The 115,343-nt window shown below is 52.5% G+C and carries 99 protein-coding genes (2 of these 99 only partly in view); 72 read left to right on the top strand and 27 right to left on the bottom strand.

Translation table 11 applies throughout. The features are described from left to right. Both MKZ24_RS03170 and MKZ24_RS03165 read left to right on the top strand, forming a co-directional pair. A protein-coding gene (locus tag MKZ24_RS03170; RefSeq protein ID WP_340781290.1) for a hypothetical protein crosses the window boundary here: on the top strand, nucleotides 1–73 show its end. Its footprint begins 254 nt before the window's first position; 73 of the gene's 327 nt are visible here — the last part of the coding sequence; the start codon falls outside the window, past its left edge; the stop codon is at nucleotides 71–73. 29 nt (nucleotides 74–102) lie between these two features. Beyond that, the gene (locus MKZ24_RS03165; RefSeq protein ID WP_340781289.1) at nucleotides 103–369 is read left to right on the top strand and encodes a hypothetical protein; all 267 of its coding nucleotides are present in this window, start codon (nucleotides 103–105) and stop codon (nucleotides 367–369) included. Nucleotides 370–375: 6 nt separating this feature from the next. Here the strand turns inward: MKZ24_RS03165 and MKZ24_RS03160 are convergent, their stop codons facing one another. Together MKZ24_RS03160 and MKZ24_RS03155 are read right to left on the bottom strand one after the other, a co-directional pair. Beyond that, entirely contained in the window at nucleotides 376–3,408 is a 3,033-nt protein-coding gene (locus MKZ24_RS03160) for a DEAD/DEAH box helicase (RefSeq protein ID WP_340781288.1), read from the bottom strand. After that, the gene (locus tag MKZ24_RS03155; RefSeq protein WP_042231792.1) at nucleotides 3,405–5,042 is read right to left on the bottom strand and encodes an SWIM zinc finger family protein; all 1,638 of its coding nucleotides are present in this window, start codon (nucleotides 5,040–5,042) and stop codon (nucleotides 3,405–3,407) included. The genes MKZ24_RS03160 and MKZ24_RS03155 overlap by 4 nt, the downstream gene beginning before the upstream one ends. A gap of 231 nt (nucleotides 5,043–5,273) precedes the next feature. On the opposite strand from MKZ24_RS03155, the gene MKZ24_RS03150 reads away from it, so the two are divergent. The 4 genes from MKZ24_RS03150 (at nucleotide 5,274) to MKZ24_RS03135 (ending at nucleotide 10,829) form a co-directional block, all read left to right on the top strand. Further along, nucleotides 5,274–7,592 carry a helix-turn-helix domain-containing protein gene (locus MKZ24_RS03150; protein ID WP_340781286.1) on the top strand — a complete coding sequence of 773 codons (2,319 nt, stop codon included), beginning with the start codon at nucleotides 5,274–5,276 and terminating at the stop codon, nucleotides 7,590–7,592. A gap of 171 nt (nucleotides 7,593–7,763) precedes the next feature. Continuing rightward, the gene (locus MKZ24_RS03145) at nucleotides 7,764–8,777 is read left to right on the top strand and encodes a tripartite tricarboxylate transporter substrate binding protein (RefSeq protein ID WP_340781284.1); all 1,014 of its coding nucleotides are present in this window, start codon (nucleotides 7,764–7,766) and stop codon (nucleotides 8,775–8,777) included. A 183-nt stretch (nucleotides 8,778–8,960) separates the two neighbouring features. Further along, nucleotides 8,961–9,965 (top strand): 2-keto-3-deoxygluconate transporter, encoded by a 1,005-nt coding sequence (gene kdgT, locus MKZ24_RS03140; RefSeq protein WP_340781282.1) that lies wholly within the window; start codon nucleotides 8,961–8,963, stop codon nucleotides 9,963–9,965. Nucleotides 9,966–10,196: 231 nt separating this feature from the next. Next, nucleotides 10,197–10,829, top strand: a complete 633-nt coding sequence (locus MKZ24_RS03135) for a copper amine oxidase N-terminal domain-containing protein (protein ID WP_340781281.1) — start codon at nucleotides 10,197–10,199, stop codon at nucleotides 10,827–10,829. 5 nt (nucleotides 10,830–10,834) lie between these two features. Here the strand turns inward: MKZ24_RS03135 and MKZ24_RS03130 are convergent, their stop codons facing one another. The 3 genes from MKZ24_RS03130 to MKZ24_RS03120 all read right to left on the bottom strand — a co-directional run bounded on the left by MKZ24_RS03130 (nucleotide 10,835) and on the right by MKZ24_RS03120 (nucleotide 13,241). Next, nucleotides 10,835–11,728, bottom strand: coding sequence for a copper amine oxidase N-terminal domain-containing protein (locus MKZ24_RS03130; RefSeq protein ID WP_340781280.1), 894 nt, complete (start codon nucleotides 11,726–11,728; stop codon nucleotides 10,835–10,837). Nucleotides 11,729–11,875: 147 nt separating this feature from the next. Further along, on the bottom strand, nucleotides 11,876–12,754 hold the full coding sequence (locus tag MKZ24_RS03125; protein ID WP_340781279.1) for an AraC family transcriptional regulator: 879 nt from the start codon (nucleotides 12,752–12,754) through the stop codon (nucleotides 11,876–11,878). Between the two features lie 91 nt (nucleotides 12,755–12,845). Further along, entirely contained in the window at nucleotides 12,846–13,241 is a 396-nt protein-coding gene (locus tag MKZ24_RS03120; protein ID WP_042231804.1) for a VOC family protein, read from the bottom strand. Between the two features lie 894 nt (nucleotides 13,242–14,135). Between MKZ24_RS03120 and MKZ24_RS03115 the strand changes: the two genes are divergently transcribed. The 3 genes from MKZ24_RS03115 to MKZ24_RS03105 are packed head-to-tail and all read left to right on the top strand — an operon-like array spanning nucleotide 14,136 to nucleotide 16,165. Next, on the top strand, nucleotides 14,136–14,705 hold the full coding sequence (locus MKZ24_RS03115) for a bifunctional transcriptional activator/DNA repair enzyme AdaA (protein WP_042231806.1): 570 nt from the start codon (nucleotides 14,136–14,138) through the stop codon (nucleotides 14,703–14,705). A gap of 1 nt (nucleotide 14,706) precedes the next feature. Then, complete coding sequence (locus MKZ24_RS03110; protein WP_042231808.1) at nucleotides 14,707–15,285, top strand: methylated-DNA--[protein]-cysteine S-methyltransferase; 579 nt, start codon at nucleotides 14,707–14,709, stop codon at nucleotides 15,283–15,285. Continuing rightward, nucleotides 15,266–16,165, top strand: coding sequence for a DNA-3-methyladenine glycosylase family protein (locus tag MKZ24_RS03105; protein ID WP_042231810.1), 900 nt, complete (start codon nucleotides 15,266–15,268; stop codon nucleotides 16,163–16,165). Before MKZ24_RS03110 ends, MKZ24_RS03105 begins: the two co-directional genes overlap by 20 nt. 113 nt (nucleotides 16,166–16,278) lie before the next feature. Here the strand turns inward: MKZ24_RS03105 and MKZ24_RS03100 are convergent, their stop codons facing one another. After that, nucleotides 16,279–16,704: a VOC family protein gene (locus MKZ24_RS03100; RefSeq protein ID WP_042231812.1), complete on the bottom strand. Its 426-nt coding sequence runs from the start codon at nucleotides 16,702–16,704 to the stop codon at nucleotides 16,279–16,281. 115 nt (nucleotides 16,705–16,819) lie between these two features. Between MKZ24_RS03100 and MKZ24_RS03095 the strand changes: the two genes are divergently transcribed. Beyond that, a complete protein-coding gene (locus MKZ24_RS03095) occupies nucleotides 16,820–17,779 on the top strand; it encodes a helix-turn-helix transcriptional regulator (RefSeq protein ID WP_340781278.1) in 960 nt (319 codons plus the stop codon). A gap of 74 nt (nucleotides 17,780–17,853) precedes the next feature. Here the strand turns inward: MKZ24_RS03095 and MKZ24_RS03090 are convergent, their stop codons facing one another. Continuing rightward, nucleotides 17,854–18,390, bottom strand: coding sequence for a hypothetical protein (locus MKZ24_RS03090; protein WP_340781277.1), 537 nt, complete (start codon nucleotides 18,388–18,390; stop codon nucleotides 17,854–17,856). A gap of 54 nt (nucleotides 18,391–18,444) precedes the next feature. Then, a complete protein-coding gene (pdxR, locus tag MKZ24_RS03085; protein WP_340781276.1) occupies nucleotides 18,445–19,866 on the bottom strand; it encodes a MocR-like pyridoxine biosynthesis transcription factor PdxR in 1,422 nt (473 codons plus the stop codon). A gap of 104 nt (nucleotides 19,867–19,970) precedes the next feature. Here pdxR and MKZ24_RS03080 point away from each other — a divergent pair, with 104 nt between their 5' ends. From MKZ24_RS03080 to clpB, 5 genes are all read left to right on the top strand, one after another. Next, on the top strand, nucleotides 19,971–20,525 hold the full coding sequence (locus MKZ24_RS03080; protein ID WP_340781275.1) for a GNAT family N-acetyltransferase: 555 nt from the start codon (nucleotides 19,971–19,973) through the stop codon (nucleotides 20,523–20,525). Between the two features lie 203 nt (nucleotides 20,526–20,728). Beyond that, a complete protein-coding gene (locus tag MKZ24_RS03075) occupies nucleotides 20,729–21,199 on the top strand; it encodes an Hsp20/alpha crystallin family protein (protein WP_340781274.1) in 471 nt (156 codons plus the stop codon). A gap of 21 nt (nucleotides 21,200–21,220) precedes the next feature. After that, entirely contained in the window at nucleotides 21,221–21,403 is a 183-nt protein-coding gene (locus MKZ24_RS03070) for a hypothetical protein (RefSeq protein ID WP_340781273.1), read from the top strand. 162 nt (nucleotides 21,404–21,565) lie between these two features. Further along, complete coding sequence (locus MKZ24_RS03065; RefSeq protein ID WP_340781271.1) at nucleotides 21,566–22,573, top strand: DnaJ C-terminal domain-containing protein; 1,008 nt, start codon at nucleotides 21,566–21,568, stop codon at nucleotides 22,571–22,573. Between the two features lie 98 nt (nucleotides 22,574–22,671). Continuing rightward, a complete protein-coding gene (gene clpB / locus MKZ24_RS03060) occupies nucleotides 22,672–25,308 on the top strand; it encodes an ATP-dependent chaperone ClpB (protein ID WP_340781270.1) in 2,637 nt (878 codons plus the stop codon). Between the two features lie 467 nt (nucleotides 25,309–25,775). On the opposite strand, the gene MKZ24_RS03055 is transcribed toward clpB, so the two are convergent. Further along, a complete protein-coding gene (locus MKZ24_RS03055) occupies nucleotides 25,776–27,902 on the bottom strand; it encodes a glycosyltransferase family 2 protein (RefSeq protein WP_340781269.1) in 2,127 nt (708 codons plus the stop codon). Nucleotides 27,903–28,137: 235 nt separating this feature from the next. Between MKZ24_RS03055 and MKZ24_RS03050 the strand changes: the two genes are divergently transcribed. The 8 genes from MKZ24_RS03050 to MKZ24_RS03015 all read left to right on the top strand — a co-directional run bounded on the left by MKZ24_RS03050 (nucleotide 28,138) and on the right by MKZ24_RS03015 (nucleotide 34,887). Further along, on the top strand, nucleotides 28,138–28,356 hold the full coding sequence (locus tag MKZ24_RS03050; protein WP_042132881.1) for a hypothetical protein: 219 nt from the start codon (nucleotides 28,138–28,140) through the stop codon (nucleotides 28,354–28,356). Further along, complete coding sequence (locus MKZ24_RS03045; protein ID WP_042132882.1) at nucleotides 28,353–28,799, top strand: peptidylprolyl isomerase; 447 nt, start codon at nucleotides 28,353–28,355, stop codon at nucleotides 28,797–28,799. Before MKZ24_RS03050 ends, MKZ24_RS03045 begins: the two co-directional genes overlap by 4 nt. 121 nt (nucleotides 28,800–28,920) lie before the next feature. Next, nucleotides 28,921–30,540, top strand: coding sequence for an ABC transporter substrate-binding protein (locus MKZ24_RS03040; RefSeq protein WP_340781266.1), 1,620 nt, complete (start codon nucleotides 28,921–28,923; stop codon nucleotides 30,538–30,540). Nucleotides 30,541–30,627: 87 nt separating this feature from the next. Then, nucleotides 30,628–31,578, top strand: a complete 951-nt coding sequence (locus MKZ24_RS03035; protein ID WP_039300002.1) for an ABC transporter permease — start codon at nucleotides 30,628–30,630, stop codon at nucleotides 31,576–31,578. Between the two features lie 4 nt (nucleotides 31,579–31,582). Continuing rightward, a complete protein-coding gene (locus MKZ24_RS03030) occupies nucleotides 31,583–32,428 on the top strand; it encodes an ABC transporter permease (protein WP_039300005.1) in 846 nt (281 codons plus the stop codon). A gap of 14 nt (nucleotides 32,429–32,442) precedes the next feature. Then, nucleotides 32,443–33,456 (top strand): ABC transporter ATP-binding protein, encoded by a 1,014-nt coding sequence (locus MKZ24_RS03025; protein ID WP_340781264.1) that lies wholly within the window; start codon nucleotides 32,443–32,445, stop codon nucleotides 33,454–33,456. Next, nucleotides 33,449–34,366 (top strand): ABC transporter ATP-binding protein, encoded by a 918-nt coding sequence (locus tag MKZ24_RS03020; protein ID WP_042231837.1) that lies wholly within the window; start codon nucleotides 33,449–33,451, stop codon nucleotides 34,364–34,366. Before MKZ24_RS03025 ends, MKZ24_RS03020 begins: the two co-directional genes overlap by 8 nt. A gap of 71 nt (nucleotides 34,367–34,437) precedes the next feature. Then, a complete protein-coding gene (locus MKZ24_RS03015) occupies nucleotides 34,438–34,887 on the top strand; it encodes a hypothetical protein (RefSeq protein ID WP_042231839.1) in 450 nt (149 codons plus the stop codon). A 166-nt stretch (nucleotides 34,888–35,053) separates the two neighbouring features. Here the strand turns inward: MKZ24_RS03015 and MKZ24_RS03010 are convergent, their stop codons facing one another. Beyond that, entirely contained in the window at nucleotides 35,054–35,410 is a 357-nt protein-coding gene (locus MKZ24_RS03010; protein WP_042241342.1) for a hypothetical protein, read from the bottom strand. A 151-nt stretch (nucleotides 35,411–35,561) separates the two neighbouring features. On the opposite strand from MKZ24_RS03010, the gene MKZ24_RS33050 reads away from it, so the two are divergent. Next, nucleotides 35,562–35,774: a transposase gene (locus tag MKZ24_RS33050; RefSeq protein WP_081956339.1), complete on the top strand. Its 213-nt coding sequence runs from the start codon at nucleotides 35,562–35,564 to the stop codon at nucleotides 35,772–35,774. 573 nt (nucleotides 35,775–36,347) lie between these two features. Here MKZ24_RS33050 and MKZ24_RS03005 read toward each other — a convergent pair. Further along, on the bottom strand, nucleotides 36,348–37,139 hold the full coding sequence (locus tag MKZ24_RS03005; protein ID WP_042231843.1) for a hypothetical protein: 792 nt from the start codon (nucleotides 37,137–37,139) through the stop codon (nucleotides 36,348–36,350). Between the two features lie 255 nt (nucleotides 37,140–37,394). On the opposite strand from MKZ24_RS03005, the gene MKZ24_RS33045 reads away from it, so the two are divergent. Both MKZ24_RS33045 and MKZ24_RS03000 read left to right on the top strand, forming a co-directional pair. Then, nucleotides 37,395–37,637 (top strand): transposase, encoded by a 243-nt coding sequence (locus MKZ24_RS33045; RefSeq protein ID WP_081956340.1) that lies wholly within the window; start codon nucleotides 37,395–37,397, stop codon nucleotides 37,635–37,637. Between the two features lie 69 nt (nucleotides 37,638–37,706). Further along, nucleotides 37,707–38,540: an MBL fold metallo-hydrolase gene (locus MKZ24_RS03000; protein ID WP_042231845.1), complete on the top strand. Its 834-nt coding sequence runs from the start codon at nucleotides 37,707–37,709 to the stop codon at nucleotides 38,538–38,540. Between the two features lie 8 nt (nucleotides 38,541–38,548). Here the strand turns inward: MKZ24_RS03000 and MKZ24_RS02995 are convergent, their stop codons facing one another. Beyond that, the gene (locus tag MKZ24_RS02995) at nucleotides 38,549–39,388 is read right to left on the bottom strand and encodes an SDR family oxidoreductase (RefSeq protein ID WP_042231847.1); all 840 of its coding nucleotides are present in this window, start codon (nucleotides 39,386–39,388) and stop codon (nucleotides 38,549–38,551) included. 217 nt (nucleotides 39,389–39,605) lie between these two features. On the opposite strand from MKZ24_RS02995, the gene MKZ24_RS02990 reads away from it, so the two are divergent. Next, nucleotides 39,606–40,634, top strand: coding sequence for an AI-2E family transporter (locus MKZ24_RS02990; RefSeq protein ID WP_042231849.1), 1,029 nt, complete (start codon nucleotides 39,606–39,608; stop codon nucleotides 40,632–40,634). A gap of 163 nt (nucleotides 40,635–40,797) precedes the next feature. Then, on the top strand, nucleotides 40,798–41,814 hold the full coding sequence (locus tag MKZ24_RS02985; RefSeq protein ID WP_042231851.1) for a S66 family peptidase: 1,017 nt from the start codon (nucleotides 40,798–40,800) through the stop codon (nucleotides 41,812–41,814). Nucleotides 41,815–42,422: 608 nt separating this feature from the next. Here MKZ24_RS02985 and pyk read toward each other — a convergent pair. Further along, complete coding sequence (gene pyk, locus MKZ24_RS02980) at nucleotides 42,423–43,853, bottom strand: pyruvate kinase (RefSeq protein WP_042231856.1); 1,431 nt, start codon at nucleotides 43,851–43,853, stop codon at nucleotides 42,423–42,425. A 611-nt stretch (nucleotides 43,854–44,464) separates the two neighbouring features. Between pyk and MKZ24_RS02975 the strand changes: the two genes are divergently transcribed. The 5 genes from MKZ24_RS02975 to MKZ24_RS02955 all read left to right on the top strand — a co-directional run bounded on the left by MKZ24_RS02975 (nucleotide 44,465) and on the right by MKZ24_RS02955 (nucleotide 50,105). Beyond that, nucleotides 44,465–45,511: a LacI family DNA-binding transcriptional regulator gene (locus MKZ24_RS02975; RefSeq protein WP_340781260.1), complete on the top strand. Its 1,047-nt coding sequence runs from the start codon at nucleotides 44,465–44,467 to the stop codon at nucleotides 45,509–45,511. Beyond that, the gene (locus tag MKZ24_RS02970) at nucleotides 45,508–46,953 is read left to right on the top strand and encodes an extracellular solute-binding protein (RefSeq protein ID WP_042231859.1); all 1,446 of its coding nucleotides are present in this window, start codon (nucleotides 45,508–45,510) and stop codon (nucleotides 46,951–46,953) included. The genes MKZ24_RS02975 and MKZ24_RS02970 overlap by 4 nt, the downstream gene beginning before the upstream one ends. A 93-nt stretch (nucleotides 46,954–47,046) precedes the next feature. Next, a complete protein-coding gene (locus MKZ24_RS02965; protein ID WP_042231861.1) occupies nucleotides 47,047–47,922 on the top strand; it encodes an ABC transporter permease subunit in 876 nt (291 codons plus the stop codon). A 2-nt stretch (nucleotides 47,923–47,924) separates the two neighbouring features. Continuing rightward, entirely contained in the window at nucleotides 47,925–48,797 is an 873-nt protein-coding gene (locus MKZ24_RS02960) for a carbohydrate ABC transporter permease (protein ID WP_231637758.1), read from the top strand. Between the two features lie 15 nt (nucleotides 48,798–48,812). Next, entirely contained in the window at nucleotides 48,813–50,105 is a 1,293-nt protein-coding gene (locus MKZ24_RS02955) for a CehA/McbA family metallohydrolase (protein ID WP_042231863.1), read from the top strand. Between the two features lie 494 nt (nucleotides 50,106–50,599). Here the strand turns inward: MKZ24_RS02955 and MKZ24_RS02950 are convergent, their stop codons facing one another. After that, nucleotides 50,600–51,010 carry a hypothetical protein gene (locus MKZ24_RS02950; protein ID WP_231637759.1) on the bottom strand — a complete coding sequence of 137 codons (411 nt, stop codon included), beginning with the start codon at nucleotides 51,008–51,010 and terminating at the stop codon, nucleotides 50,600–50,602. Between the two features lie 246 nt (nucleotides 51,011–51,256). Between MKZ24_RS02950 and MKZ24_RS02945 the strand changes: the two genes are divergently transcribed. The 16 genes from MKZ24_RS02945 (at nucleotide 51,257) to MKZ24_RS02870 (ending at nucleotide 72,088) form a co-directional block, all read left to right on the top strand. Continuing rightward, nucleotides 51,257–57,106 (top strand): S-layer homology domain-containing protein, encoded by a 5,850-nt coding sequence (locus MKZ24_RS02945; RefSeq protein ID WP_340781258.1) that lies wholly within the window; start codon nucleotides 51,257–51,259, stop codon nucleotides 57,104–57,106. Nucleotides 57,107–57,362: 256 nt separating this feature from the next. After that, nucleotides 57,363–58,058 carry a response regulator transcription factor gene (locus MKZ24_RS02940; RefSeq protein WP_042231867.1) on the top strand — a complete coding sequence of 232 codons (696 nt, stop codon included), beginning with the start codon at nucleotides 57,363–57,365 and terminating at the stop codon, nucleotides 58,056–58,058. Beyond that, nucleotides 58,055–59,521: a sensor histidine kinase gene (locus tag MKZ24_RS02935; RefSeq protein WP_340781257.1), complete on the top strand. Its 1,467-nt coding sequence runs from the start codon at nucleotides 58,055–58,057 to the stop codon at nucleotides 59,519–59,521. Before MKZ24_RS02940 ends, MKZ24_RS02935 begins: the two co-directional genes overlap by 4 nt. A gap of 94 nt (nucleotides 59,522–59,615) precedes the next feature. Next, nucleotides 59,616–60,737 (top strand): TolB family protein, encoded by a 1,122-nt coding sequence (locus MKZ24_RS02930; protein ID WP_340781256.1) that lies wholly within the window; start codon nucleotides 59,616–59,618, stop codon nucleotides 60,735–60,737. A gap of 222 nt (nucleotides 60,738–60,959) precedes the next feature. Next, the gene (locus MKZ24_RS02925) at nucleotides 60,960–61,502 is read left to right on the top strand and encodes a MarR family winged helix-turn-helix transcriptional regulator (RefSeq protein ID WP_340781255.1); all 543 of its coding nucleotides are present in this window, start codon (nucleotides 60,960–60,962) and stop codon (nucleotides 61,500–61,502) included. 100 nt (nucleotides 61,503–61,602) lie between these two features. Next, nucleotides 61,603–63,057 (top strand): aryl-sulfate sulfotransferase, encoded by a 1,455-nt coding sequence (locus tag MKZ24_RS02920; protein ID WP_042231877.1) that lies wholly within the window; start codon nucleotides 61,603–61,605, stop codon nucleotides 63,055–63,057. A 49-nt stretch (nucleotides 63,058–63,106) separates the two neighbouring features. Next, complete coding sequence (locus MKZ24_RS02915; protein ID WP_340781253.1) at nucleotides 63,107–64,135, top strand: ABC transporter substrate-binding protein; 1,029 nt, start codon at nucleotides 63,107–63,109, stop codon at nucleotides 64,133–64,135. Between the two features lie 22 nt (nucleotides 64,136–64,157). Continuing rightward, on the top strand, nucleotides 64,158–64,934 hold the full coding sequence (locus tag MKZ24_RS02910; RefSeq protein WP_340781252.1) for an ABC transporter ATP-binding protein: 777 nt from the start codon (nucleotides 64,158–64,160) through the stop codon (nucleotides 64,932–64,934). A 16-nt stretch (nucleotides 64,935–64,950) separates the two neighbouring features. Then, nucleotides 64,951–65,730, top strand: coding sequence for an ABC transporter permease (locus MKZ24_RS02905; protein WP_340781251.1), 780 nt, complete (start codon nucleotides 64,951–64,953; stop codon nucleotides 65,728–65,730). A 106-nt stretch (nucleotides 65,731–65,836) separates the two neighbouring features. Continuing rightward, nucleotides 65,837–66,274 (top strand): MarR family winged helix-turn-helix transcriptional regulator, encoded by a 438-nt coding sequence (locus MKZ24_RS02900; RefSeq protein WP_340781250.1) that lies wholly within the window; start codon nucleotides 65,837–65,839, stop codon nucleotides 66,272–66,274. A 168-nt stretch (nucleotides 66,275–66,442) separates the two neighbouring features. After that, on the top strand, nucleotides 66,443–67,471 hold the full coding sequence (locus MKZ24_RS02895) for an alpha/beta hydrolase family protein (protein WP_340781249.1): 1,029 nt from the start codon (nucleotides 66,443–66,445) through the stop codon (nucleotides 67,469–67,471). A gap of 264 nt (nucleotides 67,472–67,735) precedes the next feature. Then, nucleotides 67,736–68,842: an ABC transporter substrate-binding protein gene (locus tag MKZ24_RS02890; RefSeq protein WP_340781248.1), complete on the top strand. Its 1,107-nt coding sequence runs from the start codon at nucleotides 67,736–67,738 to the stop codon at nucleotides 68,840–68,842. A gap of 89 nt (nucleotides 68,843–68,931) precedes the next feature. Next, nucleotides 68,932–69,855 (top strand): ABC transporter permease, encoded by a 924-nt coding sequence (locus tag MKZ24_RS02885; RefSeq protein ID WP_042231898.1) that lies wholly within the window; start codon nucleotides 68,932–68,934, stop codon nucleotides 69,853–69,855. Then, the gene (locus tag MKZ24_RS02880) at nucleotides 69,852–70,652 is read left to right on the top strand and encodes an ABC transporter permease (RefSeq protein ID WP_340781247.1); all 801 of its coding nucleotides are present in this window, start codon (nucleotides 69,852–69,854) and stop codon (nucleotides 70,650–70,652) included. Before MKZ24_RS02885 ends, MKZ24_RS02880 begins: the two co-directional genes overlap by 4 nt. 20 nt (nucleotides 70,653–70,672) lie before the next feature. Continuing rightward, nucleotides 70,673–71,716 (top strand): ABC transporter ATP-binding protein, encoded by a 1,044-nt coding sequence (locus MKZ24_RS02875; protein WP_340781246.1) that lies wholly within the window; start codon nucleotides 70,673–70,675, stop codon nucleotides 71,714–71,716. Nucleotides 71,717–71,851: 135 nt separating this feature from the next. Beyond that, a complete protein-coding gene (locus MKZ24_RS02870) occupies nucleotides 71,852–72,088 on the top strand; it encodes a DUF6953 family protein (RefSeq protein ID WP_042231904.1) in 237 nt (78 codons plus the stop codon). Nucleotides 72,089–72,282: 194 nt separating this feature from the next. Here MKZ24_RS02870 and MKZ24_RS02865 read toward each other — a convergent pair whose 3' ends face one another. The 3 genes from MKZ24_RS02865 to MKZ24_RS02855 are packed head-to-tail and all read right to left on the bottom strand — an operon-like array spanning nucleotide 72,283 to nucleotide 75,645. Next, complete coding sequence (locus tag MKZ24_RS02865) at nucleotides 72,283–73,365, bottom strand: mannose-1-phosphate guanylyltransferase (RefSeq protein WP_042231906.1); 1,083 nt, start codon at nucleotides 73,363–73,365, stop codon at nucleotides 72,283–72,285. Further along, nucleotides 73,358–74,464: a hypothetical protein gene (locus MKZ24_RS02860; protein WP_042231908.1), complete on the bottom strand. Its 1,107-nt coding sequence runs from the start codon at nucleotides 74,462–74,464 to the stop codon at nucleotides 73,358–73,360. Before MKZ24_RS02860 ends, MKZ24_RS02865 begins: the two co-directional genes overlap by 8 nt. Then, nucleotides 74,464–75,645: a glycosyltransferase family 4 protein gene (locus tag MKZ24_RS02855; protein ID WP_042231910.1), complete on the bottom strand. Its 1,182-nt coding sequence runs from the start codon at nucleotides 75,643–75,645 to the stop codon at nucleotides 74,464–74,466. Before MKZ24_RS02855 ends, MKZ24_RS02860 begins: the two co-directional genes overlap by 1 nt. A 199-nt stretch (nucleotides 75,646–75,844) precedes the next feature. Here MKZ24_RS02855 and MKZ24_RS02850 point away from each other — a divergent pair, with 199 nt between their 5' ends. From MKZ24_RS02850 to MKZ24_RS02840, 3 genes are all read left to right on the top strand, one after another. Next, entirely contained in the window at nucleotides 75,845–76,141 is a 297-nt protein-coding gene (locus MKZ24_RS02850; RefSeq protein ID WP_042231912.1) for a helix-turn-helix domain-containing protein, read from the top strand. Continuing rightward, complete coding sequence (locus MKZ24_RS02845; protein WP_042231914.1) at nucleotides 76,107–77,054, top strand: DUF1861 family protein; 948 nt, start codon at nucleotides 76,107–76,109, stop codon at nucleotides 77,052–77,054. Before MKZ24_RS02850 ends, MKZ24_RS02845 begins: the two co-directional genes overlap by 35 nt. 84 nt (nucleotides 77,055–77,138) lie before the next feature. Continuing rightward, complete coding sequence (locus MKZ24_RS02840; RefSeq protein ID WP_042231916.1) at nucleotides 77,139–77,720, top strand: 50S ribosomal protein L25; 582 nt, start codon at nucleotides 77,139–77,141, stop codon at nucleotides 77,718–77,720. A gap of 127 nt (nucleotides 77,721–77,847) precedes the next feature. Here MKZ24_RS02840 and MKZ24_RS02835 read toward each other — a convergent pair whose 3' ends face one another. The 3 genes from MKZ24_RS02835 to MKZ24_RS02825 all read right to left on the bottom strand — a co-directional run bounded on the left by MKZ24_RS02835 (nucleotide 77,848) and on the right by MKZ24_RS02825 (nucleotide 81,246). Further along, nucleotides 77,848–78,726, bottom strand: a complete 879-nt coding sequence (locus tag MKZ24_RS02835) for a carbohydrate ABC transporter permease (protein WP_052416817.1) — start codon at nucleotides 78,724–78,726, stop codon at nucleotides 77,848–77,850. A 206-nt stretch (nucleotides 78,727–78,932) separates the two neighbouring features. Further along, nucleotides 78,933–79,817: a carbohydrate ABC transporter permease gene (locus MKZ24_RS02830; RefSeq protein WP_042231917.1), complete on the bottom strand. Its 885-nt coding sequence runs from the start codon at nucleotides 79,815–79,817 to the stop codon at nucleotides 78,933–78,935. 133 nt (nucleotides 79,818–79,950) lie between these two features. After that, nucleotides 79,951–81,246 (bottom strand): ABC transporter substrate-binding protein, encoded by a 1,296-nt coding sequence (locus MKZ24_RS02825; RefSeq protein WP_340781244.1) that lies wholly within the window; start codon nucleotides 81,244–81,246, stop codon nucleotides 79,951–79,953. 735 nt (nucleotides 81,247–81,981) lie between these two features. Between MKZ24_RS02825 and MKZ24_RS02820 the strand changes: the two genes are divergently transcribed. Together MKZ24_RS02820 and MKZ24_RS02815 are read left to right on the top strand one after the other, a co-directional pair. Continuing rightward, complete coding sequence (locus MKZ24_RS02820) at nucleotides 81,982–83,847, top strand: S-layer homology domain-containing protein (RefSeq protein WP_340781243.1); 1,866 nt, start codon at nucleotides 81,982–81,984, stop codon at nucleotides 83,845–83,847. Between the two features lie 23 nt (nucleotides 83,848–83,870). Beyond that, nucleotides 83,871–86,414, top strand: a complete 2,544-nt coding sequence (locus MKZ24_RS02815; RefSeq protein WP_340781242.1) for a hypothetical protein — start codon at nucleotides 83,871–83,873, stop codon at nucleotides 86,412–86,414. Between the two features lie 92 nt (nucleotides 86,415–86,506). Here MKZ24_RS02815 and MKZ24_RS02810 read toward each other — a convergent pair whose 3' ends face one another. Next, nucleotides 86,507–87,223, bottom strand: coding sequence for a GntR family transcriptional regulator (locus MKZ24_RS02810; protein ID WP_340781241.1), 717 nt, complete (start codon nucleotides 87,221–87,223; stop codon nucleotides 86,507–86,509). A 273-nt stretch (nucleotides 87,224–87,496) separates the two neighbouring features. On the opposite strand from MKZ24_RS02810, the gene MKZ24_RS02805 reads away from it, so the two are divergent. Together MKZ24_RS02805 and MKZ24_RS02800 are read left to right on the top strand one after the other, a co-directional pair. Beyond that, the gene (locus MKZ24_RS02805; RefSeq protein WP_340781240.1) at nucleotides 87,497–88,477 is read left to right on the top strand and encodes a BadF/BadG/BcrA/BcrD ATPase family protein; all 981 of its coding nucleotides are present in this window, start codon (nucleotides 87,497–87,499) and stop codon (nucleotides 88,475–88,477) included. Further along, entirely contained in the window at nucleotides 88,474–89,802 is a 1,329-nt protein-coding gene (locus tag MKZ24_RS02800) for a 6-phospho-beta-glucosidase (protein ID WP_042231919.1), read from the top strand. The genes MKZ24_RS02805 and MKZ24_RS02800 overlap by 4 nt, the downstream gene beginning before the upstream one ends. Nucleotides 89,803–89,889: 87 nt before the next feature. Here MKZ24_RS02800 and MKZ24_RS02795 read toward each other — a convergent pair whose 3' ends face one another. Then, nucleotides 89,890–92,226, bottom strand: coding sequence for a UvrD-helicase domain-containing protein (locus MKZ24_RS02795; protein WP_042231921.1), 2,337 nt, complete (start codon nucleotides 92,224–92,226; stop codon nucleotides 89,890–89,892). Between the two features lie 269 nt (nucleotides 92,227–92,495). On the opposite strand from MKZ24_RS02795, the gene MKZ24_RS02790 reads away from it, so the two are divergent. After that, nucleotides 92,496–93,377 carry a helix-turn-helix transcriptional regulator gene (locus MKZ24_RS02790; protein ID WP_042231923.1) on the top strand — a complete coding sequence of 294 codons (882 nt, stop codon included), beginning with the start codon at nucleotides 92,496–92,498 and terminating at the stop codon, nucleotides 93,375–93,377. 21 nt (nucleotides 93,378–93,398) lie between these two features. On the opposite strand, the gene MKZ24_RS02785 is transcribed toward MKZ24_RS02790, so the two are convergent. Next, complete coding sequence (locus tag MKZ24_RS02785) at nucleotides 93,399–93,854, bottom strand: Imm30 family immunity protein (RefSeq protein ID WP_042231926.1); 456 nt, start codon at nucleotides 93,852–93,854, stop codon at nucleotides 93,399–93,401. Between the two features lie 163 nt (nucleotides 93,855–94,017). Here MKZ24_RS02785 and MKZ24_RS02780 point away from each other — a divergent pair, with 163 nt between their 5' ends. After that, nucleotides 94,018–94,185 (top strand): aspartyl-phosphate phosphatase Spo0E family protein, encoded by a 168-nt coding sequence (locus tag MKZ24_RS02780; protein ID WP_081956344.1) that lies wholly within the window; start codon nucleotides 94,018–94,020, stop codon nucleotides 94,183–94,185. Between the two features lie 335 nt (nucleotides 94,186–94,520). Here MKZ24_RS02780 and MKZ24_RS02775 read toward each other — a convergent pair whose 3' ends face one another. Then, a complete protein-coding gene (locus MKZ24_RS02775; protein WP_042231929.1) occupies nucleotides 94,521–95,384 on the bottom strand; it encodes a Cof-type HAD-IIB family hydrolase in 864 nt (287 codons plus the stop codon). 297 nt (nucleotides 95,385–95,681) lie between these two features. Here MKZ24_RS02775 and MKZ24_RS02770 point away from each other — a divergent pair, with 297 nt between their 5' ends. Beyond that, nucleotides 95,682–96,923, top strand: a complete 1,242-nt coding sequence (locus tag MKZ24_RS02770; RefSeq protein ID WP_042231932.1) for a DUF445 domain-containing protein — start codon at nucleotides 95,682–95,684, stop codon at nucleotides 96,921–96,923. Between the two features lie 136 nt (nucleotides 96,924–97,059). Here the strand turns inward: MKZ24_RS02770 and MKZ24_RS02765 are convergent, their stop codons facing one another. The 3 genes from MKZ24_RS02765 to MKZ24_RS02755 form a co-directional block, all read right to left on the bottom strand. Further along, complete coding sequence (locus MKZ24_RS02765) at nucleotides 97,060–97,386, bottom strand: P-II family nitrogen regulator (RefSeq protein WP_042210152.1); 327 nt, start codon at nucleotides 97,384–97,386, stop codon at nucleotides 97,060–97,062. Nucleotides 97,387–97,627: 241 nt separating this feature from the next. Continuing rightward, on the bottom strand, nucleotides 97,628–98,731 hold the full coding sequence (locus tag MKZ24_RS02760) for a glycosyltransferase family 4 protein (protein WP_042231935.1): 1,104 nt from the start codon (nucleotides 98,729–98,731) through the stop codon (nucleotides 97,628–97,630). Nucleotides 98,732–98,820: 89 nt separating this feature from the next. Further along, entirely contained in the window at nucleotides 98,821–99,642 is an 822-nt protein-coding gene (locus MKZ24_RS02755) for a hypothetical protein (protein ID WP_052415915.1), read from the bottom strand. Between the two features lie 303 nt (nucleotides 99,643–99,945). Here MKZ24_RS02755 and MKZ24_RS02750 point away from each other — a divergent pair, with 303 nt between their 5' ends. From MKZ24_RS02750 to MKZ24_RS02690, 13 genes are all read left to right on the top strand, one after another. Next, entirely contained in the window at nucleotides 99,946–103,134 is a 3,189-nt protein-coding gene (locus tag MKZ24_RS02750; protein WP_063840058.1) for a PAS domain-containing protein, read from the top strand. Further along, a complete protein-coding gene (locus MKZ24_RS02745) occupies nucleotides 103,131–103,757 on the top strand; it encodes a C39 family peptidase (RefSeq protein ID WP_340781236.1) in 627 nt (208 codons plus the stop codon). The genes MKZ24_RS02750 and MKZ24_RS02745 overlap by 4 nt, the downstream gene beginning before the upstream one ends. Nucleotides 103,758–103,955: 198 nt before the next feature. Next, on the top strand, nucleotides 103,956–105,911 hold the full coding sequence (gene pulA / locus MKZ24_RS02740) for a type I pullulanase (RefSeq protein ID WP_042231942.1): 1,956 nt from the start codon (nucleotides 103,956–103,958) through the stop codon (nucleotides 105,909–105,911). Between the two features lie 190 nt (nucleotides 105,912–106,101). After that, a complete protein-coding gene (locus tag MKZ24_RS02735; RefSeq protein WP_042231945.1) occupies nucleotides 106,102–106,428 on the top strand; it encodes a PadR family transcriptional regulator in 327 nt (108 codons plus the stop codon). A 5-nt stretch (nucleotides 106,429–106,433) separates the two neighbouring features. Beyond that, complete coding sequence (locus MKZ24_RS02730; RefSeq protein WP_340781235.1) at nucleotides 106,434–107,408, top strand: permease prefix domain 1-containing protein; 975 nt, start codon at nucleotides 106,434–106,436, stop codon at nucleotides 107,406–107,408. 284 nt (nucleotides 107,409–107,692) lie between these two features. Then, a complete protein-coding gene (locus MKZ24_RS02725; protein ID WP_340781234.1) occupies nucleotides 107,693–109,177 on the top strand; it encodes a glutamate synthase subunit beta in 1,485 nt (494 codons plus the stop codon). A 439-nt stretch (nucleotides 109,178–109,616) separates the two neighbouring features. Next, complete coding sequence (yfcE, locus tag MKZ24_RS02720) at nucleotides 109,617–110,159, top strand: phosphodiesterase (protein ID WP_340781233.1); 543 nt, start codon at nucleotides 109,617–109,619, stop codon at nucleotides 110,157–110,159. 147 nt (nucleotides 110,160–110,306) lie between these two features. After that, on the top strand, nucleotides 110,307–111,338 hold the full coding sequence (locus MKZ24_RS02715; RefSeq protein WP_340781232.1) for an agmatine deiminase family protein: 1,032 nt from the start codon (nucleotides 110,307–110,309) through the stop codon (nucleotides 111,336–111,338). A gap of 61 nt (nucleotides 111,339–111,399) precedes the next feature. Continuing rightward, nucleotides 111,400–112,275 carry an N-carbamoylputrescine amidase gene (aguB, locus tag MKZ24_RS02710; protein ID WP_340781231.1) on the top strand — a complete coding sequence of 292 codons (876 nt, stop codon included), beginning with the start codon at nucleotides 111,400–111,402 and terminating at the stop codon, nucleotides 112,273–112,275. A gap of 259 nt (nucleotides 112,276–112,534) precedes the next feature. Then, entirely contained in the window at nucleotides 112,535–113,350 is an 816-nt protein-coding gene (locus MKZ24_RS02705; RefSeq protein WP_340781229.1) for a transporter substrate-binding domain-containing protein, read from the top strand. A 110-nt stretch (nucleotides 113,351–113,460) separates the two neighbouring features. Further along, nucleotides 113,461–114,108, top strand: coding sequence for an amino acid ABC transporter permease (locus MKZ24_RS02700; protein WP_039299378.1), 648 nt, complete (start codon nucleotides 113,461–113,463; stop codon nucleotides 114,106–114,108). A gap of 15 nt (nucleotides 114,109–114,123) precedes the next feature. After that, on the top strand, nucleotides 114,124–114,846 hold the full coding sequence (locus tag MKZ24_RS02695; protein ID WP_042241366.1) for an amino acid ABC transporter ATP-binding protein: 723 nt from the start codon (nucleotides 114,124–114,126) through the stop codon (nucleotides 114,844–114,846). A 256-nt stretch (nucleotides 114,847–115,102) separates the two neighbouring features. Beyond that, nucleotides 115,103–115,343, top strand: the 5' portion of a protein-coding gene (locus MKZ24_RS02690) for a tellurite resistance TerB family protein (protein ID WP_042132981.1). It continues 206 nt past the right edge of the window; 241 of the gene's 447 nt are visible here — the first part of the coding sequence; its start codon is at nucleotides 115,103–115,105; its stop codon lies off the right edge, out of view.

The following is a 115,343-nucleotide window of genomic DNA, read 5'->3' as shown; positions in this document are numbered from 1 at the left end:
AGCAGTGGCTACCGAGATCAAAGCGGATGGACTGGAGATTCTGGCCTCCCCCCCCCCATCCGCTATAAAGTGATCGCCGGCGGAAGCGTAAACGGAGCCTTTGTGAACTATCCTACGCCGACTACAGCTATTCCTGTAACTGAAACCACCCTGCAAGTGAACTATACATGTACTGCTGTTACTGGCGGAAGGGTCATCACTCAAGGAATCGGCTCAGGCATATCAAGTGCGTACCAGAATGTTGCCATGAATCTGGTAAATCAGCAGCGGCTCCACGACATGCAGCAGGAGCCAATCACGCTGGTGGTCAGCTCACTAGCCGGGGAAGACAATCTGGCTGCAACCTTTAGAATGATAGAGCAGTGGTGAATTTAGTTAACCGACCCATTCCCTCCGCAGCGTGAACAGATCCTTCAGCGCGTCCGTAGACAGCTCGGTGATCCAGCCCTCGGAGCCGGAGATCACATCGTCGCTGAGCTGCTGCTTGCTCTCCAGCATCTCGTCAATCTTCTCCTCCAGTGTGCCGAGCGAGATGAACTTATGCACCTGCACGTCCCGGGTCTGGCCCATGCGGTAGGCACGGTCAGTGGCCTGGTTCTCCACCGCCGGATTCCACCAGCGGTCGAAGTGAAAGACATGATTGGCGGCGGTCAGATTGAGACCGACACCGCCCGCTTTGAGCGAGAGGATAAATACATTCGGCTGATCGGACGGCTGGTACCCGGACGCGGCATCGGCTTCACTGGCAGGCAGTGCGGGGGCCTGGAACCGCTCAATCATGCGGTCACGGGTGCTCTTCGGGGTGCTGCCGTTCAGATACAGCACCGGTTCCTGCAGCTCCTGCTGGAGCACTGCCTGCAGCATCTTGCCCATGCCGACATACTGGGTGAAGATCAGGCAGCGCTCATTCTCTTCGCGCAGCTCGCGGACCATGGCCAGCAGCCGTTCCAGCTTCGCAGACCGTTCAATCAAGGCGCTGGTGTCCAGAACGTCTCCGGCCTCCGGCTCGGGCAGCGCCTCTTTGGTCAGCAGCATTGGATGGTCGCATAGCTGCTTAAGGCTGGTCAAGGCGGCCAGAATGGCTCCCTTGCGTTCAATACCCTCCAGCTTCTGCATCCGTTCGAGCAGGCTGTTCACGTTCTGGTCGTAGAGCGCCGCTTGCTCTGCTGTCAGATTAATGTAGGTTTTCATTTCATTCTTATCCGGAAGATCGAGCTGAATGGCCGGATCCTTCTTCTTGCGGCGCAGCATGAACGGCTTGACCAGCCGCTGCAAGTCTGCGGTTTTTTCGGCATTCCGCTCCTTCTCGATGGCGTTAGCGAACCGGTCCTGGAACCCTTTCGGACTGCCGAGATAACCCGGTGTGATGAAATCGTAGATTGACCACAGCTCGGACAGCCTGTTCTCAATTGGCGTTCCGGTCAGGGCAATCCGGTGCAGGGCCGGGAAGCTGCGCACTGCGGCGGATTGTTTCGTTCCGGCGTTCTTGATATTCTGCGCTTCATCAAGGCAGACGGCCGCCCAGGTGAACTGCTTCAGCAGCTCCTGGTCCAGCGCGGCGGTAGCATAGGAAGTGAGGACCACATCGGCCTGCGAAGCAGCGCCGTAGAAATATCCGGCATCCAGCCGTCTGCTTCCATAATGAAGCATCACGTTCAGGGAAGGGGCGAAACGCTGCAGCTCCTTCTGCCAGTTGCCGAGCACGGAGGTCGGGCAGATGATCAGCGAAGGCCAGCCGGCCGGCTCTGTCTGCCGCCGGGCTACCGGTGCGCCCGAAGCTTCCGCTTCCGCCTCCTGCTCCTTCAAGTGGAGCAGGTAGGAGATCAGCTGCACCGTCTTGCCGAGGCCCATATCATCGGCCAGGCAAGCGCCAAGGCCGAAGCGGCGCAGGAACACCAGCCAGGCATAGCCTTCATGCTGGTAGCTGCGAAGCTCGGCATGGAGGCCGGCGGGAACCTCCGGCTTCGGCCACTGGCTGCGCTGTCCAAGCTGGCCGATGATTCCGACCAGATGCTCGTTCAGCTCGACCTCCAGCCGGACGCGGGCTGCTTCTTCCTCGGCGCGCTGCGCTTCGGCCTCCTCCGCGTCAGCGTCCGCACCGCTGTTCAGCAGGTGCAGCTGCAGCACATCCTGGAAGGACAAGCCGCGTGACTTGTCCATTCCGGCCATGGCCCGCTGAATCTGCGCCAGCAGCGCAGGGTCCAGCGGAATCCACTTGCCGCGGAACTGGACGAGGCGTTCCCCGCGCGCGACGAGGTCGGCGAACTCCGCCTCGGACAGGTCGGCGTCGCCGATGGAGATGCGCCAGTCGAAGTCGACGAGCGCATCGAGGCCGAACAGCGACTGCCCGCGGCCCTCGGCGGTGCCGGAGCTGATCTTCGCGCGCAGGCGCGGCTTCCTGCGGCTGGCGGCTTCCCACCACGCCGGCAGCAGCACCTGCCAGCCGGCCTCCAGCAGGAGCCGGCTGTCGGCCGTGAGGAACCGCCACGCGATAGCATCGCTAAGCGGTTCAGCCAGCACATCGGCGCCGCGCCCGATGTGCTCCGGAAGGCTGTCACGCAGCCGCGACAGCCACCCGGCCGCGCGCTCGTGGACGTGAGGCGTCCACGATGCGGGCCACAGGCCATGCGGCTCGCCGTCCCCGGTGAGCCGCAGCGGCACAAGCGCGGACTCGTCGCGCTTGTCCTGCAGGAGCAGCTGGAGCCGCCAGTGCGGCAGCTCTTCGTCCGGTTCAAGCAGCTGCAGCACCGGCCGGAACGGCGCGGTGTCTGCCTTCCAGCCGATGGACATCAGCCAGCTGTCTTCGTCCATCCCGGCCGCACTGCTGCGGCTAGCGCTGAACAGCAGCGGGAACTCACTGCGCAGGTCACCGGCTTCCGCATCGGTGCCGTAATAGCGCTGGAAGACCGCCGCAGAGAAGGCGGCCTGCAGACCTTCTGCGAACCCGCTGCGGTCCTGGAGACTGTGCAGCGCCGCCGCATCGTCCCAGTTGCCTTCGGCGGCTTCAGCCAGCAGCTTCTCCTCCCAGGCCCAGCGGAGCTGGCCTTCCCGGTAGGCGGAGAAGCTGGGCGCATACTGCTTGTTATCCAGCATTCCTGCCAGCAGCGGGGCCAGCCGCTTCAAGAGCTGGGCATCACCCTGCCAGCTCCAGCCGACATGCCGGAGCAGCCGCAGGCTGGCGAAGAACGGAATCACCTGCTCGGCAGGAAGCACCACGAGCTCGACTTCATCCGCCTTCGAAGTAGTAAGCTCCGTTCCATAGAAGGATTCTTCATGCCAGGCGAACAGCTTCTGCTTCAACTGGACGCCGGGTACATAATCATCCCGGTCATCTACACCGTAGATCAGCGCGTCGCCATATTGGCTTAAGGCGAGCTGGACCGTAATATTGCGTATCATTTTGTTCATGGAATTAGTTTTCCTTTCCGCAGTTCCTCCTGAAGAGCGCGCAGCCGGCTGTGCCGGTCCGTGAAGGCTTGGAGGAATTCCTCCCAGCGTGCTTCGCGTTTCAGCTTCTTGTACAGCTTGGACAGACGTTTCAGCAGCTTCACCGCTGCTTTGTAGCTGTGCCGGTTTTTGTCCAGCACGAATCGTTCCACAGCCTGATGATAGAACGGCAGGAGCAGCTCCGGCGCATTCTTCTCCACCGGCTGCAGGTCACTGACCCGGAAGTCGGCAGGCTGCCGCCCGGCCGATAACTGCATATCCATCCATTCCTGCCATTTGCCGTAGGTCAGCAGCTGCTCTTCATAGATCTCGCGAGATAGCGGCAGCATACCGGCCAGCGTATCCCACATCCGGGGCTCGGCTTCGGGCAGATGACGGACTGCTTCATCCCAGTACCCGGCGTACTCCTGCAGATTATACAGCCGGCTGCTGAGCAGCGGGCCAATCTCCGCCAGCCATGCCGTGAGGCGTGTCCACTGCCGGGCTTCTGCCAGCGGTGGCAGGAAGCTTATCAGTTCCTCCGGGTGCAGTCCGGGCCGCTCAGCTGCTGCGCGCAGCTGTTCCATGGCGGCAGCATCATCATGCAGAGAATAATACATCCGGCTCTCGGCCAGCAGACGGGCATGGCGTGAGGCTGCAGCCCCCAGAGCTTGTCCGGCCGTCCGCAGGTGCTCCAGCTCTTCGGCATACAGCTCCGGTCCGCTTAGATTCGGCGTAATCCAATGGGTCCACAGCAGGTTATAGCAGTAAGAGAAGTAGGGCTGATCCCGCGAACGGTCGCGGGCTTCCGTCAGCATCTCGCCCCGCAGATAGGCGATTGTATCGTATACTCTGGGCCATTCTTCAGGGGCCTCCGCCAGCGGCAGGCTCTTCTTCATCATGTCTGTGATATGCTTCTGCAGCTCGGAAATCGCAATCGAGGTATAGTAGCCGACAGAATAACCAAGTGAGGAGAGGTTCGCCGCCAGCGGCTGTCCTCCAGGCTTAACTAAGCTTTCCAGTACACAGAGACGGGTATGAAGCTTGAACAGCTGGCCGGCAGCGGGAGACAGCTTGGGGCGGACCCCGGAGATGGCGGCCAGCGCCCGGTCGGCATACTGCGGATTTCGTACAGTATGGACCAGGGGTTCTATAAGGATTGCCATGTATTCACGCCACTGCTGCACAGTGGCTTCTGGAATAAGCGCCTCCAGCTTCTTCAGCTGTTCCCCGCGCCGTCCCGGAACTCCTTGAGCAGGAGCTGAAGGGATCTTGGGAATGTTCACAAGTGCCTTGGCATTGGCGATCGAATGTACAGGTTTGCCCTGAAGCTCTGCGTAGTACATCAGCACAGCGGCGATATGCTTGCACGGGCCGGATACCGGACAGTCGCAGTGGCTTTCCAGCAGATGCTCCAGCTGGGCGGCAACCATATAATCTTCCCGGCCTTCAACGATGGACATGATTTTCCTGTCCGTCCTCATCTGGAAGGCATGCACGCGTTTTTGTTTATAATATTGAAACCCCCGTTTAAGGGTCAGATCATCAAAAATCCGGGCCACATCCGAAATAAGCTTGTCCCATTCGGCATCATCCATGGCATAATTTGGTTGCATCGCAATCGTTCTCCTGTAGTAGATTGGTGTTGAAACCGTACTGCCCCTGCAAACAGGTCGGCAGCTTCGTCTCGGATAGAATCATTCCTTTCATTATATCATTTCTGCGTATTTTATCCGTAAATGCTTAAAATCTTAAAGGGTATGACATGCTCCATATTGAAGTATAGGTGAACATGCTACTCTAAGGTCTGGACCAAGAGAGAACGCTGGAAGGATGAAGTTAAGGAAATGCTGCGATTTAAATTGAAATATCTGCTGAACAACAAACAAAACCGGCTGATTCTGATGCTGACGGCAGGAGTCTCGCTTCTGATCACTTTGATCGGGTTATTCTCCTATAGAGAGTACCGCAACGCACTGGATACCGAGCTCAATACACCGAATGTCGAATTGCTGCAGATTAACGTAGATGTGACGAACCGGGCCTTCCGCGAATCGGATAACAAAGCGGTCGATTTATCCTTTCACCCGGCCGTACTGAAATATATAGAAGCCGCTACCGGGGACAATGCCGGCATTGCCGCAGAGCCGCAGGAATATCTCAAGACGCTGGCGACAGAGCCGGATGTGCATGCCATCAGCGTGATCAAGTTTAAGGATCATTCCGTCCTCTCCAGCGGCTACGGCTACGTATCATCCTGGGAGCATGCGCCGGAGCATGCCTGGGAGTCCTGGATCGGGGAGATTAAGGAGAAGCCGCTTCTGATCAAAAGAAGGCTGTACACCGGCACCGACTCCCGTCTCCGGGAAACAGAGCTGCTGTCATTGGCCCGGCCGGTTGTAGAGAACGGGGAAGTGACCGGGGCTGTGCTGATCGATCTCGATTACGATATGCTTTTCTCCAAAATGTATACCCATCTCTCGAACTATCAGCTGGTGTATAACCTGGAGGGGGAGCTGATCTATCCCAAGCTGAACCTTCCGTTCCCGCTGGCGGACATGCAGAACGTACTGAAGGATATTAATGTCAGCCCGTTTGCCCATGTCCGGATCGGCGGTCAGGCCTATATGGCTAATCAGACCTTCTCCAATGTGACCGGCTGGCGGCTAATTTCGCTGGTGCCGATGGAGCAGCTGCTGAAGAATGTGAAGATCGCACGCAATATGATGCTGATGCTGTCCCTGATCTCGATTGCCGTAGGTCTATCCGCTATTTATTATTATAATTTCGCTGCCTTCCGGCCGCTCAAGCGGATTAACAAGCTGCTGCTTCCTGAACAGAAGGCGGCGGGGCAAGGCGGGCTGTATGATCTGGAGCCGGTCATCGGCAAGCTGGTCGGTGATTTCCGGAGTAAATCGCTGGTCGCGGACTGGAGCCTTCCTGAACTGCGTTCCAAGTTCGTGCAGGACCTGATTACGCGAAGTATCGGCACCCAGGAGACGCAGACGAAGTTCGAACATTATTTTACCGGCTGGACGGAAGGTCCGTTCGAGACGCTCGCCTTGTCCATAGACCGGCATACCCAATGGGCGGCGGGGTTCATAGAAGAAGATCAGATGCTGCTCAAATACGCGATGATCAACATGGTTCACGAGTATTTCGAAGCTTCGTGGCGGACCGTCATCGCGGCACCGCAGAAAGACAGTCTGGTCGTATTGCTGCAAGCGAAAGACCGCGAAGAGAAGCAGTTATATGCAGATGCCCGTAAGCTGGCCGGCCTTATTCATGAAGTGCTGAATATATCAGTGTCCATTGGTATCGGCGAGCAGGCTGCGTCCATTGCCCAGGTTCCCCGTTCCTATACGGAGGCGCAGCTGGCTTTATCCTACCGGTTATATGAAGGTTATGCCCATGTCCGTGTGTATTCACATGCAGAGAACACATATGAAGAGAGCAGCGGACCGGCTGATGATGCCTGGAAACAGGAAATGCTGAGTGCCCTGAAGTCTTCGGACGCCCAGGCTGCGCAGGAGTGGATCCGCAGATGGTCGGCTGAGATGCGTAAGAAAGGAATTCAGCCGCAAAAAGTATTCCGCACCGTCGATGACCTGCTGGAGGAAATTCTGCATATGGCAGCGGCCGGCGGATACCCGCTGCCTGCCGAGCTGGCTGACTACACCCGGCATCAGGTGTCGACGATGGAGCTTCATGAGATTGAGGACATGCTATGCAGCATTGCCGTTCATATGGCCGGGGCGTTCGGAGCACACCGGCAATCGAAGGAGTTCCTGCTCGTACAGAATCTGATCAAGTATATGGAAGAGAATCTGCAGTTCAATATCGGACTTCAGGATATCGCCTCCCATGTGAATATGGGGGTGTCCTCGGTGAGTACTATCTTCAAGGAAGAGACCGGAACAACCGTGTATGACTATCTGACCAACCTCAGAATTGATCTAGCCTGTGAATTGCTGCTGGACAGCACCCTGCGGGTCGCCGATATTGCGCTGCAGGTCGGCTACCAGAATGAGAACAGCTTCATCCGGGTATTCCGCAAGATTAAATCAACAACTCCGGGCAAGTTCCGGGAGAACAGCAAATCTTCCAAAGAGTATGCAGATCGGCCAAAACCGCGCCATTCCGGCGTTTCTGAGGATACAGAATAAGATTATACGATTGAAGGAACACCCCCGAATGCGATAAAGTTCTATTTGAGAAAACTTTCACAGCTTCCCGGAAGGTAGGCTGATGCTCAGAGAATTCGGGGGTGAAGCAGCGGGCGCAGGGCCAGCGTAAGATTCAGCAGGCTGCCCGATTACGGTTAATAGAGAAGAGGGATGGTTTTGAAGCGGACAACCAAAATAGGAATCTGGACGGCATCAGTACTCGCAGTTCTGCTAATCCTGTGGATCTTCGTTCAACTGGCGGATGATTCGGGCGGGGAGAAGGTAAGCACCGATTTTCCCGAGCGGCCGATTACACTGATCGTGCCTTATGCAGCAGGCGGAGGAACAGATACCACGGCAAGAGCACTCGCCAAAGCGACAGAGAAGGTGCTGGGCCAGCCGATTATTGTGGTCAACCGGACAGGCGGCGGAGGTTCTGTAGGGCTGATGGAAGGCGCGAACGCTAAGGGTGATGGCTATACCGTCACTTTTTTGCCGGCCGAGCTGACGATTCTTCCCCATCTGGGACTATTGCCGATTACCTATGAGAAGTTCAAACCCATCGCACAGACGAATTTCGATCCTTCCGCCATTACCGTTAGACAGGACGCGCCATGGCAAGACGTCAATGAATTTCTCGACTTTGCGAAAGCGCATCCAGAGGAACTCAAAATGGGAAACGCAGGAACGGGGAGCATTTGGCATTTGGCCGCCGTAACCTTGGAACGGGAGACAGGTGTGAAGTTTGCACATATTCCTTTTGAAGGTGCAGGGCCAGCCGTTTCCGCTTTGATGGACGGATTCGTGGACGCGGTGCCGGTCAGTCCCGCCGAGGTGAAGAAGTATGTAGATGAAGGCAAGCTGCGGACACTGGCGGTTAACGCGGATAAACGTTCAGAGGCGCTGCCGGATGTGCCGACTCTGGAAGAGCAGACCGGAATACATGTGAACTTCACCAGTACATGGAGAGGGCTGGCTGTGCCGAAGGATACGCCCGATGCCATTGCGGAAGTGTTGGCCGGGGCATTTATCAAAGGGACCGAGGACAGAGCTTTCCGCGAATATATGAAGTCGAACGGACTTGGACTGCTGGTGAAGGACGGCAAAGCCTTCTCGAAACAGCTTAAGGAAAGCGATGATTTATTCGCCAAAATGATCCCGGAGCTCGGGCTAAGCCGCAGGTAAGCTGTACGAAGTGTGAAAGCGCCATCAGACAAAGTAATCTCAGGAAACCCGCTTGCTGACTAGCAGGATTGTAGTGAACGGGGAATTTGCTGGGGCTGGTTTGCTGCGCCTTCATAAGGAAAAATAATCATAATATTCAATATTATATAAACTCAATATGAGTAAGAGAGGTATGGTAATCATATGAAAATCAAAAAGACATTAGATCGGATTCCCGGCGGAATGATGCTGGTTCCACTGTTCCTGGGCGCGATCATTCACACCGCTTTTCCTGATGCAGGTGAATATTTCGGAGGCTTCACCAAAGGCCTGATGACAGGAACCGTGCCGATTCTGGCCGTATGGTTCTTCTGTATGGGGGCAGCAATTGATGTAAGAGCAACCGGAACGGTACTCCGCAAATCAGGTACGCTAGTATTGACCAAGATTGCTGTAGCATGGGTTGTTGCTGTAATCGCTATCCAGTTCCTGCCTGAGGGCGGTGTACAAACCGGCTTCTTCGCCGGACTATCGGTTCTCGCCATTATATCCGCAATGGATATGACCAACGGCGGCCTGTACGCTTCCATCATGCAGCAGTATGGTACCAAAGAAGAATCCGGAGCATTCGTGCTGATGTCACTTGAATCCGGCCCGCTCGTAACGATGCTTATTCTGGGCAGCACGGGTGTTGCCGTATTCGAACCGCATCTCTTCATCGGGGCTGTGCTTCCGTTCCTGATCGGCTTCATCCTGGGTAACCTGGATCATGACCTGCGTGCTTATTTCGGCAAAGCCACCCAGACACTCATTCCGTTCTTCGGCTTCGCACTGGGCAGCTCGATTGACCTCGGCGTTATCGTTGACACTGGCCTGCTCGGCATTCTGCTTGGTGTAGTGGTTATCATTATTACAGGTGTTCCGCTGATCCTGGCCGACAAATTCATCGGCCGCGGTAACGGCACCGCCGGACTTGCTGCCTCCAGTACTGCCGGAGCTGCTGTCGCCAACCCTATGCTGGTGGCGAACATGAAGCCGGAATTCCTGCCCGCAGCCCAGACAGCCACGGCGCTGGTAGCCGCCTCGGTTATCGTGACGTCCATTCTTGTTCCAATCATTACTGCCTACTATTCTGATTACATGAAGAAGAAGAACCCGTCCGCAGCAGAGGGTCCTATAGATGCTAAGATTCAGGAAGCAGCGGTGTAAGGCATCGGATAACAACATATTTAATACACATATAAGTGATTGAGATCTATGTTCTTTTAAACCTCCGGACGCTATTACGGCTGCTCCGGGGGCTTTTTTGTGATTAGGCTAGAGCTGGAAAAAGGCATGGCTGCAATCAATCTACATTTTACATAAAATTGATTTTATAGAAACAAATATGATTGATTAGCGTCTAAATATAGAAATCTATCATCCTTGGAGAGATTAAAAATGAAAAAACTATTGAAAATAGGAATATCAGGATTGGCCTTGACCCTAGTGTTTAGTGCGGGAGCCTATGCGGCTACAGTAGCTCCAAAAATAATTGTAAATGGTAATCAAGTGAAAACTCAGACGCAGCCTAAGATTATTAATGGTACGGTATATGTCCCGATACGGGCCATTTCAGAAGGGTTTGACGCCAGTATTCAGTGGGATAATACAAGTAAAACCGTGTATGTGGATTCTGATCCGAATTTCGGAATGGAGCGCAGCAGCGTGGCTTATGTGGCGAACCGGAACCTGGCATACAGATGGATTATGGCGTATGACGAACGCAATCATCAGGGAGTGCTCGATGTAGTTACGCCTGATTTCAAGACGGACCTCTATAACGAAAGCTTCCCGGCGGGAACGTATAATATGGAAACCATTATTGATATGAAGCCTGTCGCAAGCACAGACAGCACCTTAACCGTGCGGATTGTCCAGAGAGTGACTGCAGAAGATGAGTACAAGGTGAAGGTGGAGCGGTGGAATTTTATTTTTGGACAAGGGAAAATTAAATCCATGAAAATTGTACCGGACACTGCAAAATATCTGGACCGGTACACCCTTTTCCCGGGAGCTAACTTTGGAATATAGGTTCCTTACTCCGGGATCGCCCGGATCAAATCAACGTAATTAAGTCCTGTGTATTTAAATGTTTGTACAGTGCCATCACTAAGGGTGTGATGACCACTATAAACACCGTTGCTAAAACTAAAAGAATCCTTAAACATTTCGGATATATACACTGGTTTCACACCGCCGAATGTAGTTGCCGGATAACCGGGGATATCTGCCTCAGAAACCTGCCATACGGCTGTTGCTGTTCCCTCTTTGATCTCAACGACTGTTGTTATTTCTCCATTGCTGTAAATGTAGCGGGTGGCGTCATCAGAAGCAAAGGAATACAGGTAGTAATCGGATTGATCACTTTGTGCACTGGTGCCAGGCTTAAAGGAGTACATAACCGGCAACGAAATGGCGGCCAGACGGGCCTGCTGTATATCCGCTGAATGAATGGCCTGAGGATCACGAGTGAAATTCCCGGATTGAATGAATACAATTTCTCTTATCTTTTCATAATGCACACTGTATCCAAAAGCCTCACTGACAAACTTTGCCGGAACCATGAGGCGCCCGTTATAATTATTGGCTTCACTGTCCATTTGCACAGGTTGTCCATTTTTATAAGCAATGGGCTGGCCTTGGGTCATTCGGAAGATATCCTTGGAGGAATTCGTGATCGTTACAGTATGATCTGTAGCATTCCATGAATATTGGAGTCCTAAGGAAGCAAGCGCCCGGATTGGCAGCATGATTCTGCCAGACTGAATAAACGGATTAGTATCGGTGGAAATAAAAGAACCGTTGATGTTGACTTGGATAGGTCTTGTTGTTGATTGGGCTGGGCTGGCAGCGGAGGCGGCGGGGTTACTACTGGGAAATATGAATAAGAGGATCAGACAGACCGGAACTAACCTTTTTAAGAGAGTCATGAGTCATTCATTCCTTCCATTTATTTGTATCTATTGATTATAACGTGAATTCAGGAGAATGTTAAAGATTGAGAATACACGGGCAAAGAAACAAGCCTTCCAGATGCCGTCAGGGCATAGGGAGGCTTTGTCAGGAACGCATTATTGTTATTTCTTCACCACAGGAATCCAAACCTCACAGATCGATTCTTCATGGCTGTCATCCGTCCAGTAGTATTTCTCCATGCACGGTCCTTCCGCTTGCTCAAAGCCTGCCGAGGGGAACCACTCCGCATAAATTCTCCGCCACACATTCAGGATCTCCATTCCCATCTCAGTGTCCTCGGAATACGTATCACGGCTATCGAATACAGCATACGTCTGGTCAGGCACGCTCAGGTGGTCAAGCTCCTCCGGGACGTCCTGTCCTTCCGGCAACACGGTTCCCATCAGATACCGTTTCGTTCCATCCTCATTGAAGTCGTAATAATAGCCGAACAGCAGCGAACCTGCGGGTCTCCCGGCACATTCGTTAATCCGGTCATGCGTACCATCATTCCAGATTTTCTCTGCGAACGCGGGTATTTCTGTGTAAGCATCCTTGTGAACGATAACCTCTTTTCCAATGACGAGGCAACCCTTCTCTTCCACCATCCGATAATTCATTTCAGTTTCTCCTTTGATCTGAATTTGAAAGGAGATGCGGGGAAACGATTTGAGCTTCACGTTCTGTTTCTTCGCCATATTCGGGGTTACCCCATGCACCCGTTGAAACGCTTTGGCGAAGGACTCCGGCGTCTCGTACCCATACTTCAGCGCAATGTCGATCACCTTGCCGTCCGTTCCGGCCAGCTCTTCCGCCGCCAGCGTCAGCCGCCTGTTGCGTACATATTCAGTAACGGTAAAGCCCGTCAAGGCATGGAACATCCGCTGAAAATGGTATTTCGAGGTCATCGCTGCTCCGGCGATATCCTCAACTCCTATGGCGGAGCTCAAGTTCTGCTCCACATAATCAATCGCCTGCTGAAGCAGCCGGATCGTCTCCAAATCCTCACCTTTCCTTTCAAGTTCATTGTAGAGAAACCGTCAGAGCGGTTCCTGACCGGGAATGCTTTGATTTGTCCATCCGTAGCTTCAGCTAAACCAGCTCCTGAGCAATCTCCCAAATATGTCCTGCGGGGTCTGCGAAGCTGGCTGTGCGGATGCCCCAAGGCCGGTTCATAGGCCCGCTAAGCAGGCTTACGCCGCATGCAGTTAATTCTGTGCATACCGCATCCACATCTTCTACGCGGATCGTGAACTGAAACCGTGATCCGGCCTCGCGGCTGGCAACGGCAGCGGGCTCAATCAGCCCGGGGGCTTCGGATATTTGCAGCAGATTGATGCTCATATTGCCGAAATCATAGACGGCCGAGTTCTCGTCCGCATACACATAGGCAAGGCCAAAGACCTCCTGATAGAACGCCATGGTCTGCGGCAGATCCTCAACGAACAACGTTACCACACTGATATTCCGTGATCCCAGGTTACTCATGTTTGTCATCGCTCCAATTCCTGTTCATATTTTACTTTCAAACACTCCTAGCGTTTTCCTCATATATTCCGTACGATGCGTTTCCTGAAACCCAAGGCTGTCATAGAGCTGTCTGCCCTCATTAGGCTGGGCAACCACCGAACCCGGGAAGCAGCCGACACGGACGCGCATTTCATGAAAAGCAGTGGCATACAACGAGTGGGCTGGAAGAAAATCTTCATCTGTATACAGCCTTACGGGAACCTCTTTCAGATATCCGCTATGAACGCTTCGGTAACAAGGACTACTCTACCGCCAGAGAATTATTAACCCAGGATGCGGAAGCTGGCACAGACCTCAGGTGCATTAGCCTCTGAGTCCTCCTAATTAAATTGAGACGTAGCTTATACATTTCAATGGAATTTAATTCTATTTATCGCCAGTGATTATTGCATAGAATAAGGGGTATTTCAACCAAATTGTACATTGAGGGCTGCAGACTGGATGTGGTGCGAACAAAAGCCAGGGCAGTTTCTCCGCTTGCGGACTACAGTTCCGTTATGTTGCTGAAATTACCTGCTGGGCAGCTGTCGCGGACTACAGAGTCTTTATTTCCCGGATTCCCCCGCAGATTGCCCCCTGCAACAGGGGATAAGGTCTTTTCAGTCCGCATGGTGCGGAAAAAGCCCTGATTTTGAAAATTAGCGGATTCTCAGTCCGCAAGTAGAGGCACGCGATTCACTACCCGATCAAAGTGTTTAACACCATAGCTTCAGCAGGCCAGCAAGCGTGCAGATTCAGGCCGATCTACATCTGCCGCTACCCCTGCCCACTGTCGTAATCTTGCTCTCCTATTTCAATATGCTGCATAAGCCAAAACGAATCGTTTATACTGGCGGTAAGAGGTGATGAGGGATGGAGCCGCAATTATTTGAGCGTATATATGAAACAGTGGTGCGGCGTGAGCCGACCTATGACGGTGTTTACTATACAGCGGTGCTGACGACACGTATTGTCTGTCGGCCTTCCTGCCGGGCAAGAACGCCGAAGGCAGCCAATGTGGTATTCTACGGCTCCTTGCAGGAGGCTGTCCGCGAGGGATTCCGGCCCTGCAAAAGATGCCGCCCCGAAGAAGGCGGCACCCTCAGGCCGGATGCCGTGCTGGCGGCGCAGGCGGATGCCATTATGGACGGGCAGTTCGGGAGCAAGCTGACACTGCAGTCGATGGCGGAGCAGCTGAAGGTCAGCCCGTTCCATCTGCAGCGGACCTACAAGCGGGTAACCGGCCTGTCGCCTGCTGCCAGACTGGATGATCTGCGCGCGGGGGAAGCCCGCAGGCTGTTGACAGAGACGGATACAGGCATTGCCGATGTAGGCAAGGCAGTTGGATTCCGCAGCGCGTCCCACTTCGCAGCCTGGTTCGTCAAGAAATCCGGTCTGTCCCCTACGGAGTATCGCAGTAAGCATAATGAGGGAGGAAATTAGGATGAATATGAATATAAACCAGAGTCCGAACCGGAACATGATATATCACCATACCCTGAATCTCGGAAATCGGGAATGGACCCTATGGGCCAGCAACAAGGGACTTATCCGCGTGTCCTATCCGCAGGATGGAGGGCAGCTGCCGGCCGCCTGGCTGAAGATGTATGCTCCGGACTATGAATTCCTGGAGGGTGCCAGGAGGTTTGAGCAGCTTGGGGTTATAGAGCTGCTGCGCCGTTATTTTGATGGAGAAACGGTCGATTTCAACAGTCTTGCGCTTGATCTATGGGGCACTCCGTTTCAGCAGGAGGTATGGCGGGGGCTGCTTACGATCCCGCATGGTGAGGTTGCAACCTACAAGGAGTTGGCTGCACGGATTGGCAGACCGCTGGCGGTCCGTGCTGTCGGTACGGCTAACGGACAGAATCCGCTGCCGGTCATTGTGCCCTGCCACCGGGTGATCGGTGCGAACGGCACATTAACGGGTTACCGGGGCGGTCTGCAGCTCAAGCAGGAGCTGCTTCAGCTGGAGGGAATTCTAAATGTGAAGGCGGCGGGCCATGAACGATTTGCTTTTTGAGCTGCCGCTGCCGGAGGATTTCAACCTGGACGCCTGTCTGGAGTACATGAACCGTTCGCCGCTGGAATGCCTGTTCCAGACGGATGACTCGGGAGTGACCCGGATGTTCAAGCTGGAGGACGGCCCGGTCCTAATCCGGTTAAGTGTGCCTGAAGGCAACAGGCTGAGCGTAACCCGGCTGCACGGCGCTGTCCCCGGCGTCCTGGAGCAGGAATGGCTGGCCCGTTATATTGTAGAGTGGTTCGATCTGGACCGTGATCTTACCCCGTTCTACCGGCTGGCGGAAGCAGATCCTCTGCTCCGGCCGCTGGCAATTCAGCACCGGGGGCTGCGGATTATCGGCATCCCGGATCTGTTCGAGGCATTATGCTGGGCGATTCTGGGCCAGCAGGTGAACCTGGCTTTTGCCTACAGGCTGAAGCAGCGGCTGACCGAAGTGTATGGAGAATCTCTGGAGTGGGGAGGCCGGACCTACTACCGGTTCCCCGGACCGGGGGTCTTCTCGGAGGTGCAGATCGAAGAACTGTGCGCCTTGCAGCTGACCCGCAGCAAAGCACAGACGATCCTCACGGTCGCCTCGCTGATCGCAAGCGGAGAGCTGAGCCGTGAAGAGCTGCTGGCGCTTCCGTCTCCGGCCGCCGCCGAGCAGCGGCTGCTGCAGATCCGCGGGATCGGCCCGTGGACCTCGCAGTATGTACGTATGCGCTGCCTGCGGGATAGCTCCTCATATCCCGTCGGCGATGTCGGCCTGCAGAACGTGATCAAGTTCCTCACCGGTATGGACCGCAAGCCTACGCCTGCGGAACTGCTCGTCCTGGCCCAGCCCTGGCAGGGCTGGGAGGCTTACGCCACATTTTATCTGTGGCGGGCATTATATTAGCGCGCGGCAGGTGCGGAGTCGTGACGGCCAAAAGCACTGTCTCACCGGATGATCCGGGAGACAGTGCTTTTTGTATCCTGCGCCTGAAGAGTTCACCTTAGCCGGCTTGAGCTTTATTGCGCCCGCTTCGTGAAGATCTGGAAGCATACGCCGAACTTATCGGTAACCATGCCATAGGCCGGACTGAAATAAGCCGGAGCCAGCTCGATATCAACCGTTCCGCCTGCCTTGAGCGAGTGATACAGCTGCTGCGCTTCTTCAGTGGTATCCACCGTGATACAGATGGTGATGCCATTGCCATGACTCAGCGGCTGGCCAACCTCCTGATCTGCAACGAAAAACTTGGTGTCACCCACCAGCAGGACGGAATGAGCTATACGCGCTTTTTCCTGTTCGGTCATCGGGAAGTCAGGGTTCTGCGGGCCTTCGCCCACAGTTTGCTTGAAGAGCAGCGTAGTACCCAGCGCCTCCTGATAAAAGGCAATTGCCTCACTTGCTGTACCGTCCACCAGAATAAAAGGGTTGATTTGCAGGGTCATGCCTAATTCGCTCCTTATGATGTTCAATTTGCCTTAGCTAACCGGCTTGATTATAGTGTAGTGTATGATAGTGACAGGTATTGTCATAGTTAGAATAATAAATGGAGTGAAGCTCATGTCTAAATCCAAAAGGCTGCTGGATCTGATGATGACAGTCAACCGCAAGCGGAAATTCACCGTCAAAGAGCTGGCCGACGAATTCAATGTATCCTCCCGGACCATCCTCAGGGATTTGCAGGAGCTGGGGGAGTTAGGCGTTCCGCTTTATTCCGAAGTGGGACCGCATGGAGGCTATCAGGTGCTGAACGAAAGAATTCTGCCGCCGATCGCGTTCACGGAGGAGGAGGCGGTGGCGATTTTTTTCGCCAGCCATGCCCTGCGCCACTACAAGTATCTCCCCTTCAAGGAGGAATCATTAGCTGCCCTGCATAAATTCTATAACTATATGTCCGGCGATGTCCGTGACCGGATTGATGAGATGAAGAACAGGATTGACTTCCTGACTCCGGTGAGACAGGCTGAATTCCGTTATCTGTCTCTCTTGCTGGAAGCGGCTACCGGGCAAAAGGTACTGCTGATCAATTATGAATCGAAGGGGCAGCGCAAGGAAAGATGGATTCAGCCGGTGGGCATCTACGCCCATAACGGCTTATGGTATTGTCCGGCGTATTGCTTCCTGCGCGGGGATATCCGTGTATTCCGCTGCGACCGGATTCAGTTTGCCGGATATGACGGGTCGGGGCCGGCACCACGTGATCTGCGACATGTGCACCTGGGCAACAAGGAGGATTACAGCAGCCACACCGGGCAGGGTGATAAAAGTCTTGTGCGGCTGCTTGTTGAACTGGGGAATGGAGGCGTCCAAACCTGCGAAGCCGAGCTATGGTCCTCTCCGCTGCTGCATATCCGCGCGGATGGAACGGGCTGGCTGGAGGGGGAGATCCCGCAGAGCGATCTGGGCTACTTCGCCCGTTTCGTGATCGGCCTCTGCAACGAGGCCACGGTACAGGAGCCGCCGGAGCTTGTGGCGGAGGTGAAGCGGACGCTGGCGGGAATGCTGGAGCAATATAAGTAGGGGAACAGGCTAGTGATTAAGTATTAATGTATACGAATGGACCCCGGGCGGACAAAATAGATAGAGTCTACACTTTATTTGATAATAGTTATAAGCTGTTTATCTACAAATTCTATAGACTCTGTCAGCGGATCGAAGGATGGCAGATGAAGAGTCCGGTCAAGCACTGCGTTGCGTTCCATCCACGTCTCACTATCCCAGCAGGAGTATATCTCTATACATTCTCCTTCGGACAGATGTTCGTCCATGAGGGAGAGCAGCAGGTTTAGGCACTTTAAGTTTTGTTGGTAGAGTTCAGGATAACCTGTGCGGATTTCCGCAGTGATATTGCAAGCCTCGCCATTGAAGCCGTAGATATAGGGCTTAGTGATGATCTTGTTCTCTCTGAATGGCGGGTAGAGGAACTCTCCAATCTCTAGCCCTACAGCGTCCAGTTCGGTTTCATACACCTGTACCTTGGCGTCATTCAGATGAGATAAGTCTATAATATTATAAAGTGCGTTCTTATCATCCGTCAGGTGAATTTCAGAGTACTTCTGGTACGAATAATGATAGCCGAAATATCCGGTCGGCAGCGGGCAATCCGCCCCGAGAAAATGTGTTAGTGTCACTTTAATTTCACCTCATCATAGGTAATTATGCAATCTTTATGCAGTGTAAAAAAGCTAAGTCAGCCATATCTCCGCCAGCCTTCGGATTCCCTCATCAATCAGATCCTCGGCAATCCCGCCGAAGCCCAGGATGAATTCGGGTTCATCGCAGTCCGGCTTATCCCACCACGTATAGGACATAGGCGTAACACGGATACCTTCGGCTTCCGCTGCTGCAGCAAGCTCCCGTGCACTGTCCGCTGCGGGCGGTTTCAGGGTCAGGAGAAGATGAAATCCGGCATCCCGTCCGCTGACGGCTGCTGCATCGCCGAAATAATGCTGGACCGAGCGCAGAAGCAGGTCATGCTTGCGCTGATAGAGCAGACGCATCCTGCGCAGATGTTTCTCGAAGTGCCCTCTCTCTATAAAATAATGCAGCGCGATCTGATGCAGCCGCGAAGCCGAGTGCTCCAGATACAGCTCGCTTCTCAGGCTGTGATAGAGCGGCAGCAGCTCCTCCGGCAGAACCATATAATGAAGGCAGAGGGCAGGAGTTACCGACTGCGCAAAGCTGCACATGTAGATTACCGGACTGTCCGCTGCAAGTCCCTGAAGTGCAGGAATGGGTCGTCCATGATAGCGGAATTCCCCGTCATAATCATCTTCAATGATATAGCCGCCCGCTGACCGCGCCCAATCCAGTAAGGCAAGGCGTTTGGCTATCGGCATGGCCATGCCTCTGGGAAACTGATGGGAAGGGGAGATGTATACGGCGTCAGCCCCGCTTCGGTACAGCTTCTCTATCATCAGCCCGTCTTCCTCCAGCGGAATGGGCATAATCTCATAACCGCCGCGTTTGAATGCCGCGGGCAGCAGGTGATACCCCGGATTTTCAATTCCGAGCCTGGTCACCCGTTCCTTAAGCATCAGGCATAACAAAGAGCACAGTGTGTACTGGTCGCCGCCGACCACGACGTGCTCTGCTGTACAGCGCAGGCCGCGAAACCGCCGTAGATGGGCGGCGATGCTCTCACGGAGCGCCGGCTCCCCCTGCGGATCACCATACTGGAGCAGGTGCGGATTCGCGAGCTGTTCCTGGTAGAGGCTGCGCCATATTTTGTGCGGGAATAAAGAGAAATCATTCCGTGACATGTGGAAATCGTATGCGTATTGCCGCGAATCGCGCGGAGTAATGGGACGGACAGCCGGACGTGGCCGCTCCCCGGCTTCTGCAGGGCTGCCATTCCTATGGACTGGCAGGATAGTGTAGCCGCTGCGCGGTTTGCTGGCGATGAAGCCCTCGGCAAGCAGCTGCTGGTAGGCGAGCTCGACAGGAGTGGCGCTGATACCGCATAATGCCGCCAGGCGGCGGATGGAAGGCAGGCGTGTACCACTGGGGAGAGCGCCGCCGATGATCTCTTTTGCAAAATAATCATAGAGCTGTATATAGTAAGGAATTTCGCTGTACTCATTCAGATTAGGGACAAGCAGCATCATTCACCTTCGAATCTGTCCTTTGGAATTAGACGTTTTTGTATATTTTATAGTATGCAGATCTGCATTACCATAAGAGCTATAACAACAGTCGGGAGATGACGGGAATGACCAGACATTCTGGGCTTGTAACAGGGGAAAAGGTATATCTGCGCCCGCTTAACGGGGAAGACGCCGAATTGTATTACCATATGTTCTACGGCACGGAGGTCCGCAGACTTACAGGCACGAAAAAGCATATCACCAAAGAGCAGATAGAGAATTATATCGCGCGCAAATCAGGGGACGACAGTACGGTGCTGCTGCTTATCGCCCTTAGGGAGACTGATGAAGTGATCGGCGATATCGCCATTCAGGATATAGACCCTGACAATCGCAGTGCAAATCTGCGGATCGCTATTGGGGATGAGCAGCATCAGGGACAAGGATATGGACGGGAAGCGTTGCTGCTGATGCTGGACTACGGATTTGGCATTCTGAATCTGCACCGGATTGAGCTGGAGGTCTACAGTTATAATGCCCGCGCTGCGCATGTATATGAAGCAATAGGTTTTGTACGTGAGGGTGTGCGGCGCCAGATGCTTTATTATAACCATGAATACCATGATGTGATTATGATGGACATGCTGGATAGCGAATACCGTGAGCGGTATGTGAAATGAAGAGTTAAAGTCAAATAAGGTCAAATTATTATTATTGTTAAAATTTATACTAAAAAACGAGCCGAAACGCCGGATTTTACCGGATTTTCGGCTTATATGAGTTTTGTCATCCGGTCGGCCGGCGACTATAATAAAGCCGTAGGTCAAATAAAGTCAAAGTCAAACCAACACAAATTAAAAGTCAAATGAGAGGAGAATGGATAATGTTTGATTTGGTTCCTTTTGGTAAACGCAGAGATGATGCTTTTGGTGTGCTGGCTAAGTCGCTTAACGAAGTGTTTAATGATGATTTCTTTGCACCACTGACAAGCTCCACGCTGTCCTTCCGGACAGACATCCGCGAGAGTGAAGGGGCGTATCTGATTGAGGCCGAGCTTCCGGGCTTCAAAAAAGAAGAAATCGACATCGATTATACCAGCCCTTACTTGACGATCAAGGCAGTACGCAAAGAAGAGAACAGCGAGGAGAACAAGGAGCATCAGACTGTGCGCCGGGAACGGCGGTATGGTGAGTATGTGCGCCGCTTCTACGTTCAGGATATTGCGGAGGAAGGAATCCGCGCTTCACTGAAAGACGGGGTGCTGGGCCTGGAGGTGCCGAAACGGCAGAAGTCGCAGGGCAAACGCATTGAAATTCAGGATGGCAGAAATTCCTCAGACGCACAGCTTCAGTAAGGGGCAGGTGCCGCTTCCGAGGTGAACGATCTCCGGGGGAAGCGGAGAGCGGGAACACTGGGGAGGAAGGCAGAGGAAGCAGGACTTCCAAGTCTGGCTGAAGCAGCCAGGTTCAGCGGGGTTCCCGGGCTAAGCGGCTTCTGCCGCCGGCCTATCCGGTCCCTTGCGGCAGAGTGGTTTCGCCGGGCTTTTCATATAGCATGATCATACAGGGCGCATTGTAGTGGGGATACCGGCTATGATGCGTCTTTTCCCGGAGAAACGGACTTGGTGAATAATCATTGGCACGGGGAATAGGCTTGTTACAGGGCGGAATGCTATAACCTATAGAATAAGGTTCCCAATATACGAAAGGAGGAGGTACCAGTGGCGGCAAATTATTACGAGACTCTGGGCGTCGGCAGGCAGGCCTCGAAGCAGGAGATCAAAAAAGCTTATCAGAAGCTGGCTAAGAAGTGGCATCCCGATGTCAACAAAGCCCCGGAGGCAGAAGCCAGATTCAAGGAAGCGGCCGAAGCGTACGAAGTGCTGGGTGATGAAGAGAAGCGGAAAATCTATGATGAGGAGCTGCGCTATGGGGCCGGCTACGCCGGGGCGAGGGGTCCGCGGAGCGGCGGGGCAGCCTCCTCCGCGTCCTGGGAATCGCCTTTTGGTGCAGGCTGGAGCAGCGGCGCGGCTTCCGGCAGCAGTATACCCGAAGAGGACCTGTTCGGGATGTTCTTCGGCAGCCGGGGGGCAGCGGACCGCGCCGGCTTCGATTTCTTCTCCGGCAGCGGCGGTGTCCGCCAAGGCGGAAGCCCTTGGGCTGATGAGTTCAGCACGATGCAGGCCCAGCTTGAGATTACGCTGGAGCAGGCTTACCAAGGCGGAAATATCAGCATTCAGGCTGCAGGCAAAGACCTGAGTGTGCAGATTCCGGCACGCTCGTCCGAAGGGACGGTGATCCGGGTTCCCGGCGGCGGAAGCGGGACGGGACAGGGAGGCGACCTGCTGATCTCGCTGCATCTCCTGCCCCATGACATCTATGAACCGGACGGCGGCGGGGATTTACTCGGCACGGTAGAGATTGCCCCCTGGCAGGCTGTGCTTGGCGGAGATGCTAAGGTGACCCTGCCGGACGGCAGCCAGGTGAAATTGAAGATCCCTGCAGGTATGGCAGGCGGCCGAACGCTGCGCCTCTCCGGCAAGGGGCTTAAGCGTCCTAATGGAACGAATGGTGACATCCTGTTCCGGATCGAGATCGTTATTCCGGCGGATACCTCGGAAGCGGAGAAGAAGCTGTACCGCCAGCTGGCCGATTCCGGCAGCTTCCAGGCCGGAGCCAAACGGCAGCCTCCCGGTGGGGCACAGCGGCGCAGAGCCACAACGGGGTAATGATGAATATATAACGCCTGATATCCGGCTGACTGACATATAAGATGCTGCAGCTGGGGCTGCAGCGGCATAACATTTAAGGAAAGGCGATGAATCTTATGGATTTCAACAAGCTTACACAGAAGCTGCAGGAAGCCGTCGCAGAGGCCCAGTCCCTGGCTGCGGCCAGCGGACATCAGGAGATTGATAATCTTCATCTGCTGAAGGCACTGCTTCAACAGCATGAGGGCCTGCTGCCGAGGCTGCTGCAGAAGATGAATATTCCTGCTGCTGAGCTGCTGCAGGGTACAGAGGCGCTGCTTCAGCGGAAGCCCAGCGTAAGCGGAAGCGGAGCGGGCACGATGCGGCGGTATGCCTCGCCCGCGCTGATTGCCATGCTGGAGCAGGCCGAGAAGGAAGCGGCCAAGATGCAGGACGAATTCGTAGCCGTAGAGCATGCCGTGCTGGCGATGGTCTCGGATTCCGGCAGCGGGAACCGCGAGCTGCGCGGGCTGTTCACGGGCATGGGCGTTACCCGGGAGAAGTTGCTCGGGGTGCTGGCCGAGATCCGCGGACACCAGCGGGTGACGAGCCGGGAGCCGGAGGCCACCTATGAGGTGCTGGAGAAATACGGCCGGGATCTGGTGGCCGAGGTGCGGGCGGGCAAGATTGATCCCGTGATCGGACGCGATGCGGAGATTCGCCGGGTCATCCGTATTCTCTCCCGCAAGACCAAGAACAATCCTGTGCTGATCGGGGAGCCCGGCGTAGGTAAAACCGCGATTGTAGAAGGGCTGGCTCACCGGATTGTGCGCCGGGATGTGCCGGAGGGGCTGAAGGATAAGACGATTTTCTCACTGGATATGAGCGCACTGATTGCCGGTGCCAAATACCGCGGGGAATTCGAAGAGCGGCTGCAGGCCGTACTGAAGGAAATCCGTGAGAGTGACGGCCGGATTATTCTGTTCATTGATGAGCTGCATACGATTGTCGGTGCCGGCAAGACCGAAGGGGCCATGGACGCGGGCAACATGCTGAAGCCGATGCTGGCCCGGGGTGAGCTGCATTGTATCGGGGCGACGACGCTGGATGAGTACCGCAAATATATCGAGAAGGACCCGGCGCTGGAACGCCGCTTCCAGCAGGTGCTGGTCAGCGAGCCGGATGTTGAGGATACCATCTCCATTCTGCGCGGCCTGAAGGAACGCTTCGAGGTACATCACGGAGTCAAGATCCATGATAGCGCGCTCGTCGCGGCCGGAGTCCTGTCGAACCGCTATATTACCGACCGGTTTCTGCCGGATAAGGCGATTGACCTGGTGGATGAAGCCTGCGCGATGATCCGCACGGAGATTGATTCCATGCCCGGTGAGATGGATGAGGTGACCCGCCGCCTGATGCAGATGGAGATTGAAGAAGCTGCACTCAAAAAGGAAACCGACGATGCCAGCAAGCGCCGTCTGGAAATCCTGCAGCGGGAGCTGGCCGACCTCAAGGAGAAGCATCTGGGCATGACCGTCCGCTGGGAGAAGGAAAAGTCGGCGATCCAGGGCATCCGCGAGCTGAAGAAGCGGTTAGAGCAGGCGCGCAAGGATCTGGTCGATGCACAGGAGATCTATGATCTGAATAAGTCGGCTGAGCTAAGCTATGGGATTATTCCTGATCTGGAGCGGCAGCTGAAGGCCGCAGAGGAAGCCGCGCAGCAGGATCAGGAGACCCGGCTGCTGCGCGAAGCCGTGACGGAAGAGGAGATCGCCGATATCGTCTCCCGCTGGACCGGCGTTCCGGTCAGCCGCCTCGTGGAAGGCGAGCGGGATAAGCTGCTGCGGCTCGAAGATACGCTGCATGAGCGGGTAGTCGGGCAGGATGAGGCCGTCCGGCTGGTCGCAGATGCTGTGCTCCGGGCAAGAGCAGGCATCAAGGACCCGAACCGCCCCATCGGTTCGTTCCTGTTCCTGGGGCCGACCGGGGTCGGTAAGACCGAGCTGGCTAAGGCGCTGGCGGTATCGCTGTTTGACCGCGAGGACGGTATGATCCGTATCGACATGTCGGAGTACATGGAGAAGCACAGTGTCTCCCGCCTCGTCGGTGCTCCCCCGGGATATGTCGGCTATGAAGAAGGCGGCCAGCTGACCGAAGCGGTACGGCGCCAGCCGTATACTGTTGTGCTGCTGGATGAGGTGGAGAAAGCCCACCCCGATGTCTTCAACATTCTCCTGCAGCTGCTGGATGACGGTCGGCTGACCGACTCGCAAGGCCGGGTGGTCGACTTCAAGAACACGATCATCATTATGACCTCTAATATCGGCTCGCCGCATCTGATTCAGGGTACCGATGACAACGGTGAGCTGACCGAAGCTGTTAAAGACCGGGTGATGAAGGAGCTGAGCGGCCACTTCCGTCCGGAGTTCCTCAACCGGGTGGACGATATCGTGATGTTCAAACCGCTGACGCTGGGCGAAACCCAGCAGATCGTGGTTAAGCTGGTGAACGGTCTGCGCCTCCGCCTGGCAGAACGGGGCATTGGCCTTACGCTGAGTGACAAGGCCGTCCGCTTCATTGCCGAGGAAGGCTTTGATTCCGTGTACGGCGCAAGACCGCTGAAGCGGTTCATCCAGCGCAGTCTGGAGACCCGGGTGGCGCGTGCGCTGATCACCGGAGAAGCAGAGGAAGGCTCAGTGCTGACGGTGGACGAAGCTGACGGTGAATTGACTGTCACTATAGTGAAACCGGAAACTGCGAAGACGGTTGGCTGACTCTAAAATGTGAACTGACCCGGCCGATGCCTCCGTAAGGCTGCAGCTGCAATCCGCAAAGAAAAAGCGTTCCGCCTTAAGGCTGGAGCGCTTTTCTTTTTATTTTCGACTTAAATCCTGCAGAAAATACAACATTTTCTTCAATAAATCGGCCCGAATCGAGAATTGTTGTAGGAAATGCAGCATTCCATCTACTGCAAGTGGCTAACTGAAAGGATTATTGTATTTCCTACAACAATCCTCCCGTACCCCCGGTTATTTATAATCCGGGTTGTAATATTTACAACATTTATACCTATTACCTGTATACCTGCCCCATACAGAATGAACTTCAAAGTCCATTCGCCGTTTGGCGGGAGCACTGCCTCAGCAGCGATTAGCGGTCAATGGTTACTTGTTTGGCTGAACTCCTAAGTGTGGTTTATCCTAAAGTATGGTTTATACAGAAACTCTACTATCCCGTCCGCTTACTCGCTCCAGGGCATCAGATGGGGATGCTGGTCGAGAATAGACAGGTATTGTTCCTTCCAGCCATATTGGCCGTCCGGGTCCAGCAGCATATAGCGCAGATATTTCTCCAGCCGATATTCCGGCTTCGACCAGCCGAGATGCTTCAGCCGCAGATTGCTTAACTGATGGGACAGCTCAAAAATATTCTCCGGCAGCCGCCCGCAATGCTGCGGCAGATCGTTCCAGAGATAAGTGAAGTCCTCCCGGTAGCGGAGCAGGAACGGCCGGTAGCTCTGATGGGACCGCCAGTACATATCTTCGCGGTAATGAGTGTCATCCCAGAAATCGTAGAGCCGGAAGCAGAACAAGTCGCAATTGTCCGTACGCAGCAAGGCATCCACTTCTTCCGGGAATCCGGCTTCGAAAATCTCATCCGCATCCAGACTAAGAATCCACTCCGGATTCGTCTGAAGGACCGCCTCCCACTGCTGCTTGCGCAGCTCGGATTCATTGCTGAATCTGGAGACGTTGTTGCGTATCAGATGCAGCGGAATGCCCTGAAGCACCTCCCGGCAGATATCCGCTGTGTTATCCGTGCTGCCGTCGTCGATAATGACAGCTTCATCGATATATTTGCGGTGCTCCTGCAGAACCTGCCGCAGAAACCGCGAGCCCTCATTCTTGACGATCATCGTAAGCGTCAGCTTGGGCCGCCGGACAGCTGCTGAATTAGCAGCCGCTCCGGAGAAGCCGGTCGCCGCTCCATGCTCAGCGCCCCGCCTTGCTGCATCTGCACCGTCTGCCGCGTCCGCGTCTCCGGCCGCAGCCGCACCAGCGTCCGCTGCCGGACCGCTGCCCGGCAGCTCGATCTCGCCGCCGCCCTCTGGCAGCGGCTCTTTGGACAAGCGCCGCCGGGCCTCCGCCTCGGTCCACAGCGCATCCCACTCCGCGCTCGCATCCAGCGCTCTTTTGTCCGCGGGCGCTGCATCGGCAGCGCCCTGCATGTCAGAACCGTCTGCCGCGCCGCTGCTGTCCGAAGGCGCAACCTCGCGCGCCGCGGCTTCAGCTTCCGCGCCGCCGGCCTGAGCGCCAGCTTCGTCCGCGTCACCCCGTCCCGCCCCCGGCGCATTCCGCGCCTCGTGCCCTAGCTCTGCCTCATTTAACTCGGCATCGCTCCGCTCCGCCTCGTGTTGCCCATTCGGCCTTGTGATCGCTTCGCCCTTCCCTTCCCGCTCAAGCTCCGCCCTATACCGCGCATCCCGCTCCGCTTTCCCGTCACCCCCCACCGTCTCCGGCGCATCCGGCGACTCCGGTCCCGCTCCAGCCTCCGCGCCTGAAGTCTGCCGGATGAACTCCGGCACCTTGAGCAGGTCGCTGTCCCTGTAGAGATGCAGCGCCGGGTAGTGGGTATCGACATACAGCGGAATGCCAAGCGCCGCTGCACGGATGCAGAAATGGCGGTCTTCTCCCCAGTAGGAGATGTTGTGAATCCGGTCGTAGCTGGCACCGGAAGCGATAGCACGGCTGCTGATCAGGGTGCAGGCGCCGAGCCCGCCGACTTCATAGATTCCCGGCTGCTGCATCTTCATCAGGAAGGCGTGGAAGCGCCGGTTGATCTCATCATGTGAGAGCTGCTCTCCCGGGAGCACCTCCCACTGGTTGTATTCGTCATGCATCCAGACCTGCGGCTGCAGCAGAGTACCCGGCTGCCACTGGGTCCAGAATACCTCAGAGATTATGTCCTTGTCCGTACGGATCAGATGCAGCAGTGTATCCGGATGAAGAATCAGATCGGAGTCGATCAGGAACAGATAATCATAGCCGAAGGCTTCGGCCCGCCGGATCATCAGGTTCTTGAACCCGGCCACCTTCCAGACCAGATTGGAATTCCAGAAATGGGTCGTATCATCGCGGATATAAGCATCATGAAATCCTGAAGATTGCAGGAAGACCGTTCTGCCGCTCTGGGCGAACTGCTGGAGCAGTTGACTCGAAGCTTCGTCCGGGTTGTCATCAATCAGATAGAAATGCAGCTCAATATTGGTCAGGTTCAGGCGCAGCAGAGAATTCAGGAATTGCTCAAGAATTGCCGGTTTTTGATGGATCGGGCTGCCCAGCAGAACCCGGGTTCGGGTCTCATTCATAGCAGGCCACTCCAGGATAAGATCAACATTAATAGAACATCCCCTTGGATTCGCAAATAGATGATATGAATTATATGTATTCAATATATTTAGAGAAGTACGGGACTAATCCCGGTTTTTCAAAAAATAGAGACCTGAGAGGAAATATATGGATTGGTGTCTGCCTGAGAGCTGTTGTACAATACCGCATAGACAGGTATAGACATTCTGCAGACTGCAGGACAGGAGTGAGAGGATGGACAAGTCACCGTTAAAAGTACAGCAATTAATCAACCTGCTCCTGGCGATGAATCCGCGCGCCGGGGTTTTTCTGCATACTGCGGATGGAGAACTCCGGCCGCTGCTGGACGAGGATGTACAGGAGATCTATGCGCCTGAGCAAGCGGCCAAGACCGTGGCTCATATCGGCGTTCCCGCAGGCACTGCAGCCGGAGAGGCGGAGGAGACCTTATGAAGCTGGCTCTAATAAGACTGGAGCAAGGACAAGAGATCCGGCTCGAATTATTTGACCAGGAGGCCCCCGGAACCGTAGCCAATTTTGAAAAGCTCGCGAACAGCGGCTTCTACAACGGTCTGACTTTTCAGCGCGTTGTCCGCGGCTTTGTCGCCCAGGGAGGCTGTCCGGAGGGTACCGGCCGGGGCGGCACGGACAAAATCGCCTGTGAAACGCAAGGCAATCCGCATAAACATGTGCGCGGGGCGTTATCCATGGCCCATTTCGGGCCGGGCACGGGCTCCTGCCAGTTTTTTATCTGCTACGATGCGTTCGATTATCTTGACGGCTGGCATACGGTGTTCGGCAGAGTAATAGAGGGGATGGAGCATGCGGATGCCTTGCGGCGCGGGGATATCATACAGGAGATCAGCGTATGGGATGCCGGTATTCCTCAGCTGTAACAGCAGGCGGTTGTTCAATCTTTCACAGGTGGTAAATTAATACATTGTAATCCCGACTATTCCGATATATAATAACTTTCACAACGAGTGAGATTGCTCATAGACATGGAGGAGAGAGATAATGCGTAAAGGGATATCAGGGGTTGTCATTCTAGTTCTACTAACACTAATGATTAGTGCATGCTCTAATGGAAATAACGCGGCATCGACAAATGCGGGTGCAAGCCAGACACCGGCCGAAACGCAGCAGCCTGCTGCCAGCGAACCGAAGGATGGCGGAAGCTTGATTATAGGGGTCGCTTCTGATCCGGTTGTACTTAATCCGAACTATGCGGGTGACCGTGTCAGTCTGACGATTGACCAGGCACTGTATGCTCCGCTGTTCCAGGTGAATAACGGGGAGAAGACCTTCTACCTGGCAGAGAGCCTGACACCTTCGGAGGATAATCTTACTTACACACTGAAGCTTAAGGATGGACTTACCTGGCATGACGGAGAGAAGCTTACGGCGGATGATATCGTGTTCACCATTGACAGCATTCTCGACGAGAAGCAGAACAGCTTCCTGAGAGCCAACTTCCTGATCGGCGACCAAGCCATCAAAGCGGTTAAAGTGGATGATCTGACTGTTGACTTCCAGCTTCCGCAGGTCAGCCCGGCTTTTGAAGCGACACTGGTACAGGTGTTCCCGATTCCAAAGCATATTTTTGAGAATGAAACCGACATTGAGAAGAGCACCAAGAACGCTTCTCCGGTAGGTTCCGGTCCCTTCAAATTCAAAGAATACAAAGCCGGTGAGTATCTGACACTGGAACGATTCGATAACTACTTCGGCGGCAAGCCGCATCTGGATTCGGTAACTTACCGGATTGCCAAGGATACCAATGCTGCGAACCTTGCCCTGCAGAACGGCGAGATCAACGTGCAGTATCTTGATCCTAAGGATGTAGCCACCATTCAGGCAACGAACAATTTCGAAATTCTGCCTTACAGTGAAGGCCGTCTGGCTTATCTGATGTTCAATGCGAACAGTGATACCGGTGCACTCGCCAAAAAAGAAGTCCGTCAAGCCCTGTCCCTGGCCCTCAGCCGTGATGAGCTGATCCAGACAGCGTACACTTCCAGTGAATATGCTGACCCGGCGAAGTCATTCCTGACTCCGGACGCGCTGTATTTCACGAATGAAGTAACTACCTTTGACAATGATGCCGCTAAGGCTAAGGAACTGCTTGCGTCTGCCGGAGAGAGCAACCTGAAGCTTCGTTACATTGTACAGAGCGGTAACAAGGCACAGGAAGCGATCTCGCTGTATGTGCAGCAGAAGCTGAAGGCTGTCGGCGTGGAAGTGGAACTGCAGAACATGGATTCCTCGGCCTGGGTGCAGAAGTTCATCGATCTGAAATCTACCGACTACGAACTGGCATTGACCGGTTATATCATGGGATATGATCCCGATGCTTACCGTATCCTGTTCACTACGGACAGCTCTTCCAACTACTCGCATTATTCGAACAGCGAGGTTGATAAGCTAATGAATGACGGTGCAGGCGAAGCGGATCCGGCGAAACGTGCAGAGCTCTACAAGAAAGCACAGGAGCTTGTCGCTGAAGATGCGCCGATCTACCCGATCGCTTATACTAAAACAGTTGTAGCTGTATCGAAGAACTACGGCGGCATTGATGAAGCTGTGTTGAAACCGGTCGTTATCTTCGAAGACCTGTCCAAGATCTACCAGAAATAATCTGCCCCAAAAAATAAGCACGGCAAAAAAATAAGCTGGGTTCTTCCAGCTTATTTTTTGCCTGTCAAGAGCTGGGAGAAGCTGCGTATGAGACAACTCATCGTCCGAAGGTTGCTGCAAACACTGCCGATGCTGTTTTTTGTATCCGTAGTGTGTTTTACAATGATCAAGCTGGCTCCGGGAGATCCGGTGCTGTCTTTCGTTACGCCCAATATGCATGCCGATGATATTGAGCGTATCCGCCATAATCTGGGGCTTGATAAGCCCGCCTATATTCAATATTTCATCTGGATCAAGGAAATGGTGCAGGGCAACTTCGGATATTCCCTGATCAATCACCAGCCGGTGCTGGGACAGATTCTGGAACGTCTGCCGGCAACGGCTGGTCTGATGGGCAGCGCCATTGCGCTGGCGGTTATTCTGGCGATTCCGCTTGGCCTCGTGGCCGGTGCGAACCGCAACCGCTGGGTAGACAAGCTGATTAACTTTATTTCTTATGTAGGGATCTCCATTCCGTTATTCTGGCTGGCGATTCTGCTGATGTATCTGTTCGCCATTAAGCTGCACCTGCTGCCGAGTATGGGGATGCGCACGATTGGTGTGGAATCGCCGCTGGATGTGCTGAAGCACGGGATCTTGCCCTGCTCGGTGCTGGCCTTCGGCTTCCTGGCCGGATATGTGCGTTATATCCGCTCCAGCACGATTGGACAATTGAAAGAGGAATATGTGCAGATCCAGTATGCTTTTGGCTCGAAGAAATCGACAATTCTGTTCCGTCATGTCCTGAAGCATGTGCTGCTGCCGGTCATTACCCTGCTGGGCATGTCTATGGGAGATCTGGTGGCCGGGGCCATCGTCACCGAGACGGTATTCTCCTGGCCGGGCATCGGGTCGCTGGGGATGACGGCGGTTAAGGGGATGGATTATCCCGTTATTATGGGGATCACCTTATTTTCTTCCTTAATGCTGATCCTCGGTAATATGGTGGCGGACATACTCTACAGCTTTGTCGATCCGCGAATTAAATTAAAGGGGTGACCTCATGAATCGCAGTAAATGGAAAAATCTACAGTCAGAGCTGTTTACGAACGGTCTGGGTGTCGCTGCTCTTGCTGTATTGGCTATCTTTACGCTGGGGGCCATCTTTGCCTTCCTGTCCGGATATGACCCGAATGCTATGGATGCCATGGCCCGCCTCACCAAGCCGGGCGCCGGACATCTGTTCGGAACGGATGACTATGGACGCGATTATCTGTCCAGAGCGCTATATGGCGGCCGTGTCTCGCTGCTGGTCGGGTTTGCTTCCATGATCGTGGCTACCTTCGTGGGTGTGATGGTTGGTGTGATCAGCGGATACTTCGGCGGCTGGCTGGATAATCTGCTGATGCGGATGCTGGATATCATCATGTCGATTCCGTCCTTTCTGATCCTCCTGCTGCTCAGTGTCTATTTGAAGCCGAGCATCGGCAATCTGATTATTATTATTGCCTTGTTAATGTGGATGAACGTGGCCCGCGTTGTGCGAGCGGAGACTCTTACGATCAAGGAACGCGAATATGTGCTGTACGCCAAGGCTTCCGGCCAAAGCTCCTTCGGCATGATCTGGCGGCATATCCTTCCGGGACTGGTACCGGTGATTATCGTCGGCGCAACGAATAATATTGCATCGGCCATTATGATGGAATCGTCGCTGAGCTTCCTCGGCTTCGGGGTACAGCCGCCGAACGCCACCTGGGGCAGCATGCTGAACAGCGCTCAAGGGTATATTGCAGAGGCGCCTTATCTGGCACTGTTCCCTGGGCTGATGATCCTGCTGACCGTTCTGAGCTTCAATGTGCTGGGTGATATTTTGCGGGTCGGCTTTGAACCAAAGCTGATCCGGAGATAGGAGAGTGGAACATCATGACTGAACGGCTGTTGACTGTTGAGAATTTGCAGGTTTCATTTGCTACCCGGGACGGCGAGAATCAGGCCGTCCGCGGCGTTAGCCTCCATATAGATGCCGGTGAAACGGTGGGGATTGTCGGAGAATCGGGCAGCGGCAAAAGCGTTACCGCCAAGGCGGTCATGTCCCTGATCACGCCGCCGGGCCGCATGACTGCCGGTAAGCTGGAGTTTCGCGGCGAGAGTCTGAAGGGGCTCACGGAGAAGCAGTGGCGGACCCTGCGCGGCAACCGGATCGCGATGGTCTTTCAGGACCCGATGACCTCGCTGAATCCGGTCAAAAGAATAGGCCAGCAATTAACCGAAGTCATCCGCAGACACCGGGGACTCAATAAAGCAGAGGCGTATGCCGAGGCGGCGGAAATCCTCCGCCAGGTCGGTATACGCGATCCCGAGCAGCGCCTGAAGCAATATCCGCATGAATTCAGCGGAGGCATGCGCCAGCGGGTGATGATCGCAATGGCGCTCTCCTGCCAGCCGGAGCTGCTGATTGCCGATGAGCCAACCACGGCGCTGGATGCAACCATCCAGGCGCAGATTCTGGATCTGTTCAAGGAGCTGAAAGAACGGTCGGATACAGCGGTAGCGCTGATTACCCATGACCTCGGTGTCGTGGCCCAGGTCTGCACACGGGTCATTGTGATGTACGGCGGGCTTGTGATGGAGGAGGGCACGGTGGAGGACATCTTCTATCGTCCCCAGCATCCGTACACCCAGGGCCTGCTGCGTTCCATTCCGAAGCGCGGCGGGGGATCGCGGGAGCGGCTGATTCCGATTGAAGGCACACCGCCGGATCTGCTGAATCCGCCGCCCGGCTGTCCGTTTATGGACCGCTGCCCGCATGCTTTTGCCCGCTGCAGTGAACGTCCGCCGGTAGTAGAGCTTGCACCTGGCCACCGCTCAATGTGCTGGCTGGCCGAAGGCGCAGAGCAGCAGGCGGCAGTTACAGTGGGGAGGGATTCCGGTGAGTGAGAGCAAGGTGCTCGTAGATGTGAACAATCTGAGGAAGCATTTCTCCAAGGGCAAGGATATACGCGGGCGCGATACGGCTGTGCTTAAGGCCGTGGACGGCGTCAGCTTCCAGATCCGCCAGGGCGAGACCTTCGGACTGGTGGGTGAATCCGGGAGCGGCAAGTCAACGGTTGGCCGCTGTCTGCTCCGCCTGTACGATTATACGGACGGCGAGGTATTCTATGACGGGCAGCCGCTGGGCAAGCTGGGCGAGAAAGGGCTGAAGCCGTTCCGCAGACGGATTCAGTCGATTTTTCAGGACCCGTACTCTTCACTGAACCCCAGCCTGAATGTGCTGGAATTGATCAGTGAGCCGATGCGTATCCATGGACTCTACCCAGGTGAAGAGCGCAAGGAAGCCGTGGCGGAGCTGCTGGAGAAGGTTGGTCTCAAAAGAGAGCATCTCTACCGCTTCCCGCATGAGTTCAGCGGGGGGCAACGCCAGCGGATTTCCATCGCCCGGGCGCTGTCGGTCCGGCCCGAGTTCGTCGTCTGCGACGAGCCGATCTCGGCGCTGGATGTCTCTGTGCAGGCCCAGGTCGTCAATATGCTGGAGGATCTGCAGTCCGAATTCGGGCTGACCTATCTGTTCATTGCCCATGACCTGTCGATGGTCCGGCATATCTCTGACCGGATCGGTGTCATGTACGGCGGCCGCCTCGTTGAGGTTGCGGAGAGCGATGAGCTGTATGACAATCCGCAGCATCCGTATACCAAAGCGCTGCTGTCTTCCATTCTGGAGACAGACCCGCTGAAGGCCAGCCAGCGAATCCGGCTGGATGCCTACTCGGTAACGCGCGGGGATGATGAAGGCGCTGTGCTGCGGGAAGTGAGCCCGGGGCATTACGTGGCTGGTGATTTTACGGACTGAGTTCAGGGAATGCCTGAGCAATGATCAATTGATCAGGATATGAGCACTCATATGGATAAGGAGGATCTAGAATGACAGAAACGAAGAACAAGGTAAAGTTATCGCAATGGGATGCCCTGCTGGTGGAATCGCTGCGCTCTCTGGGCTGGTCCGATGAAGAACTGCTGCGGCGGGTTGCCGAAGGCGATCTGCCTGCCGACGAGAGTGAATACGAGTTCGATTACGGGCAGCTGTCCACGCTCGCTGGTGAACAGCCGGAGCTGTTCCGCCAGGCCGTGACCGAAGGCTACCAGATCAAATACAACACGATCCGCGGCATCCGCAGCTGGATTGCCGTTGCGCTTCGCACCGAGCCGAAGCTGGAGCTGGAGGAAGGCCGCGAAGCAGTCGAAGCGGTGTTGTCGGAATCACAGAAGCAACGGCTGGAGGAAGTATTATCCTTCGGCTGGCAGATTACCGGCGGCGGAACAGCAGCAGATGGCGGCAACGCCACTTACCGGATCGAGCCGATCCAGCGGTAACAGCAGAGCTGAGCAGCAGAAACAAGCTGCATAATTAGGTGTATGTTAAGAATTAGCCCTTCGGCTTTGCCGGAGGGCTTTTTGCATGATGAATACAGAAACTCTGGGGCATTTCATAAAAGATACTGGTCTGTCGCTGTTGATCGGGAAACGGGGAATATTGATTTCAAAGTTCGCCAATCGCTTGAACAACTAGTTTCAAAGCTTTAAGTCTTCTTTCTAAAAGCGTTCTTTGTGGACTACCAGTCTTTGACTTAGCATAACTGTTCTCAACTGATGGGGTTAAACCAATAATAACTTTGCGGGCTTCTGCTAAATCTTCATGTGTGTATTGATGAGGTTTTTGATTCCAGACGTTTTCTAGGATAGCTAAGCCGATGTAAACAGCATTGAGTCGTTTCTTTACTAGGGTAGTATTTACGGCATTTTGAGTCATCTGGGACAAGGCGTTCTCGAGTTTTTTGATTGTAGATTGCAAAGATCTTATTGATTCCAATTTTTCTACATTAGATACATCTTCCATGTAAACACTGTCCTTTGTTCGCTTCTGAATTATTATATTGGGCAATGTATTGCAATAAGTTCTCTTGGGCGTGTCTTAAATCTAGCTATTGCCTTAAAAGCGTAACATAGCATAATTTTACAAGGACGAAATCACGAGGAGCTTGTAAAAGATGCTAAGACGCCACGAAATCAAAGACCAGGACTGGGAACGGGTTAAAGAACTATTGCCACCTGAAAATAGAGGCGAAGGCAGACCGTCGAAATCCAACCGGATGATGCTTAATGGAATGCTTTGGAAAGTCAAAACAGGTGCGCCTTGGCGTGATTTGCCTGAACGTTTGGTCCTTGGAAAACTCCGCAGAAGGCGGTTGCCTTCTTCCTGAGTTAAGTCACGAACAAAAATAGTCATGCCGCTCACCTCGAGAGAGTTGGATTTACGTATAATTACCCGTTTTTCCAACTATGTTCTCGGAAGGGGCACTAGTTAAGTTTCATTTCTTCGTATAAAACTGAATCGAAATATCGATTATGTTTGTTCTAATTTTTGGTTATCTTGAAGTTTATTAAGAAAAAAGAAAAATTTAAAAATATAAATAGGAGCAAAAGATTCATATTTAGATCTTCAAATTTTACAACCCATGGAATCATAGGAGTGAAAAAATTCATTAAAAAAAGCATGAAAGAGTTTATATCTTTCTTTTTGGTAAATCTATATTTAATCCAATTATAAATAACATAGATCAAACCAACAGAATTTAAACATAAAATAGTAACATAGAAAACCGTTTGTTCCACCGAGAATTCCCTTCTGCTTTGTAATTAAACTAGGTTAGTTTATCACCAAGCTTGTATGGTTCCGGTACTATCATTCAGGAACCGTCAGAGCAATTGGAGAATGCAATGAGGGAGGAACCTAATTGACGAACAGCCCTCATTGTCACTTCGCTGGTTCTAAATCACATAGCTGATAATGTTTGATAAGCATTATTTATGGCAGAGTCACAATCCCTATTTGAATTATAAACCCCCCATATTGTGGCAGCAAAAGCTGGAGCAGATACAATAAGTGCTGGAATCGCAGCTAAAGAAATAACAACAGAAATTCCAGCCGCTTGAGCTGCAAATTGAAAAGCCTTCAACGAACTTAGAGATCCAGAAAAAGAATTAACATACATTTTGTAATCTGAAGCATGTGAATTAGACTGTGAAAAGTATTTACTTACGTTGTTCCCAGTTGGACCGTAGTCATAATGTTGGTAAGATGCTGCATAAAACGTACCGCCAGCAGTAGAAGAATAGTTATCATAATAACAGGACCCCTTATCACCACCCGCTTCACGTGTTTGAATTCCAGGTCTTGTTTGGATTTGCGTATCTTCAACTTTAACATTATTTAGATATACGGAACCATCATTTTTCGTTGTGATCACATCTACATTTGTATTATATGTATAAATTTTACTATACGATTCCATTCCTGGCTGTAATACATATGTTTTGATATCCGTAACCTCACCAGAAACACCGTCAGATGTAGGAATTGATTTAACCTGAATTGTTTCAGTTTGAGTGCCAATTAGTTCACCTTCAATAGTCCTTAGCTCAGTGGTGCTTGTAGTTACATAGGGAGCATTATTCGCCGCTACACCTCCTTCTGAATTGTTACCAGGTGCGGCCATTGAAGCCGTAGCACTAGTTAGAAAAAACACTCCACACAGTAATGGTAAAAAAATCGATTTCACTTTCAAATTAATTGACTCCTAGAAAATGGAATTTTAAGTACAGATGTACACTACTCCAGTTTCTGGAAAATGTAAATAAATATATTGTGAAGAAATACAAGGCTTTCATAATATTGATATGCGAAGCGTACTAAAGAAGGTGGATACATCTACTTTTCTAGACACCAAGTAGGACGAGAGTTGCATATGGCTGATATTCTACCAGAAAGAGAAAAGATGAAGATCTGAAAAGATTTTATTTAATATAAAAGCATTATACAGATGCTAAGACGCTACGAAATTAACGACCAGGACTGGGAACGGGTTAAAGAACTATTGCCACCCGAAAATAGAGGCGAAGGCAGACCGTCGAAACCCAACCGGATGATGCTTAATGGAATGCTTTGGAAAGTCAAAACAGGTGCGCCTTGGCGTGATTTGCCTGAACGGTTTGGTCCTTGGAAAACCGTGTACTCCCGATTTCGTTTGTTGAGTAACAACGACCTTTTTCAACCGAAACACTAGATGTAGAATAGTCGTAGGATAAGAATCGTAAACTATAAAGCGGGTGTATCGACTCTTGGGAGGTATTGGATGTTTAGATGGAAGCGTGGCCCTGTCACTCTGTTCCAAAGTGATCTGTACATGACGAATTCACTTGTTATGGAGACGGAGAATTGTGTGCTGGTAACCGATCCCTGCTGGCTGCCCCGTGAGGTGGAGGAAATCCGGCGGTATGTAGACAACATTCTTGGCGCGAGAAGGCTGCTCCTGTTATTCACCCATTCTGATTTCGATCATATTATCGGATATGGGGCCTTCAGAGGGGCTGAAGTCATTGCAAGCAGGGCATTCGCGGACAAAAGCGCCGGGGAACGCGAAGATATTCTTGAACAGATCCGGGCATTTGACGATAGTTATTATCTCAGGAGAGACTATGAAATCACGTATCCGCAGGTGGATCATGTGATGGAAGAGGAAGGTCAGACGCTGGTATTCGGGGATTTGAAGCTGACGGGATATGCTGCGCCGGGCCATACGGATGATGGGCTATTTACTATAGTGGAGTCTGCCGGGCTGTTCATTGCCGGAGACTACTTGTCTGACGTGGAGTTTCCCTATATCTACGACAGCAGTCTGGCTTACGAAGCAACGCTCGGCAAGCTGGAGCAGATATTGGCGCGGCACCCGTTCACGCTGCTGGTCCCCGGACATGGGGAGGCAACGGACAGCAGCGTAGAACTGGAGCGGCGCAGGGAAGAGAGCCTGAAGTATATCCACAACATGCGTACGGCTGTAGCTTCAGGCATCCAGGAAACGGTTGATGCTCTGATCGAAGGCTGTGCGTTCCCGCGCAATATGTCCAACTTCCACCGCAGCAATCAGGCGCTGATCGCGAAGGAGCTGGCCGGGAAAGCGGAAGACTGACGCTGCAGTTACATATCCAGCTGGATTTTGCGAATATGAAGAACACCATCAAGTCCTGTAGGGTCTGTACTGACCTTACGGGAGACGAATTCTTCGGCCCGTTCGGAGGTGCGCAGGCGCAGCGGCTTGGTCTCCAGCTGAACCAGATCCCACATGACGTCTGCTACGGACTCTGAAGTCTGCGGTTCTACATTCCGTTTCAGGAACGTCCCTGTGTAGGCATCGAGAATCGGCTTGTACTCATCTTCGAGGATGCCGCCGGTGTCCGCTACATGCCCAAGGACAGTCTTATTGAATTCTGTAGCGATGGCACCCGGCTCAAGCAGGGTAATGTCGATATTGAATTGCGGCTTGTAATAGGTAGCCAGACTCTCCAGCAGTCCCTCCACCGCGAATTTGCTGGCGCAGTAGATTTCGTTCATCGGTTGTCCAATGAGCCCGCCGACACTGGACGTAGCCACAATATGGCCGTAGCCGGTCTTGCGCAGCAGGGGCAGTGCAGCCCGGATCGTATGCATAACCCCGTACACATTAGTGTCGAATATGCGCTCGATATCAGTGAATGGAGCTTGTCCAAGCGCCCGGAGATAGCCGAACCCGGCATTGCAGAACAGTACATCCAGCGTACCGCGCTCCTGGTCAATCTGGTCGATAACCCGCTGAATACTGTCCGGCTGTGTAACCTCCAGTTCTACGAACTGCAGATTGTCCACATTGCGGTACAATTCCTGATCGCGCTCCAGATGGCGGGTGCCGGCGTAGACCGTCCAGCCTTCCTGTGCAAACTTCAGCGCGGACGCCAGGCCGATGCCGGATGATGCTCCGGTGATGCAGATGATTTTGCCCATAAGGGATACAGCCTCCATTAATTTGGAATTAAATTGCTTTAACCTTCACGAGATCGCACACATTATAGCATACAGCAGCCGATGTTCTGACAAGATGACATAAAGTTTGTTTTTTCGCGTATTTTTGACTCTGCCGAAGTTGCTATAATTGTTTTCGTTACGGTACACTATAACTAAAGGTCCTAATCGCCTGCGAATGGAGAGGAACAAGGAAACAATGGATGTATTCAAGCGTTACTTTGCAAATTTAACAGTCCGCCGCTTTTTAATTCTGGCACTGATTGGACTGCTGCTGTACAGTATTAGAGACATGCTGAATCTGGTGCTGCTGACGTTCCTGATTGCTTATGTAATGAACAGCTTTCAGGTGCTTTTGAGCAAAAGAATCGGCAAATATGTCAAGGTGAACAGCAAGGTAATTATTATTATTTTGTACTTAGCGCTCATCACTATGATCGTATTGGCCCTTGTCAAATATCTGCCCAAGGTCTTCTCGCAGATTAAGCAATTAACCGCGTTTCTCGGAACACTAACCTCTGACGACATCCCACAGAACGAGATTATGCAGTATTTATTCAGCATGGTTAAGGAATTGAACTACCAGAGCTATTTGAATCAAGGCATTGAATACGTGTTCAAAATCAGTGACTGGGGAACTACGTTCGTCCTGTCAACGATTCTGAGCCTTGTCTTCATCCTGGAGAAAAACAGAATTGTCAACTTCACCTCCCGTCTGAGAGAGAGCAAGATTTCCTGGTTCTATGTGGAACTGGAGTATTTCGGCAAGAAATTCATAGCCTCCTTCGGTAAAGTCATTGAAGCACAGATCCTGATTGCGCTGTTCAATACTTTGTTCACGGTTGTCGGATTATGGATCCTGGGCTTCTTTTTCGAACCCTTCCCGTATCTCTTTGCGCTCGCTATTATGATCTTCATGCTCAGTCTGATTCCAGTGGTCGGCTTTGTCATTTCGCTTATTCCGCTGTGCATCATCGGCTACAATACCGGTGGACTGGTGATGACGATCTACATACTGGCGATGATTGCCGTGCTGCATGTCATGGAAGGCTACTTCCTCAACCCTAAGCTGATGTCCTCCAAAATGAACCTTCCGATGTTCTACACCTTCATCGTGCTGTTATTCTCAGAGCATTATATTGGCGTATGGGGACTGATTCTCGGTATTCCGATCTTCGTCTTTTTCCTGGATATTCTGGAGATTAGCCGTGATAAGCCGGGTACCTGATTGGCAAGGATACAAGGTGGAACAACGATAAATGCACGATCTATAACGATCCAATAGATAAATGACATACACAAACATATAGGTAATAATCCAAATAGGTGATATTCAAACTGCTCATGGTTTGGGTATCCCTTTTTTATTAGGAAGAAGGAGGAGGCGCAAGATGATCAAATATCCGGTATTAGAGCCAAGAGCAGTTATAGGTGTAACAGCACCCTCATCAGGAGTAGGGGAGGAACTGCGTGAACTGCTCGAGCTAGCCTGCAGCCGGTTGCAGGAGCAGGGTTATGGCGTGGTATGCGGAGCAACGGCGTGGACGCAGGATAAGGCCAAGTCTGCACCGGCAAGCGTGCGTGCGGCTGAATTCAATGCCATGATGGCCGATGACAGCATCGGGCTCGTGATCCCGCCTTGGGGCGGGGAGCTGCTGATCGAGATTCTGGAGCAGGTAGATTTCGATCACATGAAGGTCAAATGGATTCTCGGCTACTCTGATATTAGTGTGCTGCTGCTGGCAGTTACTCTTAAGACGGGGATCGCCACTGCCCACGGTACAAATTTTGTTGACCTGCGTGGCGAAGAGACCGACCCGGTGACGGCCATGTGGGAATCCGTGCTGTCTACAGCAAGCGGGCAATCGGTACTTCAGCATTCCTCGCAGCAGTACCAGCTGGAATGGGGAGGCGCGGAGCCTTCACCCCATGTGTTCAACCTTACGGAAGTCACCAATTGGAAGACTGTAGGTAATCAGAACGTAACTATGCAGGGCCGTCTGCTCGGCGGCTGCATTGATGTAATCCGGCATCTCATCGGCACGCCGTATGGGGAGGTGCGGCATTTCCAGCAGCATTACATCCAGAATGAGCCTATCCTGTGGTATCTGGAGAACTGTGAGCTGTCGGTAACGGATCTGCGCAGGTCCCTGCTGCAGATGAAGCTGGCCGGCTGGTTCGAGAATTGCTCGGGTCTGATGTTCGGCCGTAGTGCAGCGGGTCGCCCTATGGAGAATTACACCGTAGAAGATGTCTACCAGGAGCTTGCCAGCGAGCTGGGGCTGCCGGTTGTGTATGATATCGATTGCGGCCATCTGCCGCCGCAGATTACGCTGGTGAACGGGGCGTTTGCGGAGGTGTTGGCTGGAGCTGGTAAAGGGACTGTGAAGCAGTATTTCCGGGCGTAAATGAGAAGTACTCGTGCTAAACTATATGTAGTGAACATTAATGTAAATGGCCCTTAGCGGGTTAGGAACTAGCCTATAAGCTTGGGTAAACTTGGAGCAGTAGCTCTATTGACCAAGAAGCACCCACCTCTTAGGTAGTGTGTAGTTCACGACCTGTGTTTTCCATACTTTCGATAAGTTCTTTGTTTGAATCATTTTCGCCATGATTACGGCCTCCTTCACCTCCATGCTATATCGACTATTTTGCTGTCCAGCCATCGAGTTAATACAATCTAAAGTGACATTCTTGTCATGTTGATTCATTAGGGTTACGCTTCGACCAATAGACTTCGGCTTTTTCAATCTTCTACGTTCCTTGCGAATACCTGCTAAATCTACACTCCTTCTTAAATCTCAAACGGGTAAGGGCATCGATTGCGCCGTCAGGCTGAATGAGAACATTCCCCGGGTGCTGGAACAACGATATCATCCCGATGGATAAACTGCAGCTGAAATTCCTCTGCATTCGGCAGCGCGAGCTTCATCATCAACGGCTCGAACAGGGACGCAGGGAAAACCAAAACATCCGTAGCAGGTGAGATAGGCTCCTGCCAAGGATGTTTTGGTTTTTAGAGCGATTCGCCTACTTGGTGAACCCGCAGCAGGTTGGTGGTTCCGGTGCAGCCTGCAGGGACACCGGCGGTGATGACTACCAGGTCGCCATCTTGCACGTAACCAGCCGACTTGGCCAGTACAACGGCGGCTGCTATGGCTGCATCAGTGCTGGAAGCGGACACGCTGCGGAGCAGCGGAGTTACACCCCAGGTCAAGGACAGGGCGTACAATACACTCTCTTTGGTGGATACGGCGATGACCGGTGCAGCCGGCTTGTGCTTGGCGATCATCCGGGCGGTAAAGCCGCTTTCGGTCAAGGCGAGAATGGCCTTGGCGGAGAGCACAAGGGCGGTACGGGCAACGGCTTCGCCGATGACGCTGGTTACGTTGGTGGCAGCCTCGTCATCCTTGCGGCTACAGCGGCCGTGGCGTCCCAGGACGGACTCGGCGCGGGCAGCGATACGGGCCATGGTCTCGACGGACTCCAGCGGGTACTTGCCTGCGGCGGATTCGCCGGACAGCATGACGGAATCAGTGCCGTCGAAGATAGCGTTGGCGACATCGCCCGCTTCCGCACGGGTCGGACGCGGGTTCATCTGCATGGACTCCAGCATGTGGGTGGCGGTGATGACTGGTTTACCTGCCAGGTTGCACTTCCTGATCATATCTTTCTGAACCAGCGGCACGTCCTCCACCGGCAGGTCTACGCCCAGGTCGCCGCGGGCTACCATCAGGCCGTCAGCTACGCTCAGGATGGCGTCCAGGTTCTCCACGCCCTCGTCATTTTCGATCTTGGCAATGACTTGGATATGGCCGGCCTTGTGCTCGCTGAGGATACGTTTGATTTCGAGAATGTCTTCGGCTTTGCGGACGAAGGATTGGGCGATGATGTCGATGTTGTGCTCAATGCCGAACTTGATGTGCCGGACGTCCTTCTCGGTTACGCCGGGGAGGCTGGTTTTGACGCCGGGAACGTTTACGCCCTTACGCTGCTTCAGCTTGCCGCCGTTTTTGATGAGGCAGGTGATCTCGGTGCCTTCGGCATGTACGACCTCCAGACGGACCAGACCGTCATCGATCAGGATGATGCTGCCGGGCTTCACATCTTGGGGCAGCTGCTTGTAGGTGACTTGAATGCGGTCCTTGGTGCCGGGCACTTCCTCGGTGGTCAGAACCACGGTTTCACCCGGTACCAGCTCCGCGTAGTCCGAGGCCATTTTACCGATCCGGATTTCCGGACCTTTGATGTCGAGCAGGACGGCAACGTACTGGTTCAGCTCTTTGGCTGCTTCCCGGATGCGCCGGATGCGCTCCGCGTGCTCGTATAGCTCTCCGTGGGCGAAGTTCAGGCGGGCAACGTTCATACCAGCTTGGATCAGCTTCCGGAGCATTTCTGGGCTTTCGCTGGATGGACCGATGGTGCAGACGATTTTAGTTTTGCGCATGACTTTTCTCTCCTTATATTTAACATTGAACTCTTGTGAAAACTTTCTCTAACCCATACAACACAGCATAACGCTTCATCAGAAAAAAATATATATTTTCGTTATTCATCAATTTTGATGTAGAAGGCAGGTCATCTTATGATTGGTTTTTTGTACCCAAAAACCATCCATACGCCGGGAAGGAAATTACATTAGCGGAAATAATGAAGGAATTGTTACGACGGGACATTGAGAAATTACTAATTTCTTGAAATTTACCAAGTAGCAGCGTTGGGCGATTTCATTTTTAAACGCAGAGGTCCATTTCGACGCGTTAATTTAGGCAAGAAAAAGAAGGTGCGAGAAGTATCCGGTGATGAACCGGCTTCTCGCACCTTCTTTTTTTAAGGCCCTGCATTACAGAAAAATGACTTCTCGTTAATATTAGTCGTACAAAACCGCTTTAATATAAAGCCTGTAAGACATAGTGCAGCACTCCGGGAACTCCGGCTCCATGCAAGACCAGAGACAGGGGGCGAAGGATGTCCATTCATTAAACCGGTTTAATAATATGCGGGATTAAACTACAAAAATCCGACTGCACGGGCAGGAGATAAGCGAGGTTTTCTTCTATGGCTACCATCGATGATGTGGCAAAAGCATCAGGCGTTTCTAAGGGAACCGTATCAAGTGTGTTCAGCAAAAAAAGACCGATCAGCAAGGAAGTCACAGAGCGTGTACTGGCGGCAGCCAAAGAACTTAATTACAAGCCTAATTATTGGGCCAGAAGCCTGGCGAACAAGTCGACCCGCATTGTAGGCCTTGATATTCAAGGAGAGAAATTCAAGTTTAGCCAGTTTCACCTCTCACTTCTAAATGGAGTGTTAAGTGTCTGTTATGAACAGGGTTACCGGCTGCTCGTCAATACGCTCTCCCATACGTATCAGAACCAGCTGGAGCATATGGTCACAGGCCCGGCCGACGGGGAGATTCTGCTGAATCCGGAGAGTGATGATGAGCGGATTATCGAACGGCTATCCGGGGATATCCCCATCGTGCTGATCGGCAGGCCGTCCGCTGAGTTCGAGAATCATGTTTCTTATGTGGACAATGACAACGTCAGTATGACTGAGCAGATTACCCGCTACCTGCTTGATCTGGGACACAGGAATTTCTTATTTCTGAACGCGCCGGCAGACCGGACTGTTGCGGTTGACCGGGCCAGCGGTTTTCTTGCTGCCATCCAGAAAGCAGGGCTTCCAGAGTCATCCTACAAAATCATATATAAGCCTGATCCGGACAATTCTTCGCTCGATTTCGGGTATAAGACAACGCTTGAGGAGCTTCAGGCCAATCAGGCAATTACAGCAGTTATCTCAGATACAGACACCATGGCGCTCGGTGTTTACAAAGCGGCGGAAGCGCTCAGTATCAGCATCCCCGGTCAATTATCTGTATTCGCCTTTAGCGACGATTCCATATTCTCACCAGAGTTCGCACCGCCGCTCACGGGTGTCCGCCTTCACGCCGAACGCCTGGGACGGGAAGCAGCAACTATGCTGATCGAACAGATGTCAGGGAACCTGAAGACCGTCAAAAGAACGATTGTGCCAACCGATATGGTCATCCGCAGCTCCTGTGCTGCACCCATTACAATCCATGGAGGAAATCAATCATGAGTATGAAGAAGAATGCAGCACTCTCAGTAGTTTTGGCCGGGACTGTTCTATTGTCCGCATGCGGAAGCAACAACGGCAACGCATCTTCACCATCAACAACAACAGTACCACCGACATCCTCGGAAAGTACGTCTCCGGCGGCAGCAACAGAGGGCATGAAGCTTGAAATTCTATCCGGTAACGTTGGAGGGAAAACGCCTGAGGGCAATACGGAATTCGCGCAGGCCATCAGCGATAAGACAGGTCTTGATGTGACACTGGACAAGCCCGCCAGCGACTATGACCAGAAGGTGCTGACCGCGCTCAGCTCGGGTGCGAAATACGATTTAATCGAGGTCAGTGACTTGGCCAAGCTGAATGCGTTCATTGACCAGGGTGTGGTTACCGATCTGACAAGCTTCGTGCAAGGCTCCAAGATCCTGTCGGATCCTGCGGTGATTCCCTCCGGTGAATGGGAGCAGCTGAAAGGCCCGGACGGTAAAATATACGGCGTGTTCTCCAAATTTCAAGGCGCAACCATGCCTATCGTGCGTAAGGACTGGCTGAACAAGCTGGGCCTGAAGGAGCCTAAAACACTTGATGAGCTGTATGCTGTCCTGAAGGCTTTCAAGGAAGAGGACCCGGACGGGAACGGGAAGGCAGATACCTATGGACTCAGTACTTCGGGACTTTATGATATCCAGGGGATTATGAGCGCGGCCGGGCTGAAATACAGATATGTGATGGAGGACGGTAAACGTACCATTCCTTATGCAACCGATGCGGCAATTCCGATGTATGAATGGTTCGCCAAGCTTGTGAAGGAAGGGATTATGGACCCGAATTTCATTACGAATGACACCGCCAAGATGCGCAACCTCTTTCTGACCGACCGTGTCGGGATGGTCACGTACTGGGATGCCTGGGTAGGAATGTTCAATAACCTGAAGCAGCAGGAAGATGCGGCTACAACCTTCCAGGCAGCAGGGATGGCAAGCCTCCAGGCAGCGGATGGTACGATCTTAATGCGCCGGGGAGACCCGGATTTCTGGATTATTCCGGCCAATGCGCCTCATCCCGAGGCTGCTAAGAAGTTCCTTGAATTCTGGAATACAGAAGACGGGATCCTACTCGGAAGCCTGGGCGTCGAGGATTACGACTATACCGTGGATAACGGACAATACACACTGACGGATACCGGCAAGGAAGCAAACATGGACCACGGTGTTCCCTATTGGTATAACTCCACGGTGAAGCCGCAATTCCCTGCTCTGCCTGGTGTTGAAGAGGCGATGGCGCTCTCCAGGCAGTACGCGACACTTGAGCTTTCACTGCCAACATGGCCGGATGCTGAGAAGATTGTGACGAATTACGCGCTTAAAGCAATGTCCGGCCAGATGCCGGCGGGAGACGCGGTAGAACAGATGCAGAAAGAATTGAAGGCGGCAAATTTAATCGATTAATTCATATCAGGAAGGCTTCGGGGCGGCAGGCGAAGATGCTACTGCCGCTCCCCGCGGGCCATAGGACTTCATGAGGCAGGAGGCGGAACAGCCATGAGATTGATCAAGAAAAACTCGATATTCTACGTCATGATGCTTCCGGTGATCGTTTACTTTGCAGTATTCTCGTATTACCCGCTAGCGAAAGGCCTGCAGACCAGTTTACAGGACTACAAGCTTATGGGCGAACGTCCTTACATCGGACTGGATAATTATAATCAGGTGATTCACGATCCGACCTTTTGGGATGCACTATGGAATACGGTATATATAGGCGGCGGGATTCTCATTACCGGTTTCATCGCTCCGCTGCTAATTGCCCTTTCTTTGAACGAAGTCATGAAGAGCTGGTTCAAGAGAACTGCGCAGCTGGTGCTGTACGTTCCGCATTTGTTATCCTGGGTGGTCATCGGCGGGATTTTTATTTTCCTTCTGTCCCCCGACAGCGGACTCGTGAATTTGCTGCTGGTCCAAATATTTGGTATCCAGCCGATTAATTTTATGGCGGATGAAGCCTGGGCAAGAATTATAATGATTGGTTCGGCCGTGTGGAAGGATATGGGCTACAATTGCATTTTGTTTCTGGCCGGCATTGCAGGGATTAGCCCTACTCTATACGAAGCCGCCCGGATGGACGGGGCAACAAGGTGGCAGCAGGTGCGCTATGTGACGCTGCCGCAGTTAATGAACACGATGAAGGTAATCCTGCTGCTGAATACACTGGGGATATTCCGGATATTTGACCAGATCTTCGTGATGCGGAATCCGGCAATTGCAAGCAAGGTCGATGTGCTCATGATGTATACGTTCCAGAAAGGAATTATGGAGATCCGTATAGGCCCGGCGGCGGCGGCCAGCTTCTTCGTCGTTTTATTTACACTGGTACTAGCTTCTGTGGTTAGAAAAATGACACGTTTTGATGAGGTGTAATCATGAATATCGAACGCATGGAGAGAAGGGGATGGGGGAACAGGACGTTTGATGCTCTGAACGCGATTTTCCTGATCCTGCTGATGTTAACGATGATTATCCCTTTTGCCAATGTAGTCGCACTCGCCTTCTCTTCCGGGATGGCTTCCATGAAGCCTGAGATCATTCTGTTTCCCAAAGAATTCAGTATAGAAGGCTTCGGTACAGTGTGGAACAGTCTGGATCTAAGGCGTCCGTTCATGAACAGCGTAATTGTCACGGTCACCGGTACGCTTCTGCATGTGCTGCTGTCCAGCATGGCGGGGTTTGTACTTATCCAGCCGCAATTGCCCGGCAAGAAATTCATGGTTTCATTTATTCTGCTGACGATGATGATTCCGCAGGACGCAATTATGATTCCGCTCTATCTGGTGAATCAGGACCTGCATCTTATAAATACGCTAAGCTCCCTGGTCCTATCCGGTATGATCTCCGGCTTTTCAATTTTGCTGATGCGCAATTTTTTCCTGAGTGTTCCATATGAGATGTGTGAATCTGCGCAGATTGACGGCTTAGGGATGCTGCGTATTTTCACAACAATCTATATGCGACTGGCAATCACCGGGGTCGCTACGGTCACCTTGTTTGAATTTGTGAGCCGGTGGAACATGCTGAGTGCTCCGGTTCTGTTTATTAACGACAGCCACAAGATTACCCTTCAGGTCGCCCTCAAGTCGATGATCACAGATGCGAGTGCCACATCCGGTAATCTGCTGATTACCACCAATGTCCGGATGGCCGGAATCCTCATTTCGATTATGCCGCTGTTGGCCGTATACCCCTTCATCCAAAGATATTTCATGAAAGGCCTCATGTTAGGCGCGAACAAAGAATAGAAAGGGTGAAATCACTTGCAGATCATCTCAGAGCTTTCCTTGAACAGAAGGATTGTAAAAGAAGAGGAGCAAACGTATATTGAAATCCCCTTTGCAGCCGGGGCGGCTGTGGAAAAGATTGAAGTGAACTATACGTACGAACGTCAGAATGGGGCGGCTGTCATTGATATTGGACTCCGTTCACCGGAACGGATAGTAGGCTGGAGCGGCGGAGCCAGAGAATCCTTCTTCACCGGACTCGGCAAAGCGACCCCCGGCTACCTGGCCGGTCCGATAGCTGCTGGAGAATGGAAGGTCCTTCTGGGTGCCTACCGTGTGCCCGAGGGCGGGTGTGAGGTCAGAATGGATGTGAAGCTCTTTCATGAGCATTCCCGCTGGATGAAGGGCGACTTGCATATGCATAGCGTTCACAGTGATGGTTCTTACACTACCCGGGAGGCCATTCAGTCTTGCAGGGACAAAGGGCTGGAGTTCATGGCCTTCACCGATCACAATAATGCTTCGCAGAATTTGGCCACACTGGCAGCCGATGAGCAAATTGTGCTTATTCCCGGGGTGGAATTAACCAGCTACAAAGGACATTGCAACCTGCTCGGGCATCCTGACGCACTGGACGACTTCCGTATCCTGACTCCGGAGCAGGCCAGAGGGGTATTACAGCGGGCGGCGGACAAGGGGGCATTCATTTCTTTAAATCACCCGTTCTGCTCGAACTGTCCGTGGGAATTAGGCTTTGACTTGCCCTACGATGCTATCGAGGTATGGAATGGACCCTGGCGTCCGATTAACGAGACTGCCGTGCGCTGGTGGCAGGAGCAACTGGCTTCCAGCCGGAAGATTATTGCTGTAGGGGGAAGTGACACGCATAGAATTGAGCCGTATGTCGCGCATGGAACGCCTACGACTTATGTCCGCTCGGAAGCAGAATCGAAGGAGGCGATTCTTCGTGGAATCAGGGCCGGGCGTGTAGTCCTGTCCTCCGGGACAAACGAGACTTTCATTGAGCTATCCATCGGGGAGGCAGGCGTTGGTGACACGGTAATCGTGGACAGTCAGCAGCAGGAATATGAATTGGTTATACAAGTGTCGGGTGCGGCAGGAGACCTCGTACAGCTATGGTCTGACCGCGGCGTAGAGCAGGAATGGAACGTGGAGAGCGGTGGAGATTATACATTTCCTGTGTTAACGGACCGCTTGTTCTACCGTGCAGAAGCAAGCCGTTACCGGGCGGAGGCGAATATGACGGTCACTACTTGCCTGACAAATCCCGTCTACCTTCGTAAGCTGCGGGAAGAGAAGATCGTTTGAGTGTCCGGGGCATCGCGGACACCCGTGTGAACGTCCGCACGAGGCTACCCATACCCGCTAAGACGTTATTGTCGGTGAACGGGTTAAATGGATTAGGCCTGAATCTGTCCACCTGCTCTTCGCACATTACTGCTCTTCGGAATTATGGATGCAGTTAGCAGGCCGGTTTTTGATACGCCTTTTAATACGCTGACTTACAATTATGTCAGCCAATTCAATCAAGGCGGCAGAATTAGCACAGAGCTTGTGGTATGGCGGGAATGCGCGCTCAGTGTGGGGCGGATATCCAGTGTCGGAATCCTGGTTATGCTGTACAAATGGACGGACCTCTGCTTGATACAATCATCCGTCTAATAATGAAAAGCCTCGGGACCGGAAGGTTCCGTGCAATATTTACCATCATTTATCGCAGAAACGGTACCGCCCTGAGGGCGGTACCGTTTCTGTTATGCTAAGTATTAGAGTACAGTTCCCGTCTGCCAGGTGATTCTTACTCAACCGAACGAAGTCAGCACACTCTGCGTCACGATCTCTCTTAGTTCAGCTTTCTGAGCGGTGTATTGCTGCCGGGTAATGCTACCGCTCGCCAATCTTGCTTCAAGCTGCTGCGTCAGCTGTTTGACTTGCAGATTGATGACGTTATTAATGTTACCGCCATTCTCTTCAGCGATGGTGCGCAGGGATTTGCCGTCGTACAAGGCGTCGTACAGCTCTTCGTCGGAGGATTGGCTCAGATTCAGGGCATCCAGCAGTTCATCGGTCTCGGCCACATCCGATGTGGACCATTTGGCAACGGGGATGGTATGTAACGCAGGCTTGCCCCAGGCTGTTCCTCCAAACGACATGGCTACGATCATCGTTCCAACAATCATTACCCGCTTAATATTCATATGTTTTATGTTCATGTCTAATATCCTCTTTTCATATTCAATGTCTGTCATTAGCTCAGAGATTCAAGAGCAGCTAGGTTCTGCTGTAAACCCATTATAAACAACTAACCTAATGGTAACCTTAACGAAACTTTAAAATTACCTAAAGATTACAATGTACTGACAGAGTGATTACAAACCCCCCGTATACTTTATGGATGGTTACCAGCTTGCATGTTTATGCAAGGAATTCATAACACACATACGGGGAGTGTTCACAAGTTGAGAATTACAGCAAAAGGTAAACGCCTGTTCTCCAGTTTGATGGCAGGCAGTCTTATGCTTGGCATCATGGTTCCTGGAAGCTACGCCCAGGAAATTCCGTCAGAGATACAGCGGACGTCATCAGAGATTGCAACACTAACAGACGGAGAGACCCTGCCTGAGGCGCAGTCTGGCAACGAATCAGTTACGTCTGCTGTATATGCCACACCATCACAGCCGGGGGCGCTGCTCATTACTGAGCTGGTTCCGGATACCAAGAATGTAGGCAGTGCGGATAGTTATGAATATGTAGAGGTCTACAACAATACGGATACATCGGTTAATTTCAATGACTACTATTTCTATTACAACGGCGCGAACACCTGGACTACCGGTGGTGATACCGTCATCCCGGCATTCGGGAATATTGTATTCTGGATTATGAACGGCACTAATCAGGCAGCAACTGCCAATGATTTCATAGCCAACTTCTCGCCTGAAGCGTCTTTACAGGAGGGGGTTAACCTATTCCGGATCAATGGAGGCGGAGGTATGGCGAATGGCTCACCTCGCAACCTGCAGATCAAGAGCAAAGCCGGGGATGCCCTAATTATCTCTGCCTCTTATGCCAAGGAGCAGGTCAAGGAGAACAACGGGATTGTTTACCAGTATCCGGTAACCGGAGGCACAGAAATGGTTCTGATGTCAGAGGCAGGCATAATCCCTGCCACACCCGGGACAGTAACGGCTGGTCAGATCCCGGAGCATGATCCCGGAGAGATGACCCCGGTAATCAGTCATACCCCTAAGAGCAGTACAGATCCAGCAGATCTGGTGATTAATGCAACAATCACCCATCTGCAGAATGCGGATGTAGAGGTTGCACCGGCCGTGGAGCTGCTGTACCGTACGACTTCGCAGCTGCGGGAGACCGTCATTACCATGACATCTGCAGGGGGAGAGGCCTATTCCGCGGTTATTCCAGCAGCTGCCCTGGAAGAGCCGGAGCTAATCTACAGCATTCGTGTGAAGAATGTAACCGAGAGCTATTCGGTGCATGTAAACCAGCCGGATTTCAATTCTGCATTGGTGCCGCCGCTGCTCGTCACAGAGCTGCTCCCCAACTCCTCGAATGCAGCGGGCACCACCTCAGATGCTTTCGAGTTTATTGAGGTTTATAACAATACGGACAAGCCGGTCGATTTCAAAAACTACAAGCTGTTTTACCGGTATCCCGATAAAGGCAATGCTGCGGATGTGAAGTGGCCGTCTACGCAGGAGAGCTTGAACATTCCTGCCCAGCAGTCGGTTGTATTCTGGGTGATTAACAGCGCAAATGCGGCCTATAAGGCAAGTGATTTCAATACAGCATTTAATACGGATCTGGTAGAAGGCACGAATCTGTTCTTGATCAAAAGCGACGGGATGTCTAACTCCGGCCGCCGGGGAATCGTAATTAAGAGCAATACGGAGAAGGAAATTTCAGCTGCTTATTATGATGCCGATACTCTATATAACGGCGGAACCAAAGGGGACGAGACAAAGGAGAGTAAGTCGCTTCAGTACAAATACCCTGTGAACGGTACAGGTAAAATGCTTAAGATCAGTTCCGGAGAAGCTGTTCCGTCACCTGGCAGTGCAGATCTAGCCCAAGTTCCCGTAACCCCTGTTCATGTGGAACTGGATACCGAAGCTCCGGAAGTGAATGATCTTACAGATATTTCTGAGATTGATCAGTCGGGAAGCCTGGATTTGAAGGCTTTTGCCGATGACAACAAAGGAGTTACGTCCGTAGAGGTGAGAGTAGCTTCGGACAAGCAGCCTGACTTCGTCAGCCACAATCTGGCCCAGGATTATAACGACAACCTGTATCACTTCAAATTATCTTCAGCCGAACTTATCGGCAGAACGGAGATTCAATATTACTTTGTCGTTTCAGACGGAAGTCAGGAAACAGAATCACCGTTGGCCAAGGTGAAAATAACGGGCGGACCGGACCGGTCCCCGCTGCGTTTGAATGTGAAGGATAACGCACTGCTGCATGGCAGCGTTACGGTCAAGGGAACCGCGGCGAGCGCCGAAGCAGATGAACTGGTGCTAAGCATTGACGGCAAAGAGACAGATGACACTCAGGTCTATCCTGCCCTTGAGAACGATGCTTATTTTGTCTTCGATGCCAAGAATGTCGATTATTATTTCAAGAACGGAATTACCATGGGGCCTGAGGAATTGGGAGACAAGAGTATTCTATATACATTTATGGATCCCATCACCTCCTATACCACGCTGTCCTTCCCGATATCTGCCGCTGCACTTAAGGCGGGGACGGATAACGTAATTTATATCAGGGCAGGCTCGAAGTCATCTCCATTTGATCCCCGTCCGGAAGAGAATAAGGATGATTTCGAGATAAAGAATGTCCGTCTTCTGTTGGCGGACGGAACAGAAGTATGGGATCCAGCTTACAGTGCGCGGGATAAAGAGATTAAGATGGGTGACTCTACAGGCAAAAATCCGTCGATTGGCTTCCGCTTCGAGCTGCAGTCGGAGCAACTGCGCTCCAAAGCGTATGACTGGAATACGGCGCAGGCAACTGACGGATCACATACGCTGATTCTTGCACATGGCCAGGAGCAGGTGAAATCCAAGGTCATTGTGGACAATACGCCGCCAACTATTCAATCCAATATGGAAGAGGGCCAGACTTACCGGGGCAGCATTGAGCTGAAGGCCGATGTTACTGATGAATATGCCGGTGTGGATCAGGTCAGTGTGAAACTGGATGATACGGAGATTGAGCTTCCCTATGCGACATCCTCAGGCATGCTGGCGGGAGGAGTGCACAATCTGTCCATTACTGCCACCGATAAGGCGGGGAACAAGGCCGAGAAGCTGATTACCTTCAAGGTACCTGAGGAAAATCCGTATGCTCCGCAGGTAATTGCTCCAATCAACGGGGCTAAGGGCGTAGGTACCAGCCCGAAGCTCACCGTGAAAGTGGAAGACCCGACCGGAGACAAGCTGGATGTCTCTTTCTATCAAGGATTTAAATATGATGGCAGTCATCCGGAGCAAGGGTTCACCGGATTTAAGAATGCCTCTGATACCGAACCGCCCAAACAGCCGGTTCCTGCCGGTGAGCAGGCGCTAAGCGGTGAGGAGTATAGAAGAATTAGTGCTGCGGACGGGGATTATCTCGTCAATGATGCGGTGGAGCAGTTCCCGTATCAACGGTATGAAATTAAGCTGGATGAATCGGTCAAAGCAACAGACCGTGTGGATGTAGAGTGGAAAGGCAACTCTCTTCCGGGCCGGAAGGTAAGTCTGTATGCCTGGAGCCCATCCGGACAGAACTGGGTGCTGCTGGACCACCAGATTGCGGGAACCACGGACTTTGAACTGAAGTCGACAGTGAGCGCCGGGGTTTACAGGGACGGGGATAAAATCGCTGTTATGGTGCAGGATGAGATTGCCGCAGCGGCTGCATCCACGGTTACACAGGACACCTATGACTTTTCCTTTGTATGGATGTCAGATACCCAATATTATTCACAGAGCTATCCGTACATTTATCAGAAGAATGTGCAGTGGATTGCCGACAACAAGGACAGCCTTAACCTGAAATATGTCATTCATACCGGTGATGTGGTGGATAAATCCTATCAGGAATATGAGTGGGAAGAGGCTGACAAGGACATGCGGGTGCTGGAGGACGCGGGTATTCCTTACGGGGTGCTTGCCGGCAACCATGATGTGGGTCACCAGAACGGCGATTATACGAAATTCTGGGAGTATTTTGGTGAATGGAGATTTAAGAACCTGCCGACTTACGGAGGCTCCTACGATAATAACCGCGGACATTATGATCTCGTCTCAGCGGGCGGCAATGATTTCATCATTGTCTATATGGGCTGGGGTTTGGCTGAACAGGAAATTGAATGGATGAATGAAGTGGTTGCCCGATATCCGGAGCGTAAGGCGATACTATGCCTGCATGAATATATGCTGGTATCCAACAACCGTGCACCGATTGCCGACACTATTTTCGAGAAAGTCGTAAAACCGAACAAGAATGTCATCGCGGCATTGTCAGGTCATTATCACGATGCGGAGCTTAAGGTGGACCCGCTGGATGATAATGGAGACGGTGTGGCTGACCGCAATGTCTATCAGATGCTGGCGGATTATCAAGGGGCTGAACAAGGGGGACTGGGGTACATCCGTCTGCTTCAGTTCGATATTGCGAATAATCAGCTTCATGTGAAGACCTATTCTCCTTTTCTGGATGATTACAACTTCTATGATGAAGTTGAATTCCCGGGTAAGGATGAGTTCTCACTCCCGCTGGATCTTCAGCCGGTGACCAAACGTGTGGCAACAGATTATATTGGAGTGAAGGTGTACAGTGACCAGAAGATTGCCGTGAAGCAAGTAGTGGCAAGCGGCAGCGAGGTAACGGTACCCTGGAACAACCTGAATCAGGATAGCTATTATCAGTGGTATACGAAGGTGGAGGATGGAAATACAGGCAGCGTGCTATCGGATATCTGGGGATTCTACACCGGAAAAGAAGGGGTGGCGCCAACACCAACACCAACACCGGCTCCTGAAGGGACTGATCCGTGGCCAGTCGGAACAACCGGACCTGCTGCTACGCCGGCTCCATCGGTTACGCCGAGCCCTGCAGCTGTGCCCGGAGCGGACAAAGGCAGCATTAAGCTGGTTATGGGCCAGGACGGCAATTACAGCGCATCCCTTAAAGATTTTGAGACCCTGATCCGGGAAACCATTGACGGAACGATTCGGATCGCGTTAACCGAATCCGGCGTTAGCCAGGGGATAATTCAACTGGCGCTCGATGCGAAGGGTGTAGAGCAGGCAGTTCAGAACAAGAAGGCGCTGAAGATTGTCTCTTCCGGGTTCGAGCTAGCCATTCCGGCAGAATCGCTGCCGGATATTCCGGAAGGCAGTGATAAAGTGCTGCTAAGCATTCATACAGTGCTGACGCCGCAGCTTCAGCAGACCATTGAGGAGAACCGCAAAGGAACGGCGGGCTTAGGCGCTCCGCAGGCCGGGGTTACGCTTGAACTCAAAACGGTGTCCGGTGGTAAAGAAACAGCCGTTCATCAGTTCAAGAACAGTGTAACAGTAACCTTAATGCTGACTGCCGGCGAGTTTGGCGGGATCGATAAGGATTATGCCGGAGTTTACTACCTGGATGGAAGCAGCCTGAAGTATATGGGCGGTATCTTCAAGAACAATACTGTCAGCTTTACAACAGATCACTTCTCTTCTTATGCAATAATGGAATACCACAAGGTATTCAGCGATGTGAGCGGAAGCTGGTCGGAGCAGTACATTAATAAGCTGGCCGCGAAGCATATTATTACAGGAATCGATGAGAACCATTACGCCCCGACATGGAATGTCACACGGGCAGACTTCGCCGTACTGGCGGTGCGTGCGATGAACCTGAACAACACGGCGGGTGCACCAGCGGTAGGTTCCTTCGCTGATGTGCCGCAAGGAGCATATTATGCATCGTCTGTGGAGAAGGCCGCTGAGCTTGGATTTATGGAGGGCAGCGAAGGACGTTTCCGTCCGGATGACACGATTACCCGCGAAGAAGCGGCCGTGGTGCTTAGCAGACTGATGAAATCCGGTGCTAGTGCACAGTCACCGGCATCTGCTGCTGGGAATGCAGTATTTGCCGATACGGGCAGCATCTCCCTGTGGGCGAAGGAAGCGGTAAGTGAACTGCAGGCCAAGGGTCTGATCAGCGGCAAAGGCAATAATCAGTTTGACCCGCGCGGTGAAGTGACCCGTGCAGAAACCGCGAAGCTGCTGTATGGATTACTGAACCTCTAATCATTATCTGCCAGAGTGAGACCGCCCGGATTAGCCCGGAGGTCACCGCAACTATGGAAGCAGCGATTGTCCAATAACGGATAATCGCTGCTTTATTTTTTGGAGTAAGCGGCAGCTTGATCCACCAGACGGGAGCCGATAGGTTCTGGTGCCCCTCATTTGCAAAAAAAAACAGGATTGCTTAAAGTGAAGACGGACGCATCCACATGCAGGAAAGCTTAAGAAATGAAATCCATAGCAAGCAGGTGAACTTTCCATGAATAAAAAAATACTGGTCGTCGATGATGAACCGGCCATTGTGAGTGCAATTGCCTACGCGCTGCGGCGTGAAGGCTATGAAGTCGATACCGCCGGTGACGGGGAGGAAGCGCTTGGCAAGACGAATACCTTCCACCCGAATGTGCTGGTGCTGGATGTAATGATGCCGAAGCTGAGCGGTTATGACGTGTGCCGGAAGCTTGAGAACCGTGATGACATCGGAATTATTCTGCTGACCGTCAAGAATGATATTGTCGATAAAATTGTAGGTTTGGAGCTCGGTGCAGACGATTATATGACCAAGCCGTTCGAGATCCGCGAGCTGCTGGCCCGGGTCAAGGCGCTGCTGCGCAGGCTGGAGAAGAATACGGCCGAGATCCGAAGCGAGCTGATCGAATACGGCACGCTGCGGGTACATCCGGACCGGCGTAGCGCCGAGCTTGGGGAAGAACAGCTTGAGCTGACCCCGAAGGAGTTCGACCTGCTGTTCCTCCTGCTCTCCCACCCGCAGCGGGTGTATATGCGCGAGGAGCTGCTGGAGCAGGTGTGGGATATGGACTACGCGGGCGGCACGCGCACGGTGGACATTCATATTCAGCGCTTGCGCAAAAAGCTGGGCGAGCCTTACCAGAACATTCTGCAGACAGTCTATGGTGTTGGCTATAAAGCGGTACCTGCGGGGAACTACGTATGAGAATCAGCATTAAGCTGAAATTCAGCCTGTTCCTGGCCCTGCTGCTTATTCTTGCCATCAGTGTGCTGAGTTATTTCGTGCTGCGCGGCGTGGAGCGGAACCAGCAGGGACAGACGGAGAGCTATCTGGCACAGCATGTCAAAACCGTCAATCTGCGTGTGAAGCAGACCTTCTATATCGGTGTGCGCCTTGAACCGCAGGAATTCATGCAGCAGCGGGGCAAGGCGCTGGCCGCTGAACTGGCCGGGTTCACTGGCCTTGAAGTTACCCTGTATGACAGCCAGGGCCAGCAGGTAGGAACCTCGGCGCAAGGTGAGCCGGGGCCGGGCAGGCCGGATGTCCGCGCGGCGCTGGACTATGCGCTGAATAATAAAGTCGCCTATCAGAGTGAGGGCGACAAGCTGCTGTATCTCGCCCCGCTGCAGGGTCCGGAGGAACAGATGGGCGTGGTGCAACTGGAGTATTCACTGAAGGGTGCCCGGAGCTTCCAGCAGACGCTGCTGAATCTGTTCCTGACCACAGGCGGTGCGGTGCTGGTATTCAGCTTCCTGGCTGGATATCTGTACTTCAACCGTGCTGCGGCAGCGATCGGACGGCTGAAGAAGTCAGCGGAGGATATCCGCCGCGCCGATTATATTACGGCTCCGCCGCTGAAGCGCAAGGATGAGCTTGGGGAGCTGGCCGAGGGCATCTACTTCATGAGCCGGGAGATCGAGAGCAGTATTGCCGCGAAGGATGAGGAGCGCCGCAAGCTGCAGCTCGCAGTGGAGAAGCTTCAGGCGCTGGAGCAGCAGCAGAAGCAGTATATCGGGAATATCAGTCATGAATTCAAGACACCGCTGACCTCGATCAAAGCTTATGTTGATCTGCTGAATATGTATGACGATGACCCCAAGCTGCTGCATGATGCGAAGGTCAACATTGCTAAGGAAACACAGCGGCTGTACGAGATGGTGGAGAAGGTGCTGCAGCTGACCGCACTGGAGAAATATGATTTCGAATCCCAGGCAGAGCTGCTGGAGGTCGAGAGCACACTGCGGGATATTTGCGGACGGATGAAAGGCAAGGCGGAGCGCTATGGACTTACGGTCACACTAGACGTTAAGCCGGCACATATCTGGATCGATAAAGAGAGCTTCATGCATATCTTCATTAACCTGCTCGACAATGCGATCAAATACAATGTCCCTCAGGGAAGCGTTCACTTGTATAACGAGGTCAGGGACGGGCGGGTATGGATTACGGTCCGCGATTCGGGAATCGGCATTCCGGAAGATTCGCGTGATAAGATCTTTGAGCCATTTTACACGGTCAACCGTGACCGTTCCAGAGCATCGGGAGGCACGGGACTTGGACTTTCCCTGGTGCGTAATCTGGTAGAGAAGCAGAACGGGACCATTACGCTGCTGGAGGGTACAGGCGAGGGTGCAGCGTTCCAGCTGTCTTTTCCCTTAGTGTCCTGAAGGACATAAGTTTACATCTTGGAAACATTATGTGAGTGGTTTGGAAATAAGCATCCGGTATGCTGAGAGCAACAATAGCTGGAGGGAAGCCTATATGAATCATGGGAAGAATATCAGAGCGCGCAAGGTATGGAAGGTTCTGCTATACGGTGCTGTTCTGCTGTCCGTCACTGCCTGCAGCGCAGAGAGTACAAAAACACGTCAGGTGGTTGAGGAATCCGGACAAAAAATCACGGTCATGGATAATACCAGCGAATCGGTCTACACCCAGCTGAAGCTGGAAGGAATCGATAAAGTCGAGGGTGTGCGGGGCACGGAAATGGTCAGCGAGGATGTCATTGTAGTGACTAAGGAGAACCGTGAGCTACCTCCGCAGGTGATAGAAGGCCAGGAACTTTATCCGAAGAATCTCTATCTGCACACATTGTCCACAGGGGAGGACACTCCGCTGCAGGAGGGGGAGCAAACTTACGGCTCGCTGAGTCTGTCGCCGGATAAGAAGCGGTTGTTTTATATGGAGGTATATGATATTACCGGTCTCGGCTATATTATGGATCTCGCTACGGGTGCTTCGGTGAAGGTGGGCGAGGCTGAGTTCCGGAGCGGGGAAGCGACATGGTCTGACAATGAGCATGTGATTTTTCCGGACATGGAAGGCAATATCATGAATACTGATGTAAATGGAAAGCAGGAGACTATTCTGAAGACCGGAATTCCTTATGTTCATGAGGTGATCCAGACCGGCAGCCGGATTCTGTATGTCTCAGGTGAAGACAGCCAGCTTAGCGCCTATGATACCGGCACGAAGCAAACTAAGATGCTGCAAAAAAATGTGGAATGGGTCATTCCCTCCCCGGACGGGAGCAGGCTGGCAATAGTAGAGCGGATAGGGCCCGGGGAGAGGGTGCTGCTCCTCTGTGACAGCGAAGGCAACGAGCAGTCCCGGCTTGCTGCCGGACAGCAGATCTTCGGCACCAGCTGGTCGCCGGACGGCAGCAAGCTGGCCTACGCGATTACAACAGCAGGTGCCACCGATGATCAAGAAGACCTGTTCATTACCGAAGCAGAGACGGGAGAGCAGACGCCTATGCTGAATGACATCCACCTGTCTGACCAGCTGCGCTGGAGTCCCTCGGGCAAGAAGCTGCTGGCAGCAACCGCGGTGCTGAAGGATGATGCCTATCAGTTGATCACCTATGTGATCAGGTTGTCGTAGTAATCTTAAGTATATTCATACTTGACAGGTGGGTTTAAGGGGGTATATGATTACAGCAACAGTTTACTACTCATTAAATGAACGGTGAAATAATAACCGTGAAGATCATATCGAGCTGATTGGACTACCAAAGGCTCCCGCAAATATTCCCTTATGGGTATATTCCGGGGGTCTTTTTTAGATTCTGGTGGGTCTATGGATGTGTAGCAGAGGAGAGATAGCATGGATGATACACAGTGGGAGCGGCTGGAGGAGGCAGACTACCTGTTCCGTAAAATGGTACGCAGATTCGTCAAGGAACGAGACCGGGTAAGCGTGGAGGGGATTGCCTTGCCGGGCATGCTGATTCTGCAAAAGATTATCGCTGGCGGTGAGCAGCGGCTCGGCGATCTGGCGGAGCAGCTCGATTTCACTTCGGGCGCCATAACCGCGCTGAGCGACAAGCTGGAGGCTGGCGGATATACGTTGCGCAGGCGCAAGGAGGATGACCGCAGAACAGTGCTGCTTGATATTACAGCCAAGGGCCGGGAGATGGTGGAGCGCAACGGCAGCATCGGTGCCCGATGTATTACGCTTCTGTTCGAGGGCTTTACGGATAAGGAGCTTGAGCAGCAGAGCCGCTTCTATGAACGGATCATCGGCAATCTGGAAGGATTCTCGGATACCCTGTTGAAGCTGGCGCAGTACAATGCTGAAATCCCCGTTCTCAAAGACCCTGGACAGAAGCCGCGCACAGGCGCGAACAAGAAATATCTCAGCTATTGAAACGAAGTCAATGCTACAAAACTTAAGTGTGTGCTTCCGAGTGAGTTTTGCGAAGGAAGTCAACAAAGTCAATGCTACAAAACTTTAAGGAGAGATGATCATGGGACATTCAACAATTTATCCGACAGGGGCGACGGTATACAAGCCCGCTAAGGCATGGAGCGGCTATACCGTATTTCAGGCAGGCGACGAAGGTGTCGTGCTGATCGATATGAGCGGCAAGGAAGTACATTTGTGGCAAGGGCTGATCGGGTTCCCTGCCAAAATTCTTCCCGGCGGCTACGTACTGGGCAGCACGGGCAGAAGAGATCCCAAATTCGGCATTCAGGATAATGTGGATCTGGTTCAGGTCGATTGGGACGGCAATGTGGTCTGGAGATATAACGGCTACGAGCATATCGAGGACCCGGGTTATGAGCCGCTGTGGTACGCCCGCCAGCATCACGATTATCAGCGGGAGGGTAATCCGGTCGGATACTATGCTCCCGGGCTTAATCCTTCAGCTAACAGCGGAACAACGTTAATTTTAGCCCATAAGAACCTGCATAACGCTGAGATTTCTGACAAACAGCTGCTGGATGACACGATTATTGAAGTGGACTGGGAGGGTAATGTGATCTGGGAGTGGGCGGCCAGTGACCATTTCGCTGAGCTGGGATTTGATCAGGCGGCGCGCAATGTTCTATTCAGAGATCCCAACACCCGCTCCTTCGGAGACCTGGGCGGCGGCGTAGGCGATTGGCTGCATATCAACTCCGCTTCTTACGTAGGGCCGAACAAATTCTATGATAACGGAGACGAGCGTTTCCACCCGGACAACATTATCTGGGATGCCCGCGAGGCGAATATTATCGCCATCACTGACAAGAGCAGCGGAGCCATCGTCTGGCGGCTGGGGCCGGATTATTCGCTGCCTGATGTGAAGCATATTGGCTGGATTATCGGCCAGCATCACGCCCACATCATACCGAAGGGTCTGCCGGGCGAAGGCAATCTGCTCGTATTCGATAACGGCGGCTGGGGCGGATACGGTCTGCCGAATCCCTCTTCGCCTTTTGGACAGAAGAATGCGCTGCGTGACCATTCCCGGGTGCTGGAGATCAATCCGGTAACACTGGATATCGAGTGGCAATATACCTCGGCGGAGGCCGGCTTCTCCGTTCCGACCGATTCCTATAAATTCTACAGTCCGTATATCAGCTCGGCGCAGCGGCTCCCGAACGGCAACACGCTGATTACCGAGGGTTCAAATGGACGTTTGTTCGAGGTGACCGCTAAGCATGAGCTGGTCTGGGAGTATATCTCCCCGTACACTGACCGCAGGAATACGAATATGGTCTACCGTTCCTACCGTGTACCCTATGCCTGGGTGCCGCAACTGGCGAAGCCGCAGGAGAATGCCATCGGGCCAATCGATGTATCCAGCTTCAGAGTGCCTGGAGCCGCGCCGAAGGGATCGGATTCAGTAGTAAGTGTAGCAACAACGCTTCCGTTTACAGAGGGGGCCGCTTGTGTGGCTACTGCGGAAGAGAGCAGCGTTCGGAGAACCAGTTAGATGATGGCTAGATAGCTATAGAAATTCATAGACGAAGAGGTGCGTAATTTTGAAAAAATCATGGTACGGCTCAGCCTTCCTGCTCTTATCCTTATCTCTCGTACTGGTTCTGTCCGGCTGCAGCTCCAAGGGAGACGCGGCGGCTTCCACTGGAACAGACAGCGGTAAGCAGAAGACCCTGAAGATTAAAATTGCCGATATCAACACGAATCCTACCTTCCGGGTAGCAGTCGATAAAGGCATCTTCGCCAACCATGGCATCGACGCAGAAATCATCAACTTCGGCACTCCGGCTGAGGGAGTGAATGCACTCTTCATTAGGCAGGTAGATGTGGCCTTCGGTGCTGACTTTCCGGTGCTGAATGCCGTCGCCAAGGGGGATTATTCGATTATTGCTTCTGCCGGCCAGGCCACGGATCAGGCTGCGGCGGTATGGAAGCTGTACGTAAGGGACGAGATCAAGTCTGCTACGGATCTGAAAGGCAAGAACCTAAGCTTCATGCGCGGTACGTTTCTGCCGTATCTGTGGGATGAATACCTGAAGGAGCAGAGCATTGCGCTAAGCGATGTGAAGCTGACAGGACAGGGTGCGTTCGACGAAGCCTTCATTGCCCTTAAGCAGGGCGATGTGGATGCTGCCTGGTTCAGCGGTTCGGCGTTGACGGATAAGCTGGCTGCGCTTGAGGGCGTGCATGAGCTGACGGATATGTCTAAGACTCCGGTGCGCCTGGGGATGGGGATTGTCGCCGGGAATGACTTTGTGCAGGCCAATCCTGAGGGGATTGGAGAATTCCTGGCAGCGGTGGACGAGGCATCGGCTTATGCCCAGGAGCATCCGGAGGAAGTAGCCGATCTGATGTTCAAGGAATTGAAGCAGCCGAAGGAAGCGACGCTGAAGGACTTGCCGACGAATCCTTGGAGGGTTGGCTTCACCCAGGCTGCGTATGACAGCCTCGCCGGACAGAAGAAATATATGATCGATACAGGAATCATTGAACAGGATTTCGATCTGGACAGCAAGCTCAGTCTGGAGCCGCTAAAGCAGGCGCTGCCGGATAAAGTGACTTACACGAAATAACCTAACTTTCAGGAGGTGCCCCATGTCTTTATCTGCCAAACAGCATGCCATTCATATCGAGCACCTGCGTAAGAGCTACAGCGAGCCTGCGGCCGGGGACGTTCATTATATTATCAAGGATGTGAACCTGGTTATTAAAGGCGGCGAGTTCTTCGTGCTGCTCGGTCCGAGCGGCTGCGGCAAATCAACGCTGCTGAACATGATCGCTGGCTTTGTCTCTAAATCTGGCGGCAATCTGCGGGTGGACAACGTCGAGGTGGATAAGCCGGGCCGGGACCGGGCGGTTGTATTTCAGCAGGCAGACTCTTCCCTGTTCCCCTGGCTCACGGTGCGGGAGAATGTAGATTTTGGACTGCGGATGAAGAAGACGGCCAAGGCAGAGCGCCGGGTCATATCAGACCGGTATATCACGCTAGTCGGGCTGAACGGGCATGAGGATAAATTTCCGAAGGAATTATCGGGAGGGATGAAGCAGCGGGTACAGCTGGCCCGGGTACTGGCGAATGATCCGGCGATCCTGCTGATGGATGAGCCCTTTGGCGCGCTGGATGCCATGACCCGGCGGACGATGCAGAAGGAGCTGGTGCAAATATGGCGTGAGACGCATAAGACCGTTATTTTCGTAACGCACGATATTCAGGAAGCACTGCTGCTGGGTGAGCGCATCGGCATCATGTCCGTGGGGCCTTCCTCCAATATCACCGATATATACGACAATGCGCTGCCGTTTCCGCGGGATGTGGCCTCGCCGGAGTTCTACTCGCTGTATAACCAAATTCAGAGCCATTTTGAAGAATAGAATCGGGGGGCAGTACATGTTGAAATGGGTGGAGAAAAAATGGGTCTCGGTCTCCCTGCTATGGATTGCCGCACTCTGCATCTGGCAGCTGGGCGCATGGGTGTATGGTCCGGATGTCATTCCGGGACCCTGGGCTACGCTTAAGGGAGGGCGGGAACTGGTCCAAGACGGCACCTTGATGCAGTATGTCGGTATCAGCTTTTACCGCGTGCTTGTCGGCTGGGTACTCGGCAGCCTGCTGGCTATTCCGGCGGGGCTGATCATCGGGAAAGTGAACGTCATCCGCATTTTTGCCGAGCCGTTCTTGAATTTCATCCGGTTTATTCCGCCGATTGCCTTCATCACACTTTTTCTGGTCTGGTTCGGGATCGGGGAGCAGTCGAAGATTGCGCTGATTATGTACGCCACCTTCTTCATCGTCGTACTGAACACTTTAACAGGCGTAATGTCGGTGGAGGAGGACAAGATCCGCTCGGCCCGCAGCATGGGTGCGAGTGAATGGCAGATTCTGCTGTATGTGATTGTACCAGCTACGATCCCGTATATCTTCACCGGTGTGCGCCTTGCGATGGGGACCTCCTACATGGCGATCATCGGCGCAGAAATGATCGCTTCGAACGAAGGCATCGGTTATCTTATATGGAATTCGCGGCTGTTCTTCCGGACGGACTGGATCTTTGTCGGACTGATCTGCCTGGGGTTCATGGGCTTTGCGACGGACCGGTTGTTTGGCTGGTTCGGCCGGAAGGTGCTCTACCGCTATGGTGTGGTCAGTATGGCTGCGCGGAGAAGATAATACGGTGAAGGGAGAAGGTTCTTACAGTCTGGAGGTATAAGTCCTTGACGGATACAAGTTGTTACAGCTATAGTAGCTGTAACAACTTGTTGGGGCGGGTGCGGTTATGGACAACGGATTTGATTATACAGAGCTGATTGGATTCCAGATTATCAAAGGCGAGGTACTCATCAAGCGCAGGATGCTGGCTATTTTTATGGAGAAGGGCTACGATCTGACCTTTGAACAATGGACGGTGCTGAATGTGCTGTATGCGGAGCCAGGAATCAATCAGAGCGAGATTGCTGCCAGAACCTTCAAGGACAAGACGAATGTTACCCGTATTCTGGATGTGCTCACGAAGAAGGGATATGTGGCCCGCGAAGCGCATGGCAAGGACCGCAGAAGCTATCAGATTTATCTGACTGCAGCGGGAAAACAGATATTCGCTGATCTTATTCCCCATGTGAGGCAGTTGAATAAACAATTTAAGCAAGACATCCCGGACGCGGAGTTGGCGCAATTCATCCATACCCTGGAGACAATTTGCCGGAACGCACAATAAATTTTTTTGTTCACATAGTTGTTATAGCTATTATATATATAACTACTAATTCTGAGTCCACGAAAGGAATGAGCGATTATGGTGGAATTAACGGTGAAGGAAAGATTTGCATTCCGGTTTATTTTTAATGAGAAGAGAGTGTATCAGCGCTGGTATAGCAGGTTTCTCATGTTCGGTACAGATTATGGGAGACTCCGGAGAGTGGTGGGGAGAATCAGCGATTGGCGCGAGTGGTGCGAGGTCTGGACGGCTGAGGGCGATGAGCTGTTCCGCAAAGCGGAAAAGGCACTCACGGAAGGCAGCCGGGGTATAGCCAGAGCCTTGTTCCATGAAGCGGTGGCCTGCTACCATGCGGGTCAGCATATCTTTTTTATCGACAGCCGGCAGAAAGAATCCACCCAGGCAAAGGCGAGGGAAAGCTATGCCCAGGCGATATGTTTATATAACGAAGCTGAGAAGCCTGTGCGGGTGGATATCCCGTATCGCGGAGTCTCTATTCCGGGCTATTTGCGAAGAGCAGATACAGAAGGCAGACCCCTGATTATTTTCGTGAACGGCATGGATAACATTAAGGAGGCGGAGGGGCATCATTTTGGCTCAGTGTTTAACCGGCAGGCCTTTAATTTCTTTACGTTTGACGGACCGGGCCAAGGGGAGATGTGGAGCTCGCTGAAATTCGATGCCCGGAATTACCATACTGCTGTATCGGCGGTAATAGACTGGTTTGAACAGCAGCCGGCAAGCGGGATCGATCTCGGAAGAATTGGTCTCGTCGGCTTCAGCCTGGGCGGATATTTGGCGCCTGAGGCCGCAGCCCGCGATCCCCGGGTGAAATGTACGGCCGGCAACAGCGGTCTGGTCTATATCGGCGGGATTCAGGGGCTGAAGCAATTGAATCCCATCTGGCAGCGGGGGGTTACGTATATGACGGGCTGTGCAACGCTGGAGGAGGCGCTCCCGCAGTTCAATTATGACATTGAAGACGCTCCGGTCCTGCGCTCGCCCCTGCTTTTTTTTCATGCAGGCCGTGATGAGGTGATGCCTGAGCCCAAGACTCATGCAGATAAAATGATGAATTGGGCCAAAGGGGATGCTACGCTGAAATATATGGAGGATGCGGAGCACTGTACGATGAATTATCTGGATGAGGTTTTCCCGGAAATCCTGGATTGGTTCGAGATGCATCTGCGTAAGTAGCCTTGCCTTAACCGCTTATACAGAATTATTAAAGACAGCTGTCCGGAATCCGGGCAGCTGTTTTTTACAATTTATATGCTTTTGGGGTCCCCGTAAAGTACCTGAGTAATCATCGAAGCCAAAGCCCCACTTTGCGGGGGTATTTTACAAATCCTTCTATTCCGCTTGATTCCAGGGTAATAATGGAATCCTATACTTCAGTTGGGCAGCGTATAGCTTGGATCATAGAGCCCGTAAATCAGAAATAGGAGTGATAGGGAAATCATGAAAAAGAGATTCGTACGGCTAATGTCCATGTGTCTGATGTTGTCCTTGCTCGTCCTGCTGCTTGCCGCTTGTGCCAATTCAGAAGCTAAGGCCGATGAAGGAAACGGCGGCGTCAAAGAGCTGAGCTTAAGCGAAATCGAAGCTGAGGCTACCAAGGAAGCCGCTGTAGTCAGTGTGGGCATGCCGGACTCTTGGGCGAACTGGAAGGATACCTGGAATGATATTACGGGCAAGTATGAAATTACCCATACCGATACAGATATGTCGAGTGCAGAGGAAATTGCCAAGTTCGAAGCAGAGAAAGATAAACCGACAGCCGATATCGGCGATGTCGGCATCGCCTTTGGCCCGGTTGCAGTTGAGAAAGGCGTAGTCCAGCCTTATAAAACCTCCCACTGGGACGAGATCCCCGATTGGGCCAAGGACAAGGACGGCAATTGGGTCGTTGGCTATCAGGGCAGTATTGCCTTCCTGACCAATACGAAGCTGGTTGCAGATCCGCCCAAGAGCTGGGAGGACCTGAAGAACGGCAGCTATAAAATCATTGTGGGCGATGTAACCAAGGCAGCCCAGGCGCAAATGGCGGTGCTTGCCGCTGCAATTGCCTTTGGCGGTGATGAGTCCAATATTGAGCCCGGCATTGCCTTCTTCGAGGATCTGGCGAAGAAGGGCCGTCTCTCAAACGCCGAGGCATCCCTTGCGAATATCGAGAAGGGCGAAGTGGAAGTCACGCTGCTGTGGGATTTCAACGCGCTGAACTACAAGGACCAGATCAACAAAGACGGATTCGATGTGGCGATCCCGAAGGAAGGCAGTGTCGTAAGCGGCTATGCGACCATAATTAACAAATGGGCACCGCATCCGAATGCTGCCAAGCTTACACGTGAGTACATTCTCAGCGATGAAGGCCAGATTAATCTGGCTAAAGGCTATGCCCGTCCGATCCGTGACAGCGTGAAGCTTCCGGAGGATGTGGCCGCTAAGCTGTTGCCACAGGACGAGTATGCCAACGTGAAGCCGGTCGGGAATTATAAGGTTTGGGAAGAAACTGCCAAGGCCATTCCGCAGCTGTGGCAGGAACGTGTGCTTGTACATTTGAACTAATCCTCCTGTCGGACAGACTATAGACAAGAGATGAAGGGCGCCTTAGCTAAGGCGCCCGCTTGCTATTCTAAGCGAGAGGAGCATACGGAATGAAACACAGACAACGCAGCGTAATTCTGGCTCTGGTTCCCTTTGTGCTGATGGTGTTGGCTTTTCAGGTGGTGCCGGTCTTGTCTATGCTGACGGGCAGCTTCCGCAGAGCGGATGGAGCGGGCTTCACGCTGGGCAATTATCAGCATGCGCTGAGCAGTGCCTATTATATGCAGGCGATCAAGAACAGCCTGCTGATCTCAGTTCTCTCCAGCCTGATTGGGCTCGGGGTAGGGCTTGTATGTGCGTACTGTATTACACGCTTTGCTCCGGCGGTACGTGACCGGCTGCTGATGCTGTCCAATATGACCTCGAACTTTGCCGGGGTTCCGCTGGCTTTTGCCTACATTATTCTGCTTGGCAATAATGGTGTGTTCACGCTGCTGTTCAAGCAGTGGGGCTGGAATGTGTTTGACGGATTCAATCTGTACAGCTGGTCCGGTCTGATCCTGGTCTACGTCTATTTCCAGATTCCCCTGGCCTTATTACTGCTGTATCCGGCGTTCTATGGTATCAGGGAGCAGTGGAGGGAAGCGGCGGCTCTGCTGGGTGCAGGTCCTTGGCAGTTCTGGAAGACGGTCGGCCTGCCAGTGCTCTCCCCGGCGATCTTCGGTACGCTCGGCATTCTCTTTGCCAATGCGATGGGTGCGTATGCTACCGCCTATGCGCTGGTTGGCGGCAACTATAATCTGCTGGCTGTCCGTATCGGCTCCCTGGTTGCCGGAGATGTGGTGACCCAGCCGCAGATGGGCAGCACGCTCGCGGTTCTGCTGGCATTAAGCACACTGCTGGCGGTATTCCTGAATCAGCGGATGGTGCGGCAGATGGAAGGGTACAGCGGCAGAAGTCCTGCCAGGCAGGAGCACCGCAGCGGGATATTCAAGCGGCGCTGGTCCGCAGTCCGGGAGGAGGCAGGAAGATGAATACACGCAAAGCGGGCTTTGCCCCGCGCACCTTCATGCTCCTGCTCATGATCTACCTGCTGCTGCCGCTGGTGGCGACAGGGCTGTATGCTTTTGCCCAAGACTGGCAGAATACGTTGCTTCCCGAAAGCTGGACACTAAGCTGGTTCAGTGGCATGTTTCAGGATATCCGCTTCCTTGAGGCGCTCTGGACATCGCTCTATCTGTGCCTCCTCAGCGTTCTGCTTAGTCTCGCGGTGATGCTGCCGGCCGTGTTTGTGATTACGGTTTATTATCCCCGCTTGGAGAGCTTCATGAAGTTCATTGTTGTTCTGCCATACGCTGTGCCGGGAGTAGTGGCTGCCGTTGGATTGATCCGGACCTATTCCTCTGGCCCCTTTGATATCTCTGGCACTGCCTATTTGCTGGTAGGGGCTTACTTTGTGGTCACTCTTCCTTATATGTATCAGGGCATCCGCAACAGTCTGCTGAGCGTATCTGCAGTGGAGCTGCTGAATGCGGCTGAGCTGCTTGGAGCAAGAAGACGGACGGCTTTTGTTAATGTGATTCTGCCGAATATCTGGCCGGGTGTTATGGTCTCTGCGCTGCTGTCTTTCTCCGTGCTCTTCGGGGAGTTCGTGCTGACCAATATGCTGGTTGGGGGTCACATCCAGACGATTCAAGTCTACTTGTTCCAGCGTGTAGGGGAAAGTGGACATTTGGCCAGCGCAATTGCGATCTCTTATTTTGTGTTTATTCTACTGCTGTCGGCGGTACTGATGAAGCTGGGAAAGAAGATTAGCAGACAGTCGAAGTAAGGAATAGGGAGGATAAGGGTATGGATGATTATCTGAAGCTGCAGGGTATCCGCAAATTGTTCGGCAGTGCGCCGGTGCTGGATGGAGTGGACTTAAGCATCGCCGAAGGGGAACTAATCACTCTGCTGGGGCCGTCCGGCTGCGGCAAAAGCACGCTCCTGCGCTGTATCGCCGGGCTTACCGGTCTGGACAGCGGCAGCATTAGGCTTGCAGGCAAGGAACTGACGAAGCTGCCGCCGCGCAGCAGGGATGTGGGCATGGTGTTCCAGTCCTATGCGCTATTCCCCAACCTGACCGTCAGCCAGAATGTGGAATACGGAATGCGTATGCAAGGGGCGCCTCCGGCAGCGCGGCGCTTGCGGAGCAGCGAACTGCTGGCAATGGTTGATCTGGAAGACAAGCGTGATGTCTATCCGCAGTCGCTGTCCGGCGGACAGCAGCAGCGGGTCGCCCTGGCCCGCTCGCTTGCCGTTCAGCCGAAGCTGCTGCTGCTGGACGAACCGCTCAGCGCGCTCGACGCCAAGATCCGCAAGAATCTGCGTGCGGAAATCCGCGATATCCAGCGGCGTCTGGGGATGACAACGCTGTTCGTCACCCATGATCAGGAAGAAGCACTGATCCTCTCGGACCGGATCTGTATCATGAACCAGGGCCGTATTGTCCAGGAAGGCTCCCCGGAGCAGCTGTACACAGCGCCGCGGACGGAGTTCGCCGCCCGTTTCATGGGCAGCTATAACGTATTCAACCGGGCAGAGGCACTGGCGCTTTTCCGCAGCATTGATAGCCGTGCCGACCGTTTTGCCATCCGCCCGGAATCCGTTACCCTACTGGCAGAAGGTGAGCCGATACAGGATGATGCGGACGACATGATTGATGTGAGCGGGGAGGTGCTGGCCGTATCGGTTCTGGGCAATATCATCCGCGCTATTGTCGCGGCCGAAGGTGTCCATCTGACCGTAGATCTGCTGAATGACGGCCGCTTACTGCGGGTTCGTGAAGGAGAACGTGTTACCGTCCTTCTCGATCCCTCCCAGCTGCTGCATCTGGAGCAGGAAGGGGCATAGACAGGCGGGTACAGCTGCAAAAGGTGTGGCTGGTTCTATTCAGGATAGGCTGGATGAGCTCTCCGCTGCGGGTTATGGTTTCATGCTATAATGGGGTATCTATGAGCAGGATAAGCAGGAAGGAGCACTACCCCAATGGAAGTAACCGCACAGGAAGTGGCGGAATGGATGGTTAAGGAAATCAAATTTACAGGAACCCTGCACCAGACCGCAGCGATTGAATATGTGAAGGCGAATTTCGGCGAAGAGTTTGTCTTCGTGAATGAGAATGGAAATGCATCGCTATCCAAAGAGGTGAAGAAGGCTTTCCGCAAGCTGCACGGCGGCAGAATTGCCTGGGACCGTGACGGGTTCCTGTGGGCCTGGACCTAAGGGCTGACTCAGCATAGGAGAAACATAAGAACACAAGCAGAAACGGCTACGCCGTCCTTGAATAGGACGGCATTCGTTTCAGCGAGAAATAGAAGGATAAATTATCATGTGAAACATATAAATTCTTATATTTTAACAAAGGGAGCATTGCTGTAATAGCAGTGCTCCCTTTGTTATTACATAATCGTCATAGCCTATACATATTCCAGCATGCCTTTCTCCTTGAGCAGATCGACAATGTCTTTGACCGACTGGGCTTTATCCTTGGGACAGATCATGACTGCATCCCCGGTGTCAGCGATGATGAAGCCGTCTACGCCGATGGTGGTAATCAGCCGCCCGTTGCCATAGATAATAGAGTTGCGGGTATCGATGCCGACATGATTGGCCTTGATAATGTTGCCTTCATCATCAGGCGGGAAGATTGCACCGAGTGCATCCCAGCTGCCGATGTCATTCCAGCCGAACTGGCCGGACAGGACCACTACCTCGTCGGAACGCTCCAGAATGCCATAGTCAATCGAGATATTCTGCAGCAGCGGGTAGATCCGGTTAATGGTCTCCTGCTCCTGATCCGTACCAAGCGCTTCACTGATCGGCAGCATAGTATTATATAGCCGCGGCAGATACCGCTTGAAGTTATCGATAATGACCGAGGTCTTCCAGATGAAAATCCCGCTGTTCCAGAGATAATTGCCTGAGGCCAGATATCCCTGTGCCTTTTTGAAATCCGGCTTCTCCACGAATTCAGCTACATCGTATACGGCAACCGGTTTGACTGCGATCGGCTCTTTGTCATAAGCGATATAGCCGTAGCCGGTGGAAGGAAAGGTCGGTTTGATCCCGATCGTGACAATGGCATCACTCTCCATCGCGACGGTGCAGGCTTCGTCCAGCGTAAGCCGGAACTGCGGCTCATCGGTAATATAATGATCGGAAGGCAGGACCACCATTAAGGAATCCCCTTCGCTTATCTGCTGGATGGAGAAGGCGGCGAACAGGATGCTTGCCGAAGTATTCCGGGCCACAGGCTCGATCAGAATATTGCTCTTCTGCACACTGCTGTGCATAATGCTCTCCAGCAGGACCGCCTGGGTGCGGTTGGTTACGATCACGGTATTCTCCTGCGGGATGATGCCCTTGAAGCGTTCGATCGTATCGTTCAGCATAATATCATTGCCGCTGATGTTCAGCAGCTGCTTGGGAATTTCCTGTCTGGACAGCGGCCAGAAGCGGGTGCCGCCTCCGCCTGCAAGAATGGTTGCGAATTTATCCATGGTGAGTCACCAGATGGGCAATCGAGAAGGAGATGATGCTCTCCGATCCCTGATTGAGGTTCAGCCCCGAGCTGTGAATTCCGTCGTAGCAAGCCCCGGTCTGGGGATCAATCAGTGAGAGCTGCAAAGAATTATTCCCTGTATACCAGGCGTAGCATAAATCGGCCTGCTGCAGATAAGCAGGGTCCTTCAGCACCACAGCGGCTTCCTCGCAGGCCAGCAGCATTTCGCAGGCTTCGATCGGCTGTTCATCATATAGCGCAGGAGTGCCGCCGCGCAGCAGCCAGCCGTGGCTGCCTATGGGCTTGTAATAGCCTTCCGGCGCGAAGGTCCGGGAGATCAGGAAATCCAGGCTTTCTTTTGCTGTATATTTCAGCGCCGGATTGCCGGAAATCTTGAAGGCCTTGAGCAGCGCCCAGGGCAGCATGGAATTACCGTACGTAAGACTGTCTTCATACCAGTTCCAGCCTTCGCCCTTGGTGAGGTTGTATTGGTCATTCAGCCGGACGGCAACAGATTCAATAAGTTCTGTGATGAAGGCTTCCGGCAGGAAGGCCAGTTCTTCATCTGTGCTTGGCGTATGCGGATAAGGGAAGGAGTAGGTGAGCGCTCCGGGAGTTTTAAGCAAATAGCTGAGTCCGATAACGGCATAGGCTAAAGCCCGTGGAGACCGCAGACCTCCGATATGCGGCAGCGCCTGGTTAATTAAATAACGGCAGGTATTCAGCAGATTGTCCGGCAGTATGGAGGAATAGGAGAGTACGAAGCCCAGCGCCCAGAGTGTGCGCCCCTGGCAATCCTCGGAGCCGCGCTCCTCCAGGAAGGAACGGTTATAGTCCATGAAGTTCCTGAAGTTGCCCTCTTCTGTCTGTGCATGGTGGACGAAAGAGAGATACGTATGGATCAGGTCAAGGGAGGCGTTGTCCTGATTTTTTTTGTACATCAGAACGGCTGCGATTAGAGCCCGCGCATTGTCATCAGTGGTGTAGCCCTTGGCACGGTCGGGAACCCCGAATTTCGTATGCTGGAAAATCCCTGTATCGTCGGTAATCCGGCGCATATAGTCCGGTTTGAACTGCAACGCTGCGGATGTCTGCATCAAATCACACTCCGGCCAGCCGGTTTGGAGAGGGCTATTTTGTCCTGGAAGATGGCAGCGTAGGTTTTCGCGATTTCACTCCACATCATGGTACTGCCGAGCGCCTGTGTACGTTGCTCCATATCCTTGACCTTGGCCGGATCATCCAGCAGCTCCAGAATACAGGCTTCCAGAGAAGCTGAGTCACGGAAATTCGCCAGCAGGCCGCGGCCTTCAGCGAGCATCTCTTCAGCATAGCGGTAAGGAGTGGAGATAATGACTCTGCCATAGCCGACGCCGTATGCGAGCGTGCCGCTGACTGCCTGATCCTTGCCCAGATAAGGGGTCATATAAATATCCGACATTACCAGTGACTCGATGACCTCTTCCTGGGTCAGCAGCTTGTCGACGAACAGCACATTGTTGACCAGGCCTAATTCATGCACCAGATCGGTCAGTTTTTGACGGTAGACTTCACCTGTCTCCAGTTTGACGACCGGATGAGTCTTGCCCCAGATAATATAGAGCGCGTCCGGGTGCTGCTTCACTACTCCGCTCATAGCCTCAATGGCATATTCAATGCCCTTGCCGGGACTGAGGAAGCCGAAGGTCGAGAGTATTTTGCGGTCTCCGAACTTGTACTGGGTCTTTAGCTCCGCGCGGGTAGAAGTCTTAACGAAAGGCACACCGTGGTGAATAAAAGCAATTTTGGCGGCGTTAATATGATAGACAGAGATGAGATCATCTACCGTAGACTGGGCCATGGTGACAACCTTGACGCTTCCCTCGGCGAGCCGGGTAAGGATCTCATGCTGCTTGGGTGTAGGCTTGGTTAATACAGTATGGAAAATGACCACATAGGGTTTATGAAGCTCCTCCGTGAACTGCAGCAGATATTCGCCGCTTTCCCCGCCGTAGATTCCGAATTCATGCTGAATGACTAGCAGATCGGTATCGGACTGATTGATTTCCCTAGTTGCATCTATATAATCAGATAGCTGATGTTGGTTGATTTCCCTCATGACCTGGTCTGTGTAATGGTAATTTCCGTTGTTGTTCATGGCGATGATACGCGGTTTGTTGAAGCCTTGAAGCTTCGTGAACTCATCCAGGAGATCTTGGGTGAAGGTAGCAATTCCGCATTCTCTCGGCAGGCTGGTAGATAGGAAAACAATATTTTTATTGCGGTTGCTATGGTTCATGCGTAAAGCCTCCCTATTGATTATCGAAATTTGGGAACAAAAAAAGAAAATAAAGAGGACTTTATTTTCCGGAGATAAGTGGTATGAAATTTCGTTTCTGCAATTTATTTCCTGTTCTAACTATAACATGACCATTTTATCTTGTCAATTCATTGACTCCCCTCAAATCTCCGGATATAGTGATGTAGGAGGTGTAGGAATGCCGGTCATACGCAGTAAACTGAGTGAGGTTATGGAGAAGCATGACCCCAAATTATCGATCCGCAGGCTTGCAAAAGATATTAATTACCATTTTGATTCCGTCCGGCGGATGTACAAAGATGAGATGGTGCAGTATCCCCGGGATCTGCTGCTGAAGCTGTGCGCTTACTTCAATATTCAGCCCGGAGAATTGATCCGGATGGAATCAGATGAGAACGATTGGACAATAGATAAGGCAAATGAGTATGAGGAGGAAGGCAATGACAAGGAGCACCGCAAAGATAGCAACCTGTAATGAGCTGCTGGATACCTTTTATGCCTATCTCCGTACCGTGCACGTGGAGAAGCTGGTCTTCTCCGGTGTGGGCGGACGTGATGTATACAATATAACGGCTCCTTTTCTGCATGACGGGGAGGAAGTCATCTTGGGAAGAGTTGAGGAACGGGATAGTGAGTTCTCTCAAGTCTTCTTTTTTACATTCCGGGAGGATGGCGTTTGGGTACCCCGTGCACATACTCATACGTATAGTCTGCAGGATCCCTGCGTAACCCGGATTAAGGGTGAACTGATTGTCGGAGGAGTAGAAGTAATCACAGCCGGGGACAATCCGCAAAAGATAGTCTCGTGGGTCACACAGTTCTACCGGGGATACCGGATTGATTCGATGTACCATTTCTCCTCCGGTCCGGCAATGATGAAGGATATACGGCTGATTGAGCTGCAGGATGGCAGAATCGGCGTACTCACCAGGCCGCAGGGAGAGCGGGGAGGTAGAGGGCAGATCGGCTTCACCATTATCGATTCACTGGAAGAGCTGAATGAACAGACCTTTCTGGAAGCAGAGATTCTGCAGCATCAGTTCGTGCGGGAGGAGTGGGGCGGAGCCAATGAAGCCCATCTGCTGCGCAATGGACATGTGGGTGTGCTCGGGCATATCGCCTGCTTCGACCATCTGGGGAAGAAGCATTACTACTCCATGGTCTTCTCGCTTAATCCGGATACCTTCGAAACTACTCCACTCAAAATCATCGCGGCCAGAAGCGATTTCCCCATCGGTCCGGGTAAACGCCCCGAACTCCAGGATGTCATTTTCAGCGGGGGGCTGGTGCGCTTAGAGGGCGGCCGGGCGGTATTATCTGTAGGCGTCAGCGATGCCGAAGCTTACAGAATTGAGATTCCCGATCCGTTTACAGAATATGAAGCCTGATTCTCGCTGGTTTGACTAGATTCTATGGTCATGGTACACTTAGTATGACAAGAATTTATGGTCGAAGAGAGCGGGAACCAAGCAATGAGTAAATTTATTCAACTAAACAATCGTACGTCTGATACAAAGTCCAACCTGAATGTAGCAAGAAAGCAAGGCCGCATCCCGGCTGTACTGTACGGAATTGGTAAAGATACTCTAAGTCTTGAAGTGAGCGAGAAGGAACTGCTGGAAATGCTGAGAACCAATCCGCGTGCAATCCTGCAAGCGAAATTGTCTGATGGTACAACCGTTCCGGTGGTGGTTCAGAACATCCAGAAGCAGTCGATGTCCGGTAAAGTGCTGCATATTGATTTTCAGCATGTGAATATGAGCATCAGCATGGACAGCAAGGTTACGATTCATTTTGCAGGCGAAGCTGTTGGGGTCAAAGAAGGCGGCGTACTGCAGGTGGAAATATATGAAGTAGATGTCCGCTGTATGCCGGGCGATCTGCCGACTTCCATGGAAGTGGACATCAGCGGCCTTGCCATTGGCGACCAGTTGCTTGTGTCTGATCTGATTTTCCAGGATGGTATTGAAGTGCTGACCGATCCAAGTACAGTAATGATTCAGATCAAGACTGTGCATGAAGAAGCTGAAGAACCGGAAGTCACTCCGGCTTAAATAGAGGATAACGAATATAGCCCCTTTGGGCAGAACGTATTGGGAACTCATGATGATGTCATGATTCCGGCTACGTCTGCTGGAAGGGGCTATTTGTTGTTCTAACAGGCATATTTCCGGGAAGGAGCTACTTCAGTGCTCCCTCCGTCAGGCCGGCAACGATATAGCGGTGGAAGAAGAGGTATACGACAATCATCGGGAGCGTAATAATCGCCAGTGCGGAGAAAAGCAGCTTATAGTCGGTCATATATCGGCTGGAGAAGGCCAGCAGGCCGATCGGGATGGTCTTCAGTGCATCATTCTGGATGTACAGCATGGCCAGCAGCAGCTCATTCCAAGCATTCAGCGCCGAGAAGATCCCCACGGTAGCCATGTTTGGAACAAGCAGCGGAAGGATAATTCTGCTGTACATCACCCAGTCATTACAGCCGTCCATGCGGGCAGCTTCCAGCAGTTCTTTTGGTACGGAGTCTAAGTACGCCTTGAGCAGAAAGATAGCCAGCGGAAGTCCTGTTCCTATATAAGGAAGAATTAACCCCATATAGGAATCCTTCAAATTCAGCTGCTCAAAAATATAGCTCTGGGCAATGAAGAAGGATTGCAGCGGCATGAACAGTCCGAATACGAACATTAGCATCAGGAAGCTGCTTCCTCGGAATCGCAGCTTACTGAAGGCAAAGGCTGCGAGGCTGGCGAAGAGCAGAATGCCTGCTACGGTAGCCGAGGTGACGATTACGCTGTTGCTGGCATAGGTGCTCATATTGCCGACAGTCCACGCTTTGGACCAGTTCTGCAGATTAACCTGTTCCGGCAGCGCGAACGGGGTGGAGAAGATCTTACGGTTCTCACGGAATGAGGAGAGGATAAGCCAGAGGATCGGATAGAAATAGAAGCAGGAGATGAAGATCATGAACAGATAATACAGAATATGTGAGAGCGGTCTGCGTTTTGCCGACTCCCCTCCGCTGTAAGCGTCGTTCTTGATATCCAGGGCTGTGGTCGTCAAGGAGAACACCTCACTTTCTCATGATTTCAGAGTTTACATGTTTCGGTGGCCCCACAAAGTACCTGAGTCATCACCCGAAGCCAAAGCCCCGCTTTGTGGGATTATTCTAAAATATAAGAATTTTATATGTTGGACACTATAAATTATCCTTCTATTTCTCGCTGAAACGGTACCGTCCTTTGAGAGGACGGCAAAGCCGTTTCTGCTTAATACTCCAGCACACCGGAGTCTTTCTTCTTCAGTCTGCCGGCAACAAGCCCGATGATCGCAATCACGATTGTCATTATGACAGCGAGCGCAGAGCCGTAGCCGATGCTCATGTGGGTAAAGACTACTTTGACCAGATAGGTCGTAACGATTTCGGTCGAATTATACGGCCCGCCGTTAGTCATTACATAGAACAGGTCGAAGGACTGGAAGCCGGTAAGCACACATAGCATGATGCCTGTCTCTACCAGATTACGGATCATCGGTACCTTGATCTTGAAGAATATCTGTCCTTCCCCGGCGCCATCCAGATGGGCGGATTCATAGACTTCTTTGGAAATGCGCTGGATTCCGGAATAAAAGATGGTCATATAGAACCCTGCGTAGACCCAGCCGGATACGATGCAGATGGCGTAAAGTGCCGTATCGGGGTTGCCTAGCCAGACTCTGGTCCAGCTCTCCAGGCCGATCTTCTCCAGCAGGATATTGATAAGGCCGAAGTCGGAATTATAGACGAATTTCCATAAGTAGGAGACGACAATCATCGGCAGCATGACGGGCACGAAGAATGCTAGCCGGAATATTCCGCTGCCCTTGCGGCCCATCGTGATTAATCCTGCGAGTCCCAGTCCGACAAGGACTTCAACAACGACCGTGGCTACAATATAAATCAGTGTGTGTCCATAGGAATTAATGTAGATGCGGTCTTGAAAAGCCCGGATGTAATTGTCAAAGCCGGTGAATTTCATATGGCCGATCCCGTTCCAATCGTAGAAGCTGAATACGAATGTCATGAGGACCGGAATAAGTACAACAAAGGCAAACAGCAGGAGGGCTGGCGAGATGAACAGGTAGGGAGAGAGCTTATTGCTTCGGCCGGACATGGGACCACCTCCAATTCAAGATAAGATAAGGGGGACCGCCGCAGGGCGGTCTATAGTATAGAAGCATAAGAAACCGGAGGGGATAAATAATCTTCGATTTCCAGATGAAGCCGCCTTGTAGACGTACTCATCGTTACTTCAGAGGGGCGATGGTTGTCTCCAGTTCGGCGAGGGCATCTTCAGGTGATTTGGCGCCTCCAATGACCTCAGAGGTGGCCATGTTAAGCGCATTGGCTACCTCGATGGAATAGCCGGTATCAGGCGGGGACACCAGCACTGGAGCATTCTCCATCAGAGCGTTCAACTCGAGTGAGAGCGGAAGCAGGGTCTCCTTGTCAATTCCGTCCTTGGTAATCGGCACGGCGCCGGCGTCAGTGAGCTTCTTGGAGGATTCGGCAGAGCTGTAGAGCTTCATGAATTCAATGGCCTTATCGATCAGTTTGGAATTTTTATTGACGACCATTCCATTCAGCACGCCGATCACACTGTCCTGATTGCCCTTCCCGTCCGGTATGGCAGGGGTATTGAAGTAGCCAAGCTCAAGATCCGGTGTTTCTTCAACTGCGGTCGGGGCCAGCCAGCTGCCAATCGGATGCATGGCACCGCTGCCGTTCAGGAACAGCATATCCGCTTCACTGTCGCTGGAGGCCGTTACATTCTCGTTAATATATCCTTTGTCCCATAGCTCTTGTACATAACCGTAGGCTTTGACAAAATCCGGTGTATTGAATGGCTGCTTCAGTTGCATAGCCTCGCTGTAGGTATCCTCCCCCACGACACGGGAAATGATATGGGCCACCCAGTTGCCTGCCGTCCACAGATCAGAGTTGCCGATCACGAGTGGAGTGATGCCCGCCTGCTTGATCGTATCGCATACCTGAAGGAACTCCTCCCAGGTGGTTGGAGGCTGAAGCCCGAGATCATTGAATACCGCTTTATTGTAAAAGATAACATTCGTCACATCGCCCGCAGTGGGAATCATATAGGTCTTGCCGTCCATTATCATGCCATTGAAGGTACCTTCGGCGAACATGTCCTTCAGCCCCGAGCTTTGAAGCTGTTCTGTAATATCCGCGGCATAACCGTCTGTTACTCTGGTCTGCAGGCGCTGCCCGGCCCATTCGAAGTATAGATCGGGAGCATTTTTACCGCTAAGCAGATTTGGCAGTCCGATCGTTTGATAGGTGTCATCATCCTGATAGCTGAATTCAACTTTGATGCCCTGATGCTGTTCCTCGAACTCTTTGCCGATGGTTTCCCAAACCTTAATCAGCCCTTCTCCCGGTGAACCCATAGCGATACGTAGTGTTTCCGGTTTGGTATCAGAGCCGCCATTATTTGCCCGGCTGTTATTTGGACCTGCAGAAGAGCAGCCCGTTATGGCGGTAACCAGCATCGTTGAGATCAGTGCAATCATCCACTTTTTCATTAGTTAATCGCTCCCTTAATATGGAATGGGGTTATATTGGTTGACCGTAGGGGTTGCCCACAGGGCAGAGTGGATAGCAGCAGTTCCTCCCTTTCAAGTTGGAATGGTAAATAATGTGACGCTAAAAGAAGCTGTTTAACCTTGACTCCAACTTTCTCCTCGTATTTCCATCTCAATATGTAACTTTATGTGACGTATATGAGTGAGGTAATACTGGGTAGCGAATGAGACTGATACGTTCAAGAGAATTTGTAGTAACAATATAATTTCATTATTAATTATAGCAGGCCCCCTGTCAATTGTTTTTCATGCAAAAAAACTTATAAAATTCATTTTGTTCCGAGAAGAAGGATTTAGTATTTTTGATCGTTGATTTTATGTAAGCGCAAACAACATTGAATTTATATGGAATTTTACGATGTTATGGGAGTTTGTGGAAAAGAGGGGAGGAATATATGCCGGTTAAAGAAATGTATTGACAATTTGTTATGATTAAAAATAGAATGTGGGTAAATGTTACTACAATAACATTGGTGATATGACATGGAGGTGACATAAAAAAGTAGATTAAACAATGAAATGACCTGAAAAGGATGTAACCCCGCGAAGATTTTGTTTCGGGTAAGAGGTTTCGGGAAGTCACGAGCGCCATTAGAAGTATGATCCAAACCGGGGTGTGTAAGATGATTTTCGGGTGAAGCAGACGCAATCTAAACTTTACGAGGAGGAATGAAGATGAAGTTCAAATGGAAGCAGACGCTTGGTGTATTCGCCGTGGTGTCATCCGTAGCGTTTACCGGCGCGTCCGCAGCATCTGCAGAAACAACGGAGAAGATTCCTGTATGGGCCGCAGAGGAAATTGCCTCGTGGAAGGAAATGGGGTTGCTCAAAGGCAACCAGGATGGCCTTGTTCTGCCGAATGACGGAATCAGAAAAACAGAATTCGTAGCCCTAATTAACCGGATCTTTAATTTCAGTGAAGAAAGTGCCCAGAGCTTTACCGATGTACCTCAGACGGCATGGTACGCTTCTGAGATCAGCAAAGCGGTTGCAGCTGGTGCCCTTATGGGCAGCGGAGAAGGTAAGATCGACCCGCTTGAGGTCCTGACCCGTGAGCAGGCGGCCCTTATTCTCAGCAGAGTATTCAATGTTGCAGCTTCCGGGAAGGCCGTCTCTCCATTTACAGATGATGCTGTGATTGCCGGCTGGTCCAAGGAAGCCGTATATGCTATGAAGGAAGCCGGTTATGTGGAAGGCACACCGCAAGGCTTGTTCCAGCCCCGAAAAGCACTGACACGGGCCGAGGCTGTGAAGATGATTAATAACGCCATGGGCCTCCTGATTGCCGACGGCGGGGATCATTCAGGAACATCCGGCAGAAACCTGATTGTTAACACGGCTGGAGGCACCCTGTCCGATCTGAACTTCTCGGGGAATTTATATATTACACCTGGTGTTGGCGAAGGTAATCTGAGTCTGGTCAACACGACTATTGGAGGCGTCGTTTACATAAACGGCGGCGGTACACACAGCATCACCCTAACGGACAGTAAAGTGAGCCGGATTGTAGTCAGCAAGCCCGCCGGTCCTGTAAGAGTTCTGCTGAAGGGAAAGACAACAGCAACGGAGATTGATGTGACCTCCGGTGCCCAGATTGTTAATGAATCGGAGCAGGCGGTAAATATCGTCAATGTGTTTACGGGAGCTTCAGATGCTGTTTCCCTGTCAGGGGATGTAAATGAGCTGAATGTGGTCGCACAGACGGGCTTCACACTGGAAAGTGGCCAGATTGGCAGCTTGAATGTCTCGTCCAAAGCAGGAGGATCAACAATTAAATTGAACAAGGGAGGAACTGTCAAGAAAATGATTTTAGGCAGTGCAGCTGCCGTAACTGGAGAAGGGGCAATCATAGAAGCGATAGTCAATGTAGAAGGCGTATCGTTCTCTGTTAAGCCGGACAAGCTGACGATTAATGCTTCGAAGGTAAGCATAGGCGGACAAGATTATGATGCTTCCGGCAAGCTGATCTCTTCGACAGCCGGCAGCTCAGGAGGAACAGGTTCAAGCGGTGGCACGGGAAGTCCGACCCCAACCCCAACCCCAACCCCAACCCCAACCCCAACTCCGACCCCAACCCCAACCCCGAAGCCGACACCAACGCCAGAGCCCAAAGCTCCCGAGCGGTATTCCTATGCCGAAGCCTTAAGCTCGTTCAGCTCGACGGGAGCAGAAGGCTTGGCCAAGCAGTACTTGACCTTTCTCCAAGATCCTTCATACACTCCTTCGATAGCGAACAAGGATGTGACGATGCCGAACCTTGTGAATGCCATAACCTTTGTTAACTATGAATTTAATGTCAAACCTTCTATATTCGCTTCCCTGCGGGGGGTTAATACTTCTATTCTGGACAGTACCCGTACTTATTTGTGGATCGGAACAAACGGCGGAGTGACCAAAATCAATCTCAAAACGAATGAAATGATCAGTTATTCTGCACAAGGCAAGGCATTGTACGATGATAAGGTACTTCTGCTGCTATCGGATGGAAGTACGGGCGTACTGGTTATAACACAAACCGGCGTATCGCATATCTACCAATAAGGAAAGGGGAGTTTACCATGTACATGATGAAGAAGAATGGCCTGAAGATTACGGGTGCCCTGCTTGCCTTGACGTTGTCTGTCCTGCCGGCAGCGCCTGTATTCGCAGACAAGCTGCCTGGTGCGAGCTACTCTCCTGTTCAGCTGGAAGCCGTGCAGACCAAAGAAATGACCTATTACAAAACCGGATCGGTGTCCATCCCGGGCAGCATCGAATGGGTTACCGATACTGCTGCACTCAAATTTCTGCCGCTGTCGGTGATCGGCGATGTAACCAGTGTTGTTCTGGACGGGGGCGTATACTGGATTGGAACGGAGACCGGCCTGCAGCGGGTTGATTTCGGCGCAAGCGATACCAAGGATATCGTTCAGTATATGGCTGGACCGAGATATCTATATGGCGGCGATGATCATGTGACGGGACTTGCCAGCGACGGGCAGGATGGCATCTGGGTCCGGACCGCAAGCGGTGTCACTCATATCGCGATGCCGGAGAAGACGCTGCATGACAAATCGTTTATCTATGAGGATCTCGTGGAGTCGATTCTTGACCGGCGCGGCATGGTTCATGGCGCAGGCTTTACCTTTACGGAGACGGACAGCAAGCTGGATGCGGTCAATTACAACTCTGCGACCGGACTGTTCACATCAACGCCTACCACCAGCGATAATGATGGCTTATGGACCGCGATGTATGCAATGGGTGAGGTATTCCGCTATAAAGCGCTGCAGGATCAGTACGGGACCAGTCCGGCCTCTGGAGAGCAGGCAGAAATCGCCGATGCCAGAGCGGCAGCGCTTAGAGCAACCAAGGCTGTGCTGCTGCTTGATTATGTATCCGGACGCGGAAACGGGTTCCCGGCACGTTCCTATATGCTGACCAGCGAAGCCACTGCGGCTACAGTGGGCAATTCAGTGTATGGCTACCAGTCTACGAACGGGTTCTGGTTCCAGAACTTCGTCGGGCCGGACATGATTAACCCCAATGGAATTATTCCAAGCATGCAGCGTGACGACGGAACAGAGCCGATTGGCTATTCCATGGTTAGGGTAACCAAGGACGCACAGAACAAAAAAGGCTCCACGCTGTTCCCGAGTGGAGGTACTGATGTGCTCAACTATAATGGACTTGGGCTTAGCCAGGCCGCCATTGACGAGCTGAACCTGACGCGTCCTGAAGGCCAGAAGCTGGGGATTGATATCAAGACACGGGTTGGAACTGCCGTAACTGGCGCAGTCTATCAGGTGCTGCCTGTCATCACGGCTGCCACCAACAACAATGATGCGAAGGAAGACAAAACAACGGGTGAAAATAATAAGCCGCTGTTTCAGCTGACGGCTCCTGTCTATGAGCAGATTCCGGATTTCTTCAATGATTTGTTCCCGGATAGCGCCATTGTGGACGGCCATATCGACATGAATCAGATTGTGTATAAGGCAGATACCTCCGCAGATGAAGTGGATGGGCACTACGCCATGTTCTACACAGCTTATAAATATCTGGTCGGTGACAGCTCTGATCCTGAGCTTCTTGAGCTGAAATCCCTTATTGAAGAAACAACACACCGCATGACAGAGCTGATCTTGAAGGATGACCATTATTACATTGAGGATGCTACCGGCAAATCAACACAGTGGTCCAGATGGTTCGCCAAGTACTTCAACGACAGCCTTGGCGTTATGGAGCAGCAGGTACAGTGGCAGTCCAAGATCGGCGTTGACGAGAACGGAGATGATGCGCTGTCCTACGGTTACGAAGACGGACCGCTCAACGCACTGCAAGTCATGGCTGCGCTGAAATCAGCAAGCTATATTGTCGCAGAGAGCTATCCGGCCGATTCGGCGAAATATGAGCTGGCCTATGAGCAGGCTTTTGCTGGCAGCTACAGCAAGGAGGAACCGTATATCAACGGCCTTGGCTATATGGATATGGCACTTGATTATATTGAGCGGAGACTTGTGCGTCAGGCTACCAACGCTTACAGCGAGAACGATAACCAGGCCGTAACCATGGATAATGCAGGGGGTGGCACAAACACCAATGCGACGCTTCATAATGACTGGACCCAATACATCAATTACTCCGATGAAGAGCTGGGCTGGTTCCCGGTATTCATACTTGTTACTCTTGAGCAGGATGCAGGCAGACATGCGCAGATTGTAGCAGCCTATGATCAGTGGTATTCCAATGAGGTGCGGGAGGAGAATCCGTTCTACACCTTCCTCTACCAGCTTGCACATCCGGATAAAACCGATGTCGATCTGCAATCTGCGGTCCGATTCCTGTACCGTTTCCCTGAATTCCAGATTGAGTTCCCGGTGCAATGGGATCGTCAGGATGTGCTCTATATTGAACCGGGTGACCGCGACGATTTCAAGCAGACGAACTACGCGCTTGCACCGGATGAGCGGCGCATCATTAAGCATAACTCGAATCCGTTTGAGAATGACAGCCAGACTACAGGCGCCAATCCAGGGTATAACTACCGTACAGGCAGCATTGAGGCGGGTTCAGTATTCACGTTGCCTTATTGGCTGGGGCGTTATTTTGAAATTATCAAAGAATAGCAGGAGCTTAATGAACTGAAGGCAACGGAGCCGGAGCGCCCCATGAGGGGCGCTCCGTATGCTCTCTGCTATGATTTTGATCTAACCTTCTGTTATCCAAACTGCCTCTCGATAGTATAGCTGGGGAAATCACCCCGGAATACGCCGAAGCTGTATTCCAGAGGGGAGCCGTCCGCCAGATACGTAAAAGTTCTTACTTGCAGACAAGGGGAGCCTTCTTTGACGCCAAGTAACCTGCTGGCCAGCTTGTCTGCCAGTACAGGCTTCAGCTGCTCCACAGAGCGGTAAGCCTTCAGATTGTACTCTGATTCAAGGAAGGAGAAAAGTGATCCGTCTTTATATTCATTGATGAGCCCCGGGGCAAGATCCCAGGCAATATAAGTAGTTTCATATAGAAGAGGTTCATTATCCGCATAGCGGATCCGCAAAAGCTGGTTCACGGGAGCTTTCACCGAAATATTAAGAAATTCATTAAGCGGTATTTCCGCAGGCATCACTTTGGCTTCGATGATTTTACTGGTCGGCTCTTTGCCGCTCATCAGCACATCTTCTGTGAAGCTGCGTTTCTGGTTAAGCTGGAGCTCCTTTCGTTTGACGAAGGTGCCCTTGCCCTGATGCCGCTCAAGAATATCCTGAACCTCAAGCTCGCTGAGCGCGAGGCGGATTGTAGTCCGGCTGGCGGAGAACATCTCGCATAATGCGGCTTCGGTGGGGAGTTTCTCTCCGACGGCATAGAATCCGGATTGAATCTGTTTGAGCAGTTGTTCTTTAATGTTGAAATATAATGTGTTATTTGTTCTCTTTGTCATTACAAGTTTCCTCCGATGCCAATTTGTTATATTATATCACGGAAAAAGGGCCGGAGAAACCTAATAGAAAAGAGAGTTCTGGGAATACGAAATTCCTAAAACTGGAATTCGCTCTTTGTTCACCCCATGCCAGGTAAAGAGAATTATCTATATTTTTTTTGTAAGAGAACTCTCTTATTATGTGGATGCATGAAAAAGGCAATATATTTGTAGGAACAATATATAAAAATGTTACTATAAATAAACTCAATATACCAATCAGGAGTGAAAGCTATGTACTTCGCGGGTGTAGACGGCGGCGGAAGCAAAACCATTGCCATTATAGCTGATCATTGCGGCAAAGTGCTGGGATCCGCAGTGACAGGCTGCGGCAACCATCAAATCATTGGTGTCCAGGCGGCTGTGCTCAATATTCGCGGAGCGCTGTTTGGTGCGCTTGCGCAGGCAGGGATTGCCATGGATCAGCTGGGTTTTGTGCAGTTCGGTCTTGCGGGTGCCGATCGCAGTATTGATATGGACAAGCTTTCTCCGGAAATCAGCAGGCAATTGGACTTGCGGAGCTGGAATATGGTCTGCGATACGCTGGAGGGGCTCCGTGTCGGGAGCCGGGATAACACGGGAGTGGTGCTTGTCTGTGGAAGCAATACGAACGCAGCGGGCCGCAACCGGCTCGGGCAAACGGTGCAGGTAGGCGGATTCGATACTTTGTTCGGTGACCGGGCCGGCGGCTTTTATCTCGCTGCACAGGCACTCGGCAGGGCTGTGCGCTGCTGGGAAGGCAGGGAACCCTACAGTGATCTGGTCGAGCGGATACCTCTGAGGCTTGGGTTTACAAGCTTCGGGGAGATGCTGAACCGGTATCTCGATGATGAGATCACTGCGGCGCCGCTGGAGCTGTCGCTGATTGTTCACGAATCGGCAGACTCGGGTGATTGGCTCTCCCGCCAGTTGCTTGCAGATATGGGCAGAGAGCTGGGGATTTCTGCATCGGCCGTAATCCGCAAACTGGGCGGCTTTGAAGAGGAAGCGGTGCCGGTCATCCTTACGGGGAGTATCCTTCAATCCGGCAGAAACCCGTTGCTGCTGGATGCGCTGCTTCAAGAGGTGAAGGCGGAGCATCCCCTTAGCACACTAGTAATCCCGGAGCTGCCGCCTGTATTCGGTGCGGTGATGCTTGCCATGGACCAGCTTGGCCTGCCCGTAACCACAGCAATAATAGAGAGTTTCAAGAGAGACGGAGGAAATCACAAATGAAGAAGAACCACTTGAAAATCGCAGTAATCGGAGGAGGCTCCTCCTATACGCCGGAGCTTGTAGAGGGACTGATCCGTTATTATGATGAATTCCCGGTTGCTGAGCTGTATCTGGCTGATATTAAGGCCGGAGCGGACAAGCTGAGAATCATAGGTGAACTGGCGCAGCGTATGATTGATGCAAGCGGCAAACCAATGAAGCTGCATACGACGCTGGACCGGCGCGAAGCGATTCGCGGTGCGGATTTTGTCGCTACGCAGATCCGTGTGGGCATGCTGGATGCCCGCTCAAGAGATGAGAAGATACCGCTGGCCCATCATTTAATCGGCCAGGAGACGACGGGCGCGGGCGGATTCGCCAAGGCGCTTCGCACCATTCCGGTAATTCTGGACATTTGCCGGGATATTGAGGAACTGGCTCCGGGCGCGTTCATGATCAACTTCACCAACCCGGCCGGTATTATTACGGAAGCCGTCTCGAAGCATTCCCGTGTCAAATCTGTCGGGCTGTGCAATCTCCCGATAAGCACGAAGATGCAGATCGCTGAGCTCTACGGGGTTCCGCAATCGGATATGTTTATTGAGATTGTCGGAATCAATCATCTCCACTGGACGACCCGGGTGCTGATTGAAGGAGAGGACGTGACGGAGGATTTCCTGAACAAGCTGTCCGGAGCCAAAGGACCTTCGATGGCCAATATACCCGATCTGGAGTGGGATTCCGAATTCATTCAGTCCGTGGGAGCACTTCCTTGCCCCTACCACCGTTATTATTATATGAAGGAGGAGATGTACCGGGAGATCTCCGGGCATTATCAAGAGACCGGAAAGACCCGTGCCGATGAGGTAAAAGAAGTAGAAGCCGAGCTGTTCGAGATCTATAAGCAACCTGAAGTGAACAGTAAGCCGGCTCAATTGGAGAAACGCGGCGGTGCCTACTATTCGGAAGCGGCTGTTCAATTGATGAAGTCCATCTATAATGATACCGGCGACATTCAGACGGTCAATGTGCGTAATCAGGGGACTATCCCTGATCTTCCGGGCGATGTCTCCATTGAGATCAACTGTGTTATCAAATCCGATGGACCGCATGCGCTTGCCCCGAGTAAGCCGCTCCCTCCCCAGATCAGAGGTCTGCTGCAGGTGGTGAAGGCTTATGAAGAGCTGACGATTGAAGCGGCAGTGAAAGGGGATTATGCCTCTGCACTACAGGCGCTGACGATCCACCCGCTGATAGGAGATGAGCGGATCGCCAAGGAGGTTCTGGCCGATATTCTTGAGCAGAATGCCGATTATCTGCCCCAATTCCAGGTGCGGGCAAGATGAACCCGGGAATAACAGCATCAGCCCCATTCAGCGCCGAGTAGCTGCTGAATGGGGCTGATGCTTGTGTACAGGCGGCCGTGTGTCCCGTTATACAGGGACTTCCCGGGTGCTTTTTTCCATCGGGGATTTGCACAGCGGACAGGGCTTCGAGGCAAGGTGATCCTCGGCTCCGCCCGCCTTCATCCGGGTCCAGCCCGGGCAGGACTTCCCGGAACAGCTCCAGACGGGAACTGTATGCATTCTGGCTGCAGAGGACCCGGACGAATAGCTGCTGCGTACTACAGTGCTTCTGTTTCCGGCGGCCGGTGCAGTTGCCTGAGGCGGTGCTGCAGCGCGGAAGGCGGAGAGCATGAAGCGCGAGACCTCTGCCTTCTTGCCCCGGTGCCTTGCGGGCGAGCTGATGAACAGCTCCTCGCGGGCCCGGGTAACGGCTACATAGGCGAGTCTGCGTTCCTCTTCGAGTGCAGCTATTCCAGCCTCAGCTGCGGCTCTGGCGGCAGCACTGCCGACCACAGTAACGCTTGCCTTCGCCGGCTTGCGGTCCTTCAGCCGGCCCTCCTCCAGTGCGGAGCTATGCGGCAGAATACCCTCGGAAGCCCCGATAAGGAAGACTACGGGGAACTCCAGTCCTTTGGATTTATGGATAGTCATCAGGGCGATGCGGTTGCCTTGCTCCTTAAGCCCCGGCTGACGGCTCTGCTCGTTGCGCTCGGTTACGTTATCAATGAATTCGAGGAACAACGGGATCGTGCCGAACCGCTCTGCGGATGCCTCCAGCTCATCGAGCATTTCCTTAAGCGTCTCCCGGTGCAATGTGGCCTGGTGCCGTTCATTGGCTTCAATGAAATAGTCATAGAAAACAGTGCGGATCTGGCGGATCGCCTGCACCGGCGTCAGCCCGCTCAGCCCGCGGATCAGATCCAGCCGCTCGCGCAGCTTGGTAGCTTTGAAATCCTCCATGCCCGGCATGGACAGGAGGTGAATCAGCGGGCCCTGTTTCGCCTGCACGGACTCCATGCGGCGGATATGCTCCATCCCTTTTTCCCGGCTCATGTAGAGGGTCGGCAGAATATTCTCCATCGCGGCGAAGTTACGGCGGTTAACAGACAGGCGCAGATGATCCAGCACGGGGGAGATCAGCCAATGCTCGTAGAGCAGCTGGCCTTCGCCGTAGTCTACATAAGGGATATCGCGCATCAGCAGCAGCTCTAGGATTGCCCGGTTGCTGCTGGTGGCGCGGTACAACAGCGCATAATCGCGATATTCCCTTGCTCCGCTGCCAATCTCACGTTCAATATGCTCTACAATCTGCTCGGCCTCTTCGTCCGCAGTCTGCGGACGAAGATAGCGGGGCGGATTTCCACTGCTTTTGGCCGCTTGCAGCGTCTTGGCCCGGCGCCGTGTATTATGGCGAATAATCCCGTTACCGAGCCCGATAATGGCCGGTCCGGAGCGGTAATTGATATCGAGGGTGATCACCTTGGCATTTGGATACAGTTTCTCGAACTCCAGAATGAACTCGCTGCGCGCCCCGTTGAAGGAATAGATGGTCTGATCATCGTCTCCGACCACCATCAGGTTGTCCTGTGGATGGGCGATCATTTTGACCAGCTCATATTGCAGCGCATTCGTATCCTGGAATTCATCGACCATTACATATTGGTATTTCTGCTGCAGCTCCAGCAGCAGCGCCGGCTGCTCCCGGAGCATCCGGTAGGCGATCAGCAGCACGTCGTCGAAATCGATTTTGAAATGTTCGGTCTTCCACTGCTCGTACAGGGCGAGAATGGCCTTCATTTCCTTCTCCGCTTCTGTCGTTTCCGGCATATCCTCGGGCAAGCCCATATTCATCTTGCAGGAGGAGAGCAAGGTGAGCAGATTCTCTGGGGGATAGGCATCCTTCGGCAGCCCAAGCTGACGCATGATCTGCTTCAGCAGGATGTGCTGGCGCCGCGTCTCGTGGAAAATATCCTGCCGCAGTCCCTGACGGCGCAGGAAATAGAGGAAGAACGAGTGGAACGTGCGGGCCTGCAGCCGTGCGGCATCACCTGCGTTCACACCCGGCAGCACGGCAATCCGCTCCCGCATTTCCGCCGCAGCCTTGCTGGAGAACGTGAGCAGCAGCAGCCGGCCCGGGGCGATGCCGCGCACAGACAGCAAATACCCGGTTCTGCAGATCAGCACCGAGGTTTTGCCGGAGCCTGCTCCCGCCAGCGTCAGCAGCGGCCCGAGATGATGCCGCACCGCTGAGATTTGCGGAGAATTGAGCAGAATGCCGCCTTCCTCCAGCCTGCGGAAGTAAGCCGCGTCGCTGTCTCCGGGTTTCACGGTCTCCCTGCTCGTCCGGGCGGAGGCAACCTTCGCCTGGGGGATTTTCTCGCCGGTAGCACCGAGCGGTATATTATGAAATAATAGCTTGTTCATTGGAATTCACCTTCATTTATTCTATAAGCTAATCTGCAAGTAGAAATGATAGAGTCTCGAATACATTGATATAGTGATTAAGCAGCCGTACATTTTGACCAGTATACAATATACCATTCTGATCCGGTTTCTGCACGGGAGAGGAATAGAAAAGATAGGACTGGAAATAAGTTTCTTCTAATAATAAGTGTTGAGTAATTATATGGAATAAAAGATCAAATGTAATTCCAACAGCCATGATATCGTATTAACAGAGGAGGGGACAGCCTATGAGTGAAGGAATACATTCCAAGGCCGTGAGGCGTTCGCTGAATTATATTGAGAGGAACCTCACAGAAGCGATTACCCTGAAGGAAATTTCGGTGCACAGTAAATTTTCTTCCCACCATTTCTACCGCATCTTCTATGCGGCGGTGGGGAAGACGGTGGCTGATTACGTACGGCGGAGAAGACTGGCCAAAGCAGCCGCAGAGCTGATTTATACCAATAAACGAATATTGGATATCGCCGTAGAATACCATTTTCACTCTCAGGAGGCCTTCTCCCGTGCATTCAAGAAAGTGTACCGGATTACTCCCGGCCAGTACCGGACCTACTCAAGAAATCTGATTAAAGGAGAGATCAAGATGATTACAGAACAAGCATTGAAAGGCTGGACAGTTACCGGATTGAACGGGGAAGACTATGAAGTTACGGTGGATAAGTCAGAGGTTCATATGGGGAAAGCTTCGGCACGGCTTCAGTCTATTAAAGCCCGGGAGAACGGCTTTGTCACCTTAATGCAAATTTTCAGTGCAGAAGCCTACTTGGGTAAGCGGCTGAAGCTCTCGGCCTTTGTTAAACCGCAGCATATCAACGGCTGGGCCGGATTGTGGATGAGAATTGATGCGGAGAACGGGGAAATGCTGAAGTTCGATAACATGCAGAGCCGGCCCATCAAGGGTTCAGAGGACTGGAATCAGTATAATGTGATTCTGGATATTCCGAAGGAGAGTTCGGCAATAGCTTTTGGTATTCTGCTTAGTGGGGCCGGCAAAGTATGGGTGGATCAGTTCCGTTTCGAGGTCGTCGATGCCAAGGTGCCTACAACCGATGAGGGTGTGGAGGATAGTCTTCCCCCGGAACCGGTCAACCTCGATTTTGAAGAATAGGACCGCAATTTGAGCTCCGGCTTACTTCAGTCTGGAGAGGATGTAGTTCACCTTTCGCTCAAATAACCGGGGCTTATCTTCCTTAATTTCCTCCAGCAGGAACATCAGGCATTGCTTGATTCTTGGCGGCATGAGGGCGGCGATATCGGCGTAATCCTTGCGGTAGTTATCATCGTTCAGGATTCTTTCATTCAGTACAATGGCCCAGTTGCGGGCGTGCTCCAGCATCTCCGGAAGGGAGTGCAGCAGCTGGGTCAGATACATCTCCATCTGAAGACTCTCCACGAAATGGACGAGGCTGAACATGACCTCCTCCTGCTCTGTGTCATCATCGAAGACCTTGAAGATCTGATGAATTACAACGTCCTCTGTATCACCGGCCAGACCTTCCAGTGCAAGATCAAATTGCTCACATTCCAGCTCGGTACGCAGCAGCCGGTTCTCATATAGCCGGGCAATCCCCGGGTACAGGTTCATTTATGTTCCTCCTAACGCTCCCGGCAGCTGAAGCTCCCGGGCTGTTTATGTTGTTCTGAGCTTCACTATCAAGCGGAAGGTTATGCGAGATTATCACGCCATTTATCATAAGGTCCAATTTTTGACAGCTGAGATTAATATATTGGACAGAGGAGGAAGTGTCATGCAGACCAATAAGCGTAAGATTTTGCTGCAGGTAGAGGAAGCCAGACAGAAATTATATCAGACGCAGCAAAAATACGGCATTTTGACACATCCCAAAGTGGTTAAACAGTCGGTTGCCCTGGATCATTTACTTAATCAGTACAGCTGTCCGCAAAGGATGAGCTGATTGAAATAGATTCACACATTTAAGGTGAAATCTGGAGGGATGTTGTGTTTATTCCCGTTCTTGTGGCTCTGACCACTGCCCAGCGGTTAATTCTCATTGTATTTCTCGCATTAAACCTGGGTGCAATATCTTTCTGCTGTCTTCATCGTTCAGGAGCCAGCCGCCGCTGAGAAGAGCAGCCTTCCTTGAAGGCTGTTTCTTTAAAATATAAGAATTTATATGCTCCGCGCATAAATTATCCTTCTATTTCTCGCTGAAACGGTACCGTCCTTTAAAAGGACGGCAAAGCCGTTTCTACTTGTGAAGATGGAGGGCCTTCACAGCCGGACCGATAGTTATTTCTTCTCCAAAAGATGCCGCAGACCCGCAGCAACACCATGCTCCGAGTTGCTTAGCGTAATGAAATCGGCGGTTTCCTTGAGGATGGGGGCGGCATTCTCCATAGCAATTCGGTAGCCGGCGATCTCGAACATCGGCAGATCATTATAGCTGTCACCCATTACTGCGATTTGCGCTGCGGGGATACCGTAATGCTCTGCTATCAGCTTCACGCCGTTGCCTTTATTAGCATCTTTATGATTAATTTCAATATTGTTGACATGCGATGCCGTAATAATCAGCCCGGGAATCGCGGCGAACCGTGTAGAGGCTTCCTTCAGCAGTTCACGGTTCAGCGAGAAGGCGAGTGTCTTGTAGATCAGATTCTCCTCTTTGCTCCAGATGTCCTCCATGCTCTCCACATAGGTTACAGCCGCCTGCTGAAACTGCTGGTCGATCATCGCCTTAAGCAGCCAGCCTACCTCTTCGGGAACCTCATCTTCCTTCAGTGCCGACAGCTTCTCCAGCCGTACCCGCTTATCGAGCTCTACATATACGTTATCCTCTGTGTATACTTCGTAGTACAATTCAGGAATCTCGTTCATCCAGCGCAGCGCGGGGATGATATCCTCCTTGTTCAGCGGTGTACTCGCGGCCAGCGTTCCGTCAGGCAGTGTGACAACAGCGCCGTTCAGACTCACTACAGGACACTCCAGATCCGCCAGCCGCAGCTGACGCTCCGCATCCATGTAAGAACGTCCGGTGGCAATGATCACGGTATGGCCCAGGCGCTGTACGCGGAGTATGGCTTCCTTATTCTCCCTGCTAATCTCCCCATCCCCGTTCAGCAGTGTTCCGTCCATATCCAGTGCAATTAGCATGTTGCAGTTCTCCTATTCCATAGTTGTAATCATATATAGGTTTCACGAGATAACTATCTTTCTGTATCTTATCATTATTTCTCTGAAATTTGAAAATTCGCATTTTCATCCATATATAGTCCGGGGTACGTATATTTAAGCTGCGTTTCTTGCCGGATTTTCAGAAAAGAGTCTTCTCGTGGTACAATTGAATGTAGACCTGCAATCTTGTAACGGGAATGTCTGCTGTTGTCTGAAAAGCAATTTTTCCGGGCAAAAGATCGCTTGGGGTCGTTATGTAAGGGGGATAATAAACACATGAAATCCAGAAATTTAGCTACCATATCTCTTGCCATCATGGCCTGCGGCTTCCTGTTCACCTTATTTCTGCCGGAGAATCTGGCTGTTATTCTGCTGAGAGGGGGCTTCGAGGCCGGTCTTGTCGGAGGGATTGCCGACTGGTTTGCAGTGACCGCGTTGTTCCGCCATCCTCTGGGGCTTAGAATTCCGCATACTTCGCTGCTGCTGAAGAACCGGGATAAGCTCATACAGTCTCTAATCTCTGCGATGGAGAATGAACTGCTGAACAAGGAGAGCATTGAGAACAAGCTGCGCAAAATCAACATCATCTCTCTGGGCGCCGGCATGCTGACACGGTTCTTCTCCAGAAAGAAAGCGAGAACGGAAATGCTGGAGCAGATTAAAGAATTCGTACTGCGGCTTCCGGTAGAGCAGGCGGTTCCGTATCTTCAATCCGCAGCAGCAGGCTATCTGCGTGAAGCGGAGCTTGGCGTTGCCGCCGATAAAATTGCTACCAGCCTAATGAACGACGGCAAGGATATTGCCGCCCTTGATTATGCGCTGGAAGGGATTTCCTCCTGGAGCGGGCGTCCGGAAACCCGTGCGATGCTGGGCAAGATCGCCAGCGAGAAGCTGGCTGAGGTGAAGCTTGGCGGGCTGAAGGGGATGGCTTTTCAGGCTTTTGTCGGATTCGTTGATGCCGATATGCTGGGTGAAATGCTGCAGGGCATGGTGCAGTCCACTATCCGTGATTTCAAGGAAGAGGACAGCCCGTACCGTGAGGAGGTCATCCGGGAGATCCGTGTCGCTCTGTTCCAGCTGCTGAGCAATGAGGAGCGGATCTCCTCGCTGAAGGATTGGGCGCTGAATGAACTGCAAGGGGAGCCAGCTGCGGCTTTCCTGCAGCAGCAGTTGGAAGGACTGCGCGTCAAGGCGGTTGCGCTGCTTGAGGAAGACCGGGTGCGCGGCGGCCGCAAGCTGTTCTGGCTGTATGCTGTGCTGGTCCGGCGGATCGGCAAGGAGCAGGAATGGATTCAGGCTTCCGAGGAAAGGATCCGCGGCACGCTGATCTCCTTCGTGGAATCTAATCATTACCGGATCGGCCAGCTGGTCAAGGAGAACCTTGATCAAATGGATGACGCTTCGCTCGTGAACATGCTGGAGGAGAAGGTGGGCAAGGATCTGCAGTGGATTCGCGTGAATGGAGCTGTGTGCGGTTTTGTTGTGGGGCTGGTGCTTACGGTGATCCAGATGATCTGACAATAGCATCAGCAAGAACAGGCAGAGGCGGCAAGGCATTCCCCGGACCGTCCGTGAAGACGGAGTCCGGAGGAACGTTTTGCTGCCTCTTTCATATGTGCTACAGGAAAGCAGATCATAAGGAAGAACGGGAAGGTTACAGCTGGTTTTTACCGTTGCTGATAGTGAAGACCTCCTGTACGGGCAGGACAAAAATTTTGCCGTCGCCGAATGAGCCATGCTCACCGGTTCTTGCTGTGCGCATAATAATGCTGATGACGTCATCCTTCTCATCATCCTGGACTACGATCATCAGAAGCTTCTTGGAAATTTGATTGTAATGGTTGGTTCCGACCTGTATTCCCTTTTGCTTACCGCGTCCGAGCAGGTCCATTTTGCTGATGGAGGGGAAGCCGGCAAGCAGTAATTCAGCCATGACCTCATCCGCTTTCTCCGGCCGTACTATAGCTTTGATCATTAACATAACGATGCACCCTTTCTACAGCGAATATTGTGTTGTAGGGGGTTGCCAATGTCTGGTTGGCTTACTGTACAGTGCATTTGCTTAATGGCAACGCTTACAATATGAGTATAATATTAACTGCAGCTGTATCCTGCGAGAAGGATCACAAAATTCGTAGGACACAATGTCGCATTCCCGGGGGAGCGTCAAAGGGGTTGCTGTACCGCATCCCGGAGGAGGCGCACGGACCCGCCTCCTCCGGTTATTGCGGTACCAGCTTCAGGTAGAGATTCTCCAGCAGCTCTACAGTATGCTGCCATTCGAACATCTGCAGCGCATCGCTCCGCCCCTGCATCCCGATCCTAGCCGCGAGCAGAGGATTGCGGCCGATCATCAGCATTCGCTTGGCGAAAGGAGCGGGGTCCCGGTATCTCTCCACCAGATATCCGTTATGGCCGGAATCAATAATCTCCCGGATTCCGCCGTTTCGCGAGGCGATCACCGGAAGTCCCGTGGCCATGGCCTCCACATTCACGAGGCCGAAGGACTCATGCCGCTGGGAAGGGCAGATGAAGCAGTCTGCGGCCTGATACAGGCTGTGAATATCCTCATGCGGGATATTCCCCAGGAAAGACACGCGCACGCCCAGCCGGCGCGCGAGTACCTTAAGCTGCCGGAGGTAAGCCGGCTTGCCGTCTCCGGCGATCACTAGCCGGGCGGGCATATGCCTGTTCAGCCGGTGCATGGCCCGGATCAGCACAGGTACTCCCTTGCGCGGGATTACCCGGCCTACGAACAAGACGGTGAAGCCGGGAGCCAGGCCGTACAGCGCACGCAGGCGTGCCTTCTCGTGCGCCGGCACGGGGACGAAGCGGGACAGGTCCGCTCCCAGCGGAACAACGCGGAGCTTGCCCGGGATGCCGGGGAACCGCCGTGCGAGCCGCTGCTGCAGGGAGCGGCTATTAGCCGCGACAGCGTCCGCCAGGGCGAGGCTGCGGGCGATTCTGGATTCCGGAGGCACGAAGGTCAGGGAATGCAGGAACAGCAGCACCGGAGTGCTGGGGTGCCGCCGTTTGACGGCGGCCAACAGCAGCGGCCGGTTATCGATCTGAATCAGTTCAAAGGGTTCTGCCGCCTCCAGATATCCGAGAACCGAGCTGCGGTACCGGGCAGGGGTGCCGGAAGGAAGGCGGATGAACCTGACCTGCTCTATTTCGTCAGTGTCAGAGAGTCCCGGCGATCTCCGGCTCACTATAGTTACCTTGTGCCTTCGGGCAAGCCGCCGGGCAATATTCCAGATGCAGATCTCTACAGAGCCATCCCCTGGAACCGGGAACTGTTCGGGTGCAATGATGCAGATACGCATAGTGAATGCCTCCTCCCGCCGCATGATGATGGTATCCTTTAACTACCATATGCGCCCGTACGGGCGGAAGATACAGGACAGGCAGGAGTTCAAGTGCCGATTTGCTTATGGGTAGCGGTAATAATCGCTGCAATCTTCTGCTCCAGCTCAATAATCTTCAGCTTGCTGGCTGCAATTTGCCGGTAGATGGAGACCATTGAGGATAAGGATTGGCCGGCCAGGACGGAGTTCTGCTTCCGGACCGCAGATTTGAAATCGCTCCAGTCCGCGGTAAGCCGTTTGTTTAATACGGAGGCTGCACTCTTCTGAGATTTCATTGAAATTTGCGCATTGTCCATTCCGGCCAGAATCTTACGGGCGGCGGCAACCCGCTGGGTGCGTGCATCCTTGGCAGCTTTGAGAAGGGCCTCCTTGTCGCGTATCTCCTGGCGGGCCAGCTGTACAAGAAGCTTCATTGCCTCGGACTGGGCCTTCAGTACGGAATTCAGCGTCTTGTCCTTCAGCCCTTTGAGCAGGGAAATTCGTTTGTTGAGCGTGCTGTATTGATCGAACAGCGGCTGGTAGCGTTCCTTGGCGCTTCTGACTGCTGCGGTAAGGCGGGCTACGGAAGCCTGGTCTATATTCTTGATGGCCTCCCGGACAACAATCAGCGCCTCTGCATTCTGATCATGAAGCGCTCTAATCTGTACCTCCCGGCTGTCATATTGGGCGGACAGGAGGGATAACTCGCTGTACTGGCTCTTCAGCCGGACGCGGACAGTACTATCTGCAGTTGCCGCTGTAAGATCAAAAGACGCCTGAACCGATGCAGTTATTACTGTCGGAGATGCAGCAGCGGACCCGGCCAGGGTGGCCAGGGTAATCAGCAGGGAGAGCAGCATTAAGGCGGCGTTCCTGCACAGATTCCTCATTAATATTCCTCCTCTTGTTTCCGTGTCCCGGTAATAGACGCAAAAAAGCACCCGCAGTAAAGGCCAATAGGCCTCTATTACGGGTGCTTCCAGCGTAATGAGTCACGGTTATATAATTACCTTTTAATATAGGGCGCACTTCTCTAATTGTCAATATTTACATTTTGGATTTCACTGAACCAATGGGGGCAGTACGTTTCATTCCCTGCTACTCTTATCGTATACTGTGAGATATAGAGGGACAAGCGAAGACAACAGAGAGTCTGCATAATCGCTGGCTCGAGATGAAGGAGGCCTTGTTTAATGGATAACTTGGCAGAGAATAGAATCATTCTGGATCAAGCATTCCTAATGTCTCCAGTGGGGATGGCTATACTGTCTTCTGAAGGAGACCGCTGGGTCATGGTTAACCCTGCTTTTTGCACGATGCTTGGCTGCAGTGAACCGGAGTTTCTCGCGGGCGCTTTATCCGGGACAGGCCGGATCCGGCCGGAAGAGCAGCGCGGATTCTCTTTACCCGATATCATGAAGGAGCTGTCGCAGACCAACGGGCAGCCTCTTGTGAAAGAGCTGCGTTTCCCGGGCAGCGGCGGGCGGCCGTTCTGGCTCTCCCTTACGTTTGTTCCGGCAGAAGCAGGACGGATAGACCGGAATATTATTGTATATGCACAGGATGTTACGGACCGCAAGATTGCTGACCAGCTGACAGTAGACAGCCGCGATCTGTATAACTTATTTATAAAAGATGATCAGAGCATGATTTCCTTCTCGCTGCCGGACGGGACGTTAAGCTTTATTTCCCCCTCCTCCTTCCCGCAGCTCGGGTATCTGCCGGAGGAGATGATCGGAAGAAACCGGGCAGAATTCTATCATCCGGATGATATTGACGGGATCAGCAGTTCCAATGGCTTGTTGAAGAATGATACCTACAGCCGCCGTTTGCGCCATAAGGAGGGGTATTATCTATGGTTTGAGATGTCTTTTCATGAAATCCGCGAGGAGAACGGTGAAATCACTCGAATCATGGGGATCGGGCGTAATGTGAACGGGCGCAAGCAGAGTGAGGAAGCTCTAGCTGCTGCCCAGCGGGTAGCCAGAATAGGTTCATGGGGCTGGGATTTGACCAAGGGCAAACTTTCTTTCTCGGAAGAGCTGCGGCGTATTCTACAGAATGCTGTCGGGGCTGACAATGTCGATTATGATACTTTTCTGGCGCTGGTCCATCCGGAGGATCTTACACTCCTGCAAGCTGCGGTGGAGCGTGCTGTAATCAAGGGGGAGTCCGGGGACACGTCTTACCGGCTGATTCTGCCGAAGGGAGACATCCTTGCGGTACATATCCAGTGGGATGTAACCTTCGGGCCGGGAGGCCAGCCGGTTCAGCTTATCGGCATGATGCAGGATGTTACCGAGCGGATGCAGATGGAGTTGCTGCTGCTGGAGAGCGAACGCAACTTCCGCCTGATGTCAGAGAATTCCCTCGATCTGATTTCCCGCCACGCCATTAAGGATAGTATATTCTTATACTGCTCACCGGTCAGCCGTTCGCTGCTCGGTTATGAGCCGGAAGAGATGATCGGCACCAGCGCATATCATTATTTGCATCCGGACGATCTCGATATGATGAGAGACATCATGTCCAAGAGCGTGAATTCCGGGTGTATCCCGCCGGTCTCCTACCGCTATCGCCATAAGAACGGCAGCTATATCTGGTTCGAAACGAACAGCCGTTATATTTTTGATGAACAGGGGCATGCGGTTGAGATTATTGCTGTCGGCCGGAATATTACAGAACGCAGAGAGTTCGAGTCGAAGCTGCAGGAGAATGAGCAGCGTTATAAATCTTTATTCGAGTACAATCCCTCAGCCGTATATTCCATGAATCTGCAAGGTGCCTATCTGACGGCTAATGCCAATCTGGAGAAGCTGAGCGGGTATTCGCTGGACGAGCTGCTGGGCAATTATTTCGGGCCGCTTGTGGCTGACAAGGATATCGGGAAGACGCTGCATCATTTCACTCTGGCTACCCAAGGCAAACCCCAGAGTTATGATCTGACGCTGATTCATAAGGATGGACATCTGGTGGAGATCAACACGACCAATATTCCTATTATTGTGGACAGGCAGGTTGTAGGTGTGTATGGAATTTCCCGCGACATTACAGACCATATCAGGTATACCGAGCAGATTGAGAAGCTGAGCAATGATTACACTCTGATCCTGAACTCGGTCTCCGAAGGGATATTTGGTCTGGATACCGGAGGGAGAGTGACCTTCATCAATCCTGCAGGCGCACAGATGCTGGGCTTTGAATATGGAGAGATCACAGGCCTTCCTTACCTGGACCACCTTCAACAGACGGCGCTGGACGGCATTCATTACCGGCCGGAGGAATCACCACTGATGCGGGCGGTGCGGGCAGGGGAATCTCATCAGAGCAAAGATGCGGTGCTGTGGCGCAAGGACGGCTCCAGCTTTCTGGCCGAATATCAGGTTACGCCGCTGTTTGACAAGGGCGAGCGCAAGGGAGCAGTCGTTGTCTTCCGTGACATTACCGATGAGAAGGAGATTATTAGAGCGAAGGAACTGGCAGAGAAAGCAGACCAGGCTAAATCGGAATTCCTGGCCATCATGAGCCATGAACTGCGGACGCCGATGAATGGAATTATAGGGATGACAGATCTGCTCACGGAGACGGAGCTTAATGAGGAGCAGCGGGGATATGCTGAGATCATTAGCGACAGCAGCGCGTCCCTGTTATATATTCTTAATGAAATTCTGGATTTCAGCAAAATAGAAGCCGGTAAAATGACGCTTACCCATGAGCCGGTCAGCCTGGAAGGACTGCTTGAAAGCGTAACGGATCTGTTCACGCCCAAAGCCCGGGAGAAAGGCATTGAACTCTCCTGCCATATGGCTCCTGATGTGCCGGAGCTGATTATGGGCGATGCCGCCCGCCTGCGCCAAGTGCTGGTGAACCTCGTCAGCAATGCGGTCAAATTCACGGAGAAGGGGCAAGTCTCTATCCATCTCGGTACGGAATACTGCCGGGACCGCAGGAAGCTGATACTGAAATTCAGTGTGCTGGATACAGGAATCGGAATTCCGCCGGAGAAACAGCCGCTGTTGTTCCAGTCCTTCTCCCAGCTTCATCCGTTCATCAACCGCAAATATGGGGGAACCGGACTGGGCCTCGCGATCTGCAAACGGCTGGTTGAGCTGATGGGCGGAGCGATCACCGTGGAGAGCGTTGAAGGAGAAGGCTCGGATTTCTATTTCACACTACCCATAGATATTGACATCGATCCTGATGGTGAGTGGGCGGAATCAGCTGATTCTGCTGACTCCGATCAGCATGTATCTATACCGGTTACCCCGGCAGATCCAGGGGGATCGAACGGAATCAGCCTTGAGCATGAGGCTGCCGGCAAGGAACTGCTGCTTCCTGCGCAACGTGTATTGCAGCATTGCCGGAATAGGGTATCCCTATGAGCGGACAGCCGTCCAGCCGGCAGTTGAAGGCGGAACCTTACACGCAGTGGGAAGCGGGAGTAGCCTCTCCCGCCTCAGCCTGCGGTCCGGCAACTATGGCCGCGCTTATGGAATATTGGCACACGCGTATGGGCAGGCTGTTTATTCCGGGGGCCGGTCATTTTGATTCCAAAGCAGCACATATCAATTACATATACACGCATCATGGCGGAACACCTTGGGGGATGAGTGTGCGCAGCTTCGCCAAAGGTCTCCGGGCCTACATCAGCCATGCTGCTACGCGCGGGAAGGATAGCTCCGGACTGCTTACGGTATCCGTATTTAATGATATCGCAAAATACAAAGCCGAGATCGATGCCTCGCGGCCTGTAGCGCTTAAATTTGATAAATGGTTCAGCCTCCGCTGGCGGGGAAGTTATGTCTATGATTATCATTGGGTGCTTGGAATCGGTTATGAGGATCATGCTGATGGCACATGTACGCTGGTTGTCCATGACAATGGGGTACGCCATCCGGGCCATGGGTATATTCCTGGCCAGGAGCGGCGTATTTCATATACAGCGAATCAGGCAATCCTTACGATGGTTGCGCTTAACATAGCGGAATCTTTAGAGGCACCTTAACGGCATAAGGAATGGCTAACCTGCTGACTGAAGTACACAACGGGACTGCAGAGAGGTTCGGCCTTCCGGCATTACATAATACAAACGTTTGCACAAAACGTAAGACTAGGATAAAATTCCATTTATGAAGAATGGATTTAGTGTAACTCCCAGTTATGCAGACGTATATTTTAATAAAGGGTAAAGGAGGCGGGGGCCTTGTCCGTACAAAAGGAAATGAAGGAACCAATCTATTATGGTGATCCGGCGGCTACCAGCGGTATATCCGTGTTTGACCGGGAATTTGATGAACTGTTCAGCTACGACGGGAGCGATCTTGGCTTGAGCTACTCAGTGACCGGCTCGGCGTTCTGTTTATGGGCGCCTACCGCCCAGGAAGCAGAGCTTGTGCTCTATGAATCCTGGCAGGAGGCAGCCGGACAGCATATTCCTATGATCCGGGATGTCCGGGGAACCTGGAGAATCACCGTTCCCGGTGACCTGAACGGGAAATTCTACACCTACCGTGTGCGGCTGGGCGATTTGTGGAATGAAGCAGCAGATCCCTACGCCCGTGCTGTCGGCGTGAATGGTGACAGAGGTGCGGTTCTTGATATGCGTATGACAGATCCTGAGCATTGGACGCAGGATCTGCCGCCGCTGGAGGATCCGGTTGATGCGGTGATCTATGAGCTTCATCTGCGCGACCTGTCCATGCATCCCGCCAGCGGGATTACGCATAAAGGACAATATTTAGGCCTGGCAGAAGCCGGGACACGCGGCCCTGAAGGGATTCCGACCGGCCTTGACCATATTGCGGCCCTTGGGGTGACTCATGTGCAGCTGCTCCCTGTCTACGATTATGCTACGGAGAGCGTGGATGAGACCCGGCTGGATCAGCCGCATTATAATTGGGGATACGATCCCAAGAACTATAATGTGCCTGAAGGCTCCTATGCTACAGACCCGTATGTGCCGGGTCTGCGCATCAAGGAACTGAAGACGATGATACAGGCGCTGCATGACCGCGGCCTGCGTGTCATAATGGATGTTGTCTACAATCATGTCTATGACGGGTTCCGCGTGAATTTTACCAAGCTGGTTCCCGGCTATTATCTGCGCTATAAAGAGGACGGCAGGCTGTCCAACGGCTCCGGCTGCGGTAACGACACCGCTTCTGAACGCAAGATGATGTCACGTTTCATCGTGGAGTCGGTCGTCTACTGGGCTGAGGAATATCATATCGACGGCTTCCGCTTCGATCTGATGGGCTTGCTTGATATTGGCACCATGACAGAAATCCGCCGCCGGCTCGATGAGCTTGATCCTTCCCTGATGACTATAGGGGAGGGCTGGGTGATGGACACGGAGCTTGCAGAGGATCTCCGCGCCAACCAGCGCCATGCCAATGAGCTGCCGGGCATCGGACATTTCAACGACGGTTACCGCGATGCGGTCAAAGGTAATATTTTTCTGCATGACCAGAAAGGCTTCATTAGCGGCGGTAGCGGCTTTGAACGGAATGTGAAGGCCGGGATTGCCGGAGGGATCTACTACGGGCCGGGCCTCGGGCAATACGCCCAGGAGCCGCAGCAAAGTGTTAACTATGTGGAGTGCCATGACAACCACACGTTATGGGATAAGCTTCTGCTGTCCACCGGAGGGATAACGGATGAACAGCGCTGCGCCATGCACCACTTAGCCTCAGCGATGATCCTGACCAGCCAGGGGATTCCCTTCATCCATGCCGGGCAGGAGTTCATGCGGACCAAGGACGGGATCGAGAACAGCTATAAATCGCCCGTGGAGTACAACTGGCTGGACTGGGAACGCTGCGCCGCCCATGCAGAATCTGTAGATTACATGAAGCGGCTGATTGCGCTGCGCGCGGCACGTCCCGCCTTCCGGCTGCGGACTGCCGATGAAATCCGGGACCATCTGGTCTTCGAGGAGTCTCCGGCGCATTCGGTTGCCTTCTCGCTAAGAGATCATCCCGGGGGAGATTCCGCACAGCATCTCTACATCCTGTACAATGCCAATCCGGATGGGGCCGTTCTTGAGCTGCCCATGCTGGGGCAATGGAGGGTTCTGTTCGGCGAGGAGCATGCGGGACAGCTGGACAGCGGCATTTTAGCGGCTAGAGGCATTGGAATGATTGTACTTGCTGTGCTGTAATCAAATAGTTCTAAATCACAGAAACAGACTGCCCAGGCAGTCTGTTTCTGTGCGAATAAGGACAACAAAGCTGTTTCTGCTTGGGTTAAAAATAAATTTTTTATCGGGATAAATAGTACTTCATCTGTCGTAGTAGTTGTGTTATTATGAAATTAATTACTACGACAGATGAAGTATAGGAGGCAGGCAATTGATCAGCAGTGACGTTATCCGGGGATACAACGATACGATGATCCTCTACATGCTTCTGGACGGGGAGTCTTACGGCTATGAGATCTCCAAGAATATACGGAAGCTCTCGGAAGAGAAATACATTATGAAGGAAACCACGCTCTATTCCGCATTTACCCGGCTGGAGAAGAACGGATACATCGATTCATTTTATCTGGATGAGACTTTTGGAAAAAGGCGCACTTATTACCGTATCACTCCCCAGGGACGGGCGTATTACCGCGCCAAATGTGAGGAATGGCAAGTTACGCAAGAAGTCATCAACAAATTCATAAAGGAGCTGTGATGAACTTGGATACAATTATAGGTTATCTGAACAATATGTTCGCTTCTCTGCCCAGGACGGAACAGATGCATAAGCTGAAGCAGGAGCTGCTTGGCAACATGGAGGAGAAGTATCACGAACTGAAGGATGACGGGAAGTCGGAGAACGAAGCGGTAGGTATCGTCATTTCCGAATTCGGCAATATTGATGAGCTGATCAGCGAGCTGGGCATCGGGGAGGTCCGTAAGGAAGAGCTGGTTCCGATGCTTACTGAAATGGAGACGGAGGAATTCATTGCTGCCAAAAGGAGATCAGGGCTGCTTATAGGTCTTGGCACAGGGCTGATTATGGTGGGCGCCGGCCTGCTCATTCTGATTGCGAGTCTTGGGGAGAACGGGTTTATGAGCTCTGTCTTTTCGGAGGATGCGATGAGCATGATCGGGGTAGGCTTTCTGTTAGTTCTGCTGGTTCCGGCTATTGCGATGTTTATCTACAGCGGCATGCGAATGGAAAAATATAAATTTATGGAGTCCGGATTCAGTTTGCCTTACCATCTGCAGGCTGAGGTTGAGCGGAAACAGTCCGCTTTTGCCGCAACCTATATGCTGTCGCTCATCATGGGAGTCAGCCTGTGCGTATTATCGCCAATTGCTATTTTTGTAGCTTCAGCCTTTGGAGATGACGCTTCTTCGTATGGGGTAGTGATTCTGCTGGCTGTGGTGGCAGTAGCTGTATTCCTCTTTGTCTATTACGGGAGTATCCGGGGAGCGTATCAGATGCTGCTGAAAACCGGGGATTTCAGTAAAGAAAAGAAGGAAGAGGACCGGGTCATCGGTGCAGTAGCCTCCATCGTCTGGCCGCTGGTTACCTGCGTCTTTCTGGTCAGCGGGTTTGTGTACGATCAGTGGCACATCAACTGGATTGTGTTCCCGGTTACGGGGATATTATTCGGGGTATTCAGCGCCGCCTATACTATTATAAAGGGAAAAAATCCGGCCTAAGCTCGGTGTCCGCGCCATTTGTCGCAAAAGGTGACATTGCTCATGTTCGCGGCCGGTAGATAGATGATAATATGAAGGCATTTATTCCCCCTTATTACAACTGTGCAAGGGCCTGTACCGGGGTGATTCCATACCCCGTTGCAGCTCCTTGCTTCGCTGCTTTACAGTGACAGAATGACGGCCCGGCGACAGAAGAGTAGGTTTCTTTTTGGAGCCGAAAGTGGGCATGAATGCCGCTTATTACATTTCCGGCGGCCAATCAGAGAGACTCGGAGGAGACAGGAATGGGTAAAGCAACCGGATTTTTAGAATATCAGCGGCGTACGCCTGCTGAATGCGAGCCTTTGGAACGGATTAAGAATTGGAATGAATTTTCGGTACCTCTGGAAGAAGAGCAGCTGCGGGAGCAAGGTGCCCGCTGCATGGATTGCGGAACACCGTTCTGCCATGTAGGACGTCTGCTTAGCGGGATGGCCAGCGGCTGCCCGCTGCACAACCTCATTCCGGAATGGAATGACATGGTATACCGCGGTAACTGGGAGGTAGCGCTGAAACGGCTGCATAAGACGAATAACTTCCCTGAATTTACAGGACGCGTCTGTCCTGCGCCTTGTGAAGGCGCTTGTACCGTTGGTAAGAATGGCGATCCAGTAACCATTAAATCCATTGAGAAGTCGATTGTAGATAGAGGTTTTGCCGAAGGCTGGATTGTACCTGAACCGCCGCTTACCCGTACGGGTAAAAAGGTTGCGGTTGTGGGTTCCGGACCCGCAGGACTTGCCTGTGCGGCCCAGCTGAACAAGGCGGGGCACAGTGTAACTGTATACGAACGGGCTGACCGGATCGGTGGTCTGCTAACCTACGGCATTCCGAACATGAAGCTGGACAAGAAGAAGGTACAGCGCCGGGTGGACCTGCTGGCGGCCGAAGGAATTACCTTCGTTACACGGACCGAAATCGGCCGGGATATCCCTGCGGAGCAGCTGCAGGAAGAGCATGATGCCGTAGTTCTCTGCGGCGGATCTACCAAGGCGCGGGAGCTTCCGCTGGAAGGCCGGGATTTGCGCGGCATCCATCAGGCAATGGAGTTCCTGACCCTGAACACGAAGAGCCTGCTGGATTCCGGGCTGGCTGACGGAGAATATCTGTCGGCGGCAGGCAAGGATGTTGTTGTTATCGGCGGTGGTGATACAGGTACGGACTGTGTAGCTACCTCTATCCGCCATGGTTGCCGAAGCGTCATCCAGCTGGAGATTATGCCACAGTCGCCGCTCACCCGTCAGCCGGGCAATCCTTGGCCAGAGTGGCCGAAGGTGCTGAAGGTCGATTACGGGCAGCAGGAGGCCGCTTCTCTATATGAAGAAGATCCGCGCCGCTATCTTGTGAACACCAAGCGCTTCGCCGGCGACACGAACGGACATGTGCAGGAGCTGCATACCGTGCGCATTGAATGGAAGCGTACGGAGGACGGCCGGATGATGCCGGTTGAAGTGCCGGGCAGTGAAGAGGTTATTCAGGCGCAACTGGTGCTGCTGGCGCTGGGGTTCACCGGACCGGAGGAAACGGTACTTGGACAGCTGGGTGTAGCACGCGATGAGCGCTCCAATGTTAAGGCTGAATTTGGCACGCAGGCCACGAGTGTGAAGGGTGTCTTCACTGCCGGCGACATGCGGCGCGGCCAGAGCCTAGTGGTCTGGGCAATTAACGAGGGCCGGCAGGCTGCCCGTGAAGTGGACCGCTTCCTGATGGGCTCGTCCAACCTGCCATGAGAAGCTTTTAGATATACGGAGTAAGCGGAGTTAACAGTAGGGCGCCCCGCCGGGGCGTCTTGCTTTGCGTTAACCGGGCGGGGGCGTTTACAATGGATGCATGGAATTACCCATTCCTCCTGTTTGATTCGGTGCTGGCAGGACCAGAACCGGAGATTCTTAAGTTCACATTGCACAGGCATAGTTGTTGTACGTATTGCAACTTTATTTGGGCGACACCGGGGTGTTTGGGAGGATTAGGGCCGGGAATATGAGGAGAATGTTGTATTTCGTGCAGGATTCCACCGCCAAGAGTGGGTGGTCCAAAAATTCCTGTGGCAGCAGAGGCTGGGATTTCAAAAAAATCACCATATCACCAGAGACTGAAGCTCATAGTGGAACTGAGGCTTTACCCGGACATCATTAAGCTCAAGCTATATAACGGAGAGGAAGAACAAGGATGAAACTGATGTTTATTTCCGATATTCACGGGTCCCTGCACTGGCTGGAGCAGGCATTGGCCAAGGCGGAGGAGGAGCAGCCGCACACGCTGGTTATTCTGGGAGACTTCCTGTATCACGGGCCGAGAAATCTGCTGCCCGAGGGTTATAATCCACAGGGGGTCGCCGACAAGCTGAATGCTTACGGTAAATCGCTGGTTGCCGTGAGAGGGAACTGTGATGCTGAAGTAGACCAGATGCTGCTGCAGTTCCCGATGATGGGCGACTACGTAATGATTCTTCATGAGGGCCGTAAGATTTACGCTACGCACGGGCATGGATTCAGCATCGATAACTTGCCGGCGCTGTCCCCGAGGGATGTGTTCATCCAGGGACATACACATCTGCCGGTGGCGGATATGAGGGAAGGCATTGTCGTGCTTAACCCCGGATCGATCTCCCTTCCCAAAGAGAACAATCCCAATTCTTACGGAATCCTGGACAATGGTGAATTCAGCATCAAGGATTTCGCCGGCAATGTCATTAAGCATATTACACTGTAAAATAGCAATATAACGCTAATCCCTCTGGATATTTCCAGGGGGATTATTGCGGTCCGGCAATTGAGCACACAGGCATATTATTGTATGATGGGTGAGGAGCTTGCGGCTAACAGGGCAGCTTCAAATATAAACGGCAGAGGTAACTAAATGACGTATCCCAAAGATTTAAACTATACAATGCCGGCGGAATGGGCCCAGCATGAACGGACCTTCATCTCCTGGCCGGTGCAGGACTCTATGGTATATCCGGACAACCATGCGGCGGTAAGCGCAGGTTATGCCGAGATTATCAGAGCCATTGCCGAGTTCGAGCCAGTAACGGTGATCGTGAACCCTGATGATATGGAGACTGTAGAACAGCTTGCACTGGGTGCTAATGTGACGCTGCTGCCCATCCGGCATAATGATGCCTGGCTGCGCGATAACGGACCGACCTTTGTGGTGAATGCGGAAGGCAAGCTTGCCGGCGTGAACTGGAAGTTCAATGCCTGGGGCGGCAAATATACGCCATGGGACCTTGACGATAAGGTAGCTCCGCAAATTCTGGAACAGCTGGAGATCAGCAGGTATGATGCACCGCTTGTGATGGAGGGCGGATCAATCCATACCGATGGTGAAGGAACACTGCTGACTACCGAAGAATGTCTGCTGAACACGAACCGCAATCCCGAGCTGGACCGGGAAGAGATCGCCGGCTTAGTGAAGCAATATACGGGGACAGAATCGATAATCTGGCTGAAGCGCGGCCTCAGCGGGGACGAGACGGACGGTCATGTTGATAATATCGCGTGCTTCGCTGCGCCGGGCAAGGTGATCATCCAGGTCTGCGGAGACCCGCAGGATGAGAACTATGCCATTTCGGAGGAGAACCTGCGTATTTTGGAGCAGGCTACCGATGCCAAGGGACGGAAACTGGAGATCATCCGCATTCAGCAGCCGCCCCGTGTTGATTATGAAGGCAGCCGGTTGACCCTGAGCTATCTGAATTTCTATTTCGTGAACGGCGGGATTATCCTGCCGGTATTCGGCGGTACGGCGGCAGAGACAGACAGGCTAGCCGAAGAGACGCTTGCCGGGCTGTTCCCGGAACGCAGAATCCGTACAGTGAACGGAATGGCTGTAATCGGTGAAGGCGGGAACGTGCACTGTACAACCCAACAGATGCCTGCAGTGAACTAGGGTATAGGCAGTTACAGCTCGCCCAGATGGGAATCTTAAGTTCGTAAGAGGAGGAACAACCATGAGAAAAGTAAAAGTAGCCGCAACACAAATGAGCTGTTCCGGCGACATTGATGAGAATATCCGTAAGGCGGAGACACTGGTCAGAGAAGCGGCGGCCCAGGGTGCGCAGATTATTCTGCTGCAGGAGCTGTTTGAGACTCCGTATTTCTGCCAGAAGGAGAAATCCGATTATTACGCCTACGCCACCGAGCTTGAGCACAACAAGGCGGTGAATCACTTCAAGGCGGTAGCCAAAGAGCTGGAAGTGGTGCTACCGATCAGCTTTTATGAGAAAAAGAACTATGCACGTTACAATTCGCTGGCCGTGATTGATGCCGACGGAACCGTGATGGGCAAGTACCGCAAGAGTCATATTCCTGACGGCCCCGGCTATGAGGAGAAGTTCTACTTCAACCCGGGCGATACCGGCTTCAAGGTGTGGAATACCCGTTATGCCAAAATCGGCGTCGGCGTCTGCTGGGATCAATGGTATCCGGAAGCAGCGCGGGTGATGAGCCTGATGGGGGCGGAGATTCTGTTCTACCCTACAGCTATCGGCTCGGAGCCGCAGGACGGCTCGATCGACTCCAAGGATCACTGGCAGACCTGCATGCTGGGCCATGCAGCGGCTAACCTGATTCCTGTTGTAGCCTCCAACCGGATCGGGGAGGAGATTGACGAGGATTCCAGCATTAACTTCTACGGCTCTTCGTTCATTGCCGGCCCGCAGGGCAACAAGGTTGCTGAAGCCGGACGCGATGAGCAGGGTGTACTGGTCAGTGAGTTTGATCTCGACGCGCTTGAAGTAGGCCGGATCGAGTGGGGAATCTTCCGCGATCGCCGTCCGGAGCTGTACCGGCTGATTGCTTCGTATGACGGGGATTTGACGTTCTAATTGGAAATGAATGAATTGAATAACAGTTATGATAGCAAGCAGCCAGGACACTGCCGGGGATTCACTCTCCGGACAGCCTCCTGGCTGCTTTTTATATGAAGATAGACCTGAATTCTAAAGTTAGGTGGCTGTAAATGTTACAATACATCGATATTATGTCATGTTATATAACATATGCAGGAAAAGTTAATTGTCACCATCGCTTTAATCTGATAAAATCTCTTTAAGTTATTTTATAAATAAGTAGGGGGATTGGAGCATGGGAATCAGTAAAAAATGGGCAATGTCAGGTATGGTGGCATTCCTGGTCCTGGCAATGGTCGGCTGTGGTTCGGATAATAACGCAGGCAGCGGCAAAGCGGCCGGCGAGAGCATCAAGTTCGCCAGCGATGCCAGTTATGCACCTATGGAGTATATGGATACAGACACTATCAAGGGCTTTGACATTGATTTCATTAAGGCAGTTATGGAGGAAGCGGGTATTGACTACACCGTGACCAACACAGGCTGGGATACGATGCTGACCAGTGTTCAGCAAGGCACTGAATATCAGGCGGGCCTATCTTCGGTATCCATTACAGATGAGCGCAAGGAAACCTATGACTACTCCATTCCTTATTTCGAATCTACGAACATGATCATGGTCAAGGAAGGCAGCGATATCAAGTCCGCCCTTGATTTGAAGGATAAGAAAGTTGCCGTTCAGGCAGCAACAACTGCGGATGATCTGATGAGCGGCATCATGGGCATCGACAACGGCAACCTGAAGCGCTTTGACAGCAATGCGGTAGCCCTGATGGAGCTGAACGGCGGCGGAGCGGATGCAGTGGTTGCGGATATCGCCATCGTGAACGAATATATCAAGAATAATCCGAATGAGAAGCTGACCGGTATCATCGACAAGGAGAACTTCGGTTCCGAGTATTACGGCATCCTGTATCCTAAGGGCAGCGAATGGAAAGCGAAGCTGGACCCGGCGATCAAGACGGTTATCGAGAACGGCAAATATGCGGAAATCTACAAAGAATGGTTCGGCGATGAGCCGGATACGGCCACACTTTTGAGCGCAGAGTAAGCGGAATAACAATTAAGCATGCGTAATGATTGCTATTGCGCATGCTTCTTTTTTTGAAACACAAGAGAAACATAGAGAAAGCTATAAGCAGAAGAGAAGGGAAGAGTTCTATGGATTTCAGATTTGACATCATCGTTCATTATTTACCGGTTTTACTTAAGGGAACTTTATTTACCATAGGCGTATCGCTGGTTTCGATCCTGTGCGGGTCCATTCTGGGACTGGTTATCGGGTTCGGCAAAATGGCGCCCAGATGGTATTTCCGCTGGCCGTTTCATGCGTATATCAACATCTTCCGCGGAACACCGTTGTACGTCCAGATTCTGATCGTCCATTTCGGACTCATTCCGTTGTTCTATGGTAAAACCTATGCGCTGATGAGCGCATTTGTGGCGCTCTCGCTCAATTCCGCGGCGTATTCCGCTGAAATTTTCCGTGCCGGCATCCAATCAATTGACCCCGGACAACGGGAAGCCGCCCTGTCACTCGGGATGACCAAACTCCAGGCGATGCGCTTCATTATTCTGCCTCAGGCCATCAAACGGATGGTTCCGGCGTTCGGGAATGAATTCATCGTCCTCGTCAAGGATTCCTCGCTGCTGGCGCTGATTGCCGCACCGGAGATTATGTACTGGAGCAACACCATGAAAGGCCAATATCTGCGGATCTGGGAGCCTTATCTGACCGCTGCACTGATCTATTTCATTCTAACCTACTCCCTCAGCAAGCTGCTTAATTATATCGAACGGAAGGTGTAACCCCATATGGAGCCTATAATCTCAGTCAAACATCTGCATAAATCCTTCGGCACCCATAAGGTGCTGACTGACATTAGCGTCGATATCCACAGTCAGGAGGTAGTGGTGGTGATCGGACCTTCGGGTTCGGGCAAATCGACTTTTCTGCGCTGCCTGAATCTGCTGGAGCAGCCCCAGGAGGGCGATATTATGATTGAAGGCACTTCCTTGATGGCCAAAAGCACAAGGATTAACGATATCCGTACCGAAGTGGGCATGGTGTTTCAGCAGTTCAATCTGTTCCCGCACAAAAAAGTAATCGAGAACATTATGCTGGCCCCGATGCAGGTCCGTAAATGGCCTGCAGATAAAGCCCGGCAGAAAGCACTGGAGCTCCTGCAGAAGGTGGGACTGAGCGAGAAGGCGGAGATGTATCCTTCTTCACTTTCAGGCGGTCAAGCCCAGCGTGTAGCGATTGCGCGCGCTTTGGCGATGGAGCCGAAGATTATGCTTTTTGATGAACCGACCTCTGCACTGGACCCCGAAATGGTCGGTGAGGTGCTGGCCGTAATGAAGGATTTGGCCCGCGAAGGAATGACTATGGTCGTGGTAACGCATGAAATGGGCTTTGCCCGTGAAGTAGGAGACCGTGTCCTCTTTATGGAGCAGGGAATTGTAGTGGAGCAGGGAGTGCCCGAGCAGTTGTTCGGAAATCCGTCACATGAGCGCACCAAGGAATTCCTGTCCAAGGTACTGTGAGAATCTGTCAAAGTAGAATATTGTTATTTAATCGGTTATATTAGAAGAGTAAGAATTAGGCAATGGGACCATTGGTTGAATATCTGCCCGGAATGGCGGGGAGGAGGCTCGGGGATATCTTTTTTTAAAGTATAAGGATTTATGGGCTACGCATAATAATTTATCCTTATATTTCCGGCAGAAGCGGATATGGTGCTTATAGTACGGCACAGCCCGTTCTACTGGTCATAATTCAGAATGATAGAAGGAGAATACGATGAGCACATTTAAAAATTGGCTGAATACGACAAAAACCGGACTGACAGAACAGGTTAAGAAGTTTAAAAATAAAGACTTTATGAACGCGGTAGTGGCAGGCTGCGCACTGGTTGCTGCGGCTGACGGCAAGATTGAGGAATCCGAGAAGAACAAAATGGCCGGATATATGAACCTCAGCAATGAATTGAAGGTATTTGACATGAGAGATGTCATCAATCAGTTCAATTTCTATGTGAGCA

Origin of the sequence: Paenibacillus sp. FSL R7-0297, from assembly GCF_038009025.1 — a bacterium.
Classification (GTDB): Bacteria; Bacillota; Bacilli; order Paenibacillales; family Paenibacillaceae; genus Paenibacillus_AQ.
The sequence above is the reverse complement of the archived record's forward strand: the minus strand, read 5'-3'. Positions and strand labels throughout refer to the sequence as shown.

What these genes read in the sequence shown, in the direction of transcription:
- MKZ24_RS03160 (WP_340781288.1), bottom strand. Translation starts at nt 3,408, where the DNA reads ATGAACAAAATGATACGCAATATTACGGTCCAGCTCGCCTTAAGCCAA.
- MKZ24_RS03155 (WP_042231792.1), bottom strand. Translation starts at nt 5,042, where the DNA reads ATGCAACCAAATTATGCCATGGATGATGCCGAATGGGACAAGCTTATT.
- MKZ24_RS03150 (WP_340781286.1), top strand. Translation starts at nt 5,274, where the DNA reads ATGCTGCGATTTAAATTGAAATATCTGCTGAACAACAAACAAAACCGG.
- MKZ24_RS03145 (WP_340781284.1), top strand. Translation starts at nt 7,764, where the DNA reads ATGGTTTTGAAGCGGACAACCAAAATAGGAATCTGGACGGCATCAGTA.
- kdgT (WP_340781282.1), top strand. Translation starts at nt 8,961, where the DNA reads ATGAAAATCAAAAAGACATTAGATCGGATTCCCGGCGGAATGATGCTG.
- MKZ24_RS03135 (WP_340781281.1), top strand. Translation starts at nt 10,197, where the DNA reads ATGAAAAAACTATTGAAAATAGGAATATCAGGATTGGCCTTGACCCTA.
- MKZ24_RS03130 (WP_340781280.1), bottom strand. Translation starts at nt 11,728, where the DNA reads ATGACTCTCTTAAAAAGGTTAGTTCCGGTCTGTCTGATCCTCTTATTC.
- MKZ24_RS03120 (WP_042231804.1), bottom strand. Translation starts at nt 13,241, where the DNA reads ATGAGTAACCTGGGATCACGGAATATCAGTGTGGTAACGTTGTTCGTT.
- MKZ24_RS03115 (WP_042231806.1), top strand. Translation starts at nt 14,136, where the DNA reads ATGGAGCCGCAATTATTTGAGCGTATATATGAAACAGTGGTGCGGCGT.
- MKZ24_RS03110 (WP_042231808.1), top strand. Translation starts at nt 14,707, where the DNA reads ATGAATATGAATATAAACCAGAGTCCGAACCGGAACATGATATATCAC.
- MKZ24_RS03105 (WP_042231810.1), top strand. Translation starts at nt 15,266, where the DNA reads ATGAACGATTTGCTTTTTGAGCTGCCGCTGCCGGAGGATTTCAACCTG.
- MKZ24_RS03100 (WP_042231812.1), bottom strand. Translation starts at nt 16,704, where the DNA reads ATGACCCTGCAAATCAACCCTTTTATTCTGGTGGACGGTACAGCAAGT.
- MKZ24_RS03095 (WP_340781278.1), top strand. Translation starts at nt 16,820, where the DNA reads ATGTCTAAATCCAAAAGGCTGCTGGATCTGATGATGACAGTCAACCGC.
- pdxR (WP_340781276.1), bottom strand. Translation starts at nt 19,866, where the DNA reads ATGATGCTGCTTGTCCCTAATCTGAATGAGTACAGCGAAATTCCTTAC.
- MKZ24_RS03080 (WP_340781275.1), top strand. Translation starts at nt 19,971, where the DNA reads ATGACCAGACATTCTGGGCTTGTAACAGGGGAAAAGGTATATCTGCGC.
- MKZ24_RS03075 (WP_340781274.1), top strand. Translation starts at nt 20,729, where the DNA reads ATGTTTGATTTGGTTCCTTTTGGTAAACGCAGAGATGATGCTTTTGGT.
- clpB (WP_340781270.1), top strand. Translation starts at nt 22,672, where the DNA reads ATGGATTTCAACAAGCTTACACAGAAGCTGCAGGAAGCCGTCGCAGAG.
- MKZ24_RS03055 (WP_340781269.1), bottom strand. Translation starts at nt 27,902, where the DNA reads ATGAATGAGACCCGAACCCGGGTTCTGCTGGGCAGCCCGATCCATCAA.
- MKZ24_RS03050 (WP_042132881.1), top strand. Translation starts at nt 28,138, where the DNA reads ATGGACAAGTCACCGTTAAAAGTACAGCAATTAATCAACCTGCTCCTG.
- MKZ24_RS03045 (WP_042132882.1), top strand. Translation starts at nt 28,353, where the DNA reads ATGAAGCTGGCTCTAATAAGACTGGAGCAAGGACAAGAGATCCGGCTC.
- MKZ24_RS03040 (WP_340781266.1), top strand. Translation starts at nt 28,921, where the DNA reads ATGCGTAAAGGGATATCAGGGGTTGTCATTCTAGTTCTACTAACACTA.
- MKZ24_RS03035 (WP_039300002.1), top strand. Translation starts at nt 30,628, where the DNA reads ATGAGACAACTCATCGTCCGAAGGTTGCTGCAAACACTGCCGATGCTG.
- MKZ24_RS03030 (WP_039300005.1), top strand. Translation starts at nt 31,583, where the DNA reads ATGAATCGCAGTAAATGGAAAAATCTACAGTCAGAGCTGTTTACGAAC.
- MKZ24_RS03025 (WP_340781264.1), top strand. Translation starts at nt 32,443, where the DNA reads ATGACTGAACGGCTGTTGACTGTTGAGAATTTGCAGGTTTCATTTGCT.
- MKZ24_RS03015 (WP_042231839.1), top strand. Translation starts at nt 34,438, where the DNA reads ATGACAGAAACGAAGAACAAGGTAAAGTTATCGCAATGGGATGCCCTG.
- MKZ24_RS03010 (WP_042241342.1), bottom strand. Translation starts at nt 35,410, where the DNA reads ATGGAAGATGTATCTAATGTAGAAAAATTGGAATCAATAAGATCTTTG.
- MKZ24_RS33050 (WP_081956339.1), top strand. Translation starts at nt 35,562, where the DNA reads ATGCTAAGACGCCACGAAATCAAAGACCAGGACTGGGAACGGGTTAAA.
- MKZ24_RS33045 (WP_081956340.1), top strand. Translation starts at nt 37,395, where the DNA reads ATGCTAAGACGCTACGAAATTAACGACCAGGACTGGGAACGGGTTAAA.
- MKZ24_RS03000 (WP_042231845.1), top strand. Translation starts at nt 37,707, where the DNA reads ATGTTTAGATGGAAGCGTGGCCCTGTCACTCTGTTCCAAAGTGATCTG.
- MKZ24_RS02995 (WP_042231847.1), bottom strand. Translation starts at nt 39,388, where the DNA reads ATGGGCAAAATCATCTGCATCACCGGAGCATCATCCGGCATCGGCCTG.
- MKZ24_RS02990 (WP_042231849.1), top strand. Translation starts at nt 39,606, where the DNA reads ATGGATGTATTCAAGCGTTACTTTGCAAATTTAACAGTCCGCCGCTTT.
- MKZ24_RS02985 (WP_042231851.1), top strand. Translation starts at nt 40,798, where the DNA reads ATGATCAAATATCCGGTATTAGAGCCAAGAGCAGTTATAGGTGTAACA.
- pyk (WP_042231856.1), bottom strand. Translation starts at nt 43,853, where the DNA reads ATGCGCAAAACTAAAATCGTCTGCACCATCGGTCCATCCAGCGAAAGC.
- MKZ24_RS02975 (WP_340781260.1), top strand. Translation starts at nt 44,465, where the DNA reads ATGGCTACCATCGATGATGTGGCAAAAGCATCAGGCGTTTCTAAGGGA.
- MKZ24_RS02970 (WP_042231859.1), top strand. Translation starts at nt 45,508, where the DNA reads ATGAGTATGAAGAAGAATGCAGCACTCTCAGTAGTTTTGGCCGGGACT.
- MKZ24_RS02965 (WP_042231861.1), top strand. Translation starts at nt 47,047, where the DNA reads ATGAGATTGATCAAGAAAAACTCGATATTCTACGTCATGATGCTTCCG.
- MKZ24_RS02960 (WP_231637758.1), top strand. Translation starts at nt 47,925, where the DNA reads ATGAATATCGAACGCATGGAGAGAAGGGGATGGGGGAACAGGACGTTT.
- MKZ24_RS02950 (WP_231637759.1), bottom strand. Translation starts at nt 51,010, where the DNA reads ATGAACATAAAACATATGAATATTAAGCGGGTAATGATTGTTGGAACG.
- MKZ24_RS02940 (WP_042231867.1), top strand. Translation starts at nt 57,363, where the DNA reads ATGAATAAAAAAATACTGGTCGTCGATGATGAACCGGCCATTGTGAGT.
- MKZ24_RS02935 (WP_340781257.1), top strand. Translation starts at nt 58,055, where the DNA reads ATGAGAATCAGCATTAAGCTGAAATTCAGCCTGTTCCTGGCCCTGCTG.
- MKZ24_RS02930 (WP_340781256.1), top strand. Translation starts at nt 59,616, where the DNA reads ATGAATCATGGGAAGAATATCAGAGCGCGCAAGGTATGGAAGGTTCTG.
- MKZ24_RS02925 (WP_340781255.1), top strand. Translation starts at nt 60,960, where the DNA reads ATGGATGATACACAGTGGGAGCGGCTGGAGGAGGCAGACTACCTGTTC.
- MKZ24_RS02920 (WP_042231877.1), top strand. Translation starts at nt 61,603, where the DNA reads ATGGGACATTCAACAATTTATCCGACAGGGGCGACGGTATACAAGCCC.
- MKZ24_RS02910 (WP_340781252.1), top strand. Translation starts at nt 64,158, where the DNA reads ATGTCTTTATCTGCCAAACAGCATGCCATTCATATCGAGCACCTGCGT.
- MKZ24_RS02905 (WP_340781251.1), top strand. Translation starts at nt 64,951, where the DNA reads ATGTTGAAATGGGTGGAGAAAAAATGGGTCTCGGTCTCCCTGCTATGG.
- MKZ24_RS02900 (WP_340781250.1), top strand. Translation starts at nt 65,837, where the DNA reads ATGGACAACGGATTTGATTATACAGAGCTGATTGGATTCCAGATTATC.
- MKZ24_RS02895 (WP_340781249.1), top strand. Translation starts at nt 66,443, where the DNA reads ATGTTCGGTACAGATTATGGGAGACTCCGGAGAGTGGTGGGGAGAATC.
- MKZ24_RS02890 (WP_340781248.1), top strand. Translation starts at nt 67,736, where the DNA reads ATGAAAAAGAGATTCGTACGGCTAATGTCCATGTGTCTGATGTTGTCC.
- MKZ24_RS02885 (WP_042231898.1), top strand. Translation starts at nt 68,932, where the DNA reads ATGAAACACAGACAACGCAGCGTAATTCTGGCTCTGGTTCCCTTTGTG.
- MKZ24_RS02880 (WP_340781247.1), top strand. Translation starts at nt 69,852, where the DNA reads ATGAATACACGCAAAGCGGGCTTTGCCCCGCGCACCTTCATGCTCCTG.
- MKZ24_RS02875 (WP_340781246.1), top strand. Translation starts at nt 70,673, where the DNA reads ATGGATGATTATCTGAAGCTGCAGGGTATCCGCAAATTGTTCGGCAGT.
- MKZ24_RS02870 (WP_042231904.1), top strand. Translation starts at nt 71,852, where the DNA reads ATGGAAGTAACCGCACAGGAAGTGGCGGAATGGATGGTTAAGGAAATC.
- MKZ24_RS02865 (WP_042231906.1), bottom strand. Translation starts at nt 73,365, where the DNA reads ATGGATAAATTCGCAACCATTCTTGCAGGCGGAGGCGGCACCCGCTTC.
- MKZ24_RS02860 (WP_042231908.1), bottom strand. Translation starts at nt 74,464, where the DNA reads ATGCAGACATCCGCAGCGTTGCAGTTCAAACCGGACTATATGCGCCGG.
- MKZ24_RS02855 (WP_042231910.1), bottom strand. Translation starts at nt 75,645, where the DNA reads ATGAACCATAGCAACCGCAATAAAAATATTGTTTTCCTATCTACCAGC.
- MKZ24_RS02850 (WP_042231912.1), top strand. Translation starts at nt 75,845, where the DNA reads ATGCCGGTCATACGCAGTAAACTGAGTGAGGTTATGGAGAAGCATGAC.
- MKZ24_RS02845 (WP_042231914.1), top strand. Translation starts at nt 76,107, where the DNA reads ATGACAAGGAGCACCGCAAAGATAGCAACCTGTAATGAGCTGCTGGAT.
- MKZ24_RS02840 (WP_042231916.1), top strand. Translation starts at nt 77,139, where the DNA reads ATGAGTAAATTTATTCAACTAAACAATCGTACGTCTGATACAAAGTCC.
- MKZ24_RS02830 (WP_042231917.1), bottom strand. Translation starts at nt 79,817, where the DNA reads ATGTCCGGCCGAAGCAATAAGCTCTCTCCCTACCTGTTCATCTCGCCA.
- MKZ24_RS02825 (WP_340781244.1), bottom strand. Translation starts at nt 81,246, where the DNA reads ATGAAAAAGTGGATGATTGCACTGATCTCAACGATGCTGGTTACCGCC.
- MKZ24_RS02820 (WP_340781243.1), top strand. Translation starts at nt 81,982, where the DNA reads ATGAAGTTCAAATGGAAGCAGACGCTTGGTGTATTCGCCGTGGTGTCA.
- MKZ24_RS02815 (WP_340781242.1), top strand. Translation starts at nt 83,871, where the DNA reads ATGATGAAGAAGAATGGCCTGAAGATTACGGGTGCCCTGCTTGCCTTG.
- MKZ24_RS02810 (WP_340781241.1), bottom strand. Translation starts at nt 87,223, where the DNA reads ATGACAAAGAGAACAAATAACACATTATATTTCAACATTAAAGAACAA.
- MKZ24_RS02805 (WP_340781240.1), top strand. Translation starts at nt 87,497, where the DNA reads ATGTACTTCGCGGGTGTAGACGGCGGCGGAAGCAAAACCATTGCCATT.
- MKZ24_RS02800 (WP_042231919.1), top strand. Translation starts at nt 88,474, where the DNA reads ATGAAGAAGAACCACTTGAAAATCGCAGTAATCGGAGGAGGCTCCTCC.
- MKZ24_RS02795 (WP_042231921.1), bottom strand. Translation starts at nt 92,226, where the DNA reads ATGAACAAGCTATTATTTCATAATATACCGCTCGGTGCTACCGGCGAG.
- MKZ24_RS02790 (WP_042231923.1), top strand. Translation starts at nt 92,496, where the DNA reads ATGAGTGAAGGAATACATTCCAAGGCCGTGAGGCGTTCGCTGAATTAT.
- MKZ24_RS02785 (WP_042231926.1), bottom strand. Translation starts at nt 93,854, where the DNA reads ATGAACCTGTACCCGGGGATTGCCCGGCTATATGAGAACCGGCTGCTG.
- MKZ24_RS02780 (WP_081956344.1), top strand. Translation starts at nt 94,018, where the DNA reads ATGCAGACCAATAAGCGTAAGATTTTGCTGCAGGTAGAGGAAGCCAGA.
- MKZ24_RS02775 (WP_042231929.1), bottom strand. Translation starts at nt 95,384, where the DNA reads ATGCTAATTGCACTGGATATGGACGGAACACTGCTGAACGGGGATGGG.
- MKZ24_RS02770 (WP_042231932.1), top strand. Translation starts at nt 95,682, where the DNA reads ATGAAATCCAGAAATTTAGCTACCATATCTCTTGCCATCATGGCCTGC.
- MKZ24_RS02765 (WP_042210152.1), bottom strand. Translation starts at nt 97,386, where the DNA reads ATGTTAATGATCAAAGCTATAGTACGGCCGGAGAAAGCGGATGAGGTC.
- MKZ24_RS02760 (WP_042231935.1), bottom strand. Translation starts at nt 98,731, where the DNA reads ATGCGTATCTGCATCATTGCACCCGAACAGTTCCCGGTTCCAGGGGAT.
- MKZ24_RS02755 (WP_052415915.1), bottom strand. Translation starts at nt 99,642, where the DNA reads ATGAGGAATCTGTGCAGGAACGCCGCCTTAATGCTGCTCTCCCTGCTG.
- MKZ24_RS02750 (WP_063840058.1), top strand. Translation starts at nt 99,946, where the DNA reads ATGGATAACTTGGCAGAGAATAGAATCATTCTGGATCAAGCATTCCTA.
- MKZ24_RS02745 (WP_340781236.1), top strand. Translation starts at nt 103,131, where the DNA reads ATGAGCGGACAGCCGTCCAGCCGGCAGTTGAAGGCGGAACCTTACACG.
- MKZ24_RS02725 (WP_340781234.1), top strand. Translation starts at nt 107,693, where the DNA reads ATGGGTAAAGCAACCGGATTTTTAGAATATCAGCGGCGTACGCCTGCT.
- yfcE (WP_340781233.1), top strand. Translation starts at nt 109,617, where the DNA reads ATGAAACTGATGTTTATTTCCGATATTCACGGGTCCCTGCACTGGCTG.
- MKZ24_RS02715 (WP_340781232.1), top strand. Translation starts at nt 110,307, where the DNA reads ATGACGTATCCCAAAGATTTAAACTATACAATGCCGGCGGAATGGGCC.
- aguB (WP_340781231.1), top strand. Translation starts at nt 111,400, where the DNA reads ATGAGAAAAGTAAAAGTAGCCGCAACACAAATGAGCTGTTCCGGCGAC.
- MKZ24_RS02705 (WP_340781229.1), top strand. Translation starts at nt 112,535, where the DNA reads ATGGGAATCAGTAAAAAATGGGCAATGTCAGGTATGGTGGCATTCCTG.
- MKZ24_RS02700 (WP_039299378.1), top strand. Translation starts at nt 113,461, where the DNA reads ATGGATTTCAGATTTGACATCATCGTTCATTATTTACCGGTTTTACTT.